The following is a 115,343-nucleotide window of genomic DNA, read 5'->3' on the forward strand; positions in this document are numbered from 1 at the left end:
CGCGATCGGCGGAATGTCGTCGGCGCGCGGCACGCAGTAGTCCTGGTAACTCGCGGTCAATAGCTGCCCTTCCTCGCTGTAGGCGACGCCCTCATAGAGCGCCTGCCCAATGCCTTGGGCGACGCCGCCGTGCACCTGGCCGGTCACCAGCATCGGGTTGACGGCAATACCGACGTCGTCAACCGTGGTGTAGCGCACCACCTTGCTGACGCCGGTTTCCGGGTCGATTTCGACCTCGCAGATATGCGTGCCGTTCGGCCAGCTCGGGCCGTCGACTTCGCCTTCGGAATCGACGGAGAGCCGCGCGCCATCTTCGTTCTTCGCGATCTCGAACAGGCTGATGCGCTTGTCGGTGCCGACCACCGTCAGCCAGCCGTCGCGGTATTCGATATCCTCGATGGACGTTTCCAGCACGTTCGAGGCCTTCTCGCGCGCCTTCTGGATCATGTCGTTGCTCGAAACCGCAACTGCCGTGCCGCCGACAAACAGCGAGCGCGAACCGACGCTGCCAAAGCCGGTGGCGAGATCAGTGTCGCCCTGCACGACATTGATCTTGTCCATGGGAATTCCGAGCGTATCGGATACCATTTGCGTGTAAGTGGTCTGCAGGCCCTGCCCCATCGCCATGGTGCCGGAATGCAGGATAATGCGGCCTTCCGCGGTCGCGTGCAGGCTGACCTTTTCGGTATGCGCGCGCCCGCCGGTCCATTCGATATAGCTGGTAAGGCCGCGACCGTAGAGCAGGCCCTTCTTCTTCGCCGCCTTCTTGCGCGCGTTAAAACCATCCCAATCCGAAAGCTCGGAGGCGCGCGACAGCATGTGCGCGAAGGCGCCGGAATCGTACACCTGCCCGACCGCATTGGTGTAGGGCAGTTGCGCCGGCTTGATGTAGTTCAGCTTGCGGATGGTACGCGGGTCGATTCCGATCTGACGCGCGGCGGCATCCATCAGCCGCTCGACGATGAACACGGCTTCGGGCCGCCCGGCGCCGCGATAGGCGCCGACCGGTGCGGTGTGGGTCATCACCGATTTCACCTCAAAATGCACCAGCGGCAGATCGTAGACGCCGGTCTGCACGAAGGGCCCGAGCACCAGCGGAATGATATTCGCGGTCCCCGACGAGTACGCGCCGGTGCCTCCGATCGAACGCACGCGGTAAGCGAGCACGCGGCCCTTGGCGTCGAGCGCGAATTCGCCGGTCGAGGTAAGATCTCGGCCATGGGTGCCGCCGACGAACTCGTCGGTGCGGTCGCCGCGCCAGCGGATCTTCTTGTTCAGCTTGGTCGCGGCGTAGGCAACGATGCCGTCTTCGGGATAGAGGCTGGTCTTCTGGCCGAAGCCGCCGCCGATGTCGCCGACCAGCACGCGGACGCTATCCTTCGGCCGCTTCAGAATGGATTCCGCCAGCAGGTCCCGGGTCGAGCCGGGCGTTTGCGACTGTACGTGCAGGATCAACCGGCCGGTCTTCTTCTCGATCTCGGCAATCGTCGAGCGAGGCTCCATGGCGGAGGGCACCAGCCGCTGGCTGACCAGGTCGAGCGAGACCACATGCGCAGCCTTGGCAAAGGCCTCCTCGACCTTGGCGGCGTCGCCGTAGCTCATGGCAGCCACGATGTTGTCGGGCGCCTCGGGCCATACGACGGGTGCGCCGGGCTTCACCGCCTCGACAGGGTCGACCACCGAGGGCAGCACCTCGTAATCGACCACGATCGCTTCGGCCGCGGTCTGCGCCAGCACGCGCGACGTTGCGACTACGGCGGCCACAGCTTCGCCGGCATACCGCACGATTTCATGCGCAAGCAGACGTCGCGGCGGCACCGTCATCGGCGATCCATCGGGCCGCTTGAAGATCGCAAGCGTCGGGATGGTGCCGATATCGTCCTTGACCAGCTCGGCGCCGGTATAGATCGCGTGGACGCCCGGCATCCCGGCGGCATCAGTCGTGTCGATCGAGACGATTTTGGCGTGGGCATGGGGCGAGCGCAGCAAGTAAAGCCACAGCGCGCCCTCCTCGGGCTTGTCGTCGATGAACTGCCCCTTCCCGGTGAGCAGTCTCTGGTCTTCCAAACGCTTGACCGGCTGGCCCGCACCGAAACGCATATTGCCGGGAAGAATGTTCATCAGTTTGTCCTTAGCTTGTTCGGATTGAGCGGGGTTTTAGCGGTTTTTCGCCGCGAGACAACTATTCAGCCCGCTGCAACAAGAGAGCCAGCGCTGCGGGCGCGAGCACCGCAGCGGGGCACGATTCTGCCTTCAGAGGGGACTATTAGCCGCGGCCGATATCCACGATATCGACGTTGACATCGCGCGTTTCCGAACCGCGTTTCAGTGTGATGCGGACGCTCTTGCCGGCGCCGACCTGCTCGATCTGGTCGGTCAGGTCGGAGAGCCGGTGAACCGGCTTACCATCGGCTTGAACGATCACGTCGCCGAGCGCGCCCGAGTTGAAATCGACGCCACGGATGCCAGCCCGTTCGGCCGGACCTCCGGGCGCGGTACGCACGACGATCACCCCTTCGACGCCCATGCGCGTCGCAACGGCTTCGCCGGCGGCGACGATCCCGATTCCAGGGGTCGGCACCCGACCATTCTTGATGAGTTCGGGCACGATACGATTGACGATATCGGCCGGAATGGCGAAGCCGATGCCGGCGCTGGAGCCGGAGGGCGAGATGATGGCCGTGTTGACGCCGATCAACCGTCCCGCCGAGTCCAAAAGGGGGCCACCGGAATTGCCGGGATTGATCGCGGTGTCGGTCTGGATCACGTTGGCGATCTCGCGACCGCTGCTGGTCGGTAGCCGCCGCTTGAGCGCGCTGATGATTCCGCTCGTCAGCGATTGATCTAGTCCGAATGGGTTACCGATCGCAAATGCAATTTGGCCTACCTTGAGGTCGTTAGAACTGCCAAGCGCCACCGGCGGCGGCAACTGGCGCGGATTCCTGATCCGCAGCACCGCCAGATCGTAGTTCGGTGCAACGCCGACGATTGAAGCCTGGGCCACCTCGCCTGAGGCGAAGCGAACGGCTACCTCGCGGCCATTTTGCACGACGTGATTGTTGGTGACCACATGACCGCTACTGTCCCAGACAAAGCCCGTGCCGGAGGCTGCCGGGCCCGAGGTTGCCGGGCTTTCGTCTTCGGCGAAGGGATTGGCCACGGCGGATCGTGCCGCGACCTGCACGACAGACGGCGAGACCCGCTCGAAAAGCTCGATGTTTGCGCGCTCGGCGTCAGACAGTGGGCCCCGCTGGTCGACGCTGCGGGCGACTGTATTGGTCCACGGGCTGTAGCGGATATTGGAGACGGTCAACGCCACCAGTACGGCTGCGATGGCGGCTAATGAAAGCGCGAAGCGACGATTCATCGATCACTCATTTGATATCGCGCAAAGCGCGATGCGGAAGATTAAGCAGGCCGGGCATCATCACCCACCAAACGTCCTGGCCGGACTAAAGTTTCTGAACTTTCAGAGACTTAATCATACGGCAAAATCGGGCCGGTTGACGTGATTTATGCATGACGGCTCGTCGCGCAAGCGGCGCGGCCTTGAAACCAAATCCTGCCATTCTAATTGTTCTAAAGCCGCAGTCCGTCATTGCGCCGCCGGTCCTGATCGGGCGCCTGGCATGGCCATCAGGCAAAGGTCCCGATGCGGCTTCCTGCGACAGGGCGTCCGGAGTTGCGAGATGAACAACAAGACGCGTTTCAATATCGGATATGCGATCGCCGCGATCTTTGCCGTCTTCATCATCCAATATTTCGTTTCCACGGCGAGCCAGATCGCCATCATTCCCTACAGCGAATATCAGCAATTGCTGAAGCAGGGAAAGGTCGCGACCGTCGGCATCTCCGACCGCACCGTGCAGGGCACCTTGAAGGAGCCGCTGTCCGGCGGACAAAAGCAGTTCGTCACCACGCGCGTCGATCAGGAGACCGCACAAGAGCTCGAGAAATACAACGTAAAATTCACCGGCCAGATCGAGAGCACTTTCCTGCGTGACCTGCTGTCTTGGGTCATGCCGGTGCTCCTGTTCTTCGGTCTGTGGTGGTACATCGCCAGACGCGCTGCAGAAGGCGGCGGCCTTGGCGGCGGGCTGATGGCGATCGGCAAGAGCAAGGCCAAGATCTATGTCGAGTCCAATACCGGCGTGAATTTTTCCGATGTCGCCGGTGTCGACGAAGCCAAGGACGAACTGCGCGAGGTCGTCGACTTCCTGAAAAATCCGACCGACTACGGACGGCTCGGAGGGCGCATGCCCAAGGGCGTGCTGCTGGTCGGTCCGCCCGGCACCGGCAAGACGCTGCTGGCCAAGGCGGTGGCCGGCGAGGCCAAGGTGCCGTTCTTCTCGATTTCAGGTTCGGAATTCGTCGAGATGTTCGTCGGCGTCGGCGCAGCGCGGGTGCGCGACCTGTTTCAGCAGGCACATCAGAAAGCGCCTGCCATCATCTTCATCGACGAACTCGACGCGCTCGGCCGCGCCCGCGGCATCGGGCCGTTTGCGGGCGGCCACGACGAGAAGGAGCAAACGCTCAATCAGCTTCTCGTCGAACTCGACGGCTTCGACTCGCGCTCCGGCCTCGTCATCCTCGCCGCCACCAACCGGCCGGAAATCCTGGATCCGGCGCTTCTGCGCGCCGGTCGCTTCGACCGCCAGGTGCTGGTCGACCGCCCCGACAAGAAGGGCCGCACCGAAATTCTCAAAGTTCATATGAAGAAGGTGCAGCTCGACTCCGGCGTTGATGCCGAGGCGGTCGCTGCACTGACGCCCGGTTTCACCGGCGCCGACCTTGCCAATCTGGTCAACGAAGCCGCGCTGCTGGCGACACGGCGCGGCGCCACTGCCGTCGCAATGACCGATTTCAACAACGCGGTCGAGCGCATGGTCGCGGGGCTGGAGAAACGAAACCGGCTGCTGAATCCGAAGGAGCGCGAGATCGTTGCCTATCACGAGATGGGGCACGCCTTGATCGCGCTGTCGCTGCCGGGCGTCGATCCCGTGCACAAGGTGTCGATCATCCCGCGCGGCGTCGGCGCGCTCGGCTATACCATCCAGCGCCCGATCGAGGATCGCTTCCTGATGACCAAGGAGGAACTGGAGAACAAGATGGCGGTGCTGCTCGGCGGCCGGGCGGCGGAGTTGATCGTGTTCAGCCACCTGTCCACCGGCGCCGCCGACGATCTTCGCCGCGTCACCGACATCGCCCGCAGCATGGTGACGCGCTACGGCATGTCCGAAAGACTCGGCGGCGTCGCCTACGAGCGCGATCCCGGCAGTTTCCTGGCCGGCGCCGATCGGCCCTTCCCCACGCGCGAGCGCGATTATGCCGACGAAACCGCTGCGGCAGTCGACGAGGAGGTTCGCGCGATCGTCGATCGGGTGTTCGACCGCGCGCAGGGCATCCTGCAGGCGCGCCGTGCGATCCTGGATCGCGCGGCGAAAAAACTTCTGGAGAAGGAAACCCTGGAGCAGAGCGACCTCGAAGCGCTGATGCGCGAAACGCCGAAGGAGGCGCTGCGGGCGATCTAGCCATGCTCGCAAGCTGCTGCGCTTATCCGAGATCGCGCAGCGCCGCCTCGACCACCTTGCGCTGCTCGGCCGTCAGCGCCACCTGCGGCGGGATGGGATCGCCGACCGCGTAACCCTGGATGTCGAGTCCGGCCTTGATGCAGGCGGCGAGGTTGAACCGCGCAAAAGCCTCGTTGATGCGCCACAGTTTGCGCTGCAGCGCCATCGCCTCATCCCAGCGCGCCGCCTTGCAGAGTTTGTAGAGCTCGACGCTCTGCCGCGGGATGATGCAGGCAGGACCGGCCATCCAGCCCACCCCACCGATCAGCATCACCGCCGCGGGGATATGGGCGGATGCGGAGAACACGCGGATCGCCTCGCCACAGCGGTTCATGATCGACAGTAGCCGGCCGGTATTGGTGGAGGCGTCCTTGATGTGGCCGATGCGCGGATGGGTCGCGAGCCGCGCAATCACGTCGAGCGTGAGGTCGGAGCGCTGGAATTGCGGATTGGTGTAGATCACGACGGGAATGTCGACCGCGTCGGCGATGGCGCGGAAATAGGATTCGACCTGCGCGTCGGCGACCGGGAAGTAAGCCTCCATGATCGCGAGAATGCCGTCGGCGCCGAGCTTCTGATACGCCTTCGCCTGCGCCACCGCATCTGCCGTCGATGTCGAGGCGACGCCAGCGATCACCGGCACGCGGCCGTTCGCGGCTTCGATCGTAGTCTGCACGAGGCTGGCACGCTGCGCCTGGTTGAGATAGGCGAACTCGCCGGTCGATCCCAGCGGCGTCAGCCCGTGCACGCCCGCCTTGATGAGGTCGTCGCACAATCGGCCCAGCACCTCGGTGCGAATTTCGCCGGAAGCATCGATCGGTGACACGAGATAGGGAAAGACGCCGTGGAAGTCAGCCATGGAAGGAAAGCGCCTCAAGCGGGAAGTATATGCCATGGCTATCCGGAATGCCGGTCCAAGGCAATGTTTCGCAAACATCACGCCGGGTTTGCCTTCACTTGCGTGCCTTGATGCAGGTATCGAGCGCGGCAGCGCACACCGCTCCTGATACGACAATTATCACCGCGAGCATTGGCCGAAATGGCGCGCCAAGGGTGCTGCCTCAATCAGCTTCACACGCGCTTCTATGCCAGCCGCCACTGGTCATGCCGCCGCGTCACCAATCGTGAAACAGGCGTGAGCGGCCCGCAGAATGACCAAAAGATGTCCACATATGTCCACAGGTTCTAACGATTTAACTCACGATTATTTCACGACTTTCTTTCCAATCTCGCCGCATTGATCAAGCGAGAGCAGTTCTGATGGCTGTGCAGAAGGTCGCCGACGCATCCTCGTTCCGAACTTCAGAACTCGATACGCGCGCCCCTATTTCGTCGGCAACGACTCCCGGCTTTCGTCATTTCTTCGGCACGCCCGCTCCGTCGCAGCGCTTCCGCGCCTTCGGTATCGATCCGCTCGAGTCGCCGTCACACCATGCAAAGCTTCGCGGATTGATGCATCGCCTGTCGCGGCGAATGGATGCTGCCATAAAATGGCCGTCACATCAGGTTCGATCACTGGAATATTGGGAAAATCCCTGCATCCCCTCGGGCTATACCTATCTGCTGCAGTTCATTGCGCATGATCTGGTTCACTCGGCGATTCCGCTTTCGGTTGCGGGAGGGCTCGGCCGAGGGACGACCAACGCCCGCCGCACCCCGCTTCGGCTGGAGACGCTGTACGGCAGCGGCCCGGTCGGATCTCCGCACATCTATGCACTCGACGCGCCGAATGACGACCGTCGCACCAAGCTGCGGCTCGGGCGAATGCGCTGGAAGGAAAAGCAGTCGGCGACCGGCTGCCCATTTCGCGATATCGCACGGACCCCCGCCGAGAACGTGACGGGCATTGATCGCAGTATCAAGGGTGTCCGCGTTGCACTCACTGAAGCGCTAGTCGCCGATCCGCGCAATGACGATCACGCCGTGATGTCCCAGCTCACCGCGTTGTTTGCGCTGCTGCACAACGGGCTCGTCGATATCATTCGCCGCCGCGAAGGCGAAGCGGGGCCAAACGGCCAGTTCGGCGCCGCCTACAAGCGCTTCCTGTGCGCCCGCGGCGCATTGACGGCCATCTATCACAACATCATCCGCAACGACCTGATGCGACGGGTGATTCATCCGGCGATCTACGCGAGCTACTGCGGGCCTGCCCCACACTTCATCGACCGTCTCGCATCAGGCGAAGGTCTTGCGATCGGAGATTGGGAAATTCCGTTCGAGTTTTCGCACGGCGCATTCCGCTTCGGTCACGCCATGGTGCGACCCGAATACCAGATCAACGACCTGTCGCTCCATGATCTCAACAATACGCTTGAAAAGAGCTCGGTAAACGACCCGGCAAACATGCCGCTCGACGAGACCTGGATGGTGCAATGGTCGCGCTTTTTCGAGATCAACGGCTCGACGCCAAATTTGAGCCGCCGCATCGGACCACATCTCAGCGATGGGCTCGGCAATGACCAGATCTTTCCGGCGTTCGACGAGACGGAACGGGTCGGCCTGCTCTATCGCGACCTGCTCGGCGCCGGCCTCGCCGGCATGTGGTCGGTAGATGCACTGATTGCCGAGATCAGCTGCAGGCGGCCGCAGTTCATCGCCACGTCGCGCCTGCTTGCCGACCGCGCCCACCGTGTCAATCAGCTTCGCGAATGGCTCGTTTCGACACCGGCCTACGGCGCGCTCACGGACGAGGACATTGAAACCCTTTCGAACGATCCGCCGCTGCCGTTTTTCATCCTGTTCGAGGCGATGCAGCAGACGGAGGGCCTGCAACTCGGGCTGCTCGGTTCGATCATCGTATCGGAAGTGATATTCGGGGCGCTCGCGAGCGTCCCGCAATCGACCGGCGGAGGCGGCGCGCTCGTCGATCAACTGGATCTCGTTTCCCGCGAATTTTACCTGACGAACGTACTTCAGGACATTCCAGAGATCTCAAACATGGCGCAGTTGGTGGAGTTGACTACCGAAATTGCTGAGCTGCAGCAGGCCGTGCCTGCATTTTTGTGAGCGGAATTGTCCGTCTCGCGCAACCCGGAGGAGTAGAAACTATGGCCCTCGAAAGAATGCAAGTGACCAACCATGAGCGCTGGGGCAACCTCGTAAAGACCTGGTCGACGGGCAAGAACTATCTTGACGACGATAACGAATACCCGATCCCGACCACCGTCGAGGAGTTCAAGGAGCAACTCGCCAAGGCGCAGGTGTTCATGACGGTGCCGGATCGCTATACGAAGGTGAAGTTCGTTGAGCAGCAGATGGACACAATCGTGGTGCGCTTGCCGCCCGCCGTGGCGATCGCGGATTCCGAAGAGAAGCTCAGCAAGCCAGGCGCAACCTACCCGCTTCCGCCGTTCTACAAGCGGCTGTTCAACGGGATGGATCCGGTGATTCCGGAAGCCGACAAATTCAAGGTGCATGCCGAGCGTATCGGCGACTACACGATCAGCTTCTGCGCCTAGTCAGAGCTGGCCGATCTCCCCGACAGGAAGCCCTGCGCCGAGCAAGCCTCGACGAAGGGTTTCCTGTCGCTCTCGCACGCTAATCGGGTGAGCCTGCATGACCCACCGCACGACAGCCTCGTCGGTCGGGGTCGATGTACCGATCCAAAATGAACGTAATCCATTCACGAAGCGCTGGGCTTCTTCGCGCGCCTTCCCCAACTCCCCAAGATAGAACAGCGCAGCGGTCCGCCATGCGGGTAATGTCCGCCCGACGCTATTGGCGCGATCGCAGGCCTCGACGGCGCCTGCGTAGTCGCCGCACAGAAAACGAATAGTGCAATGATAGGCCCATTCAAGATAGGAAGGCGCAGGTGAGAGCGTCAGCGCTTGATCGGCCCTGAGCCGGGCCTGCTCGATTGATCCGCAGAAGACCTCATAGTGAGCGCTCGACAGCAACGTCCACGGGTCATTGTCATTGAGCTCGCAGGCAAGCGCCATGTGCGGCGCAGCTTCGGCTTCCCGAAGCGCCATCACATAGGACCAGCCGCAGCACAGATGCGCCCTGGAATCGACCGGATCCAGTTGAACGGCGGTCTTCGCCAGTTCAACAGTGGCCTTGGCCTTTTCGAGATCGCGAAAGATCCCGGGATGCACCAGATGCTCGATGTTGTTCATCTGCACGAGGCTGCTGTAGCAGGGCGAGAAGCTCGGATTGTCGCGGATCGCATCGCGAAAAATGGCGACTGCCCGCCGCCAGCTTTCGGGATCGAACTTCGACATGAGGTTCTGTCCGCGCAGCCAGCGGTCATGCAGGTCGAGCGATACGTCGGGCTCACCGGCCAACCGCATCAACCGTTCGGTCGAGAGCTGCACGTTCAGGGAGGTGGCGATCCGGCGGATGATGCGCTGCTGTGTTTCGAACCAGTTGCCGAGGCCGAGTCGGAAGCTTTCGCTCCAGACGTAAATCCCGGTGGTATCGTCCCGAAGCACCATCACGATGTTGATTTCGGCACCCGCCTGGTAGGCGGTGGTCTCGATACAGTATTGCGGAGACGTACCCGCCGGAAGCACGAGGGCCGCCGGAGGACGATCGACGACGCTCCATTCCCGGAAGCGCACGAGACAGGCAGCGAGATGCTGGGAGAAGCCCTGCACCAGATGGCTGTGGTCCTCGTCGACACCGTGCATCGCAAAGGGCCGCAGCACCAGGCGCGTCTTGGCAGGTGCATTGACCGGTGGCGCCATCGGGACTACCGGCTGGGGGGCGGTCCCTCTGACCATCCTGACAGCGAATTCATCATTCGCTGCCGATGCGGCCCGATCGGCCGGCGCGCGCTCCAGAATGCCGAGCTTGATGTTCGCGACGAGTTCTTCGGTAGCCGACGACGGCTCCATGGCGTAGTCGCGATCGAGCAGGTCCCACAGCGCCTTGTAGATGCGCAGCGCGCCGGCAATATCGCCTTCCTCCGCATGCGCCCGCATCAGATAGCGGCAGGCGTATTCATGGGTCGGATCGAGATTGACGATCGCGGCCGCAATCCTCTTTTTGGACTCGGCGGCTACGCTTGCGGAGGTCAAGCCCTCGTCGAGATTGCGCATCAGCCGTTCATGGATGGTCTGCCGCTTCGCCAGCACCCAGACCCGGAACGACGGGTCGAGATCGTCCATTCCTTCGAGCAAGCGCCCGTCGAGCTGCGGGGTATCGAGCAGCAGCGGGTGAACGCGTCCGCCTTCGGCGAGTTGAATCACGCTTTCGATATCGACTTCGATTCGTCCAACGTCGAGGCCGATCAGGAGCCGCTCCGCGACAAAGCCGTCATAGCCGGCCTCCTCGAACATCGCCCGCAGTTCGCGGACGACCTGCCGCAACGAGGCACGCGCCTTTTCCTCGTCGGAACGGCTCCACAGCAGGCCGACCAGCCGCTCGCGGCTCTCCTGCTTGGTCTCCAATAGCGCAAGATAACTAAGGACCGCCCCGGCCTTGCGGGTTCGCAGTTCGATCGGACGGCCGTTGAACCGCACGCCGAGCCGGCCGACCAGCGATACCGACAGACGCGGAGCGCTTTCGGGCGCCGCCGCGGCATTGTCTGATGTCATGGCGTTGGCACTGGCCGGCATGAAACGGTTTCCGGAACCGGTTGGTTAATTCCCGCCACTCTATATCAAAGGGACACCCCCGGTATAGGTTGCGCCGCCTCCACTCCCCGCCATCGCATCCTGCAGCCTGGCCGTGACGATTTCGGATGGCTCGAGTTGCAGGCCCGGGGCGATCACGCGGACCACTGGAATGGCGAAACGCTGGCGCGTGAGTTCGAGGTAGAATGTTTCGATTCCGAGCTTTTCCAAACGCTGTACGATCAATCCAAATATGACGCTCGCTTCAGTTGCGGCAAGGGACAGGTGGGCCGCGCACTCTGCGACCGGCTGCAGCAATCTGCACTCGTCGGCGTTGATCGCTGCGCGCTGCAGGTGGATGCGATCCTGTGCGTTGAGCGCGTCATCGCCGCGTTCCCTGCGTTTGGTTGCGACGACGATGTCGGCCAGTTCGAGCTGGCACATTTCGAGAATCGCCGAGCGAACTGCGGCCTCGAGGGACGGCCGCGCGGCGAGGCCGAAGGCGAAACCGGAACCGTCCGCCCGGCAGGAGACCGCCGCGACGCAGGGCACGCCGATATCCGTCGTAATATCGAGCAGCCATGTCCGGCGCAGCATCGGTGCGCCATCCCGAAGCTGCCGCAACAAGCCCTCCGCTGCGATGCCCGCTTCATGCTGCGGCGGAATCGATCGCGGCAACTGACCGCCTCGCCACCACAGGCTGGCAGCATCGCGCTCGATCAACTCCAAGAGGCCATGCAGCGCTGCGGCGTCTCGTGACGGACCGGCGGCCGATCCGATGCTCAGCGGGAACGGCGGCGCAAACTCGCGTTGCGCTGGCGGCCGCCGCAGGCAGATGTCCGCCGGAAGCAACACCTCGCCGCCGTCGGTCAGTCGCGTTGCGCGACACCAGGAAAGCGCTCGCTCCGGTTGCATGCGGCGTTCCGAAACGGCAGCGACCAACTCCAGCGCCTTCGGCCCGAGCTTTCCGGCCCAATCGTCGACGCCGGGTTTGAGCAACAGGTCGGTTCCGGTCTGCAATTGAGAGAGGTACTCGATGCCCTCGCCGATGCAGCCCTGAAACGCTTCCCGCAACGTCAGACCGACGCCGGAAACGCCGACTATCGGGCTTTCCTCATGCAAGGGATCGGCAAGCGCTGGATCGAATTGTGCGCCAAAGCTGATCAGGCCTGGCGCATCGGGCGAGGCCATTTCGAACACGCGCGCAAATCGGGAAGCAGCGATCAGCAAATGAGCGCGATTCGCGAGCTGCGAATCAATCCCGTTGCTGGATTCTTCGGCATATTCCAGCGCCTCAAGGATGAGTCTGGCATCGTGATCGCCGGCTGCGTCCACATCGTTGCCAAGAAGCAACGATGCAGCGCGCGCGAACAATTTCTGCATCGAATTTTCGGTACCGCTCACGGTGACCTCACGACTTGACGTGCAGACTCCGGACGTGAGGCCAGTCCGCCCTCGCCCTGGAGGAACTTATGCTCGCGAAAGCCTTCGTCATAGCCATGGCAGCAGATATTGCTCGATCGGATTACGCCAAGCCGACCTTGATTCGCAGCCGCAGCCGCGAGTGGCTGATCGCCTGCCGTTGGGGACCGGAGGGTGAATATCTTTCGATTGCGACAGCCGGCCCGATCACGGAGCCTCTCGCATTGGTTGCACCGCAGGCGATCGCGCCAATCCACAGCCTGGTCGGCTTGCTGGTTTCCGAATCGGAGACGCAATCCACCAGCACATTCCTGCTGGTGCGCCAGTTGCCTGCTGCGATCGAGCTTGCCGGCACGTTTTTTCCGGCCGACGGATACGTGCTGCTGCAGGATCACGGCGATGTCCATCTCGTCTGCAAGACGCGCTATTCGCATAGCTGCGGCTGGCTCGACGGCAAGGAGATCCGCAAGGACATTCCCGATCCGGCACCCTATTCGGCTGAGGCGATGTCCTGGCATATCGAAGCAACGCGCCGTGACTGGATCGGCGAGTTCATTCCCGGCAGCAGGCCGCCGGAGCGGTTTGCGATTCGCGCGACCGGCTGAAGCCGCGAGCGGACTAGAGCCTTTCGGTTCTGATTTAATCAGAACCGGGCTCTCGATTCTTGTTTTGACGCGTTTTCTTAACGTGAACCGGTATCCACCCCGGATCAAAATCCGGGGCAGGCTTTCGCTGGAAAACGCTCCAGCGGCAGAAACGGGGCGGCACGAGGTTGCCGCACGTCTTCTACGAAAGACTATCCTCGCGAGGGAAACCTCCGTCGATCGCCGCGATCGACAGTATTCAGCCGCGCAACCGTGGCCTTCGCCCCCGCCGTTCGATCGCCGATGCTTTCAACCAGCTTGGCGACGCAACGCCGCACGCGTGGGGGCGTTCGTGCATAGGCCTTGAGAACGCGCAAGGCGCCCGGCTCGGCGAGCAAATGAACCGGTGAATTCAAGCCGGGAGATCCGGGCCGGGAAGATTCGAACAACTCACCGACCGAAACGTCGAGCACGGAAGCGATTTGCGCCAACCGGCTGGCACCAACCCGGGTGGCGCCCCGCTCGTATTTCTGCACCTGTTGAAAAGTGACGCCGATGCGTTCCGCAAGCATGGCTTGGCTGATGCCACGGTTGACGCGAAACAGGCGAATCCTGACGCCCACCATCGCATCGAGCGGGCCTGACTTCCTCGTCGCCATCGGCAGGCTCCCCAACTATTCAAGCTGGGAGATTCTAGCACAACCTCAGGGAGACGCAGGTGCTAATTTGCGATCCTGGGAAGCAATTTTATCCGCTTCTCCTCGGTGACATGCTCGATGGTCAACCGGCCTTTCGGGTCGATCGCCGCCTTCATGGCCGGCGGGTGACCGGTTTCAAGGAAATGTTGCAGGGCGGCACGGCTCTCATCCGGGAGCGCAAACAGCCCGCGCATTAATTCAAAGAAGCCAGGTTCTTCCGCGACATAGAGCAGTTCCCGCAATTCCGCGCCGGTATACTGCCCCAACGCCGTTACAAGCCATTCGGTTTGGTCGTTCGGATCGCTCTCCGGCACGCGATTCAGATAGTAGACAACCGATTCCGCACTCATTTCATCCCCCGGTACCTCGCGATAGCTCACAGGCCGCCCGTTCGGTACGGCTTTCTGGCAGCTAACTCCCGAGCCTAACACTGCGTGGGCTCTCGTGATTTCAGCGTGATCGCAAGCGCAACGGTGACCTGAAATTCCGTTGCCAGGTTCCAGGCTGTGCCGAACTGGTGCAGCTTTGGGCAGCCAGGCGCAATATGCAATACTCTGCCGCCGTTCGGCGGCGGTCTGGCATTTACCCGTTACACATCTTCCAACCGCCTCGCGGCGTGGCAGTCAGAAAGCCTTTGCTATGGCCCGCTGGGCATCCTGCTGAATCGTCTTCAGGTGATTCTGGTCCCGAAAACTCTCGGCATAGATCTTGTAGACGTCTTCGGTGCCCGATGGCCGCGCGGCGAACCATCCCACCTCGGACTCCACCTTGATGCCACCGAACGATTGATCGTTACCCGGCGCCCGGGTCCGAATCGCGCTGACCGGTTCACCGGCAAGCTGGTGCATGTTGAGCTGCTCCGGCCCAAGTGCCTTTAGCGCGCTCTTCTGTTTGGGCGTCGCCGGCACGTCGATCCGCTCATAGAAGGACACGCCGAGCTCGGCGGTCAGGGCGGCAAACTGCTGGCTCGGATCGCGGCCGGTGCGACCGAGCATTTCGGCGGCGAGCAGCCCCATCACCATGCCGTCCTTGTCGGTCGTCCAGACCGAGCCATCGCGCTTGAGGAACGATGCGCCGGCGCTTTCCTCGCCCGCGAATCCGAAGCCGCCGGTGCCAAGGCCATCGACGAACCATTTGAAACCGACCGGGGTTTCGACCAGCTTGCGGTTCAGCTTTTTCGCGACACGGTCGATGATCGAACTGGAGACGATGGTCTTGCCGATCGCGGCCTCGCTGCCCCATTGCGGCCGATGCGCGAACAGGTACGCGATCGCCGCCGCGAGAAAATGGTTCGGATTCATCAGCCCGCCGGTGCGGGTCACGATGCCGTGCCGATCGGCATCGGTGTCGTTGGCGAAGGCGACGTCGAACTTGTCGCGCATCTGGATCAGGCTTGCCATCGCGAACGGCGAGGAACAATCCATCCGGATCTTTCCATCCCAGTCCGCCGTCATGAAGCGAAACGTCTGGTCGACGGCGTCGTTCACGACAGTTGCGTTGATTCCGTAGTGCTCGATCAGCGGCTGCCAGTAGTGAACGGCGGCGCCGCCCAGCGGATCGATCCCGATTCTCACGCCGGACGATTTGATCAGCGCCATGTCTACGGCATTGCCGAGATCGGCGACATAGGGACGGATGTAGTCGTGCAGATGCGTCGATGGCGCCTTGCGCGCACGCTCATACGGCATCCGCGCAACGCCCTTCATGTCGGCTTCGATGTAGGTATTGGCAGCCCTCTCAACCTTGGCCGTTACGTCGGTATCGGCCGGGCCGCCATGCGGCGGGTTATATTTGTACCCGCCATCCTCTGGCGGATTGTGCGACGGCGAGATGACAACGCCATCGGCAAGTCCGCTCGTTCGCCCCTTGTTGTAACTCAGGATTGCATGCGAGATGACGGGCGTCGGCGTATAACCGCCGCCCTCGTCGATCATGATGTTGACGCCGTTGGCGGCAAACACTTCTACCGCGCTCGCCAGCGCCGGCTCGGCCAGCGCATGGGTATCGATGCCGATGAACAGCGGACCGGTCAGTCCCGTCTCGCGGCGGTGATCGCAGATCGCCTGCGTCGTTGCCAGGATATGATTTTCGTTGAACGAGTTCTTCAACGACGTCCCGCGATGGCCCGAGGTGCCGAACGCAACACGCTGGGTGGGATCGGACGGATCCGGCTTCGACGCAAAATAGGCCGTTATCAACCGCGGTACGTTGACGAGGGAGGCGGAATCGACCGGTTTGCCGGCAGCGGGATTGGGGGCAGTCACATGACCTCACGGGATGATGGTTTCGCCGGATTATAGGTGCAAGCCTTGGCTTGGGCAAAATCGGGCGTCACGTCTGCGACGCCAGCCGATGCCACCTTTAGTAAACGCCGCGCTGCCGGGGCGGTTTCCTGACGCCTTGCGCAAAGTACGGATTGTTCAAACATTGGGCCGCGCGGCCCGAAGCAGACGCGGCGCACTGCTCCAGCGAAGCAAAGCTGCAGTCGATATGGCCGCCACCGATGGCATAGGTTTGCAGGCAAACCGGGTAGTTTGGATCATAGGCCTGGGCGCATGCGAGCGCGGGCGCCAAGACCGCTCCAAGCGTCAGAATCGTCCAAGCCAATACGCGCATTGGGAGCTCCTTCGGGACAACCGATCTGAAGAACGCCGTGAAGCAAGCGACGCACCAAGGCCGCGCCTGATTTTAACGACGCAATTTGTATCCGGCGGCATCGCGGTCCCAGGTGTCCGGAGTCTTCCCAGCCTCGCGCAGCGCGGCCTTGCGTATCTTGCCGTTCTCGGTCAACGGCATCTCGGTGACGATCCGGACAAAGCGCGGAATCGCGAAATAGGCCATCTTGCCCTCGCAATGACTGATGATCTCGACAGGATCAAGCGTCTGGCCGGTTTCGAGCTGGACCGCCGCCGCAACCTCGTCCTCGCCGAGCTCGGACGGCAGCGGATAGATCGCGCAGGCAGCGATCGCCGGATGCTTCAGCAACACCTGCTCCACCTCCCAGGACGAAACATTCTCGCCGCGCCGGCGGATCGAGTCTTTCATTCGGTCGACGAAGCGATAGTGGCCATCCGCATCGCGCACGACCCGGTCGCCGGTGTGAAACCACCGATTCCGCCAGGCTTCGGCCGTCTTGTCGGGCATTGCGAAATATCCCGTCGCAAACGCGAGCGGTTCGCGCGCGCGTAACAACAGCTCGCCGGCTTCACCGTCAGGCAGGGGTTCGTCCTCGGAGCTGACGATACAAGCCTCCACGCCTTCGACGAGATAGCCCATGGTGCCGGGGCGATCGGATGGGATCGTGCCCGCGAACACGAAATTCGTCTCGGTCGAACCGTAACCGTCGAGCAGCGGCACGCCAAAACGCTCGAGGAACGGACCGTGAAATTGGCCGGGCACGCCGCCACCGAGCGCTACACGCACGAAATGCGCGGTGTCGTTCGCTGACGAGGGCTGTGCCAGCAACATCACGGCCATCGCGCCAAGGAGATAACCGACCGTTGCCTGATGTCGGCGCGCCGCGGCCCAGAAACCGGAGGCGGAGAATTTCGGCTCGAGCACGTAGGTGCAGCCGTTGAGGAGCGCCTGATAGAACGCGTTCAGCGCGTTGGTGTGGAACAGCGGCAGCGTCGTGAACAGGACGTCGCCGTCGCGAATGTCGAGCGCACGCGCCGAATAGACGCCCCACCAGAACATCTGCGCCTGCGGGCAGCAAACGCCCTTGGAAGGACCTGTGGTGCCCGACGTGTAGAGGATCGCGACCGTGTCGCTTGGCTGCACTGGCGCGGGCGGCGCTCCTTCGCCGAGCGCCGGCAGCGGCGAGATCGATCCGGGCGCGAGTGGAGACGCGACACCTTCGTCGATTGTCCAGACAGTATCCGGCGGCGCGACGTCGCTTTCCAGCGTGTCGATGGCGGGCATGAAGCACGACTCGATCACCAGCAGATTCGGCGTGGAGTTGCGCAGGATGTGGCTGAGCTGGATACCGCGCAGCGCGGTGTTGATCGGCACCGTGACGGCGCCCATCCAGGCGCAGCCGAGATAGATTTCCAGGAATTCCGGTCGATTCGAGCACATCAGCGCGACGCGGTCGCCGGCGCGAATTCCGGCCTGCATCAGGCGCGCGGCCGACGCAGCGGCGATTGCAGCCGTTTCAGCATAGCTCCATCGTGTTTCGCCAAAGACAAACAGGGTGCGGTCACGGTACCGCGCGGCTTGCCGTGTCAAAATGGTCGAGAGAATTCGATCCGCCGGCGGAAAACGCTCAGCCGCCTGCGGCCAGATCGACCCACCCCGCCGCTGCCCGGCCGCGCCACTATCACCTGCCTGCATACGCACCTCCAAGGCCCAACTCCAAGGCCACTTCCAAGACCACTTCCAAGCTTCGCCGGGCTGGTCTGCGATAGATCGCTATTGGCCAGCAATATAGTTTAGGCTTAAAGTATTCGACGAAGACCGCTGCAGCAAGCGCTGCATGCGGACTTCCGCCTACCTGCGTCCGGCGGCAGGACATGAATGGGAGCGACGCTCGCAATGAGTCTCAACATTCCGTATCGATCGCCATCCGATGCTTTCGCCGCCACGGCTGCAAGGCGGCCGGACGCACCATTCCTGCTGGCGCCTGCGAGTGCGCAACTGCCCTACGCACCAGAAGGTTTCAAGATCGAATACGGCGCCTTTAGGTCCGAGGTCGAGCGTCTGCGTGCCGAATACGCGACCGCCGGCTACGGACGCGGGGCGCGGGTCGCCTTGCTGCTCGAAAATCGTCCGGTCTTCTTTCTCCATTGGCTCGCGCTCAATGCGCTCGGGGTTTCGATCGTTCCGATCAACCCCGACGTCCGCTCCGATGAACTGTCCTTCCAGCTTGAGTTGTCGGAGGCCGACCTGCTCGTGGCGACGCTCGATCGCATCCATGTGACTAAAGATGCGGTGCTCGGCCGCGCCCGCCTGATCGATACCGATAGCCGCATTCCACCGTGCCAGACGAACGTCAGCGCCCAAAGCCCCGAGTACAATGATGAATGCGCGCTGCTGTTCACTTCAGGCAGCACCGGCAAGCCAAAGGGCTGCATGCTCTCGAACCGCTATTTTCTGCAGGTCGCCGACTGGTACCTCGCGCAAGGCGGCGTGGCAGAGCTAAGGCCGGACCGCGAGATCAACCTGACGCCGTTGCCGATGTTTCACATGAACGCGCTCGGCTGCAGCGCCGTCGGCATGATGGTGCTCGGCGGCGCTGTGGTGCCGCTCGACCGCTTCCACGCCACTCGCTGGTGGCAGTGCGTGGCCGATAGTGGCGCCACCGTCGTGCATTGTCTGGGCGTCATCCCGGCCATCCTGCTGCAATTGCCTGTAACTGAAGTGGAACGGCAGCATCGCGTGCGCTTCGCCTTCGCGCCCGGCGTCGATGTCCGCCACCGCGCCACCTTCGAGGAGCGCTACCGCATCCCGATCGTCGAGGCCTGGGCCATGACCGAGACCGGGGGTGGGGCGGCGACGACCACCGCCCGTGAGCCCGCGGGGTTTGGCGCGCGCTGCGTCGGCCGGCCATCATCAGATATGACGTATCGCCTCGTTGACGATCAGGGCTCCGATGTCGCGCCTGGAAAGCCTGGCGAATTGCTGGTCCGCGCAAAGGGCGACAATGCCCGAGCCGGGTTCTTCAGCGGTTACCTGAAGGACGAGGAAGCCACCGAAGCGGCCTGGCAGGACGGCTGGTTCCACACCGGCGATCTGGTTTTCGCCGACGAGGACGGGCTTCTGTATTTCTTCGATCGCAAGAAGACCATCGTGCGCCGCAGCGGTGAGAACATCGGCGTGCTCGAAGTCGAAAGCGCGCTTTACATGGACACGCGCATCGGCGGCTGCGCGGTGACGCCCGTTCCTGACGATATCCGCGGCGAAGAGGTCTTTGCTTTCATTGTGCCGAACATGGAGGTTGATGATGGTGCCGCGCTGGCGGCTTCGATCGTCGAAACCTGCGCCGAGCGCCTCGCCTATCACAAGGTGCCCGGCTACGTCGCCATCCTCGACGAGTTGCCGCTGTCGTCAACGCGCAAGCTCGCCCGGGGCGAGATCAAGACGTTGGCGGCTGCCGCCGTCAGCGCCAATCGCGCGATCGACATGCGCGCGCTGAAGGCGAAGCTACGACACGCCTGAGCCGCGGGTACCGGCCCGGCAACTACGGCAGCAGCTTGTATTTCCCGTTTTCGATCTGGACCAGTATCCGCGCGCGGCCATCGACGCCGTGACGATCGGCCGGCGTATAGGTATAGATGCCGTGCGCACCGACGACATCCTTGGTCGTGAACAGGGCTTCGCGTAACGCGTTACGGAACGCCGGCGTTCCGGGCGTCGCGCCGGTCGCCTTGGCACGTTTGGCGGCATCCATGAACACCAGCCAGCCATCGAAGGCATAGGGCGAAAAAGCATCGGCCGGCGCCTCGCCATTGGCCTTCTCATAGGCCGCGCGGAATGCGAGCGCGACCTTGCGGATAGGATTGCTCTCGGGAAGCTGTTCGCCTGCCGTGACCAGCCCGGTCGGGCAGATGATGCCCTCGGCCGATTTGCCGGCAAGCCGCAGAAAATCCGCGCTGATCATGCCGTGATTGCCGTAGAGCGGCCCCTTGTAACCGCGCTCGGATAGCGCGATCACGGGCAGCGCGCCGGGCGTTCCAGTGCCGCCCAGCATGATCGCGTCGGGACGCAGGGAAACTGCACGCAGCACCTGCGCAGTGACCGAGTTGTCGGAGCGCGCATAGCGTTCGTTGGCGATCACCTTGATGTCGGCCTTCTCGGCGCTTTGCAGCAACGAGTTATACATCAGGTCGCCAAAGGCGTCGGAGAAGCCGATGAAGGCCACGCTCTTCACGTTGCGGTTCTTCATGTGATCGACGATGCCCTGGACGAGCAGCGGCGTCGGCTGCGGGGTTTGCACCACCCACGGCCCGCCCTCTCCGGCCGACACTGGCGCGATCGGTGAGACCGCTATCATCGGCACTTTCATCTCGATCGCGGCGGTCGCCATCGCCAGCGTCTGCGGCGCGCCTGACGTGCCGATCAGGAAATCAACCTTTTCCTGCTCGACCAGCTTACGCGCGTTGCGCGTCGAGGCGGCCGGGTCCGAGCCGTCATCGAGCTGGATGACGCGGACTTTTTCACCATCGATCTCGCCGACATAGGCCTGACCCGCGGCCAACCCCTTGGCGTTCGGCACGCCGATCGAGGACACCGGTCCGCTCAGGCCGGTAACAAAACCGACGAGGATTTCGGCATGCGCCGGTGCCACGGCGGCGAGCAAGAGCGCAGCGCCGATCAACAAAGTCTTTTTCTTGTTCATGATGTCACTCGATGTCGACGAAAAGGTTCAGCCCTGCCCGGGTACCAACGCAAGCACGCGCAACGGACTGCCGGAGCCATTCTGGATTTTGAGTGGCGCAGCCACGATCACCGCGCCGGTTGGCGGAAGCTGATCGAGATTGCACAGGCACTGCAGGCCGTAACGCCCGCCGCCGTGAAGGAAATGATGCGCCGGATAGGGCGGATCGAGATGCCCGGCCTGGCCGGCATCCGTCCCGATCGTCTCGGTGCCAAAGCCGATGACGCCGCGCTCCTCGACGAGCCAGCGCATCACGGCGGCGTTCGGTCCGGGCGTGTGGGCGCCGTCGTCCTTCAGATTGGCGTAGTCGCGCCAGCCTTTCTTCGACCAGTCGGTGCGCAGCAGCACCCAGTGCCGCTCCGGAATCCGCCCGTGGCTTTTTTCCCAGGCCTCCACGACCGGTATCGTCAAAAGGAAATCCGCATCCTTTGCGGCCTGCGCCGAGCAATCGATCACGCAGGCCGGCGCGATCATGTCGCGCACCGGCAGCGTGTCGACTGCGTTGTTCGGCAGATCCTTGCCGGTGAACCAGTGAACCGGCGCATCGAAATGCGTGCCGGTGTGCTCGCCGAAGCTGAGATTGTTCCAGTACCACGCAGGACCATTCGCGTCGTAGCGCGAAATCTGCTGGATGCGGACCGGCGCGGCCTGACCAAATTCCGGCGGCAGCACGATGACCGGAAAATCGGGACTGAGGGTGAAAGTCAGATCGACGACACGCACCGCGCCGGATGCAACCGCGCCGGCAAACTGCATGAGACTGTTGCTTCCCATTGCGCTTCTCCCGTCCTCACAAGCCGCCTACGCCCCCAGCTCTCGCTCGACCGCCTTGGGGTTGGCGGCCAGGCGCTGGCGAACGTCTTCGGCGACATCGCCCACGAACACATCTTCAAGCCCGCGCTTGAGCGCCGACACGATCGCGGTCGCGACCGCGCGGGGCGCGACCTTCGGTGGCGGCACTGTCTGGAACCACTCGATATCGAGCGGACCCGTGAACACGTTCACCACCTTGACGCCGCCGGGCCGAAGCTCCGCCCGCAGGCAGTGCGACAGCGACAGACAGGCGGCCTGCGACGCAGAATAGGCGCCGAACACCGGCCAGTTCGCCAGCGCATAGACCGACAGGATATTGACCCAGGCCGCAGCACTGTTGACGCCATCCGAGCCGCGCATCCGCATCGCCGGCCCGAACGCCTGCGCCAGATGCACGAATCCGAGATAGCTCTGGTCGATCTCGTCGCGCACGACGCTGGTGCCTTGACGATCGAGCAGCCCGCCGGCACGGACATGCTCGGTGGTGTTGACGAGAATATCGACCTTGCCGCCAATATCGGCCGCCAGATCGGCGACCGACTTCTCGTCGCCGATATCGAGCGGCACGATCTCGACGCCCTCCATGCCGCGCAACGCCTCCTCGCCGCGGAACGGCTTCCACGGCTCGGCGACGCCGACGAACACGATCGACGCGCCGGCTGTCTTCAGCGCAGCCACCGCTTCCTGACCGACGATGCTGCGTCCGTTGGTCACCAGAACGCGCCGGAATTTTGGATCGGCGGTCATCTCACGCCACTGCCTGTCGTCCGTCATGTTGGGAGTCTCACGTTCGGGGTGTGCGAAGGCCACGGCCTGCCCGCTCTTGTCCAGTTGGAACGACATCACGACCGGCCCGCCCTCTTCGCAATCGGCGTGCAGGTGCGTCACGAGGGTTGGCCCGCATTCCATCGCAACCAGGCCGATGCGCCATGGCGCGCGCTCGCGGAAGTGCACGTCCGCCGTGACATGCAGCGTCGTTTCGGACAAAAGCGTCCCTCGCTGCGGCGCGTCCGTGAAGGCGAGATCGGCGGAAAGGCATGCAGGGCACGCATCGCGCGCCGGATAACAGAACGTTCCGCAGGCGCCGCAGCGCTGCAGCATGAAGCGGCCCTCGGCGGCGGCCCGCGTAAACCCGTGCGAGGCGCGGCTGCGTGCGCGTGGCGGCGACGTCGGCAGCCGCGTCCGCTGCAAAGGGTTCTTCCGGCGCGGTTTGACGATCGGTTCGATCATGCGCCTGATCCCGCGAGGATCGCCGCGCCCGAAGCGAGGCCGCGATCATAGTTGATCATTCCAAAACCCGAAGCCAACCCGAGGCGTGCATCCCTAACCTGCGTCGGACCGGCCTGCCCGAGAACCTGACGCAGCGCCTCGACCACGCCGAGATAGGCGCCGCCCGCACCGGCCTGCCCGACCGAGAGCTGACCGCCGGACGTGTTGTGCGGGAAGCTGCCGTCGATCGTGAGATCGTGCTGCCGAACGAAGTCCGGTCCCTCCCCCTTCCGGCAGAAGCCGAGGTCCTCGAACTGCATCATCGAGATCACCGGATAATCGTCGTAGGTCTCGACAAAGTCGAGATCGTCAGGCTTGACGCCTGCCATTGCGTAGAGTTCATCGACATCAACGGCCCATCCGCCGCGCACCTGAACGGGGTCGTCGCCGAACGCATTGTGGCGCTCGATCGTGGCGAGAATTTTGGCGGCGGGCAGGTTCAGGGACGCGGCGACATCTTCGCCCATCACCAGGAAGGCCTCCGCGCCCGCGCACGGCATCACGCAGTCGAACAAATGGATCGGATCGGCGATCGGCCGCGCCGACATGTATTGCTCGATGGTCAGCGGCGCTTTCATCAAAGCGTTGGGGTTGCGGAGCGCATTGCTGCGCTGGGCGACGGCGATCTTGCCAAAATCCTCGCGCTTGGCGCCGAACGTTCGCATGTAGTTGCGCGCGATCAGTGCAAAGCTCGCATTGGCGCCACCGGCGCCATAGGGATAGACGGCATCCTGGTTGAAGCGCGAGAAGTTTTCCAGTGTGTAGCGGAAGGAATCGACGTGGTTGGTATCTCCAGCCACGCAGGCCACGATGCGGGCGTCGCCCGCCTGCACCGCCCGCGCCGCGCGGCGCAGCGCGGCTATTGCGCTCGCGCCCCCGAGCGGAATGGTGTCGATCCATCGCACGCAGAGGCCGAAATGCTGGGTGAGCCCGATCCCGCTGTCGAGCCCCGCCGTGAAACTCGAAACACAGAAGCCGTCGATGTCGCGCGGCGTGATTCCGGCGCCATCGACCAGCCCCTTCAGCGCGCGGCCGATCCACCACTGCGCGCTCTCGATCGAGTAGCGCACGTACGGGATCGTCACCGGAACTGCCATCACGACCCGATCGTAAGGTGTTCGGATGGAGCTCTGCATCGGACCGCCGGATTCCTGTGAGCCGTTCAGAGTACGGTCAATTTGACGTCGACGCTCGCCGCCTTGCCGTCGCGCCCGCCGGTCGCCGTCACCTCGGCTTCATACAAGATCTTGTCGGGCTGCAGCATGTCTTGTCCTCAAGCGCCATTCGGTTTGTCGGGCGTGCGCGCCACAGTGGTGCGGAAATCCCGGCGGGCACGGTCATTGGCCAGCGCAAAACTCGGCCCGCGGCTCGGCTCGGTGCCATTGAGACGCTGCAACTGCACCCACATCTCGGCGCTCTTCAGCGCGACCGCTGCGCAGTTCACCACGGGCGCATAGCCGATCTTGAAGCCACGCTCGCTCGCAATCAGGAGACCGGGCAGCACGCCGGCCGGAATGATGACATCGGCGCCGCGATCGACCAGCGGCTGCGCGCAGGCTGCGAAGTCGCTCAGCATGCGTGCCTTCGCCGCCGCATCGCCCGAAAACGCGGCGCTGAAATCTTCCGGACGACAGCCCATGCCGGTGACATGCACCACGCGGCCGGAAAGCCCGTAACGATCGGCCTGCTCATAATGCCAAACTTCGAAAGCTGAATCGAGTGTGACAAGGCCGAGCCGACGGCCAAGCTGCGAGGCCGCGAGCAGCGTGGCTTCGCCGGCGCCGACCACCGGGATCGTCAGCGCCGAACGCAGTTCGTACAATCCCGGATCCTGGAAGTGGCCCATGACGTAGGCGTCGAAGCCGTTTTCCTGCGCTGCGAGTCCGTTGTCGACCGCCTGGATCGCACAACGGAATTCGCTCAAGCGGCCGAAGTCGCGATCAGCGGGCGTGATGCCCTCGACGTGGACGCTGGTGCCGGGCGCAGCGATCTCGTTCAGATAGGTGGCAAGCCGTGCCATATAGGGCGCGCTCGTAGCCTGGTCGACGAAGCTCTGCCAGAAGATGCGCACAGCGGATATCCCGTTCACAGGCGGCGCGTGCCAATTACCAAACCTCCGCAGCGAGGCTCATGACACATAAGCCGATCGTTGAAGGCGCGTCGTAGCCCGGTCGCCCATTCCATCGACCGAAATATTTCAACCACAAAATAATTTTGGCGTCAATTGAACGGCGCGTCGATGCTTCTGCGCATGACAAGATCGTTTTGCCGAAACGACAGGCAGCTAACGCCTCACGCTTTTGCACAAGCGAATTCTGCTTTCGCGCCTGCACGCACCGCGGCAAACTTTTTTCCGCAAGGCGCGAAACTGGCGTATTGACCTTCTGCGGATAAATACTTTAGGCTTTAAACAATTGGGACAGGCACCGGCGCCTGTGCAGGTGCATGTCGCATTGGTAGTTGCGTTGATAGAGGCTCATCAATCGTGGCTGAGATTATCGACCTCGGAACAACAGGTGTTGCAGACGGGTTCGCATCCGCCGCGGTTGGACTCGGCGCTTCAGGTGCCGTTCCCGCTCTTGGCCACCTCGGTGGCGACGAACTCGCGGACCAAGCCGGCAAAGGCCTCCGGCATCTGATCGGGAAGCGGCACCATGCCTCCTGAGAGCTCGCGCAAGATACTACCCTCGATAGCTCCGGCAACTCTTGGAGCCACGGGATGAACGTGAGGATCGGCTGTCGGAGCAATGACCAGCGTGGGACACTGGATGCTTCCCAGACGATCCTCCATCCGATAGCGATTCACCACCCGATGGCCTTCCGCCGCCATCTCGCCAGCCCGCAACGCATCGACCATAAAGCGCTGCAGCAAATCGATATCATCAGCGGGATAGAACGGCTGCCGGCGCGCCCAGAGCTCAGTGAGATGGGAGCCGTCGGTACGCGCCTCGACCTCGTCGATCACACGCATGCCGTCATGCCTGGCCCGGCGCGCCGCATCGACGAAAGGACAGGCCGAGAGCACCAGTGCGCTCACCCGCGCAGGCGCCGAGGCGGCCATTTCGACCGCAATCACCGCGCCGGTGTGATGACCGGCGATCGCGGCCCGCGGCTCTTCCAGCGCATCGAGCAGCGCGAACGCCCCTTCGGCCCACAGTTCAATCGAAGGATCAGCGGCAGGCCGCTCGGAATCTCCGAAGCCGAGCGTATCCATTGCGATCGCGCGAAAATCGCGGCCGAGCAGCGGCAGCACATCACGGTATTCGTCCCACGAGCGTGGCGTCTGGTGCAGCAGGAGAACGGGAAACCCGGTTCCGGCCATCGCGACATGGATGCGGCCAAGACGCGTCGTGACGAAGCGGCGCTCGAGATTGGAACCGACTTTGCTGACGCTCATTTCATAACTCCCATCCGGAGGCGGGGACCGGACCCGCGCCGGGTTTCGGCGACAATCACGGCATCGATCGTGCTGGTCCGACCCGATCCATGCTGACATCTCGCTCAGGTCGCGGCTGTTTTCAACCAAGGGGAATGCAATGCGCAAGATGTTGAGTTTGACTGCCCTCATCGGCGGCCTCGTTGCGGCATCGACCGCACAGGCCGACATCACGATCGGCTTCGTGACGTCGCTCAGTGGGCCCGGCTCCTCGATCGGCATCCCATATGGACGCGGCATCCAGGCTGCGATGGAGTACAAGAACGAGGTCAACGGCGAGAAGATCAAGCTGATCCAGCTCGATGACGGCTCCGATCCCTCCGCCGCAACCCGAAATGCGCGCAAGCTGATCGAGGAAGAGAAGGTCGATCTCCTGATCGGCACCGCAACCGCTCCATCGACCATCGCCATGATGGCAGTTGCGACCGAACTGAAAGTGCCGATGATCGCCGTCTCTCCGGTGATCGGACAACCGAATCCGGCGGACCAATGGGGTATCTCCGTTCCGCAACCCGCTTCGCTGCTGGTCAAGGTCGTCGCCGATCGCATGAAGCGCGACGCGATGAAGAACATCGGCTATATCGGCTTTTCCGATGCCTGGGGCGATCTCGTCTACAACGGCGCCAAGGCCGTGGAAGCCGAAGAAGGCATCAAGGTATTGACCAACGAGCGCTATGCACGCGTCGATACGTCGGTCACCGGCCAGATCCTTAAAGTTCTTGCCGTGCGTCCGGATGCCGTTCTGATCGGCGGATCGGGCACGCAGGGCGCGCTGCCGCTGCTCGCGCTCGGCGAACGTGGCTTCAAGGGCAAGACCTACGGCACGGTCGCGCTGGTCAATCCCGATTTCGTGCGCGTCGGCGGCAAGGCCGCGGAAGGCATTCAGGTCTCGGCCGGTCCGGTCATCGTGGCCGAGCAGCTTCCGGACAGCCATTTCGCCAAGAAGCTCGCGCTCGAATTCCGCGCCGCCTACCAGAAGGCCAACAATCTCGCGAGCACGGACGGCTTCTCGGCCTATTCCTTCGACGGCTGGATGATCTTCACGTCAGCCGCGGCGCGCGCGCTGAAGACCGCTAAACCCGGCACCATCGAATTCCGCAAGGCCCTGCGCGACGAGATCCTCAACACCAAGGAGCTCTCGGGCGTGCACGCGGTCTACAACTTCAAACCCGGTGCCTATCACGGCGTGGACGAGCGCGCGCTGGTGATCGTTCGCCTGGTCAACGGCGCCTGGACCTACCAGCCCTGAGCGATGCCGAGGCGTAACACGGAAGGACGACTGAGGGCATGACGGCAGACATCGCAGCGATCCTTGCGATCGACGGAATAGCCACCGGGGCGGTCTACGCCCTGGTGGCGATCGGCACCGTGCTGATCTTCACCGTTACGCGGGTGATCTTCATTCCGTTCGGCGACATCGCAGCCTTCACGGCCCTGACGCTGGCGGCGCTGGATGCCAAGCAGCTTCCCGGAACAGTCGGATTGGTTGTCGTGTTGGCGTGCATGGCCTGCGCGATGGAAGTCGTCTCGCTGGCGCGGTCCGGCGAGCTTCGCGCGGTGCCGAAGGCCGTCCTGTTCTATCTCGTCCTGCCCCTGATCGTCGTCGGGACCGTCTGGCTGACGATGCGCTTCACCCCGCCTATGCCGGTCAGGATCGTACTGGCACTGCTCTTGATCATGCCGATCTCGCCGCTACTGGACCGGATCGTGTTTCGCCCAATCGCGGATGCCTCTGTTCTCCTCTTGCTGACCGTCTCGGTCGCGCTCCACTTCGCGCTGGTCGGACTTGGCTTGCTGTTCTTCGGCCCCGAAGGCGTCCGGACCGAGCCGCTGACGTCGATGGCGATGGAGATCGCCGGGGTGCACGTCTCCGGACAGACCGTGCTGATCCTGGCCGCCGCGCTGGTGTTCAGCGGCCTGCTGTTTCTGTTCTTCGACTTCACGCTGATCGGCAAGGCGCTGCGCGCGACCGCCCTGAATCGGACCGGCGCCCGGCTGATGGGTATCAGGCCGGCGCGTGCCGGGACCATCGCTTACCTGCTGGGATCACTGATGGCGGGCGTCTCCGGCATCCTCATCGCGCCGGTGAACACGATCTTCTATGACTCCGGATTCCTGCTCGGCCTGAAGGCCTTTGTCGGCGCCATCGTGGGCGGCATGACGAGCTATCCGGGGGCTGCGCTCGGCGCGTTCGGCGTCGGCCTTCTCGAAAGCTTCGCCTCGTTCCAGAGCAGCACCCTGAAGGACGTCATCGTCTTCTCGCTACTGATTCCCGTGCTGCTCTGGCGCTCGCTCGCCTCGCAACATTCCGAAGAGGAAGTCGAGGAATGACGCCGCAGCAGATTCGTCTCATCATTGCCGCGGCGATCGCCTGCCTCGTGGCGGCACCCTTTGTGCTCAATCCGTTCAGCATCACCTTGCTGAACTATATCGGCATCTACTCGCTTGCGGCCATCGGCTTGGCGCTATTGACCGGCGTCGGCGGCATCGTCTCGTTCGGCCAGGCCGCTTTCGTTGGCGTCGCCGCTTATGCGACAGCGTGGGTCACAGCGCTGAACGGCTATTCGCCCTGGCTCGGACTGGTGCTGGCCGTCATTCTGACCTGCAGCATCGCGGCGATCCTGGGCTTCGTGACGCTGCGCCTGGGCGGCCACTTCCTGTCGCTGAGCACGGTCGCGTGGGGACTGGCAATCGCGTTCTTGTTCGGCAACATCCAGGGGCTCGGCCAACATAACGGCATCTCGGGCATTCCGCCGATCTCGATCGGCCCGTTCGCGCTGGTGGAGAGCCGGCAGATCTATTTCTTGATCTGGGCGATCGTCGTCGCAGTCCTCCTCCTCTGCTACAACCTTCTCGACTCCCGCATCGGCCGCGCGATGCGCGCGCTGCGCGGCGGCAATACCTTGGTCGAAAGCCTCGGCATCAGCGCCTTCCAGATCAAACTGGTGACGTTTGTGATCGCCGCATTCCTCGGCGCGCTGTCGGGCTGGCTTTATGCCCATCTCGGCCGTTTCGTCAGCCCCGGGCCATTCGAGGCCGGCATGGGCATCGAATATCTGATGATGGCGATGGTCGGTGGCGCCGGCAGCATTTTGGGCGGCGTAGTTGGTGCTGCGATCGTCACGCTGCTGAAGAACACCGTGCAGGATTACCTGCCGCTGATTGCGAAGGGCGCCTCCGGCCAGCTCGAGATCGTGGCGTTCTCGGCACTGTTCATTCTGTTCCTGCAGCGGGCCCGGCAAGGCATCGTTCCGTTTCTGTTAGGTTTCCTCCCGGACCTCAAGCAGTCCCGTCCGCAACCGGCCAGCCCGCTGCCGCGCCGCGAGCAGCCGGCGCCCGGCACGCTTCTTCTTAAGGTGAGCGGCGCGCAGCGGCGATTTGGCGGCCTCGTCGCCGTCAACAATGTCAGCTTCGAAGTGAGGTCCGGCGAAATCCTCGGGCTGATCGGGCCGAATGGCGCCGGCAAGACCACGATGTTCAACCTGCTCACGGGAGCTCTGCGCGCGAACAGCGGCGAGATCGCTTTCGCGGGACACTCCATCACCCACGATCAGCAATTCCACATCGCTCGCTCCGGCATCTCCCGCACCTTCCAGCACGTCAAGCTGCGCCCGCGCATGACGCTGCTCGACAACGTGCTGCTCGGCACCTATTCGCGCACCAAGACCGGCCTGCTCGCCGGCGCGCTCCGCCTGAATCAGGCGGAAGAGGCCAGCGCACGCTACGAGGCGTTGCAGCAGCTCGAGCGGGTCGGGCTCGGCGACAAGCCGTTCGAGCTCGCCGGCAACCTGCCGCTCGGCAATCAGCGCGTGCTCGAGATCGCCCGCGCGCTCGCAGCCGACCCGACACTGCTCGTTCTCGACGAGCCCGCGGCCGGCTTGCGCCGCCAGGAAAAGCTAAAATTGGCCGAACTGCTGCGGTCGCTTCGCGCCGACCATCTGACGATCCTCCTCGTCGAGCACGACATGGAGTTCGTGATGTCGCTGGTCGACCGCATCGTCGTGCTCGATTTCGGCTCAAAACTCTGCGAAGGCGAGCCGGCGGCAATACGCAACGATGCCCGCGTCCAGGAAGCCTATCTTGGAGGTGTCGCGTGACACAGATGTTCTCGATCGAGAATGTGTCGGTCGCCTACGGCAAGGTGGAGGCGGTGCGGAACGTCTCGCTTTCGGTCGAGCAAGGGCAGATCGTGACCGTGATCGGGCCGAACGGCGCCGGCAAGACGACGCTGCTGATGGCCGCCATCGGTCTGCTGAAGTCCACCGGACGAATGGTCTTTCAAGGCAATGATCTTGCGCGGATCGATGTCGAAGGACGTGTCGAACGTGGTCTCTGCCTCGTGCCCGAGAAACGCGAGCTGTTCGCCGATCTGTCGGTCGCCGACAATCTGTTGCTCGGCACCTACAGCCTGCGCGATCGCTCGACGACGCGCAAAAGCCTCGACGATGTGTTCGACCGCTTTCCGCGACTGAAGGAGCGCAGCAAGCAAGCCGCCGGCACGCTGTCGGGCGGCGAGCGGCAAATGCTGGCGCTCGGCCGTGCGCTGATGGCGAAGCCGAAGCTCCTGGTGCTCGACGAACCCAGTCTCGGCCTTGCGCCGCTCATCGTCCGGGAAATCTTCCGCACCATCGCCTCGCTGCGGAGCCTCGGCGTGTCGGTCCTGCTCGTCGAGCAGAACGCCCGCGCCGCGCTTGAGACCGCGGACTACGGCTATGTGCTGGAAACCGGCGAGATCATCCAGTCGGGGCCGGCGGACACTCTGATCCACGACCCGAAGCTGATCGCGGCCTATCTCGGCGGGCATTAGAGCAACTAAGAGCGGGACCAAAAATTGCGAAAACAACCCCATGCAAAGTAGAAATGGGGCCTCGCATCATCTGAGCACACTAGATCTAGCTAGCTAGGGCAGCGCTCGCGTTACGCGACGGGTTCGCGCGCAAGCCCCATCGCCCGCAGCGCCGAGGCAAAAGCGGCTAGGCGCTGCTCGCGATAGGCGTCTTGATCAATGCCTTCGTAGTTCATGAATCCCTGTCCGGTCTTCATGCCGATGCGGCCCTCGCGCATATTGGCGGCAATGATCGGCGGCGCGGCGTAGCGGCTGTCGCCGAGCGCCTCGACCAGATAGCGGCTGGCATGATGCAGGATGTCGCCGCCGCCCCAGTCGATGAACTCGAGCAGGCCGAGCACCGCGAAGCGGAATCCGAAGCCATAGATCACGGCCTTGTCGATATCTTCCGCGGAGGCGACACCCTCCTCGACCATCCGGGCGGCTTCGTTCATCGCCAGCGCCTGGATTCGGGGAACGATGAAGCCCGGCCGTGCCGCGCAGACGACCGGCACCTTCCCGATGCCTTCGAGCAGCGTCTTCATCCGCGCTGTCGTCTCCGGCGCGGTGAGCCGACCGGGAGACAGTTCGATCAGCGGCACGAGGTAGGCGGGATTGAGCCAGTGCGCATTGAGGAAGCGGCCGGGATGTTCGATCGATCCGGCGAGGTCGTCGACCAGGATCGTCGAGGTGGTCGAGGCGATGATCAGGCCTTCGCCCGCCAGCCGCGAGGCCTCGGCCAGCGCCGCCTGCTTTAAGCTGAGGATCTCCGGCATTCCCTCGAAGATGACATCGCAGCGCGGCAACGCCGTGGCCGCCTCGTCCCGGGACACGACCGTGATCCGCTCGGCAATTGTGGGCACAAGTTCCGGCGGGAGAAGGCCGATGCGCGAGAGGATCTCGAGCGTTGAGCGAATTTCCACTTTAGCTTCGGCCGCCAACGCCTCGAAGGCCGACGCCTCCCGTTCCTTGAAATCGATGACGACAACCTGATGACCGGCGAAAGCGAACACGACGGCAATGCCGCGGCCCATTCGTCCAGCGCCGAGGCATCCGATCACCGGTTTCATCGGAAACCCTCCGCTAGAAGATTTTGCAACGCGGCCCGGTCGAGATCGCCGAGGCCGAGCGAGGACAAGCTCCGGCCCGTCACCGCGAAATCCTCGCCGGTGATGGCAGAGCCGATCGCGAGGAACGCCTTCACGAGCGGGGTGTGCACGCCAGCAAGACCGGCCACCGATGCGAGGAACGACAGGCCGAGACGCAAATCCTCTAGCATGTAGCGGTGCTCGACAAGAATGAGGCGTTCGGACCAATCGCCGGAATCGGTGAGTTGCTCGTGCGCGTCGCGCGCATACATCCAGGGCTCACCATCCCGCGAATAGTGATCGGCCAGGGGAAAATGCGGCTTTCCATAGCCGAGCGCTTCGCGAACGGCGATGCGCTCAGCATCGAGGGCGTCCGTGACACGGCGTATGGCCGGCTGCGTTCCTTCCTTATGAATATCCCATTTGTCGAAATGCTCGATCGGACCGGCGTTCATGGTGATCAGCGGCGGATGAATGATCGGACCGGCATTCATCAGCGCCGCCGAGAGCGCATCGCCGCATGGCTCGATGGCATTCGGAAACGCGCGCTCGATCACATCAAGCGCGTGCGGGGCAAGGCGCTGCGGAAACACACCGGTTGGCAATCGAGCGCCCCTGCCCGAGATGCGGACCGCATGAGGGCCCTGCTTGCGCGCCAACCACGGCAGGGTCCCGGTCTCCGCCGTTGCAATCTCCGCGCGGTTGCCCGCGTCCCGCGCGGCGCGCGCAAAGATGTAGGAGCCGAATGTGCCGGGCGGCAAATACACGACCTGGCCGTCGCGCAAATGCGGCGCGGCCAATTCGGCGATCGCGCCTTGCGCAAAAGCCGGCGCCGGACACAGGATGAGATCGGCAGCGTCGATCGCTTCCGCGATCGAAGATGTGATCGCAGCCAGCCGGACTTCACGGCGGCCTGATCGATCGATGACCGTTATCGTATCGCCCTGCGCATGGTGTGCGTCGACATCTCCGGGATTTCGCCGCCACAGCCGGATTTCGTGACCGGCCAACGCGAGGTCGCCGGCGGCCGCGAACGAACCGTTTCCTCCACCCAACACTGCGATCTTCAAGATGTCCTCCGCTTCGTCGCCTCGCGTATCGGCAATCCTGTCACGCAGGCTCCGCCTTGACGTTCTTTTCCTGCCACGTCGCCCAGGTTGGTCGATCGATCTGGAACAGGTCGGTGGAGCGCGCATACCAGCCGCTGCCATGCATGCGGGCGATCAGCCGCAGCGCCTGCGTATCGATGTGGCAGCGCTCCCTGTCTAGGATCACTGCGTCGTCGATATGGGCGCGAACGATACGACCGATCACGGCCGTTTGTCGCGGTCCTGTCACCAGCGACGTGAGCACCCGGCACTCGAATGACACCGGCGATTCCGCGATACGCGGCGGGCGCACTGCCTGCGAAGCAGCCGGGGTCAGTCTGGCCAGCACCAGTTCATCGATTTCGGGCGGCGCGTCGATACACGTGATGTTCATGGCCTCGGCGTTGCGCTCGGCGACGAGATTGACGACGAATTCCCCGGTATCGAGGATATTCGCCGCCGTGTCCTTGAATCGCTGCGAACCCGCCAGCAGTCCGATCGCGACAGTGGGCGGCTCATGCCCCATCACGTTGAAGAAGCTGAACGGCGCGGCATTGATCACGCCGCTCGCCGAGAGCGTGGTGATCCAGGCGATCGGCCGCGGCGTCACCGTGGCCGTCAATATCTTGTAGCGGTTTTGCGCTTCCAGCGTCTCCATGTTGAAGATCATGCCGGCCTCTCAGATCGCCACCACCGGATGACGCAACCGGCCGATGCCCGTTACTTCGGCTTCCACCACATCGCCCGGCCACAGCCATTCCTGCGGAGCGCGGCCGGCGCCGACGCCCTCGGGCGTGCCCGTCGCGATGATGTCTCCCGGCTCCAGAGTCATGGCGGCCGAAATGTCGGCGATCAGGAGCGGCACCTTGAACAGCATGTGACGCGTGTTGGAGCGCTGCTTCTCGACGCCGTTCACCGTGAGCCACAGATCGAGTGCATGCGGGTCGGTGATTTCATCTGCCGTGACGATGCACGGCCCGAACGGCGCGTAGGTGTCCTGCCCCTTGGAGTAGATCCACTGGCCGGCACGGCGGTTGTCGCGGGCGCTGACGTCGATCATCACGCTGTAGCCGAACACGAAGCCGAGCGCGTCAGCTTCCGACACGCGCCGTGCGGTTCGCCCCATCACGACGGCGAGTTCAACTTCCCAGTCGAGCTGCTGCGTGATCGCCTTGTTGTGATGAATGGCCTCGTCCGGTCCGATGACGCTGGTCGGTGGCTTCGAAAAGATGATCGGCTGCTTGGGCAGATCTTTTGCGGTGTCGAGCGCGCGCGAGGATTCCGCGACGTGCTCGACATAATTCAGGCCGATGCCAAAAATGTTCTTCCGGGGACGCGGTATCGGCGCGAGCAGCCTGACGTTTGCGAGCGGCAACGCAGCGCCGACTGGCCAGTTATCCCTGCCTTCGTTCAGCATCTTCTTGAGCGCCGCCAAGGCCGGCGGTCCGAGATCGATGAAGTCGAGCATCGATGAGGGAAGAGAAACCCCGGTATGCTGGCCCAATTTCTCCACGTCCACGACGAGATCGCCGACAACCGCGCCGAGACGGGCGGCAGCTTCAACGGTGCTGCGATAGGTAACAAGACGCACGATGCCCTCCTATAGCGTTTTCAAGCGAAGTGGATACCGGTTCGCGTGAAGAAAACGCGTCAAACAAAAATCGAGAGCTTCGGTTCTGATTGATCAGAACCGAAGCTCTAGGGTACGAGCGGCTGGCGGCCGCCATTGTCGCCAAAAGCCTCTTCGCGATAGAGCCCGAGCGCGTGCATGACCGGCAGGTCGTTGAAGGTGAAGAGGCAGGCGTCCTCGCTGGCGGATGCGTTCACATGCTCATGCCAGGCCCAGGACGGAACGCAGAAGATATCCCGCTCCTTCCAGTCGAAGCGCTTGCCGTCGATGATCGAATGACCGCGCCCCTTGGCGACCTGATAGATAAAGCTGCCGGTGTGACGATGCGCGCGCGTGCTTTCGCCCGGCCGCAGCATCTGCATCGACGCGCCGATCGTCTGCATCACCGGACCGCCGGTCACCGGGTTGACGTAGTTCATGAGAACGCCGTCATAGGGCGAGCCGTCGGTCGCCTTGGCGTAACGCTCCAGCGCCTCGTAGGTCGGACCCCACTCATACTTCAGCAGCGGCGAATATCCCTTGGACCATTCGGCGCCCGCCGGGCGCAGGCCGGCATTGCCCCAGGTATGCGTCATGTCGTCGACGGGATAACCGACGCTCTGCTGCAGGTCGGGGTGGACCACATAGAAGTTGGCTTCGAGCGTGTTGACGAGGGGAATGTCGAGGCCGTCCTGCCAGATGCAGGGCGTGCCGTCGCTGGAGACGCCGTGCTCGTGCCAGGTGCCGTTCGGCGTCAGCACAAAGTCGTTGGCACCGAGCGTCATCTTGTGACCATCGACGATGGTATAGGCGCCCTCGCCTTCCATGATGAAGCGGAGCGCAGAGGCCGAATGGGCGTGGGCGGATGCGACCTCGCCCGGGTGCATCACCTGCAGGCCGGAATAGAGCCAGCCCACCGCGGCGGCGTGCTCGCGGCGTCCGGGATTGTTCAGATAGATGACGCGGCGCCCGGCCTTTTCGGGCGACACCAGTTCAACGGAACGCAGCACGTGCGCGCGGAGGTCCTCATAGCGCCACAGCACCGGAATGGAGGACGATTTGGGCTGCCACGGCTCGATCTTGTTCGCGACTGTCCAGAGTGCGCCCGCCTCCAGCCGTTCGAGCTCGTCATAGTAGGCGAGCAATTCAGGGGTGTCTTCGACATTGGCCCGCCCGGCCACATCTTCCCGGTGGTTTTCACGCGCTTTCGTTGCCATGTCGCCCTCCTGTGGGGTTGGCGCCGCTTCCGGCGTCGCGTTGTCAATTCATCTAGTCAGGTATCATTGCGATCGCCTGGATTTCGACCTTGGCACGATCCTCGACCAACCCAGATACCTGCAGCGCGGTCATGGCCGGAAAGTGCCGGCCCATGACGTCGCGATAGACGACGCCGATTTCCTTCAGGCGCGCCGAGTATTCCTTGCGATCGAGCAGGAACCAGGTCATCGACACTACATGCCCCGGCGCCGCGCCGCCGGCGCGCAAGACCGCGTCGACGTTCTTCAGGGTCTGGCCGATCTGATCCACCAGATCATCGGACTCGAACTTGCATTGCTCGTTCCAGCCGATCTGGCCAGCGACGAAGATCATCTTGCCGCGCGCGGCGATGCCGTTCGTGTACCCCCTCGGCTTGGCCCAACCGGGTGGTTGCAAGACCTCGAACATTTCATACTCCGTAGCAGGACGCGACTGAACGGCCGTTCGGCTAGACCGCCTTCAAGACGTCACGTCCGATGATGAGTTTCTGTACTTCGGTCGCGCCTTCATAGATGCGCAACGCGCGTATCTCGCGATAGAGTTGCTCAACGACTTCGCCGGAGCGCACGCCGCGGCCGCCGAACATCTGTACGGCGCGGTCGATCACCGCTTGCGCGGTTTCGGTGGCGACCATTTTGGCCATTGCCGCTTCACGGGTCGTGGAAGCTTTCTGCACGTCGCGCCGCCACGCCGCGCGGTAGGTGAGAAGCGCGCTGGCGTCGACGCCTGCGGCCATGTCGCCAAGGGCAGCCTGCGTCAATTGCTGGTCGCCCAGCACGCCGCCGAACATCCGCCGTGACAGTGCATGCGCCACCGCCTCATCGAGCGCGCGGCGGGCAAAACCCAACGCCGCGGCCGCCACCGATGCGCGGAAGATATCGAGGGTGCGCATCGCGATCTTGAAACCTCCGCCCGGCGCACCCAACAGCCGCGCCGCTGGAATCCGGCAAGAATCAAAACGCAACGTCGCCAGCGGGTGCGGCGCCATCACATCGATGCGATCGGCAATCGAAAACCCGGGATCGTCCGGCAGCACCACGAAGGCCGAAATGCCGCGCGCGCCCGGCGCCTCACCGGTTCGCGCAAACAGCGTGTAGACGTCGGCAATGCCGCCGTTGGAAATCCAGGTCTTCTCACCATCGAGGATGTAGTGGTCGCCTTCGCGGCGGGCGCTGCAGCCCATGGCAGCGACGTCGGAACCGGCCTCCTTCTCCGACAAGGCAAAGGCGGCAATCCATTCGCCACGCCGCGCCTTCGGCAGCACCAGCGCGCGCAATTCGGGCGATCCGGCAATCGCCACCGCACCGGTTCCAAGTCCCTGCATGCCAAATGCGAAATCGGCGAGCCCGCTGTGCCAGGCAAGCGTTTCGCGGGCGAGACAGATCAGCCGCGAATCGATCACCGCATCGGACCGATCGCCCGCGACCGATGCCTCCAGCAATCCGGCGGCGCCAAGCTGGCGTACCAGCGAACGGCAGGTTTCGTCGACGTCATGGCCATGCGTATCGCCAAGATCGGCTGCAAATGCGTCGAGCGCGGCGACGTATTCGCTGTGGCGGGAATCGAAGAACGGCCACGCGAGGTGTTCGCGCGACGGCCCGCGTAATGGCGAAACCGGAGTCATGTCAGTCTCCCGCAAAGGCCGGTTTTGCGCGCGCCCGCCAAGTGCAACGCGCGCCTCAATAATGTTTCATGGCTAAAATATCCTGTCAAGCGAACCGGCCGCCGATCGGAAGCCCGGCGCGTGTGCATGAAGCCTATGAAACAGGCTAGAAACTGCGCTCAAATGCGCGTGAAGCGTTTTGCGGCTTCAGAACTCGCGGGTTCGATTGACATCATTTTTGTTTGATGTCTAAAATTATATTCGGTCATCCGGAGTTCCGGGCGAGCCCTCAGGAGGCGAGCATGGCAGAACGCTCTTTCGCGCGCGAGGTGGAAGACCTGAAGCTCGGCGCCGGCCAGGAATTTCGCGGCGAAGGCATCCTCGCCATTACCAAGGCACTGCTGGAATGCGGCGTCAGCTATGTCGCCGGTTACCAGGGCGCGCCGATCTCGCATCTCATGGACGTGCTGTCGGACGCGCAGGACATTCTTTCCGACCTCGGTGTGCATTTCGAATCCAGCGCCAGCGAGGCCACCGCCGCGGCAACGCTGGCTGCCTCGGTGATGTATCCGGTGCGTGGCGCGGTCACCTTCAAGGCGCCGGTCGGCATCAATGTCGCGTCGGACGCGCTCGCCAACCTCTCCTCGGGCGGCGTGACCGGCGGCGCGCTGATCATCATCGGCGAGGATTACGGCGAAGGTTCCTCCATCATGCAGGAGCGTTCGCATGCGTTCGCGATGAAGTCGCAGCTCTGGCTGGTCGATCCGCGGCCCAACGTGGCGTCGATCGTCAAGGCCGTGCACGATTCCTTCGAGCTGTCGGAGGCGTCGAATACGCCTGTCATGCTGGAGGTACGGATACGCGCCTGCCATGTGCATGGCCGCTTCGCCACCCGCGACAACGTCCGTCCCGCCCTTCCGCTGGCCCGCGCGCTCGAACAGCCGTCGCGCGACACCAACCGTATCGTGCTGCCGCCGGCCTCGTTCCTGCACGAGAAGGAGAAGGTCGAGCACCGCTGGCCCGCCGCGGTCGAATTCATCCACGCCCGCGGCATGAACGAGACCTTCGACGGCGACATCGACGATATCGGCATCATCATGCAGGGCGGCATGTACAACGGCGTCGTCACCGCGCTGCGCGAGGCCGGGCTTGCCGACATCTGGGGCGAGACGCGCGTGCCGCTCTATGTGATGAACGTGACCTACCCGATCGTCGATCGCGAGGTGATCGACTTCTGCCGGGCTAAGAAGGCAGTGCTGATGGTCGAGGAGGGACAGCCCGAGTTCATCGAGCAGGCGTTGCACAAGATTCTGCGCAACGCGGACATTCCGGCCAAGCTGCACGGCAAGGACCTGTTCCCGATGGCCGGCGAATATACCGCACAAGTCATGGGCGAAGCGATCGGCGCTTTCATCCGCCGCTGGCGCCCGGATGCCTTGTCGGATGCCGCGCGCGCACCGAACATCGACCGCACCGAAGTCGATGAGAAAATCCGCGTGCTCGCCGACGTGGTGCCGCCGCGCCCGCCTGGCTTCTGCACCGGCTGTCCGGAGCGGCCGATCTTTTCCGCAATGAAACTGGTGGAGAAGGAACTCGGACCGCATCACATCGCCGCCGATATCGGCTGTCATTTGTTCTCGATCCTGCCGCCCTTCAATATCGGAGCCACCACGATGGGGTACGGGCTAGGCCCGGCCTCGGCCTCCGCCTTCAACGTACCTGCAGGCAAGCGGTCGATCTCGATGATGGGCGACGGCGGCTTCTGGCACAACGGGTTGACCAGCGGCGTCGGCAACGCCGTCTTCAACCAGCACGACGGCGTAATCGTCGTGGTTGACAATTACTATTCCGCCGCGACCGGCGGCCAGGACATCCCGTCCTCGCGCGCCGACAACCGATCGCGTTCGACCAAGCACCCGATCGTCGAGGCGGTGAAGGGCGTCGGCGCCAAATGGGTGCGCCAGATCGACCGCACTTACGATGTCACGCGCATGCGCGACACGCTGCGCGAGGCGCTGACAACGGAGGAGAAGGGTCCGAAGATTATCGTCGCTTCGTCGGAGTGCATGCTGAACAAGCAGCGCCGCGTGAAACCGCTGGTGGCCGCTGCCGCCAAGCGCGGCGAGCGCATCGTGCGCGAGCGCTTCGGCGTCGATGAGGACGTATGTTCCGGCGACCACGCGTGCATCCGCCTCTCCGGCTGCCCCTCGCTGTCGGTGAAGCCGACCAGCGATCCCCTCAAGGACAATCCGGTCGCCGCCGTCGACAATAGTTGCGTCGGCTGCGGCCATTGCGGCGAGGTCGCGGACGCGGCCGTCTTGTGTCCTCATTCTACCGCGCCGACATCGTATCCAATCCGACCCCGTTCGAAACGCGGCTCGACCGCCTCTGGCAACGAATGATCGGCGCTTTGCAGCGCTGGCGCGCCGGACGCCGCATCACGTTTGAGCAGGAGGCGGCATGAACGTCTCGGTCGCGCCCTCCTCCATCGCGCTTAGTCAGGCCCGCCCGATCACCGTTGCGGTGCTGGCGATGGGCGGCCAGGGCGGCGGCGTGCTGGTGGACTGGATCGTGGCAGTGGCCGAGCGGCGCGGCTGGTTCGCGCAATCCACCTCGGTGCCCGGCGTCGCCCAGCGCACCGGCGCCACGATCTATTACATCGAGATGATCGCGCCCGACACGAGCAAGCCCGACCGCCACCCCGTGCTGTCGTTGATGCCCGCGCCCGGCAAGGTCGACATCGTGATCGGCGCCGAATTGATGGAAGCTGGCCGCGCCATCCTGCGCGGGCTGGTCTCGCCTGATCGCACGCTGTTGATAGGTTCGTCCCACCGCTCATTGGCCGTGATCGAAAAGACCGCGCCCGGCGACGGTACCGCAGACGCGGCACAGGTTTACGAGGCGGCGAATGTCGCCGCCAACCGTTTTATCGCCTTCGATATGGCTGAAATCGCCGATGCCACCGGCAGCGTGGTGTCCTCGGTGCTGTTCGGCGCGCTCGCGGGCTCCGGCGCTCTGCCCTTTGCCACCGAGGATTTTGAAGCCACGATCCGGGCCGCGGGGGTCGGTGTCGATGCCAGCCTGCGCGCCTTCGCCGCCGGCCGCGAACGGGCCGTGGCCATGGTCAAGCAGGATCCCAAGATCAAGCCTGTGGCGAAGCCGCCGCTCGCAAAGCATTTTCCGCGCCTCGACGCAATCGGCCACGCCGGCTATGACGCGCTGGTCGCGCGAGCGCGGCAGTTGCCGCCGGAGGTGCATGGCATCGTCGCCGCCGGCTTGCAGCGCGTGGTAGACTATCAGGACGTCGCATACGGCAGTGAATATCTCGACCGGCTCGAAGCGATGCCGCGCGAGGCGACCGGCCTGCTGCAGGCTTTTGCAAAGTATCTCGCGGTCGCAATGGCCTATGACGACGTGATTCGTGTGGCCGATCTGAAGACACGAGCGGGACGATTCGACCGGGTCCGCCGCGAGGTCCGCGCCGGCGACGACCAGATTGTCGCGATCACCGAGTTCTTCCATCCGCGGATCGAGGAAATGGCGGGGCTCCTGCCACCAGTTCTCGGCGAAAAAGTCGAGCGTAGCCAGTGGCTGGCCCGGCTGATCGATCGTGGACGTAAACTGCGCACGACCGCGCCGTCGTCGTTCCTGTTGCTGTACGGCGTGGCCGGACTGCGGCGCTTGCGACGGCGCACGCTGCGGCACGCGCGCGAGATGCGCCATCTCGAGGAGTGGGTGCAGCGCGTCCGAAAATTCGCCGGGACCGATCCCGCGCTTGCGACCGCCGTGTGTGAGGCTCGCCGTCTCGTCGGCGGCTACTCGGACACACATTCGCGCGGTGAATCGAAGTTCGACAAGGTCATGCTTGCGTCCGAGCGCCTGGCGGGCCGGCTGGATGCCGCCGAATGGGTGCAGCGGCTGACCAAGGTGGCGCTGAAGGACGCCGATGGCGGCGAACTCGACGGCGCCTTGCGCACCGTCGAGACACTGTTCGAAGGCGCCTAGGATGGATCAATTCGAAGTCGTAGTGTCGAAGACCGAGGCGCTCACGTCGCGCATTCGCGAATTCGTGCTGACGCGCGTCAACGGTGCGCCGATGCCGGGCTGGTCCGCCGGCGCCCATATCGACATCCACCTGCCTGATGTTGGCCGTCGCTCCTATTCGCTGATCGAAACGGCGTCGCCGCGCGCGGCCGAACATCCGACCGCCTATCGCATCGCCGTGCTGCAGGAAAGCAAGAGCCACGGCGGCTCCAGCTTTATGCACGGCCTCAAGACCGGCGATCGCCTGACGATCTCGCCGCCGGCGAACAATTTTCCGCTTCGAGCCGGTGCGGGAGAAGTGGCACTTGTCGCGGGCGGCATCGGCGTAACGCCGCTGCTCGCGATGGCCTGCGAATTGAACGCGGCGAAGCGGCCGTTCTCGTTCTACTATGCCGGCCGCAGCCGCGGCGAACTCGCCTTTCTCGGCGACATCGAGCGGCTGGCTAGCGCCGGAGCGACCATCCACGCCGACGACGAAGCCGGTCGCTTCTTCGACCTCGAGGGCTTGATGAGCCGGCTCGCCCCCGATGTGCCGCTTTACCTCTGCGGACCGCTGCCGATGATCGAGGCAGCCATCGCGCTGGCGAAGCGGATGAACTGGTCGCAAGGGCGGCTGCATTTCGAAATTTTCACCGCGCCCGAAGAGAAGTCCGGGGACTCCGCCTTCGAGGTCGAACTCAGGAACAGCGGACGCGTCTATGAGATTCCCGCCGGCAAGACCATCCTCGACGTGCTGATCGAGGCCGGCGAAGACCCAATGCATGACTGTAAGCGCGGCGATTGCGGCATCTGCCAGACCACGGTGATCGCGGGCATTCCCGATCATCGCGACTACATCTTGAGCGACAGCGAGAAGGCCTCGAACAAGGTGATGCAGATCTGTATTTCGCGCGCGAAGACCAAGCGACTCGTGCTCGACCTGTGATGGAGAAACGCATGACCCGATATGCCGGCAATGTCGCGGCCATTCGCGACCTGGTCCGCGACCAGGAGGTTCACCGCGACGTCTATGTCAGCGAGGAAGTGTTCCAGCTCGAGATGGAGCACATGTTCCCGAATAGCTGGGTCTATGTCGGCCATGACAGTCAGGTCCCCAATCCCGGCGATTATTTTGGCACCACGATCGGCACGCAGCCGATCCTGCTGGTCCGCCACACTGACGGGACGGTAAAGGTGCTGCACAACCGCTGCCCGCATAAGGGCACGCGCATCACGTCCGAGACCTGCGGTAATGCCGGAAAGTTCTTCCGCTGCCCCTATCATGCCTGGAGCTTCAGGACCGACGGCTCGCTGCTCGCGATTCCCCTGAAGAAGGGCTACGAGAATACCGGCTTCGAACAGAGCCATGCGGCGAGCGGAATGGCTCCGGTGCGCCATGTCCGCAACTACCGCGGCTTCGTATTCGCCAAGATCAATAACGGCGGCCTCGATTTCGAGGAGTTCTTCGGTGAAAGCCTATCGAGCTTCGACAACATGATCGACCGTTCGCCGGTGGGCCAGCTCAAGGTCGCCGGCGGCGTGCTGCGTTATATGCACAATTGCAATTGGAAGATGCTGGTGGAAAACCAGACCGACACCTGCCATCCGATGGTCGCGCATGAGTCCTCCGCCGGGACCGTGGTCGAAGTCTGGAAGAAGGCGCCGCCCGGCACCAAGAAGCCGATGGCGGTCGAGATCATCGCTCCCTTCATGAGTCCGTACGAGTTCTTCGAAAATATGGGCATCCGGATCTGGGACAATGGCCACGGCCACACCGGCGTGCACCACTCGATCCATTCCGACTATTCGGCGGTGCCTGGCTATTTCGACAAGATGAAAGCGGCCTATGGCGAAGAACGCGCCAAGGCGATCCTCGGCGAGAACCGGCACAACACGGTCTATTTCCCCAACATCATGATCAAGGGGCCGATCCAGTTATTGCGGCACTTCAAGCCGATCGCGGCCAACAAGACGCTGGTCGAATCCTGGACGTTCCAGCTCGTCGATGCGCCCGACATGCTGCTCGAGCGCACGCTGATGTACAACCGGCTGATCAACGCGCCGACCTCGATCGTCGGCCATGATGATCTCGAAATGTATGAACGCGCGCAGGAGGGCCTGCACTCGAACGGCAATGAGTGGGTGAACCTCCAGCGCCTCTACAGCCCCGACGAAGCCGGGCAGACCAACGTAGCAGTCAACGGCACCAGCGAGTGGCCGATGCGCCACCAGTTCCGTGCGTGGACCAAGTTCATGACGATGGGGATGTAACATGAGCATGGTCACTGAGGCTCAAGTGAAGAATGCGATTCCCACCGATCAAGAACTGATCGACTTCGTGGTTCGCGAGGCGCGGCTGATCGATCAGCAGCGTTTCGACGAATGGCTCGATCTCTACGCCGACGACGCATTCTACTGGATGCCACTGGAATGGAATCAAACCGATCCGCGGCTGACATGCTCGCTGATGTATGAGGACAAGCTGTTGCTCTCGATCCGGGTCGAACGGCTCAAGGGCGCACGGACGTTCAGCCAGAAGCCGAAAAGCCGCTGCCATCACGTGCTGCAGACGCCGCAGGTGGATTCGCGCGATCCTGCCGCCAACAACTATGTCACCTGGACCCCGATGCATTACATCGAGACCCGCATGGACGAGCAGACGCTCTATGCGGCCTGGGCCACCCATCATCTTAGCGTCGATAACGGCAGGCTGAAGATCAAGCTCAAGCGTGTCGACCTTATCAATTGCGATGCTGCCTTCGGCAACATCCAGCTCTTCATGTGAGGGAGGATGAACGTGGTCCACCACACGGCGATCGTGAGCGGCGGTAATACCGGCATTGGCGCTGCGATCGCGCGCGGCCTGCTCGCCGAGGGCTATGACGTGATCTCGCTGTCGCGACGCAAGCCTGACTGGAGCCATCCCAAACTCTCCTCGCGCGAGGTCGACCTGCTCGATGCGACGGCAACGCGCCAGGCGGCGACGGAAATCGCGGCGAGTTTTGCGATCACCCATGTCGTGCACAATGCCGGCGCTATTCGGCCTAAGCCGCTGGAAGAGGTTGACGACGAGGACGTCGGCGCCTTGGCGCAGCTCCATTTCGGCGCCGGGATTGCGCTGGCGCAAGCGGCGCTACCGAACATGAAGCAGGCGCGCTTCGGCCGCATCGTGCTATTGTCCTCCCGCGCCGCGCTCGGCGCCGCCACGCGCACGGTCTATTCGGCCACCAAGGCCGGCATCATCGGCATGGCGCGGACCTGGGCGCTGGAGCTCGCCCCGTTCGGGATCACCGTCAATGTCGTCGCGCCGGGCCCGATCGTAGATACCGAGATGTTCGAGAGCGTGATGTCGCCGGAATCCGAACGCGCGAAAAGGCTCGCGCAATCGATCCCGCTTGGCCGACTCGGCAAATCCACCGACGTCGCCCGCGCGGTCAGTTTCTTCAGTTCACCGGATGCCGACTTCATCACCGGGCAGACGCTCTATGTCTGCGGCGGAGCCAGCATCGGGTCGATTTCCATCTAGCTTAGAGTGAGTTCCAGCCATGGACGCCACGGTCAAACGAAAGGCTCGATTCGCCAAGGGCGCGCGCATGCAACCGCTGCGCCCAGGCGAGCCAGCGCACGAATCCGACGGCGCGCATCTCGAATTGCGCATCTGGCTGCGGCTGCTTTCCTGCTCCACCCGGATCGAGAAGGCGCTGAACGCACGGCTGCGCAAGGAGTTCAACACCACGCTGGCCCGCTTCGACCTTTTGGCGCAGCTCGCGCGCAAGCCGGCGGGCGCGACCATGTCCGAAGTCTCCGAGCTCCTGATGGTCTCGAACGGCGCCATCACCGCGCTCGTGCAGAAGCTGGAAGCCGACGGCTTTATCCATCGGGAAGTCGATTCCGAAGACCGCCGCACTTTCCGCCTGCGCCTGTCACAGGACGGCGCAAAGGAATTCACCCGAATGGCGCGCCGGCACGAGGAATGGGTGATAGCCCTGATCGGCGAGTTGTCGCCGGTCGCACAGTCGGACCTGCTGCAACATTTGACCCTGCTCAAGCGCCGCCTCGACAAGCACGCCTGACGCAGATATCGGGCGGCGTCGCCGCAAGCGACTTGAAGCGCTATGAGCCGCGACCGCTTCGCGAAGGCACGAGCCGATGCCTGAAGAACGCCAGGATTTCGTCGCGGGCGGCGATCGTCGGCTGGCCGGCCTCGTCGATCAGGTGCGCGGTGACGACGCTGTGCGGGGTCGTCACGTGACGCGCGAAGAACGGCGCAAGATCGGTATTCGCCGCGCTATCCGGCAGCACCCGCCCGATGAATCTGTCGCCGAGCGCTTCCACATAGGCCGCGAAGCGTTGCTCCATGCAGAACTTGTCGCCTGCGAAGCGATAGGCCATCACCGTAAGATCTTCCCGCTCCATCCGTTCGCGAACGGCCCTGACTTCGTCCGGGGCGATTTCGATGCCTGCCGGATCGTTCAGCGGCAGCGACGGCTGCGAAAGCACCGGCGCCAGCATCGACGGTTCGAGCATCATGGTCAGCGCAAAGTTTCCCGTAAAGCACATCCCAATGGCGCCGACGCCGGGACCGCCGCACTCGCCATGCGCCAAACGCGCCAGCGACCGCAGCCACTTTGTCACCGGGCTGGACTGGTTTGAGGACAAGGCGCGAAACTCGGCGCTTACACAGGCGCGCTGAAAGATCGCGGCGCCCTCCTCCGCGCCTGGAACGGCACCGTCGCGGCCGAACAGCGACGGCATGTAGACGGTGAAGCCGGCGTCGCGAACCCAGCGCGCAAATCGCGCGACATGCGGGCTGATCCCCGGCATCTCCGTCATCACGATGACAGCCGGCCCTGTGCCGGCCACGTAGACGATCTTGGTAACGCCGTCGATCGCGATGTCGCGGCGCGCGAAGTCCTCCAGTGGATCGTCCTGCTTCATGGACCGTTTCGGCATTGGCGCAACTCCCTTTGTCGATCAATGGACGCTCAGGCAGGAGCCGCGGCGCAGCGGCCGAAGATTCCTACAAACGCCCTTCTCGTGACTATCGTTGCGATTTCGGAGCGATCGGGCTAGTGTCAGAAATGACATTTATCGGGCATTTTTTGACATGACCAAAGTCGCGGTTGTCGAGATCGAGGGGTGCATGGCCTCGAGCGCGGCCATCACGCACGACGTATTGGCGACCGCGAATCGGATCAGCGCGGCGAAACGCGTTCTGCCATTCAAGGTGACGACGGTGCGTTGCGGGTCCCGCCGAAGCAGCGCCGATCTGCGCGGAATCGAGCTTGTCATCGTTCCGGGGCTTGGCACTGCGTCGGCAGACGAGCTGGAGACGAAGTTGAAGAGCCCCGCGTGCCGGCGCGCGGGCGACATGATGACCCGGGCGCACGCGACCGGAGCCATGCTAGCTGCGTCCTGCGCCAGCACCTTTCTGTTGGCAGAGGCGGGCCTGCTCGACGGTCGGCGGGCGACCACGACATGGTGGCTCGCGCCGCTGTTCCGGCAGCGCTATCCCCAAGTCGAGCTCATGACGGAGCAGATGGTCGTCGCCGATTGGCCGATCGCGACCGCTGGCGCGGCCATGGCGCAGATGGACCTGATGCTCGCGATCGTCAGCCGATTTGCCGGACCAGGCCTGGCGAAAGCCTGCGCCAACTATCTCCTGCTGGATGAGCGTCGCTCCCAGGCGCCATTCATGGCGATTGCTTATCTGGCAGGCCAGGATCCCAGGATTGCCAAGGCCGAGAAGTGGGTGCGCGACAACATCGCGCGTGACTTTGCGATCGAGGAGCTGGCCGCAGCCGTCGCGCTGGCACCGCGGACATTTGCCCGGCGAATTGCGGCGACCTGCGGCATATCACCGATTCAGTTCGTGCAGCGGATCAGGCTGGAGACAGCGCGCTTCCTGCTTGAGACCACGCGCCTGTCGGTCGAGCAGATCGCGCGGCAGGTCGGATATGCGGAGCCTTCCACGCTTCGCCGGCTGATCCGGCGCGATACGAAACATCCGCCCGGACATTTCCGCCCTGTCGCTTGAGCATCTCCCTCGCCCGCGACTCGCCAGTCTCAGTGGCCCAGTATCGCCTTCACCTCGAGATATTCTTCAAATCCGAAGATACCGAATTCGCGCCCATTGCCGGACTGCTTGTAGCCGCCAAACGGCAGGCTGCGGTCGAACGGAGCACCGTTGAGGTAGACGCGCCCTGCGCGGATGCGGTTGGCGATGGTGCGAGCGCGGTCCGCATTCCTGGACTGCACGAAGCCCGCCAAGCCGAACGGCGTGTCATTGGCGATTTCGATCGCCTCCTCCTCGCTATCATAACTCATGATCGACAGCACCGGGCCGAAGATCTCCTCACGTGCAATCTTCATCTGCGGCGTCACGTCGCCGAAGACGGTCGGACGAACATAGTATCCGCGGTTGATTTCGGCAGGCCGACCAGTTCCGCCCGCCACCAGCGTCGCCCCCTGATCAACGCCGGACTGAATAAGATCCTGAACTTTCTGAAACTGCGCCTGGCTCACCAGCGGCCCCATCGTGGATGCGGGATCGAGCGGGTCTCCCAGGCGAATGCTGTCGACCGCCTCGCGCGCCGCCTCGAATGCCGCATCCCGCTGCGCGCGTGGAATCAGCAAGCGCGTGGGAGATTGGCAGTTCTGGCCGGCATTGGTGTAACAGGCGTGAACGCCCTGGATCACGGCCGCTTTCAGATCAGCATCGGCAAGGATGATGTTGGCGGACTTGCCACCCAGCTCCTGCGCGACGCGCTTGACCGTATCCGCCGCAAGCTTGGCCACCCTTACGCCAGCCGCCGTCGATCCGGTGAACGACACCATGTCGATTTCGGGATGGGCGGCGATCGCCTCGCCCACTGTGGGACCGTCGCCGTTGACGAGATTGAAGACGCCCGCCGGCACGCCAGCGGCGTCGACGATCTCGGCGAACAGCATCGCGCTGAGCGGCGCGATCTCGCTTGGTTTCAGGACGACCGTGCAGCCGGCTGCGAGCGCGGGTGCGACCTTGGACGCGACCTGGTTCAGCGGCCAATTCCACGGCGTGATCAGTCCACAGACGCCGATCGGTTCACGGCGGATGATCCCGTTCCCCATCCGCTCCTCAAACCGGTAGCGTGCAAGCACGCGCGCCGCTTCCTCGAAATGAAACAGCGCGACGGTTGCCTGACGCTCCGTCGCAAACGTGATCGGCGCGCCCATTTCGAGGGTCATCATCCGCGCCAGTTCCGGCAGGCGCGTTCTAAAACCCTCGATGACCTTCTGAAGCCAGGACAGACGTTCTTCGACGCTGGTTTTGGAATAGGTGGCAAAAGCGCGGCGGGCTGCCTTGGCGGCCCGATCCACATCCGGACGGGAGCCCAGGCTGATCTGCGCGAAGATCTCTTCGGTTGCAGGATTGACGATTCCAAGCGTTGACGGCGCGGCCGGATCCACCCAGGCGCCTTCGATATAGAATTTCAGTTTTTCCATTGTTCTCTTTTCATGATGTCCGCACAGCGGCGGAGTTGCTCCGTCAGAGGTGCCTGCCCTCATCCACCGGCACCACAATTCCCGTCGAACTGGTGAGGTTGACGATGCAGGCAACTACCGCCCTTGCGACATCGTCAGGCGTGGTGAGGTGAGCCAACGGCAGTTTCACGGCGGTCTTCTGCAACTGTTCACGGGTCCGGCCGGCGACAAAATCCGTGTCCACGCCGGCTGGCGAGACGGAGAAGACGCGGATCCGCGGCGCAAGCACTTTCGCGAGCGCGATCGTCAGCGCGTCGACACCCGCCTTTGCAGCCAGATAGGCCAGGCTGCTGCCCAGACCCGTGCGAGCCGCGATGGACGAGATGTTCACGATCACTGACCCGCTGCCGCGCTCCAGCAAGGGACGGAAGGCGCGAACCATGGCGAATGGCCCCCGCAGATTGAGCGTAACGGTCCGGTCGAAGATATCGTTCGTCAACGCTTCCAGATCAGCGGCGGGCACGGGCGTCGTGGCGCCCCCACAATTGACCAACGCATCGAGCCGCCCGTACTGCTTGTCCACGGCCGCCGCGGCCTCGGAGATGGAAGTCGGATCGTCGATCGCGATCCGCATGGCGACGTGTCGGCTGCCTTGCAGCCCATCGATCACTTCTTCGGCCAGTGAACGGCGGCTGTTGTAGCCGACCACGACAGCAGACCCCATGGCGGCAAGGCGCGCCGCCGTCGCCTTGCCGATGCCGCTGTTACCGCCTGTGACGAGGACAACCTTCGGGATCGACAGCGCAGGAATTTCAATAGCAGTCATCTATGGCGATCTCGCTTTACTGCATCGCGATCTTTGCCGCCTCGATCACGGGCCGCCATTTGTCGCGTTCGCCATCGATGAACGCCTTGAGGTCTTGCGGCGCGCCTCCGACGCCTTGCAGCGAATTTTGTTCGAGGATGGTCTTGCCCTTGTCGCTCTTCAGAAAGGCATTCACCGCCTTATTAACCTTCATCACGATCTCAGGCGGTGTACCGGTTGGAGCCACGATCGCGTACCATGCGGTCGCCTCGAAGCCCTTGAATCCCGCTTCCTGCACGGTAGGTACATCGGGCAGTTGCGCGACGCGCTGGCTCGTCGTCACTGCAAGCGCGCGGATCTTGCGGTCGGCTAGCAGCGGCAGATAGGTCGGCATGAAATCCATGGCGACGTTGACTTGCCCGCCCAAGAGGTCCGTGATCAGCGGGGCGGACCCGCGATAGGGTACATGTGTCATCTCGACGCCGGCAAACTGCTGGATCAGCGCCGAGGTAATGTGTCCGAGCGTGCCGTTGCCGGGATGGCCGACATTGACCTTGCCCGGGTTCTGTTTGGCATAGGCGATCAGGTCGGGAAGCGTCTTCGCTGGAAAGTCTGACGTCGCCGTGATGATCATTGGAGACTTGGCGACGAGCACAACCGGCGTGAAATCTCGCTCGGAGTCGTAAGCCAGGCCCTTGTACATGAGCTTGTTGAGTGCGATCGGCGCCGGCGTCCCGAACAGCCAGGTATGGCCATCTGCAGCCGCTTTGGCGACAGCCGCCCCACCGAGATTACCGCCTGCCCCCGCACGGTTTTCGACGATGAACTGCTTGCCGAAGTCTTCGCTCAGCGCATGGGCAACGGCGCGCGCCAACGAGTCAACGGCGGCGCCAGCCGGGAACGGCACGATCATGGTGACAGGCCGGCTCGGCCACTCCTGGGCTGCGGCGCGGTGACATGGTGCAATCGCAAGCGCAAGACCTATGAGGCCGAATGAGAGCAGGCGCATGTTTCCTCCCGAGCTGTGCGCAGGTCCTGCGTGGGCACCAGCGCTTATTCTTCGGCAAACTTGTCCAGGCCCTTGCGGCCCAGCCATTTGGACAGTTCGTCCGCAACGGCTTCATTGTTGAGATCGGCAAAGGCGATATGCGTGTTGCCGCGCAGACCCGCATCGGGAAGCAGCAGAACTTCGCAATCTCCGCCGTGACGATTGACGATATCGCAGAAGGTCCGTGCCACCTTGACCGAGGCGGCCCAGATCGGACGTGTCTCGGTGTAGTCGCCGAATACTATCTGGATCGGAAACTTGGTCAGCTTCTTGAACTCGACGAGCGGCACGGAATTGGGACCGTACGGCGCATCCGGCTTCGGCTCGGGCCCCTCGCCCACCGGGAAGACGAAGCCAGGCGTTTCGTAAGCGACGATGCCCTTCATGTTGTCGCTCTTTGCCTTGAGTGCCGACAACAGCGCGCGCCAGCCGCCCGCGGAATTGGTGACGGCAATCACGGGACCGATCTTGTCGATCGCCTGGCCGCCGGCCTCCGCCTGCAACAGTGCATTCTCGAGCGTATCGAACTCGTCGTAACGGGCGCGCGTCGCCTGATTCCAAGCTTCCTTGTCGGCCGTCGGAAACTGCAGGCCCCGATGCCAATTGAGATAGGTCAGGCCGAAACGCCAGGCGGCAAAGTTGCGCTGATCGAAATAATCCGGCGTGTAGGTGATCGGCTCGCAACTCCAGTTCGCGCGACCGACGCGCGGGCCGTCCCACAGGTAAACAGGATAGCCCTTGCGCAAAAAAATACTCTTGTAGCCTTCGCCGCCGTCCCAGCGGTTCTCCCACACCTTGGTGCTGGAGCTGTGCCACATGATCAGGCCGACGCTGCGCCTTTTCGCGGGAATGAAGTATTCGACATAACCATGGTCGCAGGAGAGTGTCTGGCTGGGATCGCCGGGCTTGGCAACGACCTTGCCGCCCACTTCATACGCGCCCGTCGATTCCAGGATGATCGGCGGCTTCGGCGGCTTGCGCTGCTCTTCCGCGGCTGCGGTATGGCTTGTTCCCATGAACAGCAATGCCGCCACGAATGGCATGGCTCGCGGCCCGATGCGGTCTATCAGCGCGTCACCGTCGCGATCTACCCATTCCATGCTGACTTCCTCCCCTTAAGCGCACGCCGCTTTTCGCGGTCTTTGGGCTTGTCCTGCTAAGCGGCGTCTTGCGCGGTCGACTGCATCACCGGAAGGTTCAGAAACCGTGCCGCGTTGCCGCTGATGAGTTTTTTGATCGCAGGCCGCGGCATCTGCAGATCGAGCAGTATCTGGGTGATGCTGCGGAAGCCGTCGACCGGACGCTGCGACCCCTGCAGTCCGAGATCGGACGACAGAATCGTGTTGTCGACGCCAGCCACCTCGATCAAGTGCGCGAGATTATCCGCGCTGTACTTTAAGGATTTGCCTTCGATGAACATGCAGATCGAATGCTCCATCTTGACACCGCGCGCGACGAGCTGGCGGATATCGGTGTCATTGCAGCCGACGATGTAGGTCGGATGGTTGACCATCATCTTCTTGACGCCGCGTCGCGCCGCCTCATCGAACAGGATATGCAATTCGCTGGCCGGCAGGTGGCCGCCGGCCAGGATGATGTCCGCCTCGGCAATGAGATCGATGACCTTCCTGGTGTCGTCCGTGAGCTTTCCATTGGCGTCGAGCGCGGAAAGCGGGATCGGATCGAGCATTTTTTGCGAGGTCTTCGGAAATGTCGAGTTTCCAGCCGCCATCGCCTTGATATGGTTTGCCGCCGACAGCGTCGGCATCCAGACGATCTTGCCGCCGAGCTTGATCGTATGGTCGACCGCATGCGGGTTGATACCACCCGAGGCATTGTTCAGCACGATGCCGGAGAACAGTTTTACATTGGTTTCGGGAAACAGCTTCTCCAGCAGGATCGCATGCGCCATGCCGGCATAGAAGTGATCCTTGTAGAGCACGGCACGGAACTTCGCTTCCGCCGCATCGAGCAGCTCCTCGTGATGATCGAGGATGCGCGGCATGGCTGCCGGGCCGCTATGGCAGTGCAGATCGATCGCGCCGACCAGAAGCTCGGCGACTTCCGCCGCCCGCGACAGCGGCGGTAGCGGCACGGTGTGCGGGTAGGACACTTGCTTGTCGGCCATGGTCGAAGGCCCTTTCAGATGGAGATGTGTCAGGCCGCGGATTGTCCGGCGGCGGTTTGCGCGGGCATCGGATAATCGTCCTCGTTCAACACCCAGCCCGGCTTGGCCGAGAAATCCAGGCGCGGCGGGCAGAAGATGTCGACGAGAACGTTGAGCTTGGGATCGACGGCTTGCGACGTGTGAATGGCCGGCGGTGGAATCACGGCAATGGAGGGCGATCCGCAGCGTTCGTGATCGTCGTCGCGCCACTGGGCCATGTCGGTCGTCCACGGCCACCGCAAGTGATGAACAAAGGTGCCGGCCAGCGCCAGCGAGCATTGCTCGAAATCTTCATGGTGATGCGGCGACATCTTGCTTGGATCGCGCGGGCCGTTTCGCGGCTCGAGGAAATTCACCATGAAGGTCGAGCAGCGGAAGATGCGCCCGAACCGGCCCGGCGTCGCTGCAACGTCGAGACTGTAGGTGTGGATCTTCGCGCCCGCAGCCGCCTCCGGCCACGGCTCGAACGGCGGTAGATTGGGATGTGGCGTCGCGTAGGACGCGGCGTTCGAGCAGAGTTTTGCGAGATCTTCCGATCGCGTCGTCACCAAGCGCACCACCTTGGCAGCACCCAGCAGCGTGACGGAGCTTGCACCCGCCGGCACGAAACTGATGGAATGACCGTTGACGACCTTGCGCTCGTTGCCCCAGACGATCTCGGCGCCAGCGCCGGGCTCCGGAAGCAGCACGACGTATTCGTCGGGCTGGTTGGTCCGGCTCAGCACCGCGCCCTCGTCGGCCTCGCTATAGGCAATGATGAAGTTTTGGCCGCGGGCATACCAGGTGCGCGCGCCGTTCCGATTTTCGGCCGGCGGCGTTTCGTAGAATTTGGCGTACTCGGCGCCTGCAAAGTGGGTGGCGGCGGGCTTTGCGCCGACGGGCGTGGCGGCGAGCGCAGCGCGCGGATCAGTGCTGTGATACATGTGAGCCATCCGTGGTTCGAACGAGCGTTTTGAAATCGGTGAGCGTTTGCGCCGCGGCCCGGCGCATCAGCCCCTGATCCGACGAGATGATGAAGGCGCTGGCGCCGAGGTCGGCGAAATCCTTGGCTTCCGCCGAGCTCGCGACCATCACGCAGACCGGCTTGGCGACCTTCTTCGCCGCTGCAATGATCCTGATCACCGCGTCCTTGACGGATACGTCGGCCGACGATTTGGCGCCAAGGGCAACCGTGAGATCGCCGCGGCCGATGAAGAAGCCGTGGATTCCGTCGACCGCGGCGATGGCGTCGATGTGATCCAGCGCTTCCGGGTCCTCGATCATCGCAATCGCGCAAACCGATTCATCCTGTTCATCGACCAGAGTCCACATCGGCGTGCCGCCATAGGCGCCGGCGCGGGACGAGCCGGAGTAGCCGCGCCGTCCACCGCGATAGCGGGCGGCAGCCGCAATTGCGCGTGCCTTCTCGACCGTCGCGACGTGCGGCACCAGCACACCGGCTGCGCCGCAATCCAGGCAGGACAGGATCTTGGCCGGGTCATCCGACGACACCCGCACGATGCCGGCGAGGTTGCTGGCGCGCGCGGCCAGCAGCATCACATCGGTCATCGCGCGATCGATCGGCGCGTGCTCCTCGTCGATCACGACGAAATCGTAGCCGAGCGCGCCGAATATCTCGGTCGCATGCGTGGTCGGCGTCTTGATGAACGAGCCGACGACTACCTGCCGCGCGGCGAAGCGGCGGCGGAATGACGAAAAATGCGGCCTGACGACGTCTCCGGACACGGTTGCTCCTCCCCGGCCATCTGCACAGGCTTCCCTCGGAAGACAGGCCCGGCGTGGCGCTTGGCGAAAACCATTGCAGGGACGACGCCGGTCGGCCATAGCTATTCTGTCACGTTCCACCAGGTGGAATTTCAGGATGCCGCTCAAATCCGACACCGTCGAAGCCGCCTCGCGCACGCTCCTCTTGCTGGAGGAGCTCAACCGCCACCGCGTCACCTCGATCGATCGCCTGCACAGGGCGACGGGGCTGCCGAAATCGACTGTGGTGCGGTTGATGAAGTCGCTCTGCGCGCTGGGCTATGCCGCCAACGACCGGCGGCAGGGCGGCTACGCGGTCGCCTCGCGGGTCAAATCGCTGAGCAACGGCTTTCACGGCGATCCGCTGGTGGTGGAGGCTGCGCGCCCGTGGGCGCTCGCCTTCACGCGGCAATATCACTGGCCGATCGCCATCGCCGTCCTCGACCGGAGTTCAGTCGTGGTCCGCTTTAGCACCATTCCCGACAGCCCGGTCTCGCCCTTTCACGGTACGCTCAACATGCAACTCAGCCTGCTCGGGCGGGCGCTGGGGCGCGCCTATCTGGCGTTCTGTCCGGTCAGCGAGCGATCGATGCTGCTCGACATGCTGGCCCGCTCGCAGGAGGCCGAAGACAAGCTCGCCACCGAACGAAAGCGGGCATTGGCTTTGCTGGCCACGATCCGCAAGCAAGGTTTTGCCGAACGCGACCCGATGGTCGAACCGCGCTCGTCGAACACGATCGCGCTCCCCGTCATGGTCAACCGCCGCGTGCTCGCCACTGTCGGCATGACCTATTTCACCTCAGCGCTCGATCGGGCAGACGTCGTCGAGCGCTACGTGCCGCTGGTGAAAGCCCTGGCGGACAATATTGCCGCAAGTGTCTCGTCGTTGCAGGAGTAGAGGCTAGCGGCGAGCACAATGATGGGCATCCTGTGTATTCGCGATGGAGCAGCGACATCCCCAACGCTTGACAGAGGGGATGCTACCTATTTAGTAGCGAAAATGCCTATGAGCCAAACACCAAAACCTGGGAGACCTGTCCGAGGCTCGCGGACAGGCGTCCCTGTCATGGCGCTCCTGGACCTGTTGGGGCGCCGCTGGACATTGGGCGTTCTGTGGAATCTCAGCAATGGCGGACCCTGCACATTCCGCGAACTGCAAGAACGTTGCGAATCGATCTCGCCTACCGTTCTCAATTCGCGCCTGAAAGAACTGCGTGAAGCAGGCTTGGTCGAGCATTCGCACGAGGGTTATCGCGCTACACCGATCGGACATGAACTTTATGCCCTTCTTGTTCCTCTTGGTGTTTGGGCGAAGAAGTGGGCAGCGAAGTTACCGGCGTAAGTTACGATAGCGCGAAATGAAAGCACTGCTCTATCCGAACGAGATGCATGCTGCGCCGTCGGATCAAGCGGTCCGGTACTGCTCGATCGGGCTCAGATCCGGCTCGATTCCCAATCCCGGCTCTTCGCCCAGGGTCACGGTTCCGTTCGTCACGTTGATGAGCGGTCCGCAAAGTCGGTCGCGCAGCACATTGTCGTTTGAATCGACTTCCAGCAGACCATCGCCACCAATCCCGGCGAGCAGATGCGCCGATGCGAGCAGACCAATTCCGCCGCCGAGATAGTGCGGGCAGAAGGTCTTGCCCGACGCCAGGATGTCGCGCGCGATACCTGCGCACATGGTCAGGCCACCCCATTTGGCGATGTCGGGCTGCACAACGCGCAACACGTTGTCACCGAGGGCTTGCTCAAAGCCCGCGCGGCTCGCGATGTTCTCTCCGGCCGCCAGCGGGATGCCGACGTTTTCACGCAACTCTTGCCATTCCCGCCACGGCCGATCGGCACGGATCGGCTCTTCCAGCCAAGCAAGATCGAACTCGCGCAGATGCGGCGCAATCTCCAGCGCACGGGCCAACGACCAGCCCTGATTGGCATCCGCTGCGAGCACGCCGTCGCCCACCAGATCGCGTAGCGACGCCAGATTGGCGCGATCTGTCGCCAGTTCGAAGCCGATCTTCAGTTTCAGTGCGCGATGCCCACGCTTGATGGCCGATTCCGCCACTTGCCGCGAGCCGGTCGGATTAATTCCGCTGGCGTAGACCCTTATCGTCTTGCCGTTGCCACCAAGCAACCGCCACAGTGGCAGCTTCCGCCGCCGCGCGAACAGATCCCAAATTGCAAGATCAATTCCGGCTATCGCCTGCGCGAACGGACCGGGCTCGCCGGATTGCAGCGCCAGCACGGCGGTGCCCTGTGTCAGGGCCTCGAAGATTTCCTGGGGCGCGCCGACTGTGCGCCCGCATGTCGCGGGCGCCAGGACCTCGTTGACAAGCCGCGTTCGATGTTCGGCTCCGACCGATGGAAAGTTTGACCAAATCTCGCCCCAGCCGGCATTGCCGTCAGTGTCTTCCACACGAACGAATACTGCCGGCCTGTCAAGCATCTTGCCGAAGGAGGTAACAACCGGCGTCGACAATGGGTAACGATAGCAGAAGGCCTGCACGCTACGGACGGTGAATGGTTGCGACGTCATGTCAGGCCTCGGAAAATCAATACGCTCGCGCGAAATCACCTTCCTGCCTGATTTCGCTGAAGGCGGGAAAGCGCGCTGTCCAGGCCTTTGCCTTGGCCTTGGTCAGCGTGTTGAGCCGTTCGAGCACGCCGACCCCGTCTTTGCGAAGGCTGGCGGCGACTGCCGCGCGATCAGGGAAATGGCTGCGCACGGCATCCAGCCAAATCGTTCGGCCGGCCAGAAAGCCGCCGGCGCCGGCGGCGTAGGCGAAGTCCAGCACGCGCTCGAACTTTTCCGGTGCCGCACCGCCTGACAGCAGCACCCAGGGGATGTTGCGTTGGCGACAGATGTCGCCGATTGCATCGAACTCCTTCTGCGCGGCTTTGGACGCAGCGCTTCCATCGCGCGGCGGCAGGCTGTTGGCCGCAAGCGGACTTTCGAGCTTCAGCAGATCGACGCCATATTCTGGCTTCGCAAACTCCTGCACGCTGTCGATGACAAGCTTTGGCAGCTTGCCCGGCGATTCGACATAGTCGGCGGTGTGGTTGGCACTCCCGAGGAAGGGGTATACCAGCAGTTCGAGCACATAGGGGATGTCGTGATGGGCGCAGTCCTCGCCGACCGACCGCACGAAGCGCTTCTGATGTTCGTTGACGGCAGGATCGGCATCTGGCCGGTACCAGGCGAGCACCTTCACCGCATCGCCGCCGATCGCGCGGATCTTCTCCACGCTCCAATCGGTGATGGCCCGCGACTTGCGGCCACCCGGAGTTTCCTCGACGCGATGCTCCTCGAGCGTCATGATGAGGCCGCAGCGGGCCGGCAATAGGTCGATGGCCGCGGGCACCGCAAAATTCGGATCAAACAGCATCGAGCTGCAGTGCGGCGCCAGCGCCTCCACCAGAAGCCGCTTGGCCGCAGTTACATCGGCATACTCGACCTGGTCCCTGGTGATGCCTTTCGCCTGGGCTATGGCATCAAACAGCGGCGGCCGCTGGTCGAGCGCGACCATGCGAAAATGCCCTTCCGCATCGGCCAGACGCGCAAGCCCGCGGTTCTTTCCAATTGTTCTCATTGGTTCGTCCTCATGAATTCAAGACAATTTTCGATCGAGGGAATTCCGGCGCGTCCGCCCGAATGCTCACATTTCAACGCTGCCGTGGCGGCAGCGAACTCCATCGCATCGCGCACGGCGAGACCCATACCGACCGCAAAGGCATAGGCGCCGTGAAAGACGTCGCCCGCACCCGTCGTGTCCACGACCCTGACGCGGAATGCGGCCTGCTTTTGCAAGGTCCCATTTTCGTACCAACTCACCCCTTCATGTCCGCGGGTGACCGCGACGATGCGGCAATTGAAGCGCGCAATCTTGGCCAGCGCCGCGTCGTCGGCCGACCCCATGAAGGCTGTCAGTGCGGGTTCGGAGAATACCGCGTGATCGGTGAGCGGAAGCAGGCGCTCGAATATGGCGGCTTCTGCGACATCGCCGTCGAGGATAGTCGGAATGCCCAGTGCACGCGCCTTGCCGAACAGCGCAACAGCTCCCTCCGGCCAGCGCGGATCGGCAAGCACGGCGGAAGCGCCTGCGACGGCATCGAGCGGTAGCCAATCGGCTCGCTCGGGATACGACCCTCGAAAATTCACGATCTGCCGTTCGCCGGACTTGTCGACGATGACGCCAGAGACCGACGAGCGGCCTTCGGGAAACAACTTGAAATTCGCAACATCGATGCCTTCGGCTGATAGCGCTGACCGCATCTCATGCCCGGCGGCGTCATCGCCGCCACGGCCCCAGAAAGCAGCAGACCCGCCGAGGCGCGCGATGGCGACCGCAGCGTTTGCGGCCATGCCACCGCCCAGTGTGGAATAGTCGAGACTCCTGATCTTTTCGCTTTCGCCTGAAAACCTTTGGTCGACGCGCCAGATCTGATCAAGCGCCGAGAGGCCGAGGCAGATCACACGCGCGCGCTTTGCTTTGGAGGCCATGTCTTTGGAGGCCATGTCGGCCAACCTCGTCCGCGTCGCGGGATTGGCGTGCTCGTTCACCGCAGCACCTGGCCATTGCTGCCATCGAACAGATGCGCCCTGCCGGGCTGCGGACGCAGGTTAAGACGATCGCCGACCTTCGGCCGCAGCGAGGGATCGACCCGCGCGATCGCCGATGCGCCGGCCAGATCGAAATGAATCAGCGTGTCCGAGCCAAGCGGCTCGACCAGCCTCACCGTCACCGCCACGGCTCCGGCAGCATCTGCCGTCACCGAAAAATGCTCGGGACGGATTCCGAATACGCCATGGCCGGCCTTGCGCAATAGATCGCAGCTCTTCGCGTCGAGCGGCGCGTCAGCGCCATCCTGCGAAAAGACGATCTGCTCTCCGCGTAGTTCGACCGGAAAGAAATTCATCGCCGGCGAACCAATGAAGCCGGCGACGAACTGATTGGACGGCCGCTCATAGACCGCTTCCGGGGTGTCATATTGCTGAACCGTGCCGCTCTGCATCACCACGATCCGGTCAGCCATGGTCATGGCTTCGATCTGGTCGTGCGTGACGAAGACCATCGTGGTCTTAAGCTGTTGCGACAGCGCCTTGATTTCGGCGCGCACCTGCCCGCGCAATTTGGCGTCGAGGTTGGATAGCGGCTCGTCGAACAGAAAGGCCTTTGGATTGCGCACGATCGCGCGACCCATCGCCACACGTTGCCGCTGGCCGCCAGACAATTCCTTCGGCTTGCGGTCGAGATAGGGCTCGATGTGCAGCAAGGCCGCCGCGCGCTTGACCCGCGCATCGATCTCGGCCTTCGGCGTACCGCGCAGCTCGAGCGCAAAGGACATGTTCTCGTAAACCCGCATGTGCGGATAGAGCGCGTAATCCTGGAACACCATGGCGATATCGCGCTGGGCGGCCGGAACGCCGTTGACGCGATTGTCTCCGATAAAGAGCTCGCCGGAGCTGATCGGTTCAAGACCGGCGATGATCCGCAGCAAGGTCGACTTGCCGCATCCGGACGGGCCGACGAAAACGACAAACTCGTGGTCCGCAATCTCGAGATTGAGATCGGGAATGACGGTGAAGTTGCCGTAGCGCTTGACGAGATTGCGGATCGAAATCGAGGCCATGACCGCTAGCCCAGCGCCAGCACGGGCTTGATCAATTCACCCTGGGCGAATCGCGCAAAATTCTCCGGCAGTGCCGAGAGGCCGAATTCGCCGTCGACCAGGACGCGATATTCCTCCTTGTATTGGCGCAGCAAGGCCACGTTAGGCTCGAAATCGCTGATCGGGAAGTAGAACGTGCGGATCATGTAGAAATCCTTGCGCCGGAACACCTTGCCTTCCTCGATCGTCCAGGGCGCGGCGTTCTCACCGACCAGCACCAGTGCTCCGCGCGGCAAGACGAGCTCGATGCCGAGATTACGGGCCGCGTGCGCGCCCGAACATTCCATGATCAGCGCGAAGCGCCTCGACGTATCACCGACCGGGTGCGCCTTTGCGTCGAAGGACTGCGCGATCTTGAGGCGCGCCGCATTGGGATCGGCGACATGAATGTCGCGATAGCCGAGACTGCGGAGCGCCAGCACCACGCCGAGCCCAACCGGCCCGGCGCCCATCACCAGAACCGGCCCCGCCTCTTGCGGCGGCACAATACGGCTGACGAAACGCACGGCATGACCGGACGTGCCGATCACGTCGAGCAGAAGCGGCGCCAGGCTGTCTTCGATGTCGTCAGGTACCGGCAGCAGGCAATTTTCCGGGACCGGCACGTATTCGGCATAACCGCCCGGTCTGTTCCAGCCGATCAGGCTCGATATCTCCAGGCACATCTGCGTATCGCCGCGTTGGCAGGCCGCACAGCGGTCGCAATGCAGCGGGATGTAGACGGCGCAACGTTTGCCGTGCATGGGATGGCCGGGCTGCTCGACCACACCGAAGATCTCATGGCCGGCGGTAAACTCGGCGCCCTTGTGCCAGAGCTTGAAATCGGAGCCGCACAGCGCGGTTCGCGAGACTCGCACCAGCACCTCGCCGATCGCCACCTCCGGCATTGCGATGCGCTCGATGGTGATGCGGCCGCCGCCGTGGAACACGGCAGCCTGCATGATCGAATTCGGTAGCGGAACGACGTTCATCCAATCCCTAGCCTTTCACTGCGCCAAGCGTCAGTCCGGATACCAGCCAGCGCTGAACCAGCGCGGCCAGAATCAGCGGCGGTAGCGCGATCAGCGTCGCGGCGGCCATCAACGCGCCCCATTGCGTCGATCCCTCGCCGATGAAATTGAATGCGGCTGCAATCAGCGTCTTGCTGTCGCCGTTCGAGAGCACCAGCGCAAACAGGAAGTAGTTCCAGGAAAACACGAAGGCCAGGATGGATGCCACCGCGACGCCAGAGGCGACCAGCGGCAGCGCGATCCGCCAGAGGATGCGCGTGACGCTGCAACCATCGACCTGTGCTGCCTCAAAGACGCTGCGCGGGATGCCGTCGAACGACGGTAGCAGCACCCATATGACGATCGGAAGCGTGATGACGGCATGGCTCAGGATGAGCGCGGTGTAGGAGCCGATCATGCCGACCTGGCGGAACATCACGTACCATGGCAGCAGGAACAGCGTTCCGGGCGCCATACGCGCCGCCAGCGTCAGTATCGCCGGCCATGAAATGCGCGTCCACGATACGGCAAACGCTGCGGGAATTCCGAACAACAGGCCAAGGGCGGTTGAGCCGATGGTGACGATCAGGCTGTTGATCGCGTAGCTCAGGAAGGGTGTGGTCTTCGTAAGCTGCGAATAGTTCTCGAGCGTCGGCGCGAATATCAGGGTCGGCGGATAGGCCGTCACCTCGAATGACGGCTTCAGCGAGGACAGCACCATCCAGAGCGTCGGCGTCAGCACGATGATGCCCGCGACCACGAGCTGAAGCAGGTTGAGGCGACGGATCCAGGCATCGGTGATCGGTGCATCGGTCATGACTTCACCTCACCAGGCCACCGCGCCACGCAGGCGGTTGAATGCCAGCACCGCGCCGAACACGATCGCGGTCAACGTCAACATCAGCGCGCTCGCATAGCCAATGTTGAAGAACTCGAAGCCGACCCGGAAGCCGTAGATGTTGAGCGTGTTCGACGTGTTGCCGGGGCCCCCTTGGGTCGTGATGTAGATGATGTCGAAGAAGCGCAGCAGATCGACGCTGCGCAGGATCGTTGCTGTGACGATCGTCGGCAACAGCAGCGGCAACGTGATACGCTGGAACGTCTTGAACGCCGAGGCGCCATCGATTTGCGCCGCCTCGTAAACGCTCGGCGGCAGCGACTGCAGACCGCCGAGCACGATCAGCGCGACATAGGGCGTCCACTGCCAGGTGTCGATCAGCGCAACCGTCGGGATCACCCAGACCGGCGATGCCAGCCACTCCGACGGCGGCAAACCCAGGGATTGCAGGACGTAGTTGGCGGCGCCGAGCGACGGATCAAGGATGACCAGCCACATCATGCCGGCGACCACCGGCGGCATCATGAACGGCGAGATGAAGAGCGAGCGTACGATGCCCGGAAGGCGTTTGGCGTGAAAAAGAACCAGCGCCAGCCATACACCGAACACGAGTTGCAGCACCAGCGAGAGGACATAGAGCGCAATCGTCACCCATAGTCCGTGCCAGAATTCGGCATCGGCGAGCAGCCTTGAGTAGTTCGCCAGCCCAACAAACGACTGCTTGCCGGTGGAGGAAAAGCTGTGCAGCCCGAGCCAGACCGTATAGACGACCGGGAACGCAATCATCGCAACGGTGAAGATCACCGCCGGCGCCGAAAGTGCGGCCAGCTCTAACCTCTGCCGATCTTCAGTAAATGTAGCGGCAGCCTCGGACATGCCTGCATGTTTTCCCGGATTAAACCTGGAACGGAAAGGCGTCGACCGCGGCAATGCCGTCGACGCTTCATGCACTACTTCTGTGCGATCAGGACATCGAGCGCCTTGTCGGCGTCGGCGCAGGCCTGATCGACGGTCTTTTGCTTGAGGATCAGATCCTGCACGGCCTGACCAATGAATTCGCGCGACTCCGGATTGGCAACAATGGGATAGCCGACCTCAGACGAGCCTTTCGCAGCCAGGACATCGAGGGCGGCCTGCCATTGCTTGCGCACCGGCTCTTCCTCAATCCACTTGCGATACGCGGGATCGTTGGCAACAGCAGAGCGCGGTGGCGCAATCCCCTGCAGCGCCATGCGCTTTTGAATTTCCGGGCTCGTTGCCCATTGTACGAAATACCAGGCAGCCTCGGGCTGTTTGCTGTGGGCGGAGACGGCCATGCCCCAGCCGATCGCTGTCGGGACCTGGCCCGCATCGCCGGCCGGGAACGGAACAAGCGCCGTGTCCTTAAGCCGCTCGCCGCCATCCATCACGGTGCGCAGCTCGTTCGAGGATTCGAACGACATCGCCGCGCGGCCGCTGCGATAGAGCGCCGAGATCTGCTGGAAGCTGTAATTGACGACGCCGGGCGGTCCGTAATCCCTGAGCAGGCCGCTATAGGTCTCGAGCGCTTCCTTGCCCTTGGCCGAGCAGAGGTTGGATTTGCCGTTGGCGATGTAGTTGCCGCCGATGTTGTGCAGCATGTTGCTGAAGGTATAGGCGATCGCAGGCTTCAGGCCGCGCGAGACGAATGGCGTGATATTGGCGTCGCACGCCTTCAGCTTCTTCGCCGCCGGCTCGATGTCCTTGATGGTTGCGGGCGGTTCGACGCCGCATTTCTTCAGAATGTCAGTCCGATAATAGAGGATCGGCCCTTCGATATTCATCGGCATGCTGGTGAGCTTGCCGTCGAAGGTCCCCGCCTTCAATAGAGCCTGGCTGAGGCCTGCATAGTCGTAGTCGCCGGCAACCGCGCCCTTGGTCATGGGCGTCAGATCGGCGTACCAGCCGGCAGCAGCGAATTGCGGGCCTTCGCGCGACGGCAAGGACATGAACACGTCGACCTCGTCGCTGCGTGCGTTCATCACGGTCACCAGGCGCTGGCGCATCTGCTGCTCCTGGTAGGCGTCGACCTTCAGCGTGATGCCGGTGAGCTTCTCGAAGTCGGCCTTGTGCGTCAGCAGCGCCTGCGCCACCGGATTGTTGTTGGCGAGGAAGGTAACGGTCTTGCCCTGGAATTTCTTCCAGTCGAAATCAGCGGCGCAGGCCACCGAGGCAGCATTACCGGCCGCGACAAGAGCAAGCGCAAGGCGCGCCGCAAAGGCTTTGGCTTTCATCGATCTCCTCCCTGATGGGGCTGACGCCCTCGTTTCCGGCTCAACCGGATTTCTTGAAAACGGTTACATACTAGGCCGATGAAATTGGCTGTCAAGTTTGCGCAAAATACAACTTGTAAGGCAAATACCGGTGGACTTCCCATCTACTATCCGCCATCCTTGCATTTGTAACGTTACATTCTGCCGACTGACGTGGTGATGGAAAGATCCGCAAAGCAGGGAATTCGCGCGGTGGCGGCCGAGGCTGGCGTGTCGACTGCCTCGGTATCGCGCGCCCTCAACAACCCGGACTCGGTCAGCGCGCCGCTGCGGGCGCGCATCGCGCGCGCCGTCGAGACGGTCGGCTATATTCCGCACGCACCGGCACGCGAGTTGTCGTCGCGCCGGTCGCGCACGCTCGGCGCGATCGTCCCGACGATCGACAACACCATGTTCGCGCGCGGCATCGCCTCCCTGCAGAAATATCTCTCTTCCGTCGGCTACATGCTGTTCCTGACTACGAGCGGCTACGACCTCGACGCTGAACTGGAGCAGGCGCGCAACCTCGTCAGCCGCGGCGTCGACGGCCTCGTGCTGCGCGGCGACTGCCATCACGACGGCTTGCGCAAGATGCTTGCCGACTATTCCGTGCCCTTCATCAATGTCGGCATCTATCGTCCCGACCGGCCCTATCCCTGTGTCGGCACCGACAATGAAGCCGCCGCGCACCGTGCGGCCTTGCATGTGATCGAACTCGGCCATCGGCGAATCGGAATCGTCTCCGCACTCCAGCGCAACAACGATCGGGCGAGCGCCCGCGTCGCCGGCTTTCGCCGCGCGATGGCCGAACACGGCATCAAGATGCCCCCGCAATGGCATGTCGAGGTGCCCTATACGCTGGACGATGCGCGCGAAGCCGCCCGCTACCTGCTTGGCCTCAAGGACCGACCGACGGCGGTGGTCTGCGGCAATGACGTTATCGCCTATGGCGTGCTGCTGGAGGCCGAACGCAGCGGATTTTCGGTGCCCGACGATCTGTCGGTGGTCGGCTTCGACGATCTCGACTGGAGCCGGCATTTGCGCCCCAGCCTCACGACCATCCATGTACCGACCGGAGATACCTGGCAGCGCGCCGGCGAGTATCTCGTGCGTCATCTCGCGGGCGAGCAGACCATCATGCATCACGAAGTCGACTATTCGCTGATCGTCCGGGAGTCCACTGCATCGCCGACGCGATCATCCAAATAGCAAGGAACAATCCGATGAACGCACCCTTCGCGCTGGCTCCTGGATTCCACGCCGTTGTGATTGGCGGCGCGGGCGACATCGGCGCTGCCATTGCCAATCTGTTCTGCGATCTCGGCGCGACGGTAACCGCCACCGGCGTCGACGAGGCCGATATCGCGCGCACCGTGCTACGGCCCCGGCCGGGATTGCAGTTGGCTCCCCTCGATATCACCAATGATGAAGCAGTCGCATCGTTTGCAGGCCGACAGGCACGCGTCGATGCGCTGGTCAACTGCGCCGGTATATTGGCGCGCGACAAGGAATTTGAGATCGAGACCTTTACAAAGGTGCTCGATGTCAACCTCGTCGGCACGTTCCGCACCTGCATGGCCTTTCGGGCCGCGCTTGCCGGCACCAAAGGCTCGATCGTGAACATCGCATCGATGAACGCAACGCTCGCGCTGCCGCGCATTCCCGCCTACTGCGCCAGCAAGGGCGGCGTCGTCATGCTGACCAAGGCGCTGGCACTGGCCTGGGCGGAAGAAGGCATCCGCGTCAACGCGGTCGCGCCGGGCTACATCGAGACGGCGATCAATGCAGCAGGACGATCCGATCGCGCGCACTACCAGCGCATTGCCGATCGTACGGCGTTCAAAAGGTGGGGACAGCCGGAGGACATCGCCGGTGCGGTTGCATTTCTTTGCATGCCGGCGTCGCAATATGCGACCGGCACGGTTGTCGCCGTTGATGGCGGATTTCTCGCGGGCTGAGGGCGATAGAAGAAAACCCTAGCCCGGGGCTGCAGCGGAAAACGAGCTTCCACGCCGCTGCCACAAAAGGCATTCCTCTACCCTTGCTTCCGCGGAGCTATTGGCGACATTAGCCTTAGCGAAACGGAAGCTACCATGAGCCAGCCCGCATTCGATCCCTTTGGAGAGCCGGTCCCGGCGGTCGATCCTTCGACCGCGCCGGTCGGCGCGTCCAAATGGCTGAAGTCAGCCGGCATAGGCCTATTCTGGGGGCTTGTCGGCGTCATCGTGCTGGCGCGCGCGGTCTATTTCGAACCGGGCGATCTCAGCTTCGAGCGCGCCGTCGCGTGGGCGCAGGGCTTGCTCGCCTCGCTTTAATATCTTGCCGGCATGCGCTGTTGGGTTGCCCCGACGTCCCGATCCAATGATCCGTTCGAACGCGACCGCGGCAGGATTACCTCGAACCGCCCAAATTGATCTGATCGCCGTTGGTCGCCACCGGGACGATGGCCACGCCGACGCCTGCAAATGCAGGTTGAGGGATATAACCTCTCTGTATGGGCACAATCCGAAAATGTACTAGCGAGCCCGCGTGGTCCGGCGCATAAATTATTCTCCAAGGAGGATAAGTGCCGCCACCCCAAAGCAGTTCTGACGACGCAAGGCCACGACCCGGCATGCTCGGCCGCGGCATGGCCCTCGTTCCAGGGGTCGCGCTCTGCGGCATCATCACCGCCGTTTCGCTGGGCGCGCAACGCCTCGAAGAGCACGTCTTCGTCCATCCTTACGTCGAGGCACTGGTCATCGCGATCTTGCTCGGAATGGCGATTCGCACCGTCTGGCAACCATCCCAACGCTGGCGTTCCGGCATAGCCTTCAGCGCCAAGCAACTGCTCGAGGTCGCGGTCATGCTGCTCGGTGCGTCCGTCAGCTTTGGCGCGATCGCGGCCTCCGGCTATCTCTTGATCGGCGCAATCGTCGCCACCGTCGCGGTGATGCTCGCGGTGAGCTTCAGCCTCAGCCGCATGCTCGGGCTTCCTACGAAAATGTCGATCCTGATCGCCTGCGGCAATTCGATATGCGGCAACTCGGCAATCGCCGCCGTCGCGCCGGTGATCGGAGCCAATAGCGACGATGTCGCCTCCTCGATCTCCTTCACCGCCATTCTCGGCGTGTTGATGGTGCTGGGCCTGCCGCTCCTGATCCCCTTGCTGGGCCTGTCGGCGACACAATACGGCATCCTGGCGGGCCTCACCGTCTATGCCGTCCCGCAGGTTTTGGCGGCGACGGTGCCCGCGGGCATCATCAGCACGCAAATTGGTACGCTGGTCAAGCTTGTGCGCGTGCTAATGCTGGGGCCGATCGTGGTTGCTCTCTCGCTGGTCGCGGCGCGCCGCCGCAAGCTCCACGCCGATCAAACGAAGGTCGCCGCCATCAGCCCATTCAAGCTGGTGCCCTGGTTTATCATCGGCTTTCTGGTGCTCGCGGCCCTGCGCTCGCTCCAGCTCGTGCCGGATCTTATGGTCGCACCGGTGACGAAGACGGCGGCTGTCCTGACCGTGCTCTCGATGGCTGCGCTTGGCCTTGGCGTCGACGTGCGCGTGCTCTCGACCGTGGGCGGAAGGGTCACCGCCGCCGTTACGCTGTCGCTGCTTCTCTTGCTGGGCCTGAGCATCGGGCTCGTCCATCTATTCCCGTGACCATGTGGCGCGCAGCCCGTCGAAGCCTCAATCGTGGGATTTCCATTTCGGATTGAAACGCAGCGCGCGGCACCGCGGCGTACACGCGACACACGGCAAGTGGCTTGCGAACGATCCCCTCGCCGCCCCGCTGATTCAATCAGAACCGGAAAGGCTCTAGGCAGCCGTCTTAAAACCGAAACCGTCACTGCCAAGATGCTTCTGCAGATGCTCGACCCGGCGCCGAACGAGGGCCGAGTGCCCTTACAGGGAAAGCCGGTGATCCGGGAGCGGAACTCTCCGGAGCTCGATCACGCCATCGTGCTTGCCGATCCCTTCGACTTCCGCGAGGATGTCGAAGCTTGGTCGACAAGCGAACCCGATACCGGGTTGTGAAAGGCCTCCCGGATCAAGGCATCAGCTTGCCCGACCATGAAGCGTTTCACCAGTTTGCTTTTGCGCGAGGTGACACGATGACCTCACCTGTTTCGCAAACCTTGATCGACGCTGCGAGGACCTACGAGGCACTGTTCGTTCCGGCACTCTTTCAGCAATGGGCGCCGATGGTGGCAGATGCTGCCAGAATTGAGCGCGGCGATCGCGTTCTGGACATTGCCTGCGGCACCGGGGTTCTGGCGCGCGAGGCGGCAAGGCGGACCGAAAGCTCAGCTCGTGTCGCCGGACTCGATCCAAACGCAGGAATGCTGGCCGTGGCGCGAAGCCTCGCGCCCGGCATCGACTGGCGCGATGGAGCGGCCGAGGCGCTGCCGTTTCCGGACCGTTCGTTCGATGTCGTTGTGTGTCAATTCGGCCTGATGTTCTTTTCGGATCGCGACAAAGCAGTCCGGGAGATGCTGCGCGTGATGGTGCCTGGCGGCAGGTGCGCGGTCGCAGTTTGGGATGTCATCGAGCACGCCTCCGCATTCGCTGCCCTCGTGGACCTGCTCGATCGCATCGCCGGAAAGCCCGCCGGTGACGCGCTTCGCGCACCGTTTGTGCTGGGTGACAGGCAGGGGCTCACCGTGTTGTTCAAGGGCGCCGGAGCCGGCTTGGTGGATCTCACGACCTGTAACGGCACAGCACGGTTCCCCAACATACGCGAATTCGTAGAGACGGAACTCAGGGGGTGGCTGCCCGTCATGGGAGTTGTGCTGCCGGAGCCGCAGATCGATCGCATCCTGGCAGAGGCGGAAACAATCTTCGCTCGCTATCTCACGGCCGATGGGCTTGCTTTCGGCATATCGGCGCATCTCGCGACCTGCAGACGACCTTAGGTGGCGGAGGTTCGCGACTTGCTTCGATCCCGAGGAAGCAGACCACGTCAGACCAACTCAAGCCAAGTGCAAAACTTCACTCGTCCAATTTCTTGCTCACTTCAGGATCGAGCTTGCTCCGATCGATAGATTGATAGAACGTGATGGGTCTGCATTTTCCCTCGAAATCCGCGAGGACAATGGCTGTCCACGGGCTTGTGTTCTCGCCCGAACCCTCGCGGAGGTCCGGCATGACCTTGCGAGCAGCGATCACATACCACGCGCGACCGGCTGCCGCGGCCTTCGCAGCCGCCGCGAACTCATCCAATATTCCGCGCAGGTTTTTGCGCATTTCTTCTTCACTGTCCCCGCGCAGATATTTTCGAGACGACCTTCCCGCCTCTCCGTATTCATGATGAATGTTCAACTGCAGTCGGGCATCATCCACTTCGATCTTGGTGACCCGTATCACGGCTCCGCCTTCGCGAAGATAGTCTCGCACCCGAACGTCGCAGGCCAAAAATCTATCCGTGGGTGGCTGAGCGACGCTAGCTGAAGGGGCGACCGCGGTCTTCTTTTTTCGAGGAGCAGCATCCGCAGGCATCGTGGCGATGGTGGCGCTGAGGAGCGCCGCGGCAAGCACGACCGGAAAAAAGGCATTAAAAAAGGCATTCATGAGTACGCTGCCAATGCTGAGCTTCTAAAACGCATTGGCTGCAGCGTTGGTTCCGCGGCCCGGAGCGATGCTGAACGGCCGGAGAAGCGGCGGGGCACGCCATCGCATGCTGCGCTCAGCCGTAGATGATCTCTTCGTTGCCGATGCAATCGGCGGCAATGGCTTGGGCCGACCGGATGTTGTCGAGGTAGCTCGAAGGACTAATCCCGACATGCGTATCGCGTGACCGGCGGTACCAGAGGTCCCACTGCTTTTCCTGAATGACCGGCATCTCACCGCGGCCAAAGCGAGCTAGCGGGAACTTTTTCCGCAAAACAGCCTTTGTTTAGTACTGTCCTACAAAAAGGGACCTTACGGAGGCGGTGTTTTTGACCGTCGGCAGGTCATGGACTCGATTCTCATCAAGATCTTCGCCACGGCGCTTGCCTTCAGTCAGGTCACCACCCGGCCGGATGGGGTCAAGACGGAGTTCGATGCGGTGCGCGACCGCTCCGAGGTGGCGCAGCTTTTGAGTGCCGGCTGCGCCCACATGCGCAAGGCTTTCGACATCGAGGACATCAACCTGGACGACCTGATTGCCACTGCCATGGATGACAAGGAGGCGCTGAGCGGCGAGATCAAGGCGCTCAAAGGACTGAATCTGGCCGACCTCCACGTGGCCTACCGGGAGTTCTGCAAAGTCGAAAAAGTGAAAGGATCTCCGGTCGATCTCGGTCAGGTCATCGCTTTCTACAACAGCGCGGCCAGGGATCTGCCCGACGCCGAGCAGCTTAAACAGCTCAGGCTTCCCGGCACCAGCGTAATCCTCGATAACAAGAGCGAGCGCGTCGCCGAGATTTACGCGCCGAACAATCGCCGCATCTGGGTCAAGCTTGCGGATATCCCGGAAGCGGTGCGCAACGCATTCATCGCCGCCGAGGACAAGCGCTTCTTCCAACACAGAGGCCTTGACGAGCGCGGACTGGTCCGCGCCTTCATCGGCAACTTCACGAAGCCGGGCCGGCCGCAGGGCGGCTCGACCATTACGCAGCAGGTCGCCAAGAACCTGCTGGTGGGCAACGACGTCACTTACGAAAGAAAATTGCGGGAAATGATCGTTGCCTCGCGGATGGAGCGCGCCCTGACCAAGGAGGAAATCCTCGAGCTCTATCTCAACTCGATTTATCTCGGTCGCGGAGCCTGGGGCATCGAGATGGCGGCGCGCAGCTATTTCGGCAAACCGGCCAAGGCGCTCTCCGCAGTCGAGGGCGCGCTGCTCGCCGGGCTCGCCAAGGGGCCGAACTACTTCAATCCCGACCACCACCCTGAGCGTGCGCGCGAGCGCCTTACCTACGTGCTGGGCCGCATGCAGGACGACGCCATGATCGACGCCGCCGCGGCGCAAGCGGTATTGCCGCAGCTCGTCGAGTACCGGCCGACGCGGCGGGACTTCGGCTTTCACTTCGTCGATCACGTCGCCCGCGAGGCTAAGGCGGTCGCGGGCCTCGATAATCTCACCAATTCCTCCTACACAGTGCGCTCGACCGTCAACTCGGCCCTGCAGCGCGTAGTCGAAGCGACCTTGCAGGAGGGCCTTGCGCGCTACGAGCTGAACACCGGTCGTTACAAATTTGAGGGACCCGAGGCGAACATTTCCGATGCTGTCCGTCTGAGAGCGGCTGACGTGAGGACCACGGAGCCAGCTTGGCTCGTGGCGTTGAAGACGACGCGACTGCCTCTCTATGACGTTCACTGGCAATCGGCGGTCGTCCTGGAGAATACGCGCGGCAAGCGCGGCCATGCGATCAACATCGGTCTGACTGACGGAAGCATCCTGCCGCTGAACACCTGGAGCGCCGCGATCGGGCGCGGTCTCAAGCCGTACGACGTGGTCTATGTGCAGGTGCGCGAAGCCAAGGGTAAGCAAGCGGCGCGTGCCGATCTGCGCATTCGACCGACCGTACAGGGAGCGGCGCTCGTACTCGGGAACGAAACCGGCCGCATTCTCGCAATGGCGGGCGGCTTTTCGTATCCGGCAAGCCAGCTCAACCGCGTCGTCCAGAGCCTGCGGCAACCCGGCTCGACCCTGAAGCCGCTGACCTACCTCGCCGCCCTCCGGAAGGGATTGCAGCCCAACACGCTGGTGATGGACGAACCTATTACGCTGCCACCGATCGGCGCGACGGGCTACGCGCGCCAGCGCGGTTTCTGGTCGCCGAAGAACTACGAGGGCGGCGCTTCGGGCGCCATTACACTGCGGCGTGCTCTGGAAAACTCCCGGAATCTCGCCACCGCGCAACTGCTCGCGACCGGTCTCGACGACAGCGCCGAGCGAGGCCTCGACCGGGTCTGCGAGATCGCGATGGAGGCGCAGCTTTACAAGGAATGCATGCGCTACTACCCGTTCGTGCTCGGTGCCCAAACTGTGCGGCTCATCGACCTTGCGGCGTTCTATGCAGCGATCGCCAACGAAGGCGCACGGCCCCGGCCCCATGCGATCGAAGCGATCGAACAGGACGGCCGCCCAATCTACCGGCACGATCCGCATGCGGTGGACTGGATCGGCTCCGCCGACCGCGCATCGTTTTACCAGTTGAAATCAATGCTGCAGGGCGTGCTCGCGCGCGGAACCGCGCGCGCGGTGAAGCATCTCTCGCCCTATGTCGGCGGCAAGACTGGTACCACCGATAATTCGGCCGATGCCTGGTTCGTCGGTTTCACAAACGACGTCACCGTCGCCATCTGGGTCGGCTACGACAACAGCGACGGCGGGCGCCGCACCCTTGGGAGCGGCCAGACCGGGGGGAAAGTGGCGCTGCCGATGTTCGAGCCGATCGTGCAGGCAGCCTGGGAGCTACACGCTCCCAAGACGGCGTTGAACGGCCCTTCGCGCGAAGCCATGCGTCAGCTCGCTACTTTGTCGATCGATCCTTATACCGGCGATCCTGCACCGGCCGGCTCCGGGCGCGCTTTCACCGAGTACCTCAAGAGAGATCCGGCGGGCAGAATTGATGATACGCAATTTCGCATCGTCTCGCGTGCAGAAAGCTACACCTATCGCGGCGGTCGTGACGAAGACGACGGGCCATTCCAGCAGTGGTCCTACGGCAACCGCCTTTACGGCGATAACCGGCTACCCTTTCCATTCCCGAACTGGCGTCTTGGTCCGCGCGAATATCCCTCCTGGCGCGGATATCCCGATGACGAGGACCGCCTCCCGCGACCGCCGCTCCGAGTCGATCCCGATTACTTCTGGCGGCGGCTGAATTGAGCATTGACATGAGCCTCCACCGTGCCGCTGTCCTCATCGCCGCCTGCGTGGCCACTTGCACGGGCGCGGCAGCGCAGGAATTCCAGGTGGAGGACGTGCCCGCAGCCGCCAGCGTTCCGATCGCACAGATCAAACCGCGCACGGTCATCTTCGCCGACCAACGCAACGACAAGCTCGCCGATTCCTCGACCGGGCTGATTGCTTTCGACGATTGGGCCCGCTCACGTCCGGTTCAGCGGCGCTTCCTTTCGCTCTTCCCTGGCTTCGTTGAGCCCACGCTCAAGCAACAAACGAAGCTGAAGCTCTCGATCTACCAGGCGGAGGCGCGGTTTCGACTTCCAAAACCGGCAGCGGCATTGGATCTGTCGCGGTATGCGAATGTCGCGTTCCTCGAGCAGATCGATCCGGCAGTCAAGCACCGGCCGATTACGGCAAGCGATGCTGTTCCCAACAAGGACGCAGGCGCCGCGCACAACCGTCCGCCAAATCGCCGCTGGTGCGAGGACGCCAACGCGGTCTGCGTGCAGTCCCGCTACATGTTCGAAGGAAAAATTCCGGCAGGGATTCAGCTTGCCAACAAGCTGCGCGAGGAGGGCAAAAAGCCCATCCCGGATTTCATCGAGTTCCAGAGTGAGATCATGCTGGTCGCGCAGCCGCACCTTGCCGAGCTGCCGAGCCTCACCGGGCTCGACTCCGCAGTCACCAGCGCGCTCGAGCAGAACATCTTTTGGGTCAACCAGGTCATCCAGTTCGGCAAGCTGCTTGCGGTTCTGCAACAGCATCCGACCGAGCGGGAAGCCGCCATCGCGACGGTCTACATCCTGATTGCGGTCAGGAACGACGTGCTGAACAAGCAAAAGGAATACAGCAATACACCGATGCTGCGAAACCTCGTGCCCGCGCAACTGCTCATGGGCAACAGCTCCTTCAACAGCGGCGATTCGCTGAGCGCCGGCCTGCCGAAATACGCCAAAGGCCGCATCAAGGCGATCGCCGAGATCATGGAGCGGGAATGAGCAGATCGCGTGCGCGAACTAGACTGGCGCCTCACGCGCATCCTGCGCGATCAAGCCTGCCTCAGGTTTGTTCTTGCAATATCGCGGCGCCGAGTTCGTCGAAGCGAAACAGTTGAAAGATCCGCTGGCCATTGTAATCGAGCATCCTCAGATCGTCTGTTTCGTGCAAATCGCTCTCGACCGCGTGGAAATGTCCGCCATAGCGCGCCTTCGCGAGATCAAGCGGCACATCGAAGGCGACAAACTTGCCGATTCCCTTGGCTTTTAGCCTGCTCAGGAACTTCGGATCGTGCAGCGTTTCGTGGGACGTGAGGACCAGCAACGGACCACCGGCCGTAAGCAGCAGAAAGGACCTCATCGATCAACTCCCTGGTCGTTGGTTTCACCAGCATCGCTGGTCCCCGCGAACAATGTCGCGGTTGCCGTCGGGCTGGTGCTTGTCGATCGATACATATGACCGAGAATGACTGAGAATAGGAGCGCGCAGGACGGGTCGAGCTTTTGTGAAGCCCATCGCTGCGGGCGACGTTGGAGGACTCCCCTTCGAAGGTGCGCGCTCGCGAAAAATATCGAAAACAACCCCATGCAAAGTAGCAGGCGGCCGCCGGCGTTCGACAGAGCAACTTGACACGTCGGGCAAATCAGGGGCATTTTTCGATTATTCCGAAATCCTGTGCGCGCCCGTCGCCCCGCAATAGCGGGCGCGTCCGTCGCGATTGCGGCCGAAAAATCCTCACCCACAATTGAAATTGCAGGGATCACCGCGGCGAGCGATCGCCTGCGCGTGGCCGAACCGCGCGCGCGGCAAGCGCGCCGCCCCAGGGAATCTCGACATGACCACTGCTCCCGACCTCGCTATGTCAACGGCGATCGCCGCAAATGACCAGGCCAAAGCTGCCGCCGCCCCGCGGATAAAGCTGCTGTCGCACGGATTCTCCATCGACCATCCAGATTCCGAGCTCGGCGAACAGCTCATGGTGAATGCGCTAGGGGTCGCCGATCGCGAAGCGATGCATGGCATCCTGCGGCAATTGGTCAAGGCCAGCGTGAGCGGCGAGAGTCCTGACGAGGTCAACCTCTCCTTCATGATTTCGATGGTGAAGAGCATTCGCCCCCGGGATTCGGTCGAGGCCATGCTGGTGGCGCAGATGGTTTCGGTTCATGTGATGGCGATGCGGTGCGCCCATCACCTTGCGAATGCGGACGATCTCGCGCAGCACGACAGCGCCGCGCGCGCATTGGGCAGGCTCGCCCGCACGTTTCCCGCCCAGATCGAGGCGCTGAACCGCTATCGAAGCCATGGCGAGCCTGCCATCACCGTGCAGAACGTGTCTGTCGGGGACGGCGGCAATGCCATTGTCGGCAACGTCACTCAGCACGCGCGCGTGATCGTATCGGACAAGAGCCCGGCAACCGCGGCGCGGAATGCGCCGAAGGCCGCGGGCTCCAGGCGAAGGCGCGATTCCGCCGACGCCAAGCGGGAAGCCCAGTCATGAGCGATCACATCAGAACTACCGGCCCGATGCTGGCGAGCCCACGTTGTGACGCCAAAACCCGTTGCGGCGGCGCGTGCCGCTCGCCGGCGGTGCACGGCAAGAAGCGCTGCCGCATGCACGGCGGTGCACCGGGATCCGGCGCGCCAAGGGCAAACCAGAACGCGCGCAAGCACGGCCTGTTCACCAGGGATGCGATCGCCGAGCGAAGGCAGATACGGGCGTTGCTGGGTGACGCGCGGAAGCTGCTGGAAAAGATGAAGTGATACCGCTTTGCCCATTTAGTCACGAAGGATCATCGGCGATCCGGCGCTGCCGTTGTCGTTGTTTTTCGACTGGTTGCATCTTCCCAGATTGATCGGCGCGCCGCATTAACCAGTCCAGCGAAAGGATGGCAACCTTCGGTAGCGATTGTGATACGGTGCCCTGATTGGAGGGGATCGTGGCGCAGAACGCAATCGACCCGGCGGACGGCTTATTAGCCGATGTTGTCGGCCCATGGGCTTTAGAAAAGCATGAGCGTCTCCGAAAGTACGTAGATTCCTATCGGAGCGCGCGAGCGATGTTTCTGCCACCGCGAGGTACAGGCGGCGCGGCGTACATCGAACTATTCTCGGGTCCTGGCCGGTCGCAGGTTGAGGGCATCGGAAATTACATTGATGGCAGTCCAATCGTCGCGCTGAGGGCAGCTAAGAAAAGCGGAACAAAGTTCTCCGAGCTTCATTTCAATGATTTGAACCCAGAAAATGTTAACGCCCTCCGTCAGCGCATAACGCGATTGGGGTCCGCCGGGACGTTCTACAACGAACCCGCGGCTACAGCCGTAGACCGTGTCATATATGCGCTCAATCCGCTCGGCCTGCACTTCGCTTTTCTTGATCCATACAACTTAGAGAGCCTTCCGTTTTCGATCATCCAGAAGCTTGCAACGCTTAATCGCATGGACATGCTGATCCATGTCAGCATCTTCGATTTACAACGAAACCTTCGCCGCTATCTATCCGACGGTAGAATTTTAGACTCATTCATGCCTGGTTGGCGTGATGCAGTGGACGTAAATCGCGGCGATCAGGCAGTACGTACCGCGCTTCTCCGCCATTGGCTCGGCTTGATCAAAGGCTTGGGAACGACTCCGGCGGATGGTATTGAACTTGTGTCGGCCACCGGCGGGCAGCGCCTCTATTGGCTGGTTTTCGTCAGCGCACATCCGCTGGGCCGCAAACTCTGGAGTGACATCAGCAACGTGAACGATCAGGGAAGACTGTTGTGAGGGCACATGGCTGAAACCTCGATAGAGTGGACCGATGCGACTTGGAATCCGGTAGCGGGCTGCACAGTGCTTTCGCCCGGCTGTACCAATTGTTATGCGATGAGGATGGCGGCGCGCCTCGACGCGATGGGTGTAGAAAAATATAGAGGTCTGACGCGCAAGAGTGGCCGACGATCGGTGTGGACAGGCCGCGTGCGCCTCGATCGGGCGTCGCTTGCCGTACCGCAACGGTGGAAGAAGCCGCGCCGTATCTTCGTCAATTCTATGTCCGATCTGTTCCACGATGCCGTGCCGACAGATTTCGTTGGCGCGGTTTGGTCGGTGATGTCGGCCACTCCATGGCACACGTATCAGATACTAACGAAGAGGCCGGATCGCATGGCCGATGTCACGGCTGCGCTCCCGACGCTCCCTAATGTATGGCTGGGAACCAGCGTCGAAAGTGCTGACTACCTTGAGCGGATTAAACACCTGCGCAAAGTCCGCGCCACCGTTCGCTTCATTTCGTTTGAGCCTCTGCTTGGCTCTGTCGCTGCGGCGAATCTAAGCGGCATTCATTGGGCGATCGTAGGGGGCGAAAGCGGCCCGCGCGCGAGACCGATGCTTAAGGAATGGGTCGATGAGATAGAAGTAGTCTGCCGAAAATCGAAGACAGCTTTTTTCTTCAAACAGTGGGGCGGGGTCCGGAAGAAAGAAGCCGGTCGCACCTATCGCGATACGACCTTCGACGAAATGCCCGACATCGCACGCGTCTGAGCGCAGCGAGTAGCCCGCATGAGCGCAGCGATATGCGGCGATGGCCCCCCGGATGTCGCTGCGCTCATGCGGGCTACTCTTACTAATCGAACGCGCTCTAGATAAGAGCGACCAACGTCTTTTGCGGTTGATGACAATGCGAGTCGGAGTCGCCCTGCGGGGCCAGCGGCAGAACGGCCTAGTACGGTGCGATCAGGGACCGGGGCAGTACATGCTTTGGGAAATAGCCCGTTAGAGGTTGTGGGTTTTGGGGAAAATCCAAAAAGTTCTTCGCAATCGGAAAAACGCTATCTCCTTCCAACCATGAGACAATTTCCGCGCACCAAGCGAGGAACGCCAGTCATTTCAAAGTGTTATCGGCATAAGTATAGACTTCTTAACCGCGAATCACTATGTGTGATGCACACAGGGGTTTCTTTCGATGCCAGCGCCATACGACTCACGCGCAGTTGCGAATGAGATACTGCGCTACGCTCACGAGAAGGGCCGAAATCTCACTATCATGCAGTTGATCAAGTTGGTTTATGTTGCCAACGGTTGGTCGCTGGCCCTTCTTAATCACCGGTTGATCGATGAGCCAATTCAAGCTTGGCAATATGGCCCTGTCATCCCGACGGTCTATCAGGCATTCAATAAGTTCGGCTCTCGACCGATCAATGAATACGCGGTTCAGGCGTTTTCAAATTTGGCCTATCGAGCCGATTTCGACCCGGAAGACTTACGCCTAATCCATACGGTGGTTGATTCCTACGGCCACATGCACGCCTTCCAGCTCTCCAATTCAATGCATCAGCCGGGCACGCCTTGGACGATCACGCGCGAGTCGAAGGGTGCTTATGCGACTATTGATCCAGAATTGATTAAGAGTCATTTCCTTGATTTGAAGAAGCAGCGGAATGTCGCTTACCGATGAAGAAGACCTAAGTGCGATTTCAGCGCATGGGAAAACGCTTGAAACACCTGCCGTCCCCAAGGAAATAGAAGAGCGCCTTGATGCACTTGAACTTGCCATCGAGCAGGCTGGCCGCTCTGCGGCCCTGGTTGTAAAGGTAGACCATTACGTCTCCGACCTACAGGCAGATTTACGCGCCCTCCGCACAACGCGATTCTTCCTAGTTCTCCTAACGTTGTTGTTTGTAGGCGCCGTCAACGGCACTGTTTTCTATTTGCTCTTCCATCACGGCGCTTGGTTTTGGCTGCAGGATGTCTACTTCAAAACCGCATTAGTGGTGGGCTCCCTCACGTCCTCCGTCGTGCTGCTATCGATAATGCTCAAAGGCGCATTTCATTCCCTATCTGAGCGGACCAAGGATGATAGTGTTCCACCTAACTTGAAAGAGATTTTCGACGCGATCAAAACGCTGACTGACGCAAAATAGATCGTCATCGTTCCGACCGCTGCCAATAGCCCTTCCACTGCCGAGAAACCGTAAGGGCCGCACTGGTCGTCCTCAAATACTGTTCGCCGTTGCTCACACGGCGATTGTTCTCCCGCCAAGCCATTTCGCTCGCATAGGCTGATAGGTACGGACCGGCAACCTGGTGATGAATGCCGATTTCGGCGCGGCGCAACCGGGAGAAAAAGACTCCGCCTGATTGGTGCAGGATTCACCCTCTGAATAGGCTTCGCTGTGATTGATCCGCTTCGTCAGAAAGCGGGCATGTAGCGCATCCCAATGCGTAGCTTCGTCGGCATGAACGATGCTGCCGGGCGCTATGGTGCGAGGAATCGTAACGACCGAAGCGTCTTCCGACTTGAAAACGAAGGGCAGCGTGCGCCCGCCGCGCTCCCGCATGATGACGGCGACGCGGGGCTTGCCGGTCTGGTTCTGCACTAGGCGACGTCGCGGCGACTGGCCTTGTTGTTGGCCGGGCGAACATGGCCGCCGAAGTAAGCGCCATCCACTTCGACCTCACCCGAAACGGTCGCGCCCGTTGGCTTCAAGGCGTCAAATTCTGCTGAATTCATGAGCCAGTTTCGTCGAATGGCGCTCCCTAGGGGAATCGAACCCCTGTTTCAGCCTTGAGAGAGTGTTCGGGCGCATCTCCGTGAACGTCGGTGAACATCCGTGGACGCTTTAACCCATTGAAGTTGCTAGTCTTTGCATTCTGCGGTACGAGTGCGTACGGGGAAGTTCAACCCCGGATATTGGACTCATATTGGACTCGCGAGCCTCAATTTCTAATCGTCGGAATACCTCGATGCCCCGTACCGTGCGTGATTCAAGCCTTGAAACCCGCTCCGCCCGAAGCCGCCTGAAGGCGACGGCGAAGCCCTACTTCCGGATGATCGAACCGGGACTGCACATCGGTTACCGCAAGCGCAAGACGGGTCCCGGATCGTGGGTTGTGCGGCGCTACGCGGCCAAGGGATACACGGTCCTCAATCTCACAACAGAGGATGGCACGAAGGTCATCGCCGACGACTTCGCTGACGCAGATGGCGGGCTCGTTCTCAATTTTGCACAAGCGCAGCGCGCGGCGCGCGGCGCCTACGCTCTCGGCTCCTACACGGTCAAAGACGCGCTGGATGGCTATTTCACTGCCCGCGAGCACGAAGGCCGCGACGTGGCGACCGCGCGCCAGCGGGCAAATGCTTGGATTTATCCGGAGCTTGGGGACATCAAGTGCGACGCCCTCAAAGCTGAGAAAATCCGTGGCTGGCTGCAAACGATGGCCAGTTCTGCACGTCGGCAACGGACCAAGAAGGGGCAACAACTACCCATCAAGACGGCCGCCGCGGATGAAGAGACCAAGCGGCGGCGGCGATCCAGCGCAAATCGCGTTTACACGACCCTACGTGCGGCGCTGAATCATGCCTTCAGGGCGGGCAAGATCGCCAGCGACAAGGAATGGCGACAGGTCAAGGCGTTCGGCGATGTGGACGAAGCGCGGCCCCGCTATTTGGCGTTGGAAGAAGCCACGCGGCTGATGAACGCTTGCCCTTCAGATTTTCGGCTGTTGGTGCAGGCCGCCTTGCTCAGCGGCGCACGCTATGGCCAGCTTTGCCGAATTGTTGTGCGCGACTTCAACTCGGATGCGGGCACCCTCACCTTGCGCAGCAAGAAAGGTAAGACTGGCAAGGTGAAGACCTATCACGCGATGCTGGATGATGATGGGTTTTCGTTTTTCAAAGCGTTGAGCGCCGGGCGCGCTTCGGATGCGTTATTCCTCGCCAAGAGCGATGGGAGCGCTTGGAGCACAGCGGAGCAGATTCGTCGGATGGGCGACGCTTGCCGAGCCGCGAAGATCACCCCACCGATGGGATTCCACGGCTTGCGGCACACGTGGGCTTCCCACGCAGTGATGAACGGCATTCCGCTGCTAGTGGTCGCGCAGAACCTTGGGCATGCTGACACGCGCATGGTGGAGAAGCACTACGGGCACCTTGCTCCATCGTATCGGCGCGATGTGATCCGAGCGAACGCTCCGCGCTTTGGTATTGAGATTGATCCCAAGATTGTGCGTCCGGATTTCGCGCGTCGTACGATGCAACAACGCGCAGCGAAACGTTAGTGGCGCGAACACCCCTGCCCCTGGTAGGACTCCGCTGTACTGGGGTGACCTTCGTTACAGCGACAAGCACCCTTTCTGTGCTAGATAACTCTTAGCGGGACGCAACATTCCCGCCCCGCTCCCAAATCGCCGCCCTGCGGCGCGCGGGCACAGGACGGCTTACCGTGTCGGGGACCGTCCGGAGATTTTTGGGCTCTTGAATTCCGCGTGGCGCAGCCTTTGAGGCCGGTAACCCCACGGACACTCCCAGGTGTTCAACGCCTTTTGGCGTGTGGAGTTGCCCATGTCTGAAGTTCCATTCGAAGACCGTGTGTTCACCTTCATTGAGGCGTGCCGCGACCAGATGCGGGTTTCGCGCGGTCACGGCTACAAGCTGGTCAAGGAAGGTCGGTTGGAGATCGTGAAACTGGGGCGGCGGACCGTGGTCACCGGTCGCGCGATCCGCAAATGCCTCGGTGAAGAGGTGTAGCCATGCCGCCGAAACACCCGGACCCGCGCACGCGGGCGATGTTTAAGAAAAATCCGAAGCTTCGTACACCAACTGCCGCCAGTCCCGACGCGATCTTCGGGACCGTTAAGGCACGCGCGATTGAGCTTTTGCGCAATGGTGACATCAACGATTACTTGCCGTCAGGTCTGATAGCTGAGCGGTGGCGTCTCCAAAGCCAGATCAAGCTGGCCGTTTGCATTGCACGGGACGCGCTGATTCCACCCGGAATGTGCATTGGGCGGCGTCTGGCCTTCAACAAGGCCGATCACGCCAGTGTGGCGAATGAGATCAAACGCGAGTTGCTGGCTGGCCAGCACGCCGAAGACGAACCAAAGTTCTCCGACTTCATGCGGTCATCTTGTTGGCCTGATTTCGTGGCGTCCAACGAGCAGCTTTACCGACTTCTTCTGGATCGCGGCGTGGAGCGCGGGGCCGCCAGCGAGCTGGCCGATCATCTGTGGAAGACGTTTCTCGCGTTCCGGCGCGAGCAACTGGCGTTGACGCGGCAGTATGATGCGGAAATCGCACCATGAAGTTACGTGGAAATCCGGAAAAGGCCGTTGAAGAACTGCATTCGTTTCGCAAGCACGGCCCTTGGAATTTGGCAGCTATAGCGCCCGATGGTGGCTCAGTCGAGTTCGCGTCTTTCAAGGGCGCGATCCAAATTGCAACCATGCGCAACTGGATTGCCGCTCGCGACGGCGAAATGAACCTTTATTGGACTCCGAATCCGACGCGCAAGCCAATGACGCGGAAACCCAAAAAGGAAGACATCGGCCGCGCCGACTTTGCGTTCGTTGATCTTGATCCGAAGCCCGGCGAGGCGCCCGCAGAAGCGAAGCGGCGGCACCGTGAGGCGTTGGAAGACATGGCACAGCCACCGACCTTCACATACGATACGGGTGGCGGATTGTGCGCCATGTGGAAGCTTGCGGACCCTAAGAAGATCGCTCCCGGCGATACGGAGGGAATCGCTGCCTACGAAGCCGCCAACATCGGTTTGCGGAACGCTTTGGGCGGCAAGGAAGCGGGAGCGGATGCGTGCCAAAGCATCGATCACCTGATGCGCGTTCCCCACACTGTCAACATGCCCAACGCCATCAAACGCGCCAAGGGCCGCGTTCCCGTGGTTGCTGGCGACGTGGAGCGCTTCGTTGGTCGGGTTTATCCGTTGGGCGATCTTCCGAAGGGTGGCGTCTCCAACGTCGCCAGCGGGCCACTTGCGCCCATCGGAACACCAGAAGCGGTGGACGTGGAAGACCTGCCGGTGTCCGACGACATCAAGGATTTGATCCAAGATGGCGCGCCAAAGGGCGAGCGGTCCGACGCCGTTTATCGCGTCGTACTCGCCTTGCACAAGGCCCATGTTTCTCCGGAAGAGATTTTGGGCGTGCTGACCGATGATCGGTACGGTATTGGCGAGAAATTCCGGGAGCGCGACGAAGCCGCACGGAAGGAAGTTGAACGCATCATAAGAAAGGCCAAGGCCGAAGTCGCGGCGGAGTTTGATGACGATCCCGAGACGGATCACCTGTCCGGGACGGAAGCGCCGAAGACGAAACTGATCACGCCTACACCATACTTGTGGACCGATCCGACGAAGATTCCGCCGCGCCAGTGGGTCTATAAGCCGTACTACATCCGCAAGTTCGCCGGTTCGACGGTGGCGACGGGCGGCGCAGGCAAGTCGTCGCTGCTCCTTGTGGAAACGGTTGCCATGGCGAGCGGAAAGAACCTGCTTAGCATCGATCCAGAGCCGGGTTTGAAGGTCTGGTATTGGAATGGCGAGGACCCGCAAGACGAGCTTCAGCGGCGCATTCAAGCAATCCTAAAGCACTACAAGATCACGGCGGCGGACATCGAAGGGCGGTTGTTCGTGGACTCTGGTCGCGACACCGCGATCCGCATCGCGGAGCTTCACGAGGGCAAAACCAAAATTGCCGTTCCCGTCGTTGACCGCATGATCGAAGTCATCCGTTGCTTGAAGATCGATGTAGTCACCATCGACCCTTTTGTGTCGAGCCACGGCGTGCCGGAGAACGACAACAACGCCATCGATCAGGTGGCCAAGAAATGGGCGGACATCGCCGACAAGACCAACACCCACATCCACATTTCGCACCATACGCGGAAGACGAATGGCTTGGGCGTGACGGCGGAGGATTCACGCGGCGCGAGCTCCTTACACAACGCGATGCGGACGCGGCGGGCCATCGGAACAATGACCGCCTCCGAAGCCGAAAAGGCGGGGATCATCGGCAACGCCCGGCTTTCCTACTTCAAGGCGGACACGGCCGGTTCATCCATGACCAAGCCTGCCGACGCTATGGAATGGTATCGGTTCGAGTCGGTCGGGCTAGGCAACGGCAAGGATTTCGGAGCGCTGGACGGTGATGAAGTCGGCGTCGTGGTCAGGTGGGACTACAAGCTGCCGGGGGTCGAAGACCTTATGGAAGCGGACGCCGACGTGGCGATTGCGGCGCTTGATATCGGTGGCCCATGGCGCGCCAGCGAACAGGCGGACGGTTGGGCGGGCGAAGCGGTGGCGAAGGCGCTGGACCTTGACCACACAGACCCCGCCGACCGGAAGCGGATCAAGCGCTACTTAAAGGGATGGCTGGATAGCGGGCGGCTTGAACAATACGAAGCAACGGATAATCAGCGCAAGAAGAAGGCGTTTATCCGGCCCATTAGCTTCGGCTGATCACTTTGCGCCACCTTTGCGCCAGTGGCGCAGTGAGTAGCGCGTGCCGCAAGACTACTGCGCCACCACCCCACCCCCCTTATAGGGGGTGGTGGTGGTGGCGCGCGGCGCAGACAGAGCGACCAACCTATATTTGGCCATGTGAAGATAGAGATATGCGAATCGATTGGATGATTTAAAAATATATTTCGAAACATCGTGCCGTCGCGGCTCAATGCATCAAATTCAGAATATATTTTCAATTGGCGGGTCCCTCTGACCCGAAAACGCAAGACGGGCAGAACGGAGGCGCCTACTGCCTGCAGCGACAAAATATTTTGAAACTGGGCAGCTGATACCAAAGGCAGCCAAGGCAAGTATTGTTTTTCTTCGATGCGGCTCCTTCGCGGAGACGAGAGCTCACTCCTCTCAAGGTCAGGGCGAGCGCAGATAGTTGTTGAATTGAGGTCCAAATTGCCATTTGAGTTTGTATGGGGGAGCATCAGGGGAGCGGACAGAAAAGCTGTGGGAGACCCGAGCAATATAGCCGTTTGCGGTTTGGCTTCGTCGGGCCCGGCGGCGGCACCGGCACCAGCAACTGGAGCGCACGTCGGGGCGGTCACCTAGAGAATGTTCAAATGTGTTCCGACTAAGCATTTGACGAAAGCACGCTCTGGGCGCGGCGAACTCTGACAAAACGACGCGAGTTTTTGCCCTGACCAGGCGAGATCCGCGATTTCCAGGCGCAAAAAGAGCGCTAGACGCCAGCTCTAACGAATCGATTCGGAGTTTGATTCAGCGGGCTGGAGCAGACGCGCCTGGTTGTACTCGCCCGGATTCGCCGAAACGAGCGGTTTGGTCATATCCTCGCCAAGAGAGTTTCCATTTCTGGCCACGAATCGGGCTCACGAAAACCTGACCAAGCAGGGGAACGCATCATGTCAGCGCAGCGTGTTTGGAAGCCTATCGGTTCGGTGAATAGTAACGCGGAGATCGAACGCCTTCGCCTGGAGCTCAACTCATTCAACGAGCGGATCGAGGAACTTGAAAGGCAGCATCCCGAAGCATCGAAGATCGAGGCACTAAGGGTAAGCGCACTCGTGCTAGCGCGGCAGATTGATGAACTTCGCTGTTCGGATGCAAATGACTTGACCGATTTGCTCGCGAAGTAAGCCGCCACTGACCGCGGCCATCGATGATGGTTGCCGGGTTTGGGAGTCCATTTCCAGACCTCCGGGCGTGCAACCGCGATGTCTGCTTTGCCCCGAAAATCCGACATCGTGAGCTTGACCGCTTACGTCCGAAAAGGGCCAATAACGGAAATACCCTTCTCCCTCGACCACAGCGGGAGAAGCTCGTCAGTGAGATCGTGAGGGTGAGCGTCGTTCGCTGGGAGTCCTCACGGGTTCGCTCCAGGGTTGGTTCGCGGGTTCCAGCGTTTCACGGGCCAAAAAAACGTGTCTCCCCCCATGGGGTGGGGTAAACTGGCGATCTCATTCTGGTGCGACGGTCTGATCCGCGAGCGGCTCGACCGACGGCGCACGGCTAACGTAGCAGCCGACGTGGTGTTAGCCAGTGGATGAGTGCGGCCAAGTGTGCGGTGAATGGCATGGATATCTCTGCCTGGCTGCGCGGCCTCGGCCTGGAACGCTACGAGCAGGCATTCCGGGAAAACGCGATCGACGAGGCAATCCTGCCCAAGCTGAGCGCCGAGGATCTCAGAGACCTCGGCGTGACGGCTGTTGGCCATCGCCGTATTCTCCTTGATGCGATCGCCGCGTTGCGAGCCGAGACGTTTGGCGACACGACGAAACATCCGGTCGAGCTCGACCGCTTCGGCGGCAAGGCTCCCGAAGCCGAACGGCGCCAGCTCACGGTCATGTTCGCCGATCTCGTCGGTTCCACGGCATTGTCAGCGCGGCTCGATCCGGAGGAGCTGCGCGACATTATCGGCGCGTATCACCGCCGTTGCGCCGACGTAATCACAAGGTCCGGCGGCTTTGTTGCCAAGTACCTGGGTGATGGCGTCCTCGCCTATTTCGGTTGGCCAAGGGCTCACGAGGACGCAGCGGATCGAGCCGTGCGCGCTAGCCTTAACATGGTCAAGGCAGTAGCGAGTTTGAAAATCCCGGTGGGCCAGCCGCTAGCGGTAAGGGTTGGCATCGCGACGGGCGTTGTGGTTGTGGGCGATCTCCTTGGCGAGGGCGCGGCGCGAGAGCAGGCGGTCATCGGCGATGTCCCGAACGTGGCGGCGCGCCTGCAGCAGCTCGCCGAGCCTGGCACGGTTGTCATTGCCGAGACCACTAGGCGCCTGCTCGCGGCCGGGTTCGACCTCAAGGATCTTGGCCCAGCATCGTTGCGCGGCTTTGCCGATCCGATTCGCGCATGGCTGGTGACCGGCGAGGGCAACCTGAGAGCTCGGTTTGAGGTCCGGCAGACCGCTGGCCTGACGCCACTCGTTGGACGCGAGCACGAAGTCGCACTCCTCCTTGCGCGTTGGAACCTGGCTCGCGAAGGTGAAGGGCACGTCGTGCTGCTGGCGGGAGAGCCGGGCGTCGGTAAGTCGCGGATCGTCTCGGCTCTACTGGAACAGCTTGGCGATGATACGCACATTCCTCTGCTATACCAGTGCTCGCCACAGCATGTGGGCAGCGCGCTGCATCCAGTCATTGTCCGTTTTGAGTACGCGGCCGGGTTCCAGCGCGAGGACAGTGGCGAAGTGCGGCTCGACAAACTGGAAAATCTGCTCGAACGAGAAGGTGGAGATTCGGCTGCAAGCCTGCCAATCATTGCAGCCCTGCTTGGCATTGCGACGAATGGCCGCTACCCGCCTCTGGCTCTCACACCGCAGCAGCGCAAGGAGACGACACTCGAGACCCTTCTCGAATATCTTGGAGAGGCAACGACACGCAAGCCAGTGCTGCTAATCTTTGAGGACTTGCACTGGATTGACCCAAGCTCGCTCGAACTTCTCGAGCTGCTGGTGGACCGGATATCGAGTCTCCCAATGCTGGTGATCCTCACCGCCCGGCCCGAGTTCACGCTGCCCTGGAACTCCCGCGCACCTACCATGGTGCTGACCATCAGCCGTCTGACTCGCTATGAGGCAGCCGCACTGGCCGAACGGATCAGCGGCAAAACCATGCCTCCCGAGGTCCTTTCTCAGATCGTCGACAGGACGGATGGTGTGCCCCTGTTTGTCGAAGAACTGACGCGAACGATGGTCGAATCCGGTCTGCTCAAGGATGCGGGCCACCAATACGCCTTGCGCGGACCGCTGCCGCCGCTCGCCATTCCAGCGACGCTGCAGGACTCGCTTATGGCACGGCTCGATCGACTGGCCGGGATCAAAGAGGTCGCGCAGGTCGCTGCATGCTTGGGACGCGAGTTTACGCACGAGATGCTCGATGCCCTCGCCCTATGGGATGAGAATAGACTCGGTGCGGCACTCGACCAGCTGGCCGACAGCGACCTCATCTTGAGGCACAGAAACCCGCCATCGGCCGCCTATTCATTCCGACATGCGCTGGTTCAAGAAGCCGCCTATCAGTCGCTGCTGAAAAGCAAACGACAAGAGCTACATGCACATATCGCGAAAACGGTGGCGACTAGTTTCCTTGAGATGACTGAATCGCAACCCGAGTGGATTGCTCATCACTACATGGAAGCCGGCATGACCGAGCCCGCAGCCGAGCATTGGCTGAGGGCGGCACAACATGCAAAGGATGCCTATGCCAACCGCGAAGCTGTTGCTCATCTTCGGACGTGCCTGGAGATGATCGACGCACGGTCAGGCGATGATAGCAGTGCAGCCAGCGTAGTGGACTACAAACTGCAAGCGTGGGCACTGCTCGGCGATCTAGCGAGCCTTGCTGGCGACCTCGCGCAAGCGAATCAACACTATGAAGAGGCACTGGCGCTCGCTCACACCTCAGCCGACCGCGCGCGGATCGAGAGTAAGCGGCACCGGCCTCGTACGGCAGAACGCGCCGGTGCCAAGATTGCTTTCTACGAGCATGGTGCTGGACCGCAGACGCTCGTGTTCGTCGCTCCGCTCGCCTATGGGCTGGCTGTCTTCCAGCCGATTGTCGAGCGGCTGGGCCAGGAGTTTCGGATTGTGACGGTCGATGCGAGAGGAGTCGGTGCTTCTGATCCCCTTATCCGTCCCTATCCACTCAGTGAACACGTGAAGGACGTTCGTGCTGTCATTGAAGCGCTTGGTTGCAGGCCGGTTGTCGGGATTGGGCTATCGCGCGGCTCCAACCTCCTATTCAAGCTCGCCCACGCCGAGCCGCGCCTGATCGCAAAGCTCATAACGATTGGCGGGTTACCGGGACCGCTCGGTCCCCCTTTGTTGTCGGACGAGTATCTGAGCTTACACAATTCGTTGGTTGAAAAAGGAGATCTCGAGGGCATTGTCAGAGCCCATACCTCATTTGTGTTCTCTGAACCCGCGACCCGAGAACTTCGAGAGCTCTTTATCCAAAACCGACTTAAGCTGCCGCGCGAGACGATGCTTAGCTTCTTCGATCCCGACCCGACGATTGATGTGACGCCGATCCTCGGCGAGGTGACTCTTCCCGTGCTGGTCACGCATGGCCGCGAGGATCGGCTCATCAAGTTTGAAGCCGCAGAATGGATCACGGCGTTGCTCCCTGATGCAAGAATTTACGCGTTTGAGGGCAAGGGACATCTGCCGCTGTTCACGGCGCCTGACGAGTTCTGCGAGGTGGTGCGCCAGTTCGTGCACACGGGAATCGTCTCGAAATTGGTTGCGGGCATTTGATGTGAGCAATGGTCGCGGTAGGGACGAGGATTTCTCCTCGCCCCCCGCACAGATCCCGGCGTGCGCTGCTAACGCACCGGGCTCCTCCCTCGGGTCAGACGTCGTATGATGAGCGATTTAGTGTCGCTCGTCGTCCGACGTGCAGCCATTATTCGGATCGACGCGGCATTTCGGCTCAGTGTCCGAACCGCGGCCGCCTAACGGCTGTTCCCCTTGGGTGAGGCCCTTCCCTCCACGACTTCCGCCGGGAGTTGCCTCCCGTTGTTCAGTCGCTTCGCAAGTACTATGGCCTCATCCGACTTCTCATCCACGTACATGCTCGGCGTGCGGCTTGTCGCCTTCCCGAGCCGGCCCGGCACACGAGTGCCGGGCATGGATGAGACCTCCCAGGTTCCGCGCAAAGAACTTCTCCACGTGCACAAGGTCTCCGACTGCGCGAGGTTCTTCCCATGCAAGCCATTCGCCATGGGACGATGTTGGCTTCTCTTCAACGGAATGAGATCGGCACCTCGGAATTAGACCCGTTTCGCAGCTCAATACTTGGCCCGTGGCCTCCCCTGTGAACGCTTCACGGCGGCCCTCGCGGGACGCCGCGCATCACTCGGGGTCGGGGCGGATGGCTAGTCCTTACCCCATGGGGGACTTTCACCTCCTATTCTTTGCCAGCTTTCCTGGCGCACTCCGATTTGGGTCAAACTTAGAAGGACTGAGTGCGAGCAAATATTTCCGCTTTGCCTTCGAACTCGGACATTGCCAGCTGAAGTCGGCACTTCGCATTTGGGGCAAGACCGGAATCGGTCAGCTCGTGGCCGTTTGCGGCGGGACGATACCGAGCAAAAATGATACTGAGCGATCAGGCGCGCGCCATCGCATCAGACCTATTTCAAACGGACCGTTACGCGGCCCACGGCAGCCGACACTTCAGCGCCGACCTTTGGGCGCTGAGCTGCAAGATCACGCCATTGGCATTCTGCAATTGAACGCCTCCAGCCCCAGCCGCACCACCGGCTCTGATCGCTGAAATTGCCATCAAACGAAGCCGGGCTACTCAGATTGAGGGCCCGTCCGACCAGCTTAGTTGTCGAGGCTCCGATCGTGAACCGACGCTCATGCCCGATACGGTGAATGGACAGCGCTTGCCTCGGAAGGTCAGCTCGCCTCGCCGCCGCCACGATCTCAGCCGCGACGATCTGAGGTCGTCCGCAACCTCATGGACGGTGGCTCGCGTGGTACCGTCGCCTGATCAGTTCGCGGAGCCGACATGGGCGGAGAAGTACCCACGGGACGCGGGGTTCCGTCCACCCACCTCGGACAATCGGCTCAACGTTCGGTACTGGAGGTGCTCGATCGAGGGCGCAACGTCGGGGGCCCTCGCAGGCAAGAAAATCGCCAGCAAAGAGAATGTGTGCGTCGCCGGCATTCCGATGATGAAGGGTTCCAATGTGCTCGAGGGCTACGTCCCCGACGTGGACGCGACCATTGTGACCCGCATCCTCGATGCCGGTGGGAGATCGTCGGCACCAGGCCTATTGCTCGTAACGCCGGCGGCGCCGCCCAGCTTCTCGAGGTGCTCGCCGGAGACCGACGGCCTCGACCCGCGCCAACCGGCAGGACTACGTACGGAGGCCTATACAAGCAGCTCACCGGAGACAAATGCCTTGACCACCCGCAGCACGCCCTACAGAATGAGAAAAGCCCAGCTCGTTAGGCAAATGAGCAATGGCCCGCTCAAGCTCAAAGCCTAGGCAAGCTATTCTGGCCGCCGCGGGAGTGCTTGGCGCTGTCGTGGCGACCACGTTATGTCTTTTCTCCGTTGGCGATGGGGAGCGGGCCGTTGTCACGTCGTTCGGAAGGCCGGTGCAGGTAGTCACCACGCCGGGTCTCGGCGTGAAGCTGCCCTACGAAAGCGTGACCAAGTTCGACGGCCGGCTTTTTGTTTACCAGCCCCCACTGGGCGAATTCCTGACGCTTGAGAAGACTGCCGTGACGGCAGCGGGCGCCGTCATGTGGCGCATAGCCGAGCCGAAACGTTTCTTTGAGACGGTTCTCAACAAGGCGGGTGCGGAATCGCGCTTGGGCGACATCCTCTCTGCTGAGCTTGGCGCCGCCATCGGCCGAAGTCCGCTCGCTGACTTTGTCTCAGCTGAAGCCTATCGAGCAGAGGCCTTGCTCGCCGAGGTCGCGGCAAAGTGCCGGAATGTTGCGCTTCGAGACTACGGCATCGAAGTCCTTGACGTGCAGCTGTTGCGCTTTGATTTCCCTAAGCGCAACCGGCTCACGGTCTACGCTCGCATGCGCTCCGAGCGCGCCGCAATCAGCATGCGCTACCGCTCTGAGGGCGAGGAAGAAGGCCTCAAGATCCGTTCCGCGGCTCAGGGCGAGAAGACGAGCATTCTAGCCGAGGCCTTCAAGGTCGCCCAGCGGCACCGCGGCGCTGGCGAAGCAGAGGCCGCCCGCATCTACGCCGACTCGCTCCGCGAGGCACCGCAGTTCTACGCGCTGCGGCGGACGCTCGACGCATCGCGCAAGTTCGTCAAGGAGGGCACGACGATGGTGTTGCCGGCGAACTCCGATCTCTTCGGCCTGCTGTACGACAGCGGCTTCTATGAGCGCGCCAAGCGGCCGGCAACCTTGCCCGAGAGTGCGAAAGGAAACGCCCATGAGATGACCAGCGGAAATCTTACGCCGCCTCCATAGCAACAATCTACGCTGCCAACACAGGAGGAATTTCTATGATTCGAATGAACGAGCAGTCGGCACGAGCGGCCATCGTGGCTCTATCTTCGGCACTCGTAGTTATTGGGGTCGCGCCTGCCTCGGCCGCGGAAGTCCGCTATGACCCGGGAGACACAGTTTACTTCACCTATTGCCATGCGCATCCGCCGGCGATCCGCATCAGGCCAGGCGACACGGTGATCACAAGGACCAAGGACGCGGCGAACGACGTCTTCCAGCCGGCCGACAAGACGGTGTTTCCGAGACTCGACCTTACCAGAGTCAACCCGCAGACCGGGCCATTCTTCATCGAGGGCGCCGAGCCCGGCGATACGCTCGTCGTGCGTATCGACAGGATCGGCCTCAACAGAGACTGGGGCTGGGGAGCTTCGATCCCCTACTTCGGAGCATTGGCGCCCGAATACAAGACGGCGATGATAACCGACCCGGTGCCGGACCGGCTCTTTATCTGGCGGCTCGACAGATCGAGAATGGTCGGTGTGCTCGACCTGCCCAACAGCAAGATCGGCAAAGTCGAGGTCCCGTTGCGGCCATTCTTCGGGACAATCGGCACCGCACCTGCTGGCAAGGAATGCATCAGCTCGCTGATACCCGGCCCTCATGGCGCGAACATGGACTTCAATGAGGTCGTTGAGGGTGTGACGATGTCTTTCCCGGTGTTCGAGCCGGGTGCGCTCTTCATGCTGGGCGACGGGCACGCCGCGCAGGGTGACGGCGAGGTGGACGGCGCCGCTATCGAGACCTCGTTTGACGTCACCTTCACGGTGAATCTCATCAAGGGAAAAAAGATCAACTGGCCCCGGCTCGAGAACGACAGAATGATCATGTCGATCGGCAGCACGCGGCCGTTGATCGATGCGCTGCGGATCGCCTGCGTCGATCTCGTCAACTGGCTGGTGCAGGATTACGGCTACGACAAGATCGAGGCGGTTCAGCTTCTAGGCCAAGCAGCGCAGCTCGAGATCGCCAACGTTGTCGATCCACAGTACTCCGTGGCTTGTCAACTCGACAAGCGCTACCTGCCGCGGTGAGGTTGCACTAAATGGAGACTTCAGGAAGCGTAGGGCTCTGAACATGGGCGTAGCCTGTTGCGGAGAAGGCGCCACCTTCGAAGGCTTGTCGGCTGATTACAAGCGGCGGCTTTGGATCGTCATTGCGATCAACGCCGCGATGTTCCTGGTGGAAATAGGCGCCGGCGCACTCGCCGGCTCGCAAGCGCTGCAGGCCGATGCTCTCGACTTTCTGGGCGACGCGGCGACCTACGGTATCAGCCTCGCGGTCATTGGTGCATCCGTTCGGGTCCGGGCGCGTGCGGCCTTTGTGAAAGGCGTCAGCCTCACGCTGGTGGGCTTGTGGGTGTTTGGGGCGACCGCTTATCACGTGCTTGTGCTCGGTGTGCCCCGCGCCGAGATCATGGGCGCCATCGGCTTCCTGGCTCTCGCTGCCAACGTGGCTAGCGTCGTCATCCTCGTGCGCTACAAGGATGGCGACGCCAACGTGCGGTCCGTGTGGCTTTGCTCGCGTAACGATGCGATCGGCAACGTCGCCGTGATGCTCGCTGCGCTCGGCGTTTGGGCAACCGCGACCAAGTGGCCCGACCTGATCGTGGCCGCCATCATGGCGGGATTGTTCCTGTGGTCATCCGCTCAAATCCTGCGACAGGCGGTGCGTGAGCTCCGGACCGGGGAAATCTCGCTCCACACGCACGTGCCGCATACGCACGCGCCGCCGGAGTGGGTCCGGCTGCGCGACAGGTTTGCGGCCGCGACCCGCGTGTTTGTTACTGACACCCGCGTTAAGATCGCGGCATTGGCAAGCCTGGTCCTCCTCTGGCTCGCAAGCGGCTTCTTTACCATCCAGTCCGGGGAGATCGGCCTGCGCCTCCGGTTTGCTCGCATCATCGCGGCCGACCTCGGCCCAGGCCTACACTACCGCCTGCCCTGGCCGATCGAGACGCACCGTCTCGTCGAAACCGAACGCACGCGGAGTGCAGAGCTCGGTTTCCGCAGTCAGGCGGACGAGAGCTTGACGGCGCGCTCACTCGCCCGCGAGCGGCTCACAGTGGGCGGGCCCTCGAATCCAGTGCCGGAGGCGATCAAGGCCAAGGGGCCCTGGTTTCAGCGCGAGGTGCTGGAGGGCGAGTCCTTTCTCCTGACCGGTGATGCCAACCTCATCGATCTTCGGTCAACCGTGCAGTACCGCGTCAAGGATCCGGTGGCCTACGTCACAAACCTGGCGGAGCCTGAGGCGCTCGTCCGGAGCGTTGCTCGAGCAGCGCTGCGTAGCGCTATTGCCACTCAGCGAATCGATGCGTTGCTAACAAAAGCCAGAGCCGAGGTCGAGGCGCGACTGCATGAGTTCGTTCAGGCGCGCCTAGACGGTCTGAACGCCGGCATCGCGCTCGTCTCGGTGCGCTTGGTTTACGTGCATTCGCCCCAGGAGGCACACGACGCCGAGCGGGACGTGGCTAGTGCACAGGAGGACAAGCTGCGCACGATTAACCGGGCCAAGGGGTTCGCCGCCGAGGAGGTAAACGAGGCGAAAGGGGAAGCCGCGGCGACGGTCGAGGGTGCCCTCGCCGTCCAGGAGGAACACGTCCGCCGCGCTCGCGGCGAGGCGCTAGCGTTCAGTCTACAGGTCGAGGCGTTTCGGCAAGCGCCCGAATTGGCCGCATTCCGCTTGCAGATGGAGACGATCGAGGACGTGTTGCCGAAGGTGCACAAGCTTGTCCGGCCGAAGGCGAGTGCTATCAAAGACTTCGACCTTTGGCTCCTTGAGCCTCCGATCAGCGCCGGCGGCAACCGATGAAGACAGCTCACCCTGGAGTTGGCAGATGAGCCGCGCGGATGGCAGACGAAGGGTAGCGCTCCGGGTGCTGACGCCTGCCGCTATCGCCGTGCTGGTGCTGTCGGTCCTTGCGAGCCTCTTCACGTTAGATATCACTGAGCACGGGATGGTTACGCGTTTCGGCCGGATCGTGCAACTCGTTGAAGAGCCGGGCCTAGGCTTCAAATTGCCCTTCGAGCGCGTGCAGCGGTTCGACAAGCGCCTCCTATACTTGAGCACTCGGCCCGTTGAGTACGTCACGGCGGACAGGAAGAACGTGTCCGTTGCCACGCTCGCTACCTGGCGCATCGCCGAACCGACGCGCTTCCTCGCGACGCTTGCCACGCGCGGCGATGCCGAGCAGCGGCTTACGGAGGCTATCGTCGGTGAAGTCGGCGCAGTGCTCGGCCGCCATAGCTTCGCCTCCCTCATCGCGCCGCATCCTTCGGAGAGCCGGTTCGAGGCGATAGTCGCGGAGGTACGTGCCGGCGTTCAGGCTCTTGTCGCGCCCGCCTACGGTATCGATGTGATCGATCTCGGTGTGCGAGAACTCGCCCTGCCTCAGCAGAACCGGCAGAGCGTCTTCGAGCGGATGAAAGCGGAGCGGGCCCGCATCACCATGCAACTGCGCTCCGACGGGAAGGCCGAGTCGAGGCGGATCATCGCCGAAGCTGATCGGCAGAAGGCACGCATCCTCGCCGAGGCCAACGAACATGCAAGGCGACTCGACGGCGAGGGGGAGGCTGAGGCGATGCGTGTCTACGCGCGCGAGTTTGGCGCCGATCTACCCTTCTTCAAGCTCGTCCGCACGCTGGAGGCCTATGATCGTATCCTCGACGACAAGACGACCCTGTTCCTGCCGGCCGAGTCCGAACTCCTGCAGATGCTGCAACCTAGCGCATCGGTCGCGCGGGATCTTAACGCGCCGCCCAAGGCTCGTCCCAGGAATGGCGAGACCGTGGGCGTTGGTGTCGAAGGTCAGCAGCCATCCGCACGCGGGGAATCGCCATGATGGCCGGCCACGAAGACATGGTGCCGCAGGACCACGCGGAAAGCGCCCCCAGACGTCCGCGCTGGCGCTCTCACGCGCTCCGGGGCGGTATCGTCTTCTTGCTCCTGCTGATCGCGGCCTACTTCGCCACGGGCTTCCATCTCGTCGCAACGGACGAGCAAGCTTTGGCGCGCCGCCTCGGCGCGCCCCATGCCCGCCTGGGCCCCGGCATGCACTGGCGTTTCCCCTGGCCCGTCGACCGGGTCGACGTGCTTAAGACCACAAGTGTCTCGAAAGTCGGCGTGGGCTTCGCTTTGCACGAGGGCGAGCAGGAGACCGTGGTTGGGATGGAGCTGCTGACTGGTGACACGAACATCCTAAGCATCGCGCTCGTGCTACAATACGTGATACGCGATCCTGCCGACTTCCTGCTGCATGTCGAGGACACAAGAGCGCTGATCGGCGGGCTTGCCGAAAGTGTGCTCACCGAGGTTTTGGCCGGCATGTCAGTTGACGAGGTCTTGACCACAGGCCGGCCTGCCATCCAGGACAGGGTGAAGATACAGACTCAGGAGCTCCTCGATCGCTACCGAAGCGGCGTTCAGATCACCGCTTCCAGCATCATGGCTGTGACGCTTGACGCGGCGGTGGCACAGGCTTTTCAAGACGTGGCGGACGCCATGGCCGATCGCGAGCGCTCACGCAACGAGGCGCGGGTCTATGCGGCCAACCTCCTGCCTAGGGCTCGCGGGGAGGCGCACACATTGGTCCAGGCAGCACAGAGCCGGCGTGAGCAGCGCATCGCACAAGCCATAGGCACGACCACCCGCCTCAAAGCTTTACAGCAAGAGTACGCGAAGGCCCCCGAGCTCACGCGCACCCGCCTCTATCTTGAAGCCATGGAGAAGACTGTGCCCAGAGTGAAAGCCTACATCCTAGACACGGAGGATGGACAGGCTCCGGTCAACCTGCGAGTGAGAGGGCGGTAGATTCTGTCCAGGTACTGCGGAGATTGTGCTCGGTGGTGTCGAACCGCCGCGCGTGGCGATGCCGCTGTGCCGCCCTGGCTGGCGGGGATCAAATGCAATTCGACCAATTGAAACGACGCCAGTCATAACAGGTTTGTAAAATCGTTCCAGTACCTCCTGACTGATCTCCACCAATTCGATATCCTGCAATCCGGGTCAGCCGTTGGCGGGGTGGTCCCATGGTCGCGGTAGGGACGAGAATTTCTCCTCGCCCCCCGCACAGATCCCGGCGTGCGCTGCTAACGCACCGGGCTCCTCCCTCGGGTCGGACGTCGTGCGATGAACGATTGGTCGCGCTCATCGGTCGACGCGCAGCCATTATTCGGATCGACGCGGCATTTCGGCTCAGTGTCCGAACCGCGGCCGCCTAACGGCTGTTCCCCTTGGGTGAGGCCCTTCCCTCCACGACTTCCGCCGAGAGTTGCCTCCCGTTGTTCAGTCGCTTCGCAGGTACTATGGCCTCATCCGACTTCTCATCCACGTACATGCTCGGCGTGCGGCTTGTCGCCTTCCCGAGCCGGCCCGGCCCACGAGGCCGGGCATGGATGAGACCTCCCAGGTTCCGCGCAAAGAACTTCTCCACGTGCACAAGGTCTCCGACTGCGCGAGGTTCTTCCCATGCGAGCCATTCGCCATGGGACGATGTTGCCTTCTCTTTCTCAGAATAAGATCGGCACCTCGGAATTAGACCCGTTTCGCAGCTCAATACTTGGCCCGTGGTCTCCCCTGTGAACGCTTCACGTCGGCCCTCGCGGGACGCCGCGCATCACTCGGGGTCGGGGTGGTTGGCTAGACCTTCCCCGTGGGGGACTCTCACCTCCTATTCTTTGCCAGCTTTCCTGGCGCACTCCGAGTTTGGGTCAATGGCGCCGTTCTGACGCTCGGCCGAACACTTCCGGTCTGCCCCGATGAGCGGACTTCTTCGGAGGGCCTTGGCAGGTCTCAGAAGGGCCAACTCCGGACTCATGCACCGCTGCAAACTACGCCCTCATTGGATCATGTCGTCGGCGCGGCTAACGCATGCGACGGGAGGCTCTGGGTGGAGCGCTGACAGTGTCTCCAAAATTATGAAGCGTCCAGGTCGAGTTACCTCGACCACCTTGTCGGTGAGCCGTAGGTCGCGGCAGTGGCGGCCTTGATGTGGGTCAATTGACAAATGCCGAAACGGCAATGAAAGTCGAACCTCGTTTGTCACATCAACGACGATAGGCAGTATTGGCATGGTCGAGGGATGGACCGGTACTATCGACGTCGCCGTGACGGAAGGCTATGTCAGTTACGTTGCCACGGGCGACGATCCCGACGCTCACGGCGTTGCAGAAATTTCGGGTAACGCGTCCTTGTTACGCCTTTCCGACGCAGAACCATCAAAATTCCAGATATCGCTAGCAATCCATGGCATGTCGGCATCGCAAACAAAGCGCGAAGCGGATCAGAACGAAAGGCCATGGCCGGATGTGATGAACGAAATAACAAACAATGACGACGTCATCGGCATTCTGTTCAAGACCGGGGTCAAGGAATTTGAGTTGCGCCGGGGGTATCTGTATCTACACCCCGCTCAATTTGACAAACTCATGGGCAATCTGACGACCGGCATGGAAATAAGGTTCTATACTCGACAGGGCGTCCAGTCCGAGTGCGACCTGATATTCAAGGTTGAGGTTTACACACAGAGAATTGAGAGCCCGGCCCTCACTGCACGCTGATGCAGCCGCCTGGCCGAGGGCTAGCTTCCACCATAAAAGATTATTGCGGTCGCACGGACGGTCGGTCGAGTTGGCCCTTGGGCCAATAGGTAGGTCTCCTACTTCGTAAGATTGAGTTTCCCGACCATCCGAACGAGATCGGCTACGGTGCGAACGCCCAGTTTCTGCATCATTCGGCTGCGGTGAACCTTGATCGTCTTCTCGACGGTGCCCAAGTCGCCGGCAATCTGCTTGTTCATGCGTCCCGCGATGACATGCGCTAGAACTTCGCGCTCGCGCGGGGTCAGGGTCCCGATTTTCGCCCGCAGCGATGTCAGGTCGGATTGAAATCTACGCGACTTGGCATCCTCGTCCTCGGCACGCGATAAGGCAGCGAACATATCCTCGTCCCTCACAGGCTTGGTCAGAAAATCGATTGCCCCAGTTTTCATGGCACGCACGCTCATGGGAATGTCTGCTTTTCCGGTGATGAACACGACGGGGCGATGAGAGCCGACCAAAGCCAGCGCGCTTTGAAGCTCGAAACCGTCAAGACCCGGCATCGAAACATCCAGAACGACACAGCCAGGCACCGCCACATCATGCTCTTCGAGGAAAATATGCGGCGAAGAATAAGGCTTCACATCATAGCTCCTAGCGCGGAGCAATCGTGACAGCGCCTTGAGCACTGCGGGATCGTCATCGACAAGATAGACTGTAAATTTCTTCGTCACACGCACATCCAGTCGCACGCGTTTGAAATTGGTAATTCTGCAAATTTGCGCCGCGCCGCCCTAACTTTTTGCTTAAGCGGTTTGCACAATTTCGTGAACAGCGCACGTAAGATGGCGGCCGGCTAGTGCACCGCCATGGCGGTTCATCGGACGAGGCGACTTCCGATATGGGGTCATTCCCGTCATTCTGACCGCCGGCGGATCACTTCCGGTCTACCCTAGGAAACAGACATTCTGGTCGTCCGTCGGCATGTCTCAAAGGGGCCATAACCGGACTTATGCGCCGCAGCAGAGTGCCGCCATTTGATCACCTCTCGGGATGGAGAGCTACTCGGGCAACCCCGCTTTCCGAAGACCCTCAATATACAGCTTCGCCCTTGATCGTTCGCCTGCGAACCGGGCGATCCACGCCGATATGGTAAAGGCGGGATCGAGCTGAAGCAGACGGGCCGCCGCCTCACGGGCCTCCGCATCACGTTCGAGATGGGCGAAAGCGGACGCGAGACAGCGGTGGGCTGGCGCAAAGGAGGGGTTCTGACGTAGGGCTTTCTTCCCTACAGCGATGGCCTCGTCAAACCGACGAAGCTCAATAAAGGCTACCCCAATGCCATGAAGCCTTGAATGTAGATCCTGATCTACCGGGCTCATGCGAATGGCGCGTTCAAAGCTCCGGATCGCTTCCTCCGGCTGCCCCGCTTTTCGGTAGACCCAGCCTCTGCAGTTCCATGCGAGAGATGAATTTGGGTTGAGCGCAACCGCCCGGTCAGCCATTTCGATCTCAGCTTCACTATCGCCGACCATGAATGCCGAAGTTACCGAAGCATCTGCTAGTATTTCCGGGTCACCATCGTCGATGCTTAATGCAAACCGAGAAAGTCGAACTGCTTCCTTCCGGTCGAATTGAGGATCGGCGGAATAGCCGGAAAGGACGTTTTGCCTGTGACAGGCGCCTGCAAGGGCAGCGGCCAAAGCAAACCCCGGGTCTAACTCTAAGGCGCGATGAACCAGCCGGAGCGACTCGGCGACCCCTTCGCGGGTCGTCAGGTAGTTCTGCTGCCTAGCTCGGAGATATAAATCATAGGCCGTTAGGTTTTCCGGTCGCCGCCGCGCCGCCATTGCAATTTCTGTTTGAAACACCTTTGGCTCAACGGCCGAGACAACGGCGACCGTCAATTCGTCCTGTAGAGCAAAAACGTCTGTCAGGTCGCGCTCGAACCTGTCCGCCCAGATGTTTGCCCCTGTAATCGCATCGATCAACTGCCCGGTGATGCGGACTTTCCCTGCTGCCTTGCGCACCGACCCTTCAAGGACATAGCGCACGCCCAGCTCGCGTCCGACCTGCTTCACGTTCACCGCCTTGCCCTTGTAGGTAAAGCTGGAATTGCGGGCGATAACGAAGAGCCATTTGAACCGCGACAGCGCCGCAGTAATCTCCTCAACCATTCCATCGGCGAAGTATTCTTGCTCGGGATCGCCGCTCATGTTTTCGAACGGCAATACCGCGATGGAGGGCTTGTCTGGGAGCGCAAGAGCGCTCTCGGGCGCTTCGTCCGGATTTGGACCCGCAACTTCTCGCGTCTCCCGCACCTGTCCCACGAAACGGAAGCCCTTGCGCGGAAGCGTCTTGATGAGGCGCTGCTCCTCGCCAGTATCGCCGATGGCAGCACGGACAGCATTCAGGCGGGTCGTAAGCGCAGCATCGGACACAATGCGACCATTCCAAACGGCGTTGATAAGGTTGTCCTTGCTGACGACGCGCTCCCTATTTCGGATCAGGTATTCGAGCAGATCGAACACCTGTGGTGTAATGGAAACGACCTCTGCCCCGCGATGCAGTTCGCGCCGGTCGATGTCAAATGCGAACTCCTCGAAGCGATAGCGCAAGTTGCCAACCCCTCAGGGTGTCCTCCCTTCGCAGGAAGGCATCTTCACACCCAAAGAATAAGCCGCTGGTATGAAAAATGTAAACCGATGGTTGGGCGGAATTTGAGCCGTGCCATCTTATTTGACGCAGCGGAGCCGCACTTCCGGTTTGGGTCATTAGCGCCGTTTTGAGTGCCCGCCGGTCACTTCCGGTGTACGCCCGACTCCGGACATGTCGCTACACAGCAATAACTGATGCTTTGTGCCATCAACGGACATGAATTATAAGCAGAACGCGCTCAGGCGGTAGTTGGTCTCGTTATCGTATGATCGCATTTCGCGAAGGGCCGCGAAGAAACGGCGAGGAGGACGTCGCCGGCCGAGCCACAATAAGCGGCGCGGCCCGCTCGGTTGATCGCCGCCGCAGTATGTGTCTGCACATCGGTTTTGAGCGAAGCGCAAGGCCGGCAGGCAACGTGAGCGACCGGCCCCTCCAGCAAAGCAGCCCGAAATCAAGCTCCGAGGGCCAGCCACGACAATTACACTTACACTCGCGACTCCTCCATCCGGATTAAAACTACTTCGGCTGCTGGCTGATCGACATGACGTAGGCGGTAGCCTTCCAAATCTCTTCGTCGCTCAGCACATCGCGCGACGCTGGCATCCGGAGACCGCTCCCCATTCGGCCGTCGGCGATCGATTGGAACACATCTTTAGGGTCAAGGGCGCGGCGGGCGAGGTTGACCCCGCCTTTGCCGTCCTCCCCATGGCAACGTGAACACTGCTTTTGCAAAAACAGATCATGGCCCGCCGCAATCATTGTCGGGTCTTTCAGGTCCGGAACGTTTTCTTGCGGATAGGCGGCGTCACCAAGGAAAATGCAGGCAATCGCTATCGGCACCAGATTGTACATCATGGAACTAGTCCGCGACGAAAGCGCGAGAGGGGCGGCTGCCCAGCCGCCCCTTGTTTAGTTCGCTATTTCGGCAGCTTGAACGCGATAAGGGTCGAAGCCGCAGGCATCTTCTCGAGTTGAGGGAACAGCGCGGGAAGCAGGATTGCAGCGTAGGAGCCCCACCCGCTTGGCACCAAAATGTACTGCTCGCCAGCGACGGCGTAGCTGATGATGCCGCTGCGCATTCCCGATCCGGTATTGAAGCTCCACAGCACCTTTCCGGTATCGGCATCGAAGGCCCGCAGAATGCCGGTCGGGTCGCCGTTGAACACGAGCCCACCGCCGGTGGTCAGGACGCTGGCGAAGCCAGGGACATCCATCTCATACGTCCATTTGCGCTCGCCGGTAAATGGATCACGTGCATCGAGCCGGCCGGGCTTGCGCCCATCGGGTGCCATCACCAGCCGTCCAAAATCGCTGGCGCCGATATGACCGGTGCCGTAATCCATGGGATCGTCCTTCTGGGCCACCGGTTTGAGGTAGCCGCAGAAATCCAGCACGTTGTTGTACCAAAGTCCGGTGTTGGGGTTGTAGGCGCCGGCATTCCAGCTACGTCCACCGAAGGTGGACGGACAGATCAGCGTCTCCTTATTCATCGGCAGTTCGACGCGGCCGATCAACTCGCCGGTCTTCTTGTCGATGTCTTTGACGAAGTTTTTGAGATCGCTGACTGGCCAAATGTTCTCGATGCTTCCATCATTCTTGTTCAGCACGAAAACGTAGCCGCTCTTGTTCATGTGGACGATCAAGTCCTTGCCGTCCTTCTTGAACAGGAGCACCTCATACGCCGAATCATAGTCCCATACGTCTTGCTTAATCTCCTGCCGGTACCATTTCAGATTGCCGGTCTTGGGATCGAGAGCGACAATCGAATCGGTGTAGAGGTTGTCACCCTGCCGGTCCTCATTGATGAAATCCTTTCCCGGATTGCCAGTACCGTAAAAGACCGTGTTCGTCTCCGCATCGTAGGTGCCCGGCATCCAGGCACCGCCACCGCCGTATTTGCCGCTCGTGCCAGGCCAACTCTTCGGGTCGTCTTTGATGGTGTTGAACTCCCAGACCTTCTTGCCGCTTTTGGCTTCGACACCGAAGATTTTCCCTTGCGTCGCCAATTCGCCTGCAGTCGATCCGAAAGTCAGCATATCGCCAGCAACGACGGGCGGCGAAGTGAAATTGCAACCGTGGCAGTTCGCAAAATCGGTCAACTGGACTTGCCATATCTCCTTGCCCGTTTTCTGATCGAGGGCAATGCCGCGCCCATCCACTGTTCCGATAAAGACCTTGCCGTCGCCGACCGCGACGCCACGGCTATACGGTGAGAACAACACCTTCTTGGTGAGCGGATCGAGCTTCGGCTGATAGTTCCAGACCTCCTGCCCGGTCTTCGCGTCCAGCGCCGCCACCCGGTTCCCAGAGGTTATCGAATAGATCACGCCGTCTATCGCCAAAGGCGTCTCTTGGATGCCCATGGTGATATCGCCGCCCTGAGCGATCCATGCCACAGAAAGTTTGCTGACGTTGTCTTTGTTGATTTGATCGAGCGGGCTGTAACGCCACGCGTTGCTGGTCCGATTGTATTGCGGCCAATTGTTGGGGTCTTCGGTGCCCCGGCTCTCAGCGAGGGCGACTGTTGCGGTGCTGAGCAAGCAAGTCAGACCCAAACTTGCCGCTAAAATCAATCTACCCATTGTCATTCCTCCCTCTGATGGTTTCGATGCCTCCCCTCTGATGGTTTCGATGTTCCACTTTCGCCGCGGCTTCCGCCTGGATGCCGCAAACCTTTCAGTTCGCTGCACGGAATAGGCGCCACTCATTGGGCACACCTTTAAGCGTATAAGTGCCGTATTCCTCCAGGACCAAGCCGGAGCCAGCCACTAGATCGCGCACCGTCTGCGAGACCAGCACTTCGCTTGGAGGCGCGATGGAGGCAACGCGCGCCCCGGTGTGCACTGCAATTCCAGCAATGTCGTTACCTACGAGCTCGCATTCACCAGTATGAACGCCGCACCGTACTTCGAGATGAAGCGAGCGTACCGTATCGCGGATGGCACTGGCGCAGCGCACCGCTCGCGCCGGCCCGTCGAAGGTGGCGAGCAAGCCGTCACCTGATGTGTTGATTTCACGCCCGCGGTACTGCTGCAGGACCTCACGCACCCTGGCATAAAACGTCTCAAGCAACTCCCGCCAGGAGTTGTCGCCAAGTGTCGCCGCCAGTGCTGTCGAACCTGCGATATCCACAAACAGCACGGTTGCGAGCACCCGCTCCGGTTCGTGAGCATGGCGTCTGCCTGTCAGAAACTGTTCGACCTCATCAAGAATCGAATCTTGATCGCCAAACCAAGCCATATGATCCTCGCCTGGAAGCTCGACTAGCTTTGCACCTGGGATACGCTGCGCCATGTAGCGTGCATGCTCCACGTCGATCACGCGCTCTGCGGTACGGTGTAGAACAAGCGTCGGCACGCGGGTCGCGGGCAAGATATGGCGCACGTCGATCTCACGGTTCATTTTCATGATAGCCGCCGCCGCGCCAGGACTTGCCGATGCCCTGAAATATGAAGCCAAGCCCTCCGCGGCGCGAGGGTCACTGGCAATGCTGGGCGCCCACATCGTGACGCTTATTCCTTGCGGGGTCCCCCAATAGTGTTCGATGTTGTCAAGCACATTGTTCCACGTCGCGTCCTTCCAGCCAAACGGATAATCGGTCGACCAGGAACGCTTGGCGTAAGCGCCGTACAGAACGAGAGCCGAGGTTCGTTCCGGATAGGTGGCGGCATACAGCAAGGACATCGGGCCGCCCTCGGAAATGCCAAACAGCGCCGCACGCTCGGACCCGACTTCGTTCAAGATGCTCTGCACATCGTGCATACGTTGTTCGAGCGTGAAAATCTGAGAGCTTCGATCGGACATTCCAGTGCCGCGTTTGTCGAAAATGATGACGCGACAGAACGAGGCGAGACGCCGAAAGAATCTGCTTCGATTCGGCGACTGCCACATGGCCTCGATGTTCGATACGAAGCCCGGCACGAAAATCAGATCAAGCGAGCCCTCGCCAAACACTTGATAGGCGATGTATACGTCATCGCTCTTGACGTAGTGGGTTGAGGGAACCTCAGCCATTGCTCCTGTCCTTGACAGGCTACGCCGTGCTCGTCTCTCCGACGATGCAATGCTATCACATACAGCAAGGCAGAGAGTGAGACACAGGGGCGCATCCCTTTGGAGCCGGATGGTCGGCCTCCTTGGTCTATCGAGCATGTCTGGTACGGGTCAAACAGCGAAGAACTCACATCGAGCAAAACGCGTCCGCATTACCCCCTCTAAGCGGACGCGAACGCACACATCCCACATCTCGGCTTTGGGCCATTCTCGGAAATCGTCCTTTCCAAGACTCCGATCCTAGACAGCACTTCGACGAAAACGGTCATACGTGAACGGCCATATGATCGCCGACCTCAGAGGTCCCAACGCCAATGCTCAGGTATCCAACGGTAGGCGGAGCCGTCGCGCGCCACGTTGCCCACGCCTGGGAAGGGCAGGTGATAAGCCAGCAATAGGATACGGTCGGCCGTCGCCTGATCGAGCAGCCGCCGCCGCGCCACTACAGCCTGGTCCATATCGCCGTCGTAGCTCGGTTTCCAGTCAGGATGGGCGAAGCTGATAAGCTGGTTCGTGATGGCATCGCCAATGACCAAGGCCTGCTCACCGTTTGAGGCAATCAGAATGGACATGTGCCCGGGCGTGTGACCGCGGCTCTCAACCGTTCCAATTCCCGGCACGATTTCGGCGCCGGGCTTGATCCGCGTCGTTCGGTCGGTGATCAGTCTGAAGGCGGCCTGCGTGCCCGGATCATGCCGCGCCAGCGTTCCGGGAAGGAGCCGTGGCGTTCTGGATCGCTCCAGAAGTCCCATTCCATATCCGAAAGGACATACCGCGCGCTTGGAAAATGCATCGTGCCGGTCTTGGCATCCACCGCACCCCACAGATGGTCGGGATGGGCGTGCGTGAGGACGATGAGGTCGATGGCGTTCGGCTCGATGCCGGCGGCCTGAAGACTGGCGGCGAGACGGCCCGTAGTGGGTTGCGGAGAGCCGCCGCGTCCGGAGTCGATCAGCACGCGCCGATCGCCGGTGTTCACGAGAACGACATTCATCTGGGCGCGGACGGTGTCGGTACCGAGATGGTTCGCCTTCACGAACTCCTTCAACTCCGCTTCCGCGAGGTTGGTAGCGAGCATTGCGCTGGGCAATGTGAAGAAGCCGTCGTTGAGCACGGTAACTTCAAAAGCGCCAACCTCTAATCGGTACATGCCGGGGTTCTGGGCTTGCGGCTTGGACGCGGCGGTCTCGGCCTTTGCGATTTTCGGGGCCAGCACGGCGCCGCTGAGGGCGAAGGTGCTGTTGCGGAGGGCCTGACGTCTCGTGATAAGCATGGTCTTCCTCCCTGCTTTGGGAATGCCGGTGCCCGGCCAGCCGGAGGTCGCGCCAGGTACACCCGGCGAGCCGTATTCTACTCCTTCTCACCCTCACCAGTGAGGAAAATCCAGCCCGCGGCGTTGTGTCTGCCCTGGGCAGGCATTCCAGCGATCGTTCGTCAAAAAGATTCAATGTGCCTTGGCGCCCGAGAGAGTCCGCAGCGGGTCACAAGCGGCGGTCCGACCGCCCAGCTCGTCGGGTCCGCTTCTCCTTCGAAAGCGGCCCTTGCGGCCGCTAATAGGCAGTTCGGCTAAGGGTTCGGACTTTGGCACCGGCAATTGCGATGTCAGTTTTACACTCAAAAGCTGACGTTGAATTCGGCAAACGCGGCCGGTAGCCACGCGTACCAGCGATAAGCACCGGCATGCGAAATCATACGGGTCCGTCAAACATAAACGCTGGTTTGCTTTTTAAGCGTCTACCGCCCAAAATCATTCACGAGTGAGGAGTAAACACTTGCGCGCCTGAAGACCTCAACCTTCTCAAGGTCTGGGCGAGCGCAGATAGATGTTGAATCGACGTCCGAATTACCATTTGAGTTTGTATGGGGGAGCGCGAGGGGAGCGGACAGAAAAGCTATGGGAGACCTCGCGCACAAACTGGTTCGTTCCCACGCCACGAAGAGCGTTCTGCCGCGCGCAATTCAACTAGCCATCGCGGTTGGCCGGCGGAGGACCAGTCCCATAACAAACCGAAAGATGCGACGCCACTTCTTGTCGGCACGAGCAGGCCCAACTGGGCGATCTCATGCTCAATGAGGGAAAGGACGAACTCGTCGTTGATCGAACACGACATCATTTGATAGGGCTCCGGACCTACCGTCCAAGTCTTGGCACCTATCACAACGGGCGATTCGGATTCCGCACGTCTGTTCTCGCGGCGCTAATGATAAGGCGCAAAACGTTATCTGAGTGGTGCTGATCAGTTCCAGTGATTGCCGAAACAACGTCTTGGTCAGCGCATGTCATGCGTGACGCTACCGTCTTGCTAAGGAAGTGATGATCAATCGAGATCAACGAACTGCTTTTCCGCTGTCGGGCAATCGGTCGAGCCATTAGGAGTTGTTCCGTTTTTAGCACCAAATGTGGAAACGGGAAGACAACCGACAATCAGTTTGCGAACTGATTTCCGCCCGCCGGCAGGTATGCTGTGTGTGCGTAAAATAGCCTCTACACGGCGCAGCGCGGCAGCTGCTGCTCATTCCCGCTTCATGTTAGCCGCCAAAATCACCCTGCTCCACTTTCTGACCTCGTCGGAGATCAGTTTGGCGAAGTCGGCAGGCGACCCGCCAAGAGCCGTGCCGCCGAGGTTGGCAAGCCGGGCTTGGAGTTTCGGATCGGCGATGCTGACGTTGACTTCCTTGTTCAGTTTTTCGATGACTTCCTCCGGCGTGCGCTTCGGACCGCCAATCCCGTACCATGCACTTGCCTCGTAACCGGGCAAGGTTTCGCCCAGAGCTGGAATGTCCGGCAATATTGGCGAGCGCGCCACCGTCGTTATTGCCAGGGCACGGAAACTGCCGGCCCTGACGTATTCGATCGATGAGAGGAGCGGGCCAAAATAGACCTGCGCCTCGCCGGTGAGAAGAGCGGGAAATACCTGCGCGCCGCGATAAGGCACGTGAAAGAGATCGACGCCGGCCACGATTTTAAACATTTCGCCGGCCATGTGGGGCAGAGATCCGATCCCTGCTGACGCCATATTGACCTTGCCGGGATTGGCTTTCGCGTAGGCGATGAACTCCGCGACCGTCTTGGCGGGAATCGACGGGTGGACCTCCATGACCAAGGGCACACGCACGATACCTGCGATCGGCGCGATATCACGGATGAAGTCGAAGTTGAGCTTGAGCAGGGTCGCATTTATCGCATTTGCTGCGGTAACCAACAGCAGCGCGTAGCCGTCCGGGGATGCCCGCACGACTGCCTCAGTGGCGATGTTGCCGGTAGCGCCACTGCGATTCTCGATGACAAATGACTGTCCAAGTCGCTCCGACAGCGATTGACCGATCAATCGCGCGACGATGTCAGGTGCACCGCCGGCGCCAAAGCCTTCGAGCAGGTGCACCGGTCGCGTCGGGTAGCTCTGCGCGCTTGCGAATCGGGATAATGTCGGAAGCGTGGCAGCGGCCGCTGCCAGATGCAGGAACTGACGGCGGGGAACTTGCATGGCGGACCTCCACAAGCTGCTGGCATGCGGAGCCCCTGCGGAGCCGCACGGGAGCCCGCAAACACAGACGTCGGTTTGATTTCGATGCGCGCCTGCCGACGGCATGAGCGCTGCGGCTAAGATAAAAGGGACTTCGGCACGTCCCGCTCGGCAGCTCAAGATCAGGCTACCTCAGTTGCAGGTCTGGTGGAAGGCATGAATTGAGAGACATCTTGCACCGCGAGAGTCAGCAACTAGGCCCAACGGCGACGTTGGACCAGGTCGCCTAGAGTCCGAGATGTGCCCCATAACAAACGTCCATCCCGAACAGCCAGGCCGCCGACTTAACATTCTCTAATGGTGCGGAGACTGCGACGAACGTCGTTTATTGAGCGTCCGCTGCCACCAACGTTTGATTGTCTCTTCAAGCTTCGGGATGATTCACAGTCCAAAGAACCTTCAGAATCAAGGATAGATCATTGGTGCTACCATTTCGCCAACTCGCTCTGCTGAGGATCAAATGAGAACCGTCCAAACTTGGCCAGCGGCGACGGACGGATGGAACGGTCCCCTCCAACTTACGGCAGATCGTGTCGATTGCTGGTTCGTTTCACTGGCGGCCTTCCGATGGTGAAAGTCTCGCGGTCGCGATCCTCTCGAAAGACGAGAGAAAGCGTGCGGCAGGCTTCTACTTCGAGCGTCAAAGGCAATGCTACATAACGCAGTCACGCGGCTTTGCGTCTTTTGCTCGGACGTTATGTGATGACCGCGCCGGACGCCATCGCAATCGTCGCCGATACCTACGCCCGACCGATGCTGGCGGCACGTGCCGGGGACCTGACTTGGACGCGCAAGAAGGCTCTCCTGAAGCACTCGGTTTGGGATTGTCGTTTCCCCTCGACGCCTTTTGCACCGGTCGCCAGGACCGTCCACGATTGACGCAAGTCGGAGGTGCTGTCTGGTCCGATTGGACGATCGCCGACCTTGCGCCCGTGCCGAGGTACAAGGCCGCGATGGTTGTACGTCAACCGAATGTGGCGCTGCACTGTCGGGAAGTCAGTTGGCCGTGACTGCTTGCGCGACGCGGAGACACGGCCAACGATTATTGCACCCCCCGAAATCGCTCGGTGGCGCGAAGAACGAGAATTAGGTTTCGGCGTCCGAAGAGTAGTGACTGGCGTGGTTTTTGGAGCTCCATTGTACACACGACAGAACGAGAGCGTGGCGATCCACCTTAGCCCGGAGGGAAGTGCCCTCTCTGAGATCACCGTGGGATCTACTGCGACCGACCGGCACACAGCGCGGTAAGGTCATGAGGTTGGCCCGGCGCCGACGATACAATAACACTGTAGGTTTGTCCCGGCGAACGTCTTGGTGTGCTGGGTCGCGCGCACCTTTGTTTGCGACGCTCCAAGCGCCGCAGCTTCGGTCAAACTTTTTGAGCTTGACGAATATTATCCACCACTTCACCTTTCACCTCGACCCCTTTGCAGAGTGTCCGAGTACTGGTGGCACAGTAGCCGCATTTATCGTACAAAGTATAGCACGAAGGGTTTGCACGCGATGGTGCCAGACCAGCCAAACAGGGTCGAACGCAGATTATCGGCGATATTGGCCGCAGACGTGGCCGGCTACTCGCGGCTCATGCACGATGACGAAGAGGCAACCCACGCGCGTTTCACCGCGCTCCTCGCGGGCGCTATCATGCCGGCAATCGCGGAACACGGCGGCCGCATTGTCAAGAACACTGGCGACGGGTTCCTGGCCGAGTTTGCGAGCGCTGTCGAGGCGGTTCGAGCTGCGACGCAGTTCCAGACCCAAATTCACGAGCTTTCAAGCAGCGATGCAGAAGACGGGCGCCTCGTTTTTCGGGTGGGCATTAACATCGGCGACGTGATCGTCGAGCCGCATGACATTTTTGGGGATGACGTCAACATAGCGGCACGGCTGGAAAGCATTGCCGAACCCGGCGGCATCTGCATCTCGTCTTCCGCCTACGATCGGGTCCGCGGCAAAATCGCGAATGAGTTTGCCGATCTGGGCGAGCAGAATCTCAAGAATATCGCACGACCGGTGCACGTCTATCGCGTGCAGATTGAAGGAGCAACGAAGTCGGCGCCGCCACTGGCGCTCCCCGATAGGCCATCTATTGCGGTTCTACCTTTCCAGAACCTAAGCGGCGACTCGAAGCAGGACTATTTTGCCGATGGCATGGTCGAAGAGATTACCACGGCCCTTTCGCGTATTCGTCAGTTGTTTGTGATCGCGCGCAATTCGACCCTCGCCTACAAAGGCCGGACGGTGGATGTGAAGCAGATCAGTCGCGAACTTGGCGTGCGCTACGTCCTCGAAGGCAGCGTTCGAAGGGCGAAAAGTCATGTCCGCGTCACCGCGCAACTTATCGACGCAGGTGCCGGCCATAATGTGTGGGTTGAACGCTATGACCGGGAGTTCGCCGATGTCTTCGCGCTACAGGACGAGATCACTGAGCGGATAGCCGCATCGATAGAACCTCAACTCTATGTTGCCGAATACCTAAGGTCTAAGCGCAAATCTCCCGAAAGCCTGGATGCGTGGGAGTGCGCCATGCGGGCGCTCTCCTATGTCAACACTCGATCAATGCGCGATTATGCGGCCGCCCTTGAGCTGCTGAAGAAGGCAATCCAAATTGACGCCACGTATGCACTGCCTCACGCGCTAATCGCGTACTTCACCGCATTAGAGGCTTTGTACGGATGGATGCCGGAAGAAATTGCAATTCCGGCGGCGCGGAATGCTGCAGAAAAGGGTCTCCTTCTGGATACCGATGACCCATGGGTACATTTGGCGCTGGGTTATGTGCATCAGCAGAGTCGAAGGAGCGAAGATGCTGTCCAGGAGTATAGAAAGGCACTCTCGCTCAATCCGAACTTCGCCCTCGCCCACACCTATCTTGCGACGGCCCTATGCTATCTGGGACAAATTGATGAAGCATTGGCACACATCGCCACGTCTGAGCGCCTCAGCCCGCGTGGCCTGTTCCATGGAATCAATAGTCTTATGCGCGCTGTCGCGTACTTCTTTGCGGGAAAGCATAAGGAAGCGAGTGCGTTCGCCCGGAAGTCCATTCTAGAGAGTCCGGGCATCGTCACTGGCTATCGGCAACTCGTCGTGAACTGCGCTTTGGCGGGCGAGATCGACGAGGCGAGAGCGGCACTTCAGATCCTGAAAGGTCTTCAACCCGAACTCTCGTTAAAGTGGATAGAGGAATGGCTGCCGTACAGGCGCGAAAGAGATCGGCAAAAGTTTATTGAGGGCTTTCGTTTGGCTGGCCTCGAGTGAGTGCTGTGGATCGAGCATTGGGACCTATTTGAATTGAGTTAGTCGGCAACAATCTGCGATTGGTCTGAGTACGGGTGCCAACGAGCGCCACACTCCTTTGCCTGCGGTCAACGCATGGTAACGAGTTACAACCAAGGGGGCGGGCTTGTCGAAGGTCATCAAGCAATTGCGGAACGAACCGGCAGGCGAAAAGACCGGAAGCCGCGTCTTTTTGCATCTCGCCGATCTTCTCGAGCATTACGGGCGAATCGCGCCGGCCCGCAAGGCAATCCTGGCACCCGGCTACTCCCCCATAACATACGGCACGCTCCGGGGCCGAACGAACGAAATGGTTCGCGGATTGCGGAGCCTCGGCGTGCGTCGAAGTGACCGCGTAGCGGTGGTATTGCCGGACGGACCGGAGACCGTGGTGGCGATAATCGCGGTCGCAGCCAGTGCCGTGTGTGTGCCGCTTAACCCCGCCTTCACAGCCGACGAATTGCACCGTTACTTTGCCGATTTGCGAATAGCGGCTCTGTTAACGCGTGGCGATATAGGCTCCGCGAGCCGAGGCGTGGCACATGCCCTCGGCATACCGGTCATCGATCTATCGCGGGGCATGGACAAGGGGCCCGGCGGGCTCGGCCTTACAGGCCCGGCGACGCAGCGCGCCGGCGACTTCGATCCGGCGCGCCGCGACGATGACGCGTTTATTCTGGTGACGTCGGGCACTACGTCGCGGCCCAAGATGGTCCCGCTGACCCACGTGAGCGTCTGCCTGTCGGCCTATAACGTGGGCGTTGCTTTGGCGCTTGGACCTCGAGACCGATTGCTGAGCGTGCTGCCCCTGTTTCATGGGCACGGCCTAATCTCCGGAGTTCTAGCCTCGTTGGCGGCCGGATCGAGTGTCATCTGTGCACCCGCCTTCGATGCCGCGGCCTTTTTTAGTTGGCTAACGGAGTTTCGACCAAGCTGGTACACGGCGGTTCCGGCAATCCATCGAGCGGTGCTATCAGCGGCAGGTAGCCACAACGTCAGGACCCAGCGGTCTTCCCTACGTCTCATCCGCTCGGCCTCTTCGTCTCTGCCACTCGCCGTCCTCAGCGGGTTGGAGGATCTATTTGGTGTTCCCGTGATCGACACCTACGGCATGACGGAAGCAGCCACGCAGATTGCCGCGAACCCTTTGGGGCGACGAAAGCCAGGTTCCGTCGGCAAGCCCGCCGGCCCCGACGTCGCGATCATGGACGTCAACGGCCGACGCGTACCAACAGGCAAACGTGGAGAGATCGTGCTGCGGGGTCCTACGATCACGCGGGGGTACGACAATAATGCCGCAGCAACCGCATCGGCTTTTCGGGATGGCTGGTTCCGAACAGGCGACATTGGATACCTGGATCAGGAGGGATATCTTTTCATTGTCGGCCGGATCAAAGACGTCATTAATCGCGGAGGGCAGGAGGTCGCGCCCGCCGAGGTCGAAGAGACGTTGCTTAGGCATCCGGACGTCGTCGATGCCGTCGCTTTCTCGATCCCTCATAGGCGACTTGGCGCGGACGTCGCCGCCGCCGTTGTGCTGCGTCCGGACGCTAAGGTCAGCGAACACAAACTCCGAGCCTTCACCCGCGAACGCCTGGCTGGGTTCAAGGTGCCTGGTCTGATCCGGATTGTGCCGGAGATCCCGCGCGGCCCCGGCGGAAAGATCAAGCGAAGCGGAATCGCCGACGCGCTTTCAATGACTCCGCCAGTAGCGCAAGTGGAGCGCGGCGGGAAGGCGGCTCCGCCCCGTTCGGAATTGGAGCGGCAACTGGCCGAGACCTGGGGGGACCTCCTAGAGGTCGATCAGATCGATGTTGACCAGGACGTCTTCGCGCTTGGTGCGGATTCCCTCACGGTGACGCAGATGCTGTCGCGTCTGCGGACAAACTTTGGCATCAAACTTTCGTTTAAGGAAATCTTCGATGCGCCGACCGTTACGGCGTTGGCCGATCTGCTTCAATCATTTGAAAGGGAAGCCGCTGCCGGATCTATTGGCTTGGATGATACGCCGACGGACGCATGTAGCGGCTGCCTGTCATTCCAGCAGCAAAGAATTTACGTTCTGAGCGGGCTCGATCCGACAGGATATAACTACCACGTCGTCGACGTGGCCCGTCTGTCCGGGCCGCTCGATCTCGACGCCTTGGAGGCGAGCATCGGGATGATCTGCGAGCGCCACGAAGTGCTGAGATCTGTTTTCTTCGAACGGCAGGGCGAACCGATGCAAGCGGTGAGAGCAGCTCGGCCGCGCCTCGAACGCCTTGATCTCCGATCGTGCGCCGAGAGCGGAAGAGCCGTGTCGATTCAACGACAGGCACAGGAATTGCTGCGCCACCGTTTCGAAATCGAAAAGGAGCTGCCGCTGCGAGCCCAGCTACTGCAATTGGACGAGGATGACCATGCGTTGGCGATCAAGATTCATCACCTCGTCACGGATGGATGGTCGCAGCGGCTGTTCTGGGAAGAGCTTGAGGCGTTCTATGCGGCTGCCCTGAATGGGGCTTCCGCAAAACTGCCTGAGCTTCCCATCCAGTACCGGCATTTCGCTG

The 115,343-nt window shown here is 61.8% G+C and carries 97 protein-coding genes and 4 pseudogenes (2 of these 101 only partly in view); 49 read left to right on the top strand and 52 right to left on the bottom strand.

The annotated features are described in order from the left end of the window. Together V1290_RS13360 and V1290_RS13365 are read right to left on the bottom strand one after the other, a co-directional pair. Positions 1-2,121 carry the 5' portion of a xanthine dehydrogenase family protein molybdopterin-binding subunit gene (locus V1290_RS13360; protein ID WP_334364829.1) on the bottom strand. The gene continues 204 nt to the left of window position 1, outside the view, so only the first 2,121 of its 2,325 coding nucleotides appear in the window; its start codon is at positions 2,119-2,121; its stop codon lies off the left edge, out of view. A gap of 145 nt (positions 2,122-2,266) precedes the next feature. Further along, positions 2,267-3,367, bottom strand: coding sequence for a S1C family serine protease (locus tag V1290_RS13365; protein ID WP_334364830.1), 1,101 nt, complete (start codon positions 3,365-3,367; stop codon positions 2,267-2,269). Positions 3,368-3,689: 322 nt separating this feature from the next. Here V1290_RS13365 and ftsH point away from each other — a divergent pair, with 322 nt between their 5' ends. Then, on the top strand, positions 3,690-5,531 hold the full coding sequence (gene ftsH / locus V1290_RS13370; RefSeq protein WP_334364831.1) for an ATP-dependent zinc metalloprotease FtsH: 1,842 nt from the start codon (positions 3,690-3,692) through the stop codon (positions 5,529-5,531). 22 nt (positions 5,532-5,553) lie between these two features. Here the strand turns inward: ftsH and V1290_RS13375 are convergent, their stop codons facing one another. Beyond that, positions 5,554-6,429 carry a dihydrodipicolinate synthase family protein gene (locus V1290_RS13375; protein WP_334364832.1) on the bottom strand — a complete coding sequence of 292 codons (876 nt, stop codon included), beginning with the start codon at positions 6,427-6,429 and terminating at the stop codon, positions 5,554-5,556. 401 nt (positions 6,430-6,830) lie between these two features. Here V1290_RS13375 and V1290_RS13380 point away from each other — a divergent pair, with 401 nt between their 5' ends. Together V1290_RS13380 and V1290_RS13385 are read left to right on the top strand one after the other, a co-directional pair. Beyond that, positions 6,831-8,576 carry a hypothetical protein gene (locus tag V1290_RS13380; RefSeq protein ID WP_334364833.1) on the top strand — a complete coding sequence of 582 codons (1,746 nt, stop codon included), beginning with the start codon at positions 6,831-6,833 and terminating at the stop codon, positions 8,574-8,576. A gap of 41 nt (positions 8,577-8,617) precedes the next feature. Next, positions 8,618-9,028: a hypothetical protein gene (locus V1290_RS13385; RefSeq protein ID WP_171583683.1), complete on the top strand. Its 411-nt coding sequence runs from the start codon at positions 8,618-8,620 to the stop codon at positions 9,026-9,028. On the opposite strand, the gene V1290_RS13390 is transcribed toward V1290_RS13385, so the two are convergent. Next, entirely contained in the window at positions 9,029-11,128 is a 2,100-nt protein-coding gene (locus tag V1290_RS13390; protein ID WP_334364834.1) for a BTAD domain-containing putative transcriptional regulator, read from the bottom strand. Between the two features lie 39 nt (positions 11,129-11,167). Beyond that, positions 11,168-12,508, bottom strand: a complete 1,341-nt coding sequence (locus V1290_RS13395; protein ID WP_334369015.1) for a YcaO-like family protein — start codon at positions 12,506-12,508, stop codon at positions 11,168-11,170. Between the two features lie 89 nt (positions 12,509-12,597). On the opposite strand from V1290_RS13395, the gene V1290_RS13400 reads away from it, so the two are divergent. Continuing rightward, entirely contained in the window at positions 12,598-13,152 is a 555-nt protein-coding gene (locus V1290_RS13400; protein ID WP_334364835.1) for a hypothetical protein, read from the top strand. 191 nt (positions 13,153-13,343) lie between these two features. On the opposite strand, the gene V1290_RS13405 is transcribed toward V1290_RS13400, so the two are convergent. The 5 genes from V1290_RS13405 to V1290_RS13425 form a co-directional block, all read right to left on the bottom strand. Beyond that, a complete protein-coding gene (locus V1290_RS13405; protein WP_334364836.1) occupies positions 13,344-13,790 on the bottom strand; it encodes a helix-turn-helix domain-containing protein in 447 nt (148 codons plus the stop codon). 62 nt (positions 13,791-13,852) lie between these two features. Next, on the bottom strand, positions 13,853-14,209 hold the full coding sequence (locus V1290_RS13410) for a hypothetical protein (protein WP_334364837.1): 357 nt from the start codon (positions 14,207-14,209) through the stop codon (positions 13,853-13,855). A gap of 243 nt (positions 14,210-14,452) precedes the next feature. Then, positions 14,453-16,093: a phosphoglucomutase (alpha-D-glucose-1,6-bisphosphate-dependent) gene (pgm, locus tag V1290_RS13415; RefSeq protein ID WP_334364838.1), complete on the bottom strand. Its 1,641-nt coding sequence runs from the start codon at positions 16,091-16,093 to the stop codon at positions 14,453-14,455. A gap of 97 nt (positions 16,094-16,190) precedes the next feature. Further along, entirely contained in the window at positions 16,191-16,445 is a 255-nt protein-coding gene (locus V1290_RS13420) for a DUF3551 domain-containing protein (RefSeq protein WP_334364839.1), read from the bottom strand. 72 nt (positions 16,446-16,517) lie between these two features. Then, on the bottom strand, positions 16,518-18,161 hold the full coding sequence (locus tag V1290_RS13425) for an ATP-dependent acyl-CoA ligase (RefSeq protein WP_334364840.1): 1,644 nt from the start codon (positions 18,159-18,161) through the stop codon (positions 16,518-16,520). A 201-nt stretch (positions 18,162-18,362) separates the two neighbouring features. Here V1290_RS13425 and V1290_RS13430 point away from each other — a divergent pair, with 201 nt between their 5' ends. Then, entirely contained in the window at positions 18,363-19,985 is a 1,623-nt protein-coding gene (locus V1290_RS13430) for an AMP-binding protein (RefSeq protein WP_334364841.1), read from the top strand. 22 nt (positions 19,986-20,007) lie between these two features. Here V1290_RS13430 and V1290_RS13435 read toward each other — a convergent pair whose 3' ends face one another. From V1290_RS13435 to V1290_RS13460, 6 genes are all read right to left on the bottom strand, one after another. Further along, positions 20,008-21,165, bottom strand: a complete 1,158-nt coding sequence (locus V1290_RS13435) for an ABC transporter substrate-binding protein (RefSeq protein WP_334364842.1) — start codon at positions 21,163-21,165, stop codon at positions 20,008-20,010. A 27-nt stretch (positions 21,166-21,192) separates the two neighbouring features. Beyond that, complete coding sequence (locus tag V1290_RS13440; protein ID WP_334364843.1) at positions 21,193-21,978, bottom strand: cyclase family protein; 786 nt, start codon at positions 21,976-21,978, stop codon at positions 21,193-21,195. Between the two features lie 27 nt (positions 21,979-22,005). Then, positions 22,006-23,247 (bottom strand): SDR family NAD(P)-dependent oxidoreductase, encoded by a 1,242-nt coding sequence (locus V1290_RS13445; RefSeq protein WP_334364844.1) that lies wholly within the window; start codon positions 23,245-23,247, stop codon positions 22,006-22,008. Then, positions 23,244-24,422: a thiolase family protein gene (locus V1290_RS13450; RefSeq protein ID WP_334364845.1), complete on the bottom strand. Its 1,179-nt coding sequence runs from the start codon at positions 24,420-24,422 to the stop codon at positions 23,244-23,246. Before V1290_RS13450 ends, V1290_RS13445 begins: the two co-directional genes overlap by 4 nt. 137 nt (positions 24,423-24,559) lie before the next feature. Then, complete coding sequence (locus V1290_RS13455; RefSeq protein ID WP_334364846.1) at positions 24,560-25,357, bottom strand: aspartate/glutamate racemase family protein; 798 nt, start codon at positions 25,355-25,357, stop codon at positions 24,560-24,562. A 489-nt stretch (positions 25,358-25,846) separates the two neighbouring features. Further along, positions 25,847-26,683, bottom strand: a complete 837-nt coding sequence (locus tag V1290_RS13460; protein ID WP_334364847.1) for an alpha/beta fold hydrolase — start codon at positions 26,681-26,683, stop codon at positions 25,847-25,849. Between the two features lie 139 nt (positions 26,684-26,822). On the opposite strand from V1290_RS13460, the gene V1290_RS13465 reads away from it, so the two are divergent. The 4 genes from V1290_RS13465 to V1290_RS13480 are packed head-to-tail and all read left to right on the top strand — an operon-like array spanning position 26,823 to position 31,529. Next, positions 26,823-27,971: an ABC transporter substrate-binding protein gene (locus tag V1290_RS13465; protein WP_334364848.1), complete on the top strand. Its 1,149-nt coding sequence runs from the start codon at positions 26,823-26,825 to the stop codon at positions 27,969-27,971. Between the two features lie 38 nt (positions 27,972-28,009). Then, complete coding sequence (locus V1290_RS13470; protein ID WP_334364849.1) at positions 28,010-29,053, top strand: branched-chain amino acid ABC transporter permease; 1,044 nt, start codon at positions 28,010-28,012, stop codon at positions 29,051-29,053. Then, on the top strand, positions 29,050-30,819 hold the full coding sequence (locus V1290_RS13475; RefSeq protein WP_334364850.1) for a branched-chain amino acid ABC transporter ATP-binding protein/permease: 1,770 nt from the start codon (positions 29,050-29,052) through the stop codon (positions 30,817-30,819). Before V1290_RS13470 ends, V1290_RS13475 begins: the two co-directional genes overlap by 4 nt. A gap of 5 nt (positions 30,820-30,824) precedes the next feature. Beyond that, entirely contained in the window at positions 30,825-31,529 is a 705-nt protein-coding gene (locus V1290_RS13480) for an ABC transporter ATP-binding protein (protein WP_442895058.1), read from the top strand. A gap of 110 nt (positions 31,530-31,639) precedes the next feature. On the opposite strand, the gene V1290_RS13485 is transcribed toward V1290_RS13480, so the two are convergent. The 7 genes from V1290_RS13485 to V1290_RS13515 form a co-directional block, all read right to left on the bottom strand. Next, positions 31,640-32,617: a 3-hydroxybutyryl-CoA dehydrogenase gene (locus V1290_RS13485; protein WP_334364852.1), complete on the bottom strand. Its 978-nt coding sequence runs from the start codon at positions 32,615-32,617 to the stop codon at positions 31,640-31,642. Beyond that, positions 32,614-33,705: an NAD/NADP-dependent octopine/nopaline dehydrogenase family protein gene (locus tag V1290_RS13490; RefSeq protein WP_334364853.1), complete on the bottom strand. Its 1,092-nt coding sequence runs from the start codon at positions 33,703-33,705 to the stop codon at positions 32,614-32,616. Before V1290_RS13490 ends, V1290_RS13485 begins: the two co-directional genes overlap by 4 nt. Before the next feature lie 40 nt (positions 33,706-33,745). After that, the gene (locus V1290_RS13495; RefSeq protein WP_334364854.1) at positions 33,746-34,393 is read right to left on the bottom strand and encodes a flavin reductase family protein; all 648 of its coding nucleotides are present in this window, start codon (positions 34,391-34,393) and stop codon (positions 33,746-33,748) included. Positions 34,394-34,402: 9 nt separating this feature from the next. Next, positions 34,403-35,314 carry a fumarylacetoacetate hydrolase family protein gene (locus V1290_RS13500; protein ID WP_334364855.1) on the bottom strand — a complete coding sequence of 304 codons (912 nt, stop codon included), beginning with the start codon at positions 35,312-35,314 and terminating at the stop codon, positions 34,403-34,405. A gap of 107 nt (positions 35,315-35,421) precedes the next feature. Continuing rightward, positions 35,422-36,549 (bottom strand): cupin domain-containing protein, encoded by a 1,128-nt coding sequence (locus tag V1290_RS13505; RefSeq protein WP_334364856.1) that lies wholly within the window; start codon positions 36,547-36,549, stop codon positions 35,422-35,424. Between the two features lie 52 nt (positions 36,550-36,601). Next, on the bottom strand, positions 36,602-36,997 hold the full coding sequence (locus tag V1290_RS13510; RefSeq protein ID WP_334364857.1) for a RidA family protein: 396 nt from the start codon (positions 36,995-36,997) through the stop codon (positions 36,602-36,604). 40 nt (positions 36,998-37,037) lie between these two features. Then, the gene (locus tag V1290_RS13515; RefSeq protein WP_334364858.1) at positions 37,038-38,213 is read right to left on the bottom strand and encodes an acyl-CoA dehydrogenase family protein; all 1,176 of its coding nucleotides are present in this window, start codon (positions 38,211-38,213) and stop codon (positions 37,038-37,040) included. A gap of 281 nt (positions 38,214-38,494) precedes the next feature. On the opposite strand from V1290_RS13515, the pseudogene V1290_RS13520 reads away from it, so the two are divergent. The 7 genes and pseudogenes from V1290_RS13520 (at position 38,495) to V1290_RS13550 (ending at position 46,288) form a co-directional block, all read left to right on the top strand. Next, positions 38,495-40,656: pseudogene (locus tag V1290_RS13520) on the top strand (thiamine pyrophosphate-dependent enzyme). Then, the gene (locus V1290_RS13525; RefSeq protein ID WP_334364859.1) at positions 40,653-42,197 is read left to right on the top strand and encodes an indolepyruvate oxidoreductase subunit beta family protein; all 1,545 of its coding nucleotides are present in this window, start codon (positions 40,653-40,655) and stop codon (positions 42,195-42,197) included. The pseudogene V1290_RS13520 and the gene V1290_RS13525 overlap by 4 nt, the downstream one beginning before the upstream one ends. A 1-nt stretch (position 42,198) precedes the next feature. Beyond that, positions 42,199-43,161, top strand: a complete 963-nt coding sequence (locus tag V1290_RS13530) for a PDR/VanB family oxidoreductase (protein ID WP_334364860.1) — start codon at positions 42,199-42,201, stop codon at positions 43,159-43,161. Between the two features lie 11 nt (positions 43,162-43,172). Continuing rightward, a complete protein-coding gene (locus V1290_RS13535) occupies positions 43,173-44,486 on the top strand; it encodes an aromatic ring-hydroxylating dioxygenase subunit alpha (protein WP_334364861.1) in 1,314 nt (437 codons plus the stop codon). A 1-nt stretch (position 44,487) separates the two neighbouring features. Continuing rightward, a complete protein-coding gene (locus V1290_RS13540; protein ID WP_334364862.1) occupies positions 44,488-45,000 on the top strand; it encodes an aromatic-ring-hydroxylating dioxygenase subunit beta in 513 nt (170 codons plus the stop codon). A 6-nt stretch (positions 45,001-45,006) separates the two neighbouring features. Continuing rightward, entirely contained in the window at positions 45,007-45,741 is a 735-nt protein-coding gene (locus V1290_RS13545; RefSeq protein ID WP_334364863.1) for an SDR family NAD(P)-dependent oxidoreductase, read from the top strand. Positions 45,742-45,760: 19 nt separating this feature from the next. Beyond that, positions 45,761-46,288: a MarR family winged helix-turn-helix transcriptional regulator gene (locus V1290_RS13550; RefSeq protein WP_334364864.1), complete on the top strand. Its 528-nt coding sequence runs from the start codon at positions 45,761-45,763 to the stop codon at positions 46,286-46,288. Between the two features lie 40 nt (positions 46,289-46,328). Here V1290_RS13550 and V1290_RS13555 read toward each other — a convergent pair whose 3' ends face one another. Then, complete coding sequence (locus V1290_RS13555) at positions 46,329-47,168, bottom strand: dienelactone hydrolase family protein (RefSeq protein ID WP_334364865.1); 840 nt, start codon at positions 47,166-47,168, stop codon at positions 46,329-46,331. 154 nt (positions 47,169-47,322) lie between these two features. Between V1290_RS13555 and V1290_RS13560 the strand changes: the two genes are divergently transcribed. Then, a complete protein-coding gene (locus V1290_RS13560) occupies positions 47,323-48,252 on the top strand; it encodes a GlxA family transcriptional regulator (RefSeq protein WP_334364866.1) in 930 nt (309 codons plus the stop codon). Between the two features lie 29 nt (positions 48,253-48,281). Here the strand turns inward: V1290_RS13560 and V1290_RS13565 are convergent, their stop codons facing one another. Genes V1290_RS13565 through V1290_RS13595 form a run of 7 tightly spaced genes read right to left on the bottom strand, consistent with a single transcriptional unit; the run spans position 48,282 to position 55,424 of the window. After that, the gene (locus V1290_RS13565; RefSeq protein WP_334364867.1) at positions 48,282-49,700 is read right to left on the bottom strand and encodes an aldehyde dehydrogenase family protein; all 1,419 of its coding nucleotides are present in this window, start codon (positions 49,698-49,700) and stop codon (positions 48,282-48,284) included. Positions 49,701-49,743: 43 nt separating this feature from the next. After that, complete coding sequence (locus V1290_RS13570; RefSeq protein WP_334364868.1) at positions 49,744-50,505, bottom strand: SDR family NAD(P)-dependent oxidoreductase; 762 nt, start codon at positions 50,503-50,505, stop codon at positions 49,744-49,746. A gap of 16 nt (positions 50,506-50,521) precedes the next feature. Continuing rightward, positions 50,522-51,493 carry a Bug family tripartite tricarboxylate transporter substrate binding protein gene (locus V1290_RS13575; RefSeq protein WP_334364869.1) on the bottom strand — a complete coding sequence of 324 codons (972 nt, stop codon included), beginning with the start codon at positions 51,491-51,493 and terminating at the stop codon, positions 50,522-50,524. Between the two features lie 44 nt (positions 51,494-51,537). Further along, entirely contained in the window at positions 51,538-52,632 is a 1,095-nt protein-coding gene (locus V1290_RS13580; protein ID WP_334364870.1) for an alpha/beta hydrolase, read from the bottom strand. Positions 52,633-52,688: 56 nt separating this feature from the next. Then, a complete protein-coding gene (locus V1290_RS13585) occupies positions 52,689-53,660 on the bottom strand; it encodes a DUF6282 family protein (RefSeq protein WP_334364871.1) in 972 nt (323 codons plus the stop codon). 29 nt (positions 53,661-53,689) lie between these two features. Further along, a complete protein-coding gene (locus tag V1290_RS13590) occupies positions 53,690-54,622 on the bottom strand; it encodes a hypothetical protein (protein ID WP_334364872.1) in 933 nt (310 codons plus the stop codon). Then, positions 54,606-55,424, bottom strand: coding sequence for an HpcH/HpaI aldolase family protein (locus V1290_RS13595; protein ID WP_334364873.1), 819 nt, complete (start codon positions 55,422-55,424; stop codon positions 54,606-54,608). Before V1290_RS13595 ends, V1290_RS13590 begins: the two co-directional genes overlap by 17 nt. A gap of 136 nt (positions 55,425-55,560) precedes the next feature. Here V1290_RS13595 and V1290_RS13600 point away from each other — a divergent pair, with 136 nt between their 5' ends. Together V1290_RS13600 and V1290_RS13605 are read left to right on the top strand one after the other, a co-directional pair. Further along, entirely contained in the window at positions 55,561-56,340 is a 780-nt protein-coding gene (locus tag V1290_RS13600) for a DNA-binding transcriptional regulator (protein WP_334364874.1), read from the top strand. 168 nt (positions 56,341-56,508) lie between these two features. Continuing rightward, positions 56,509-56,784 carry a winged helix-turn-helix transcriptional regulator gene (locus V1290_RS13605; protein ID WP_334364875.1) on the top strand — a complete coding sequence of 92 codons (276 nt, stop codon included), beginning with the start codon at positions 56,509-56,511 and terminating at the stop codon, positions 56,782-56,784. A gap of 63 nt (positions 56,785-56,847) precedes the next feature. Here V1290_RS13605 and V1290_RS13610 read toward each other — a convergent pair whose 3' ends face one another. From V1290_RS13610 to V1290_RS13645, 8 genes are all read right to left on the bottom strand, one after another. Then, positions 56,848-57,975: a mandelate racemase/muconate lactonizing enzyme family protein gene (locus V1290_RS13610; RefSeq protein WP_334364876.1), complete on the bottom strand. Its 1,128-nt coding sequence runs from the start codon at positions 57,973-57,975 to the stop codon at positions 56,848-56,850. Between the two features lie 16 nt (positions 57,976-57,991). Then, the gene (locus V1290_RS13615; protein WP_334364877.1) at positions 57,992-59,029 is read right to left on the bottom strand and encodes a tagatose 1,6-diphosphate aldolase; all 1,038 of its coding nucleotides are present in this window, start codon (positions 59,027-59,029) and stop codon (positions 57,992-57,994) included. Then, positions 59,026-59,955: a sugar kinase gene (locus V1290_RS13620; protein ID WP_334364878.1), complete on the bottom strand. Its 930-nt coding sequence runs from the start codon at positions 59,953-59,955 to the stop codon at positions 59,026-59,028. The genes V1290_RS13615 and V1290_RS13620 overlap by 4 nt, the downstream gene beginning before the upstream one ends. A gap of 41 nt (positions 59,956-59,996) precedes the next feature. Beyond that, complete coding sequence (locus tag V1290_RS13625) at positions 59,997-61,070, bottom strand: ABC transporter ATP-binding protein (protein WP_334364879.1); 1,074 nt, start codon at positions 61,068-61,070, stop codon at positions 59,997-59,999. Between the two features lie 5 nt (positions 61,071-61,075). Further along, complete coding sequence (locus tag V1290_RS13630) at positions 61,076-62,080, bottom strand: alcohol dehydrogenase catalytic domain-containing protein (RefSeq protein WP_334364880.1); 1,005 nt, start codon at positions 62,078-62,080, stop codon at positions 61,076-61,078. A gap of 7 nt (positions 62,081-62,087) precedes the next feature. Further along, entirely contained in the window at positions 62,088-62,915 is an 828-nt protein-coding gene (locus tag V1290_RS13635) for a carbohydrate ABC transporter permease (RefSeq protein ID WP_334364881.1), read from the bottom strand. A gap of 9 nt (positions 62,916-62,924) precedes the next feature. Continuing rightward, a complete protein-coding gene (locus V1290_RS13640) occupies positions 62,925-63,812 on the bottom strand; it encodes a carbohydrate ABC transporter permease (protein WP_334364882.1) in 888 nt (295 codons plus the stop codon). A gap of 74 nt (positions 63,813-63,886) precedes the next feature. Continuing rightward, a complete protein-coding gene (locus tag V1290_RS13645) occupies positions 63,887-65,188 on the bottom strand; it encodes an ABC transporter substrate-binding protein (protein WP_334364883.1) in 1,302 nt (433 codons plus the stop codon). Positions 65,189-65,386: 198 nt separating this feature from the next. On the opposite strand from V1290_RS13645, the gene V1290_RS13650 reads away from it, so the two are divergent. The 6 genes from V1290_RS13650 (at position 65,387) to V1290_RS13675 (ending at position 70,096) form a co-directional block, all read left to right on the top strand. Further along, entirely contained in the window at positions 65,387-66,415 is a 1,029-nt protein-coding gene (locus V1290_RS13650) for a LacI family DNA-binding transcriptional regulator (protein WP_035728164.1), read from the top strand. Between the two features lie 14 nt (positions 66,416-66,429). Then, positions 66,430-67,164, top strand: coding sequence for an SDR family NAD(P)-dependent oxidoreductase (locus V1290_RS13655; RefSeq protein WP_334364884.1), 735 nt, complete (start codon positions 66,430-66,432; stop codon positions 67,162-67,164). 135 nt (positions 67,165-67,299) lie between these two features. Then, on the top strand, positions 67,300-67,521 hold the full coding sequence (locus tag V1290_RS13660) for a hypothetical protein (RefSeq protein WP_213251868.1): 222 nt from the start codon (positions 67,300-67,302) through the stop codon (positions 67,519-67,521). Positions 67,522-67,820: 299 nt separating this feature from the next. Beyond that, positions 67,821-68,843 (top strand): YeiH family protein, encoded by a 1,023-nt coding sequence (locus V1290_RS13665; RefSeq protein WP_442894172.1) that lies wholly within the window; start codon positions 67,821-67,823, stop codon positions 68,841-68,843. Between the two features lie 237 nt (positions 68,844-69,080). Continuing rightward, positions 69,081-69,218: a hypothetical protein gene (locus tag V1290_RS13670; RefSeq protein ID WP_334364886.1), complete on the top strand. Its 138-nt coding sequence runs from the start codon at positions 69,081-69,083 to the stop codon at positions 69,216-69,218. Positions 69,219-69,295: 77 nt separating this feature from the next. Then, on the top strand, positions 69,296-70,096 hold the full coding sequence (locus tag V1290_RS13675) for a methyltransferase domain-containing protein (RefSeq protein WP_334364887.1): 801 nt from the start codon (positions 69,296-69,298) through the stop codon (positions 70,094-70,096). 76 nt (positions 70,097-70,172) lie between these two features. Here the strand turns inward: V1290_RS13675 and V1290_RS13680 are convergent, their stop codons facing one another. Continuing rightward, positions 70,173-70,751 carry a hypothetical protein gene (locus V1290_RS13680; RefSeq protein WP_334364888.1) on the bottom strand — a complete coding sequence of 193 codons (579 nt, stop codon included), beginning with the start codon at positions 70,749-70,751 and terminating at the stop codon, positions 70,173-70,175. 115 nt (positions 70,752-70,866) lie between these two features. After that, entirely contained in the window at positions 70,867-71,022 is a 156-nt protein-coding gene (locus V1290_RS13685) for a hypothetical protein (protein WP_334364890.1), read from the bottom strand. 114 nt (positions 71,023-71,136) lie between these two features. Here V1290_RS13685 and V1290_RS13690 point away from each other — a divergent pair, with 114 nt between their 5' ends. Together V1290_RS13690 and V1290_RS13695 are read left to right on the top strand one after the other, a co-directional pair. After that, positions 71,137-74,001 carry a penicillin-binding protein 1A gene (locus V1290_RS13690; protein ID WP_334364891.1) on the top strand — a complete coding sequence of 955 codons (2,865 nt, stop codon included), beginning with the start codon at positions 71,137-71,139 and terminating at the stop codon, positions 73,999-74,001. An 8-nt stretch (positions 74,002-74,009) separates the two neighbouring features. Continuing rightward, positions 74,010-75,017, top strand: a complete 1,008-nt coding sequence (locus V1290_RS13695; RefSeq protein WP_334364893.1) for a hypothetical protein — start codon at positions 74,010-74,012, stop codon at positions 75,015-75,017. Between the two features lie 61 nt (positions 75,018-75,078). Here the strand turns inward: V1290_RS13695 and V1290_RS13700 are convergent, their stop codons facing one another. Then, positions 75,079-75,375, bottom strand: a complete 297-nt coding sequence (locus tag V1290_RS13700) for a cytosolic protein (RefSeq protein WP_334364894.1) — start codon at positions 75,373-75,375, stop codon at positions 75,079-75,081. 475 nt (positions 75,376-75,850) lie between these two features. Between V1290_RS13700 and V1290_RS13705 the strand changes: the two genes are divergently transcribed. The 6 genes from V1290_RS13705 (at position 75,851) to V1290_RS13730 (ending at position 79,915) form a co-directional block, all read left to right on the top strand. Next, the gene (locus tag V1290_RS13705; protein WP_334364896.1) at positions 75,851-76,513 is read left to right on the top strand and encodes a hypothetical protein; all 663 of its coding nucleotides are present in this window, start codon (positions 75,851-75,853) and stop codon (positions 76,511-76,513) included. Beyond that, positions 76,510-76,776: an HGGxSTG domain-containing protein gene (locus V1290_RS13710; RefSeq protein WP_334364897.1), complete on the top strand. Its 267-nt coding sequence runs from the start codon at positions 76,510-76,512 to the stop codon at positions 76,774-76,776. Before V1290_RS13705 ends, V1290_RS13710 begins: the two co-directional genes overlap by 4 nt. A 176-nt stretch (positions 76,777-76,952) precedes the next feature. After that, positions 76,953-77,780: a three-Cys-motif partner protein TcmP gene (locus V1290_RS13715; protein WP_334364899.1), complete on the top strand. Its 828-nt coding sequence runs from the start codon at positions 76,953-76,955 to the stop codon at positions 77,778-77,780. Positions 77,781-77,786: 6 nt separating this feature from the next. Next, on the top strand, positions 77,787-78,536 hold the full coding sequence (locus V1290_RS13720; protein WP_334364900.1) for a DUF5131 family protein: 750 nt from the start codon (positions 77,787-77,789) through the stop codon (positions 78,534-78,536). A 502-nt stretch (positions 78,537-79,038) separates the two neighbouring features. Beyond that, on the top strand, positions 79,039-79,449 hold the full coding sequence (locus V1290_RS13725; protein WP_334364901.1) for a Panacea domain-containing protein: 411 nt from the start codon (positions 79,039-79,041) through the stop codon (positions 79,447-79,449). Continuing rightward, the gene (locus V1290_RS13730) at positions 79,433-79,915 is read left to right on the top strand and encodes a hypothetical protein (RefSeq protein WP_334364902.1); all 483 of its coding nucleotides are present in this window, start codon (positions 79,433-79,435) and stop codon (positions 79,913-79,915) included. The genes V1290_RS13725 and V1290_RS13730 overlap by 17 nt, the downstream gene beginning before the upstream one ends. A gap of 4 nt (positions 79,916-79,919) precedes the next feature. On the opposite strand, the pseudogene V1290_RS13735 reads toward V1290_RS13730, so the two are convergent. Next, positions 79,920-80,466, bottom strand: a pseudogene (locus V1290_RS13735) (IS1595 family transposase); the annotation flags it as partial. Between the two features lie 272 nt (positions 80,467-80,738). Here V1290_RS13735 and V1290_RS13740 point away from each other — a divergent pair. The 6 genes from V1290_RS13740 to V1290_RS13765 all read left to right on the top strand — a co-directional run bounded on the left by V1290_RS13740 (position 80,739) and on the right by V1290_RS13765 (position 90,011). Then, positions 80,739-82,052 carry a tyrosine-type recombinase/integrase gene (locus tag V1290_RS13740; RefSeq protein WP_334364903.1) on the top strand — a complete coding sequence of 438 codons (1,314 nt, stop codon included), beginning with the start codon at positions 80,739-80,741 and terminating at the stop codon, positions 82,050-82,052. 283 nt (positions 82,053-82,335) lie between these two features. Next, positions 82,336-82,521, top strand: a complete 186-nt coding sequence (locus tag V1290_RS13745; RefSeq protein ID WP_334364905.1) for a hypothetical protein — start codon at positions 82,336-82,338, stop codon at positions 82,519-82,521. Between the two features lie 2 nt (positions 82,522-82,523). Continuing rightward, positions 82,524-83,075, top strand: coding sequence for a hypothetical protein (locus tag V1290_RS13750; protein ID WP_334364906.1), 552 nt, complete (start codon positions 82,524-82,526; stop codon positions 83,073-83,075). Then, complete coding sequence (locus V1290_RS13755; protein WP_334364907.1) at positions 83,072-85,246, top strand: AAA family ATPase; 2,175 nt, start codon at positions 83,072-83,074, stop codon at positions 85,244-85,246. The genes V1290_RS13750 and V1290_RS13755 overlap by 4 nt, the downstream gene beginning before the upstream one ends. 917 nt (positions 85,247-86,163) lie before the next feature. Continuing rightward, positions 86,164-86,397 carry a hypothetical protein gene (locus V1290_RS13760; RefSeq protein WP_334364909.1) on the top strand — a complete coding sequence of 78 codons (234 nt, stop codon included), beginning with the start codon at positions 86,164-86,166 and terminating at the stop codon, positions 86,395-86,397. Between the two features lie 437 nt (positions 86,398-86,834). Next, the gene (locus tag V1290_RS13765) at positions 86,835-90,011 is read left to right on the top strand and encodes an alpha/beta fold hydrolase (protein ID WP_334364911.1); all 3,177 of its coding nucleotides are present in this window, start codon (positions 86,835-86,837) and stop codon (positions 90,009-90,011) included. An 878-nt stretch (positions 90,012-90,889) separates the two neighbouring features. On the opposite strand, the pseudogene V1290_RS13770 reads toward V1290_RS13765, so the two are convergent. Next, positions 90,890-91,170: pseudogene (locus V1290_RS13770) on the bottom strand (hypothetical protein); the annotation flags it as partial. On the opposite strand from V1290_RS13770, the gene V1290_RS13775 reads away from it, so the two are divergent. The 8 genes and pseudogenes from V1290_RS13775 to V1290_RS13810 all read left to right on the top strand — a co-directional run bounded on the left by V1290_RS13775 (position 91,121) and on the right by V1290_RS13810 (position 99,301). Then, positions 91,121-91,756, top strand: coding sequence for an amidase family protein (locus V1290_RS13775; RefSeq protein ID WP_334364912.1), 636 nt, complete (start codon positions 91,121-91,123; stop codon positions 91,754-91,756). The pseudogene V1290_RS13770 and the gene V1290_RS13775 sit on opposite strands and share 50 nt — an antisense overlap. Beyond that, the gene (hflC, locus tag V1290_RS13780) at positions 91,731-92,708 is read left to right on the top strand and encodes a protease modulator HflC (RefSeq protein WP_334364914.1); all 978 of its coding nucleotides are present in this window, start codon (positions 91,731-91,733) and stop codon (positions 92,706-92,708) included. The genes V1290_RS13775 and hflC (V1290_RS13780) overlap by 26 nt, the downstream gene beginning before the upstream one ends. Positions 92,709-92,743: 35 nt before the next feature. After that, entirely contained in the window at positions 92,744-93,778 is a 1,035-nt protein-coding gene (locus tag V1290_RS13785; protein ID WP_334364916.1) for an acetamidase/formamidase family protein, read from the top strand. A gap of 43 nt (positions 93,779-93,821) precedes the next feature. Further along, positions 93,822-94,433, top strand: a pseudogene (locus V1290_RS13790) (cation transporter); the annotation flags it as partial. A gap of 87 nt (positions 94,434-94,520) precedes the next feature. Next, positions 94,521-95,555 (top strand): FtsH protease activity modulator HflK, encoded by a 1,035-nt coding sequence (gene hflK / locus V1290_RS13795; protein ID WP_334369016.1) that lies wholly within the window; start codon positions 94,521-94,523, stop codon positions 95,553-95,555. A 25-nt stretch (positions 95,556-95,580) separates the two neighbouring features. Beyond that, positions 95,581-96,585 (top strand): protease modulator HflC, encoded by a 1,005-nt coding sequence (gene hflC / locus V1290_RS13800; RefSeq protein WP_334364917.1) that lies wholly within the window; start codon positions 95,581-95,583, stop codon positions 96,583-96,585. Next, positions 96,582-97,553, top strand: coding sequence for an FtsH protease activity modulator HflK (hflK, locus tag V1290_RS13805; RefSeq protein WP_334364918.1), 972 nt, complete (start codon positions 96,582-96,584; stop codon positions 97,551-97,553). The genes hflC (V1290_RS13800) and hflK (V1290_RS13805) overlap by 4 nt, the downstream gene beginning before the upstream one ends. Positions 97,554-98,812: 1,259 nt before the next feature. After that, on the top strand, positions 98,813-99,301 hold the full coding sequence (locus tag V1290_RS13810) for a hypothetical protein (RefSeq protein ID WP_334364919.1): 489 nt from the start codon (positions 98,813-98,815) through the stop codon (positions 99,299-99,301). 98 nt (positions 99,302-99,399) lie between these two features. Here the strand turns inward: V1290_RS13810 and V1290_RS13815 are convergent, their stop codons facing one another. From V1290_RS13815 to V1290_RS13850, 8 genes are all read right to left on the bottom strand, one after another. Beyond that, complete coding sequence (locus V1290_RS13815; RefSeq protein ID WP_334364920.1) at positions 99,400-100,020, bottom strand: response regulator transcription factor; 621 nt, start codon at positions 100,018-100,020, stop codon at positions 99,400-99,402. A 321-nt stretch (positions 100,021-100,341) separates the two neighbouring features. Further along, positions 100,342-101,898 carry a winged helix-turn-helix domain-containing tetratricopeptide repeat protein gene (locus V1290_RS13820; RefSeq protein WP_334364921.1) on the bottom strand — a complete coding sequence of 519 codons (1,557 nt, stop codon included), beginning with the start codon at positions 101,896-101,898 and terminating at the stop codon, positions 100,342-100,344. A 556-nt stretch (positions 101,899-102,454) separates the two neighbouring features. Further along, positions 102,455-102,793 carry a c-type cytochrome gene (locus tag V1290_RS13825; protein WP_334364922.1) on the bottom strand — a complete coding sequence of 113 codons (339 nt, stop codon included), beginning with the start codon at positions 102,791-102,793 and terminating at the stop codon, positions 102,455-102,457. A gap of 62 nt (positions 102,794-102,855) precedes the next feature. Then, complete coding sequence (locus V1290_RS13830) at positions 102,856-104,520, bottom strand: pyrroloquinoline quinone-dependent dehydrogenase (RefSeq protein WP_334364923.1); 1,665 nt, start codon at positions 104,518-104,520, stop codon at positions 102,856-102,858. A gap of 94 nt (positions 104,521-104,614) precedes the next feature. Further along, a complete protein-coding gene (locus V1290_RS13835; RefSeq protein ID WP_334364924.1) occupies positions 104,615-105,952 on the bottom strand; it encodes an adenylate/guanylate cyclase domain-containing protein in 1,338 nt (445 codons plus the stop codon). A 335-nt stretch (positions 105,953-106,287) separates the two neighbouring features. Further along, entirely contained in the window at positions 106,288-106,743 is a 456-nt protein-coding gene (locus tag V1290_RS13840) for a hypothetical protein (RefSeq protein WP_334369289.1), read from the bottom strand. Beyond that, positions 106,653-107,264: an MBL fold metallo-hydrolase gene (locus V1290_RS13845; RefSeq protein WP_334364925.1), complete on the bottom strand. Its 612-nt coding sequence runs from the start codon at positions 107,262-107,264 to the stop codon at positions 106,653-106,655. Before V1290_RS13845 ends, V1290_RS13840 begins: the two co-directional genes overlap by 91 nt. Before the next feature lie 1,240 nt (positions 107,265-108,504). Continuing rightward, positions 108,505-109,476: a Bug family tripartite tricarboxylate transporter substrate binding protein gene (locus V1290_RS13850; RefSeq protein WP_442895059.1), complete on the bottom strand. Its 972-nt coding sequence runs from the start codon at positions 109,474-109,476 to the stop codon at positions 108,505-108,507. Positions 109,477-111,018: 1,542 nt separating this feature from the next. On the opposite strand from V1290_RS13850, the gene V1290_RS13855 reads away from it, so the two are divergent. Together V1290_RS13855 and V1290_RS13860 are read left to right on the top strand one after the other, a co-directional pair. After that, entirely contained in the window at positions 111,019-112,776 is a 1,758-nt protein-coding gene (locus V1290_RS13855; RefSeq protein WP_334364927.1) for an adenylate/guanylate cyclase domain-containing protein, read from the top strand. A gap of 145 nt (positions 112,777-112,921) precedes the next feature. Then, positions 112,922-115,343: the 5' portion of an AMP-binding protein gene (locus tag V1290_RS13860; RefSeq protein ID WP_334364928.1), read on the top strand. It continues 1,514 nt past the right edge of the window; only the first 2,422 of its 3,936 coding nucleotides appear in the window; it begins with the start codon at positions 112,922-112,924; its stop codon lies beyond the right edge, outside the window.

Source organism: Bradyrhizobium sp. AZCC 1578 (assembly GCF_036924675.1).
In the GTDB taxonomy this organism is placed as follows: Bacteria; Pseudomonadota; Alphaproteobacteria; order Rhizobiales; family Xanthobacteraceae; genus Bradyrhizobium.

Excerpts from the sequence above, each read along its gene's own strand:
- V1290_RS13365 (WP_334364830.1), bottom strand. The coding sequence starts at position 3,367 with ATGAATCGTCGCTTCGCGCTTTCATTAGCCGCCATCGCAGCCGTACTG.
- ftsH (WP_334364831.1), top strand. The coding sequence starts at position 3,690 with ATGAACAACAAGACGCGTTTCAATATCGGATATGCGATCGCCGCGATC.
- V1290_RS13375 (WP_334364832.1), bottom strand. The coding sequence starts at position 6,429 with ATGGCTGACTTCCACGGCGTCTTTCCCTATCTCGTGTCACCGATCGAT.
- V1290_RS13380 (WP_334364833.1), top strand. The coding sequence starts at position 6,831 with ATGGCTGTGCAGAAGGTCGCCGACGCATCCTCGTTCCGAACTTCAGAA.
- V1290_RS13385 (WP_171583683.1), top strand. The coding sequence starts at position 8,618 with ATGGCCCTCGAAAGAATGCAAGTGACCAACCATGAGCGCTGGGGCAAC.
- V1290_RS13390 (WP_334364834.1), bottom strand. The coding sequence starts at position 11,128 with ATGCCGGCCAGTGCCAACGCCATGACATCAGACAATGCCGCGGCGGCG.
- V1290_RS13395 (WP_334369015.1), bottom strand. The coding sequence starts at position 12,508 with ATGCAGAAATTGTTCGCGCGCGCTGCATCGTTGCTTCTTGGCAACGAT.
- V1290_RS13400 (WP_334364835.1), top strand. The coding sequence starts at position 12,598 with ATGCTCGCGAAAGCCTTCGTCATAGCCATGGCAGCAGATATTGCTCGA.
- V1290_RS13405 (WP_334364836.1), bottom strand. The coding sequence starts at position 13,790 with ATGGCGACGAGGAAGTCAGGCCCGCTCGATGCGATGGTGGGCGTCAGG.
- V1290_RS13420 (WP_334364839.1), bottom strand. The coding sequence starts at position 16,445 with ATGCGCGTATTGGCTTGGACGATTCTGACGCTTGGAGCGGTCTTGGCG.
- V1290_RS13425 (WP_334364840.1), bottom strand. The coding sequence starts at position 18,161 with ATGCAGGCAGGTGATAGTGGCGCGGCCGGGCAGCGGCGGGGTGGGTCG.
- V1290_RS13430 (WP_334364841.1), top strand. The coding sequence starts at position 18,363 with ATGAGTCTCAACATTCCGTATCGATCGCCATCCGATGCTTTCGCCGCC.
- V1290_RS13435 (WP_334364842.1), bottom strand. The coding sequence starts at position 21,165 with ATGAACAAGAAAAAGACTTTGTTGATCGGCGCTGCGCTCTTGCTCGCC.
- V1290_RS13440 (WP_334364843.1), bottom strand. The coding sequence starts at position 21,978 with ATGGGAAGCAACAGTCTCATGCAGTTTGCCGGCGCGGTTGCATCCGGC.
- V1290_RS13445 (WP_334364844.1), bottom strand. The coding sequence starts at position 23,247 with ATGATCGAACCGATCGTCAAACCGCGCCGGAAGAACCCTTTGCAGCGG.
- V1290_RS13450 (WP_334364845.1), bottom strand. The coding sequence starts at position 24,422 with ATGCAGAGCTCCATCCGAACACCTTACGATCGGGTCGTGATGGCAGTT.
- V1290_RS13460 (WP_334364847.1), bottom strand. The coding sequence starts at position 26,683 with ATGAGCGTCAGCAAAGTCGGTTCCAATCTCGAGCGCCGCTTCGTCACG.
- V1290_RS13465 (WP_334364848.1), top strand. The coding sequence starts at position 26,823 with ATGCGCAAGATGTTGAGTTTGACTGCCCTCATCGGCGGCCTCGTTGCG.
- V1290_RS13470 (WP_334364849.1), top strand. The coding sequence starts at position 28,010 with ATGACGGCAGACATCGCAGCGATCCTTGCGATCGACGGAATAGCCACC.
- V1290_RS13475 (WP_334364850.1), top strand. The coding sequence starts at position 29,050 with ATGACGCCGCAGCAGATTCGTCTCATCATTGCCGCGGCGATCGCCTGC.
- V1290_RS13480 (WP_442895058.1), top strand. The coding sequence starts at position 30,825 with ATGTTCTCGATCGAGAATGTGTCGGTCGCCTACGGCAAGGTGGAGGCG.
- V1290_RS13485 (WP_334364852.1), bottom strand. The coding sequence starts at position 32,617 with ATGAAACCGGTGATCGGATGCCTCGGCGCTGGACGAATGGGCCGCGGC.
- V1290_RS13495 (WP_334364854.1), bottom strand. The coding sequence starts at position 34,393 with ATGATCTTCAACATGGAGACGCTGGAAGCGCAAAACCGCTACAAGATA.
- V1290_RS13505 (WP_334364856.1), bottom strand. The coding sequence starts at position 36,549 with ATGGCAACGAAAGCGCGTGAAAACCACCGGGAAGATGTGGCCGGGCGG.
- V1290_RS13510 (WP_334364857.1), bottom strand. The coding sequence starts at position 36,997 with ATGTTCGAGGTCTTGCAACCACCCGGTTGGGCCAAGCCGAGGGGGTAC.
- V1290_RS13515 (WP_334364858.1), bottom strand. The coding sequence starts at position 38,213 with ATGACTCCGGTTTCGCCATTACGCGGGCCGTCGCGCGAACACCTCGCG.
- V1290_RS13525 (WP_334364859.1), top strand. The coding sequence starts at position 40,653 with ATGAACGTCTCGGTCGCGCCCTCCTCCATCGCGCTTAGTCAGGCCCGC.
- V1290_RS13530 (WP_334364860.1), top strand. The coding sequence starts at position 42,199 with ATGGATCAATTCGAAGTCGTAGTGTCGAAGACCGAGGCGCTCACGTCG.
- V1290_RS13535 (WP_334364861.1), top strand. The coding sequence starts at position 43,173 with ATGACCCGATATGCCGGCAATGTCGCGGCCATTCGCGACCTGGTCCGC.
- V1290_RS13540 (WP_334364862.1), top strand. The coding sequence starts at position 44,488 with ATGAGCATGGTCACTGAGGCTCAAGTGAAGAATGCGATTCCCACCGAT.
- V1290_RS13545 (WP_334364863.1), top strand. The coding sequence starts at position 45,007 with ATGAACGTGGTCCACCACACGGCGATCGTGAGCGGCGGTAATACCGGC.
- V1290_RS13550 (WP_334364864.1), top strand. The coding sequence starts at position 45,761 with ATGGACGCCACGGTCAAACGAAAGGCTCGATTCGCCAAGGGCGCGCGC.
- V1290_RS13555 (WP_334364865.1), bottom strand. The coding sequence starts at position 47,168 with ATGCCGAAACGGTCCATGAAGCAGGACGATCCACTGGAGGACTTCGCG.
- V1290_RS13560 (WP_334364866.1), top strand. The coding sequence starts at position 47,323 with ATGACCAAAGTCGCGGTTGTCGAGATCGAGGGGTGCATGGCCTCGAGC.
- V1290_RS13565 (WP_334364867.1), bottom strand. The coding sequence starts at position 49,700 with ATGGAAAAACTGAAATTCTATATCGAAGGCGCCTGGGTGGATCCGGCC.
- V1290_RS13570 (WP_334364868.1), bottom strand. The coding sequence starts at position 50,505 with ATGACTGCTATTGAAATTCCTGCGCTGTCGATCCCGAAGGTTGTCCTC.
- V1290_RS13575 (WP_334364869.1), bottom strand. The coding sequence starts at position 51,493 with ATGCGCCTGCTCTCATTCGGCCTCATAGGTCTTGCGCTTGCGATTGCA.
- V1290_RS13580 (WP_334364870.1), bottom strand. The coding sequence starts at position 52,632 with ATGGAATGGGTAGATCGCGACGGTGACGCGCTGATAGACCGCATCGGG.
- V1290_RS13585 (WP_334364871.1), bottom strand. The coding sequence starts at position 53,660 with ATGGCCGACAAGCAAGTGTCCTACCCGCACACCGTGCCGCTACCGCCG.
- V1290_RS13590 (WP_334364872.1), bottom strand. The coding sequence starts at position 54,622 with ATGTATCACAGCACTGATCCGCGCGCTGCGCTCGCCGCCACGCCCGTC.
- V1290_RS13600 (WP_334364874.1), top strand. The coding sequence starts at position 55,561 with ATGCCGCTCAAATCCGACACCGTCGAAGCCGCCTCGCGCACGCTCCTC.
- V1290_RS13605 (WP_334364875.1), top strand. The coding sequence starts at position 56,509 with ATGGCGCTCCTGGACCTGTTGGGGCGCCGCTGGACATTGGGCGTTCTG.
- V1290_RS13610 (WP_334364876.1), bottom strand. The coding sequence starts at position 57,975 with ATGACGTCGCAACCATTCACCGTCCGTAGCGTGCAGGCCTTCTGCTAT.
- V1290_RS13615 (WP_334364877.1), bottom strand. The coding sequence starts at position 59,029 with ATGAGAACAATTGGAAAGAACCGCGGGCTTGCGCGTCTGGCCGATGCG.
- V1290_RS13620 (WP_334364878.1), bottom strand. The coding sequence starts at position 59,955 with ATGGCCTCCAAAGACATGGCCTCCAAAGCAAAGCGCGCGCGTGTGATC.
- V1290_RS13625 (WP_334364879.1), bottom strand. The coding sequence starts at position 61,070 with ATGGCCTCGATTTCGATCCGCAATCTCGTCAAGCGCTACGGCAACTTC.
- V1290_RS13630 (WP_334364880.1), bottom strand. The coding sequence starts at position 62,080 with ATGAACGTCGTTCCGCTACCGAATTCGATCATGCAGGCTGCCGTGTTC.
- V1290_RS13635 (WP_334364881.1), bottom strand. The coding sequence starts at position 62,915 with ATGACCGATGCACCGATCACCGATGCCTGGATCCGTCGCCTCAACCTG.
- V1290_RS13640 (WP_334364882.1), bottom strand. The coding sequence starts at position 63,812 with ATGTCCGAGGCTGCCGCTACATTTACTGAAGATCGGCAGAGGTTAGAG.
- V1290_RS13645 (WP_334364883.1), bottom strand. The coding sequence starts at position 65,188 with ATGAAAGCCAAAGCCTTTGCGGCGCGCCTTGCGCTTGCTCTTGTCGCG.
- V1290_RS13650 (WP_035728164.1), top strand. The coding sequence starts at position 65,387 with ATGGAAAGATCCGCAAAGCAGGGAATTCGCGCGGTGGCGGCCGAGGCT.
- V1290_RS13655 (WP_334364884.1), top strand. The coding sequence starts at position 66,430 with ATGAACGCACCCTTCGCGCTGGCTCCTGGATTCCACGCCGTTGTGATT.
- V1290_RS13660 (WP_213251868.1), top strand. The coding sequence starts at position 67,300 with ATGAGCCAGCCCGCATTCGATCCCTTTGGAGAGCCGGTCCCGGCGGTC.
- V1290_RS13665 (WP_442894172.1), top strand. The coding sequence starts at position 67,821 with ATGCTCGGCCGCGGCATGGCCCTCGTTCCAGGGGTCGCGCTCTGCGGC.
- V1290_RS13675 (WP_334364887.1), top strand. The coding sequence starts at position 69,296 with ATGACCTCACCTGTTTCGCAAACCTTGATCGACGCTGCGAGGACCTAC.
- V1290_RS13680 (WP_334364888.1), bottom strand. The coding sequence starts at position 70,751 with ATGAATGCCTTTTTTAATGCCTTTTTTCCGGTCGTGCTTGCCGCGGCG.
- V1290_RS13685 (WP_334364890.1), bottom strand. The coding sequence starts at position 71,022 with ATGCCGGTCATTCAGGAAAAGCAGTGGGACCTCTGGTACCGCCGGTCA.
- V1290_RS13690 (WP_334364891.1), top strand. The coding sequence starts at position 71,137 with ATGGACTCGATTCTCATCAAGATCTTCGCCACGGCGCTTGCCTTCAGT.
- V1290_RS13695 (WP_334364893.1), top strand. The coding sequence starts at position 74,010 with ATGAGCCTCCACCGTGCCGCTGTCCTCATCGCCGCCTGCGTGGCCACT.
- V1290_RS13700 (WP_334364894.1), bottom strand. The coding sequence starts at position 75,375 with ATGAGGTCCTTTCTGCTGCTTACGGCCGGTGGTCCGTTGCTGGTCCTC.
- V1290_RS13705 (WP_334364896.1), top strand. The coding sequence starts at position 75,851 with ATGACCACTGCTCCCGACCTCGCTATGTCAACGGCGATCGCCGCAAAT.
- V1290_RS13710 (WP_334364897.1), top strand. The coding sequence starts at position 76,510 with ATGAGCGATCACATCAGAACTACCGGCCCGATGCTGGCGAGCCCACGT.
- V1290_RS13720 (WP_334364900.1), top strand. The coding sequence starts at position 77,787 with ATGGCTGAAACCTCGATAGAGTGGACCGATGCGACTTGGAATCCGGTA.
- V1290_RS13725 (WP_334364901.1), top strand. The coding sequence starts at position 79,039 with ATGCAGTTGATCAAGTTGGTTTATGTTGCCAACGGTTGGTCGCTGGCC.
- V1290_RS13730 (WP_334364902.1), top strand. The coding sequence starts at position 79,433 with ATGTCGCTTACCGATGAAGAAGACCTAAGTGCGATTTCAGCGCATGGG.
- V1290_RS13740 (WP_334364903.1), top strand. The coding sequence starts at position 80,739 with ATGCCCCGTACCGTGCGTGATTCAAGCCTTGAAACCCGCTCCGCCCGA.
- V1290_RS13745 (WP_334364905.1), top strand. The coding sequence starts at position 82,336 with ATGTCTGAAGTTCCATTCGAAGACCGTGTGTTCACCTTCATTGAGGCG.
- V1290_RS13750 (WP_334364906.1), top strand. The coding sequence starts at position 82,524 with ATGCCGCCGAAACACCCGGACCCGCGCACGCGGGCGATGTTTAAGAAA.
- V1290_RS13755 (WP_334364907.1), top strand. The coding sequence starts at position 83,072 with ATGAAGTTACGTGGAAATCCGGAAAAGGCCGTTGAAGAACTGCATTCG.
- V1290_RS13760 (WP_334364909.1), top strand. The coding sequence starts at position 86,164 with ATGTCAGCGCAGCGTGTTTGGAAGCCTATCGGTTCGGTGAATAGTAAC.
- V1290_RS13765 (WP_334364911.1), top strand. The coding sequence starts at position 86,835 with ATGGATATCTCTGCCTGGCTGCGCGGCCTCGGCCTGGAACGCTACGAG.
- V1290_RS13775 (WP_334364912.1), top strand. The coding sequence starts at position 91,121 with ATGCCCGATACGGTGAATGGACAGCGCTTGCCTCGGAAGGTCAGCTCG.
- hflC (WP_334364914.1), top strand. The coding sequence starts at position 91,731 with ATGGCCCGCTCAAGCTCAAAGCCTAGGCAAGCTATTCTGGCCGCCGCG.
- V1290_RS13785 (WP_334364916.1), top strand. The coding sequence starts at position 92,744 with ATGATTCGAATGAACGAGCAGTCGGCACGAGCGGCCATCGTGGCTCTA.
- hflC (WP_334364917.1), top strand. The coding sequence starts at position 95,581 with ATGAGCCGCGCGGATGGCAGACGAAGGGTAGCGCTCCGGGTGCTGACG.
- hflK (WP_334364918.1), top strand. The coding sequence starts at position 96,582 with ATGATGGCCGGCCACGAAGACATGGTGCCGCAGGACCACGCGGAAAGC.
- V1290_RS13810 (WP_334364919.1), top strand. The coding sequence starts at position 98,813 with ATGGTCGAGGGATGGACCGGTACTATCGACGTCGCCGTGACGGAAGGC.
- V1290_RS13825 (WP_334364922.1), bottom strand. The coding sequence starts at position 102,793 with ATGATGTACAATCTGGTGCCGATAGCGATTGCCTGCATTTTCCTTGGT.
- V1290_RS13830 (WP_334364923.1), bottom strand. The coding sequence starts at position 104,520 with ATGGGTAGATTGATTTTAGCGGCAAGTTTGGGTCTGACTTGCTTGCTC.
- V1290_RS13835 (WP_334364924.1), bottom strand. The coding sequence starts at position 105,952 with ATGGCTGAGGTTCCCTCAACCCACTACGTCAAGAGCGATGACGTATAC.
- V1290_RS13840 (WP_334369289.1), bottom strand. The coding sequence starts at position 106,743 with ATGGGACTTCTGGAGCGATCCAGAACGCCACGGCTCCTTCCCGGAACG.
- V1290_RS13845 (WP_334364925.1), bottom strand. The coding sequence starts at position 107,264 with ATGCTTATCACGAGACGTCAGGCCCTCCGCAACAGCACCTTCGCCCTC.
- V1290_RS13850 (WP_442895059.1), bottom strand. The coding sequence starts at position 109,476 with ATGCAAGTTCCCCGCCGTCAGTTCCTGCATCTGGCAGCGGCCGCTGCC.
- V1290_RS13855 (WP_334364927.1), top strand. The coding sequence starts at position 111,019 with ATGGTGCCAGACCAGCCAAACAGGGTCGAACGCAGATTATCGGCGATA.